The following is a 114,526-nucleotide window of genomic DNA, read 5'->3' on the forward strand; positions in this document are numbered from 1 at the left end:
CTGTCGATCGCCAACCAGGCGCCGCAGACCGTCACCTCGCTGTTCCGTTAAGGAACACGGGGCGACCGCCCCCTCGGGGGCGAGACGATCCGGAATACCGGGGCGGAGCAATCCGCCCCGGTTTTTTGCGTTGTCTCCGCCCGATACGGCGGTCTTAGTGGCAAGGCGTCAAGAAAATCGTTGCGGACCCGAAAGTTTTGGTCGCTTAGCGGCCCGCCTGTTCCTCTCACGATCGCCTGTCCACTCCATCATGATCTCCACCGCTGCATCCCGACCGGCCTCGGCATGAACACCACCGAGGTGATCGCCTTCGTGCTGGGCATTTTGAACGTGACGCTGGTCGTTCGTCGCAGCATCTGGAACTATCCGTTCGGGATCGCGATGGTGTCGCTATATGCGGTCGTGTTCGCCGAGGCACGGCTGTACAGCGACATGCTGCTCCAGTTCTTCTTCGTCGTCGTCAACGCCTATGGCTGGATATCGTGGGCACGCCACCGCGCGGCGACCGGCGTGGTCGTGGTGGAGAGTATGACGCGGAACGAACGCTGGCACTGGACGCTGGCAACTACCGCGATAGCTATAATCTGGGGCGGGCTGATGCACCGTTTCACCGATGCCAGCCTGCCATGGTGGGATGCCGCGGTGGCGGCGGCCAGTATCGCCGCGCAATGGCTGCTGGCGCGGCGCAAATGGGAAAACTGGGTGCTGTGGATCGCGGTCGATATCGGCTCGATCGGCCTCTATCTGGTCAAGGAACTGTGGCTGACGGCGCTTCTGTATCTGGTCTTCCTGCTGCTGGCGGCGTGGGGACTGGTCGACTGGCGGCGGCGGGTGACGGCATGACCCTGCGTTCGGTGTGTCTGCACGGGCCGGAAAGCACCGGCAAGTCGACGATCGGTCCGCGCCTCGCCCGGCATTTCGGCAGCCCCTATGTCACCGAATATGGCCGCACCTATGCCGAGGAACACGGCACCGACTTTACGATGGCCGATCTGATCGCGATCGCCGCGGGACACGACCATGCGGCGCGGACGGCGGTGTCGGGTGGGCCTTGGCCGGTGATCCTTGATACCGATCCGTTGATGACGGCGGCGTGGGCGACGATGCTGTTCGGGCGGCAGGACCCGTGGTTCGATGCATGGACGGGCACCGCCGACCTCTACCTGTTCCTCGACACCGATCTGCCCTGGGTGGAGGATGGCACCCGCCTGTTCGGCACCGTCAGCCAGCGGGAGCGGTTCCGGGCGGCGGCGATGACGGAACTGGTAAAACGCGATCTGCCATTCGTCGTCGTGCGGGGGCAGGGGGAAGCGCGCTACGATGCCGCGCTTGCCGCGATCGAAGCGGCTTTGGCTTGAGCGCAACACCCTGCTAGGGGCAGGCACATATGGCTACCGACCTTTCCCGCATCCGTAATTTTTCCATCATTGCCCATATCGACCATGGCAAGTCGACATTGGCCGACCGGTTGATCCAGCATACCGGAGGGCTGACCGCGCGCGAGATGAGCGAGCAGGTCCTCGACAACATGGACATCGAGAAGGAGCGGGGGATCACGATCAAGGCGCAGACGGTGCGCCTGTCCTATCTGGCTGCCGATGGGCTCGACTATACGCTGAACCTGATGGACACGCCGGGGCATGTCGACTTCGCCTATGAGGTCAGCCGCAGCCTGGCAGCGTGCGAGGGCGCGTTGCTGGTGGTGGACGCGGCGCAGGGTGTCGAGGCCCAAACGCTGGCCAATGTTTATCAATCGATCGAGCATGACCATGAGATCGTGCCCGTTATCAACAAGATAGACCTGCCTGCCGCCGAACCGGAGATGGTGCGCAAGGAGATCGAGGACGTGATCGGCATCGATGCGTCGGGCGCAGTGCTTGCGAGCGCCAAGGCAGGGATCGGCATCGCCGACATCCTGGAGGCGATCGTAACCCGCATCCCGCCGCCCAAGGGGGATGCGGAGGCGCCGCTGAAGGCGATGCTGGTCGACAGTTGGTACGACCCGTATCTGGGCGTCGTGATCCTGATCCGCGTGATCGACGGCCTGCTGAAGCGCGGCCAGCAGATCAAGTTCATGCAGGCGGGCACTGTGCATCTAGTCGATCGGGTCGGCTGTTTCCGCCCGAAGATCGAGCAGTTGCAGGATCTGGGGCCGGGCGAGATCGGCTTCATCACCGCGCAGATCAAGGATGTGGCGCAGGCCCGCGTCGGCGACACGCTGACCGATGCGAAGCGGCCGGCGGCGGAGGCGCTGGAAGGCTTCAAGGAAGTGCAGCCGGTGGTGTTCTGCGGGCTGTTCCCGGTCGACGCCAACGATTTCGAAAAGCTGCGCGAATCGATCAGCAAGCTGCGCCTGAACGATGCGTCGTTCAGTTTCGAAATGGAGACGTCGGCCGCGCTGGGCTTCGGCTTCCGCTGCGGGTTCCTGGGCCTGTTGCATCTGGAGATCATCCAGGAGCGGCTGACGCGCGAATACGATCTCGACCTCATCACCACCGCGCCGTCGGTGGTATACCAGATCGAGTTCACCCATCCCGATCCGGCGGGGATCACGCAGATTGACCTGCACAATCCCGCCGACATGCCCGACGTCAACAAGATCAAGACGATCAGCGAGCCGTGGATCAGCGCCACGATCTATGTCCCCGACGAATATCTGGGCAGCATTTTGAAGCTGTGTCAGGACCGGCGTGGCATCCAGCAGAACCTGACCTATGTCGGCGGCCGGGCGCAGGCCACCTACGAACTGCCGTTGAACGAGGTGGTGTTCGACTTCTACGACCGGCTGAAATCGCTGTCGAAGGGCTATGCCAGCTTCGACTACAGCCAGATCGGCTACCGCGAGGGCGACCTCGTCAAGATGAGCATCCTCGTCAACGAGGAGCCGGTCGACGCGCTGTCGATGATCGTCCATCGCGGCACCGCCGAGGTGCGCGGGCGCGGCATGGTGGAGCGGCTGAAGGAACTGATCCCGCGCCACCTGTTCAAAATCCCGATTCAGGCGGCGATCGGCGGCAAGGTGATCGCGCGCGAGACGATCAGCGCAATGCGCAAGGACGTGACCGCGAAATGCTACGGCGGGGATGCCAGCCGCAAGAAGAAGCTGCTGGAGAAGCAGAAGAAGGGCAAGGCCAAGATGCGCGAGTACGGCTCGGTCAGCATCCCGCAGGAGGCGTTCATCGCCGCGTTGCGGATGGGCGACGACGGCTGATCCCGATGACGCGGCAAGAGTGGATCGCCGCCGGCACGCTGATGCTGGGCGGGGCGGCGGCGCTGCCGGCACCGGCGCAGACCGTACAGGACCTGCAACGCCAGATCGACGAACTGAAGGCGACGATCGCGGAGTTGAAGGCGGCGCAGACGGGCAGGGCATCCGCCCCCGCTGCTGCGCCGATCACCCCGGCAGGCATGGCGGTGGCAGCGTCGCCGACGACGGGGGCGCCCGCCGTTGCCCCCACGGCCACGCAATCCGCCGCCGCCCAGCCTGCTGTCACACGGCCCACCACCACGCAGGTGGCGGTGGTAGCCGACAAGCCGAAGCCGGCGCACTGGTACGAGCGGATCACGCTGCGCGGCTACACGCAGATGCGCCTCAACGAGTTCCTGTCGGGCGACCGGACCGCGCCGGCCGGCGTGTCGCGCCTCCGCTCGGTGCATGACGGCGGCATCGGCGAGGACAGCAACTTCACGTTGCGCCGGGTCCGCCTGATCCTGCAGGGCGACATCACCGACCGGGTCTCGTTCTACCTGCAACCCGATTTCGCGACCAATGTCAGCAACCAGTCGGGCGGGGAGCGGCGCGAAGGCTTCCTCCAGTTGCGCGACGCCTATGTCGACGCCTTCCTCGATCCCGATCGCCGGTTCCGGCTGCGCTTCGGCCAGTCGAAAGTGCCGTTCGGGTGGGAGAACCTGCAATCCTCGTCGAACCGGCTGACGCTGGACCGTAGCGACGGCATCAACAGCGCGGTGCCCAGCGAACGCGATCTGGGGGTCGTCGCCTATTACACGCCATCACGCGTGGAAAAAATCTGGGACCGGCTGACTGACGACGGGCAGAAGCTGTTCGGCAATTACGGCGCGTTCGGACTGGCGGTGTATAACGGGCAGGGCACCAACCGTGCCGAAACCAACGATGGCCTGATGACGGTGGCGATGGCGACCTGGCCGATCGAGCTGGACGGGCTGGGCGCGGGCTGGACGGGGCAGGTGTTCGAGTTCGGCGCGGCGGCCCTGCGCAATCAGGTGAAGCCCGAACTGCGCGCCGGCGGCGTGAGCGCGGTATCGTTCCGCGACGAACGGGTCGGATTCCATGCGATGCTCTATCCGCAGCCGATCGGGTTCCAGGCGGAATGGAACTGGGGGTGCGGCCCCGAATTCGACCGCGACCTGCGCGCGATCACCACGAAACGGCTGAACGGCGGCTATATCCAGACGATGGCGCGCGTGCGCCGGTCGCGGCTGGGGCCGTTCATGCCCTATGCCCGGTGGCAACGCTATCGCGGTGGCTGGAAAGCCCTGCCCAACGCGCCGCGCCTGAACACCGACGAATGGGAACTGGGCATCGAGTTCCAGCCGACGCCGCCTCTGGAACTGACGATCGCCTATGCCCGGATGGACCGCACCGAGGCGGACGAACGCCGGATCGGTCAGGCGGAGGGAAGCCTGATCCGCACGCAGTTGCAGTGGAGTTACTGAAGGGCGGGACGATATCGGCCTGATCCATCCCGCCATGGAGGGCATGGCCGGGCGACGGCGCGTCCGCGCGTGGCCGGTCAGTCGGCGGCGTTCTTCGTGAGCATGGGCAGGCTGTCCTCGATCCAGTCGGTCAGCGCTTCGACCAGTGTGGCCGCCTCCCGGCCCTGATCCGTCAGCGTATATTCCACCTTTGGCGGGACGGTGGCGAAGCTTTGCCGTCGGACCAGACCATCGCCTTCGAGCTGCTTGAGCGTCTGCGACAGCATCCGTTCGCTGACGCCCGCGACCCTCCGGCGCAGGTCGCTGAACCGGAGCGTGCCGGGCATCAAGGCAATGAGCGCCAGCGTGCCCCATGTACTCGTCACATGTTTCAGTATCTCGCGCGACGGGCAGCGCGGGGCGAAGACATCGCCCTGGCGCAGGCGATCCGCGAGACGGGCGGGCGAACGATCCGGCATCGTTATGCTTACCTTTGTGTGCGTACTTACGAATGGTAAGATAGAGGCTTATGTCCGGCGTACAACGACGACAGCGGAGAATGATATGTACGCCATCACCGGAGCATCCGGTCAACTGGGCCAACTGGTCATCGAAGATCTGCTGACCAGGGTCGCGCCGGCCGGGATCGTCGCGCTGGTCCGTGATCCGGCCGGGCTTTCCCGTCTGGCGGATCGGGGCGTCGTGGTGCGGCCGTTCGACTATGACCGGCCGGAGACGCTGGCACCGGCTCTGGCGGGTGTCGACCGGCTGTTGCTGATATCGTCGAGCGCGGTGGGCCAGCGGGTTTCCCAGCATCGTGCGGTGATCGAGGCGGCCAAGGCGGCCGGGGTCGGGCATATCGTGTACACCAGCATCCTGCGTGCGCCCGACAGCCCGATGGAACTGGCGGGCGAGCATCGCGAGACGGAGGCGGCGATCGTCGCCAGCGGACTGGCTCACACGATCCTGCGCAACGGGTGGTACACCGAAAACTATACCGCATCCGCCGCGCCCGCGGTGCAGCACGGGGCGATGGCGGGCAGTGCCGGGAACGGCCGTATTTCGGGCGCCAGCCGGGCGGACTATGCCGCGGCGGCCGCGACGGTGCTGGCCGAGGACGGCACGGCGAACCGGGTGATCGAACTTGCTGGCGACGATGCCTTCACGCTCGACCAGTTCGCCGCCGCGATCGGCGAGATCGCGGGCAAGCCGGTCGTATATCAGGACATGCCGGAAGCGGACTACCGCCAGATGCTGGAAGGGGTCGGTCTGCCGGCACCGGTTGCGGCCATGCTGGCGGAAAGCGACGCCAAGGCGGCACAGGGCAGCCTGTACGATGATGGTCGCGCACTCAGCCGACTTATCGGCCGGCCGACGACGCCGTGGCAAGACACGCTGCGCGCCGCCTTGCAGGGGTGACCGTTTTGCCGACGTGACGGGGGGCTGCCGCGGCCCTTTGGGCGCCCGCTTCGCGGCGGGGTGATATTGGCCTGACCTGCCCGGTCGGTGCGGGCGTAGCGAGGCAATCCGGGGCGTGACGCACCAGGTTCTGGATTGCTTCGCTACGCTCGCAACGACGGATGGGTCGGTCTTCCGTCATCATGTTCCAGTGCCGGGCAGGTATCGGGGAGGGGGCCGATCCATCCCCCCGTCTGGCTTTTCCCGTTCGGCCCTACCCCGTCCACTCCTCCCATTCGTCCAGCGGGCGGCCCGAGGCGAGAAACCGGGAGAAGCGGGTGAGACGATCGTGTTTTCCTGCCGATGGATCGGGCTCGGGAGTGAGGGCGGGTGCAGGAGCGGGGGGCGGGCCGGATTCGTCGGATGGGTGGTCTGCCGCGCGTTGTGCCTGATCGGCCAGGAAGGCGGCGATGGCATCGCGCTGGTCGGGCAGGTCCAGTGTCACCCAAGGTTCCTCGCCCTCGCGGTGCTCGCCGAGGTCGAGGAAGGGCGTAACGCCGAAGGGATGGATCGCGGCGGGGTGATCGACTGGCATCAGGCGCGCGGAGACGAAGGGAACGTCAGGTGCGTCCACATCGACCGGCCGTTCGATCATCTCGCGCCGGCGGGTGGCACTGGCGGTGAGGGCGGCGATGATCTGTTCCTGCGCCGCGTCGTCCAGTTCGAACCCGGCAAAGGCGGCGATGACGGTGCCGGGTTTGACCGGCGGGGCGGCTGGCGCGGGAGCCGGATCGGGGCGGGTGTGACCGGCGTGGCGAAAGCTGCCGGACTGGGGATGCCGGCTGTAATGACGCAGGATGAACATAATGAGGCGGTCGTTGCGGCGGCGGCGGTACCCCAGCAGCTTGCCGCCGGCGATGACGGGAACGAGCTGGCCGTTCAGCGCGCGGTCAAACGCCTCGTCCTTCAGGCGCAGCACGCCCATGTCGAGCGCGGCCTCCCACGCGCGGGCGAAGCCCTCCGCACCGGGTTGGCGGCGGAGTTGATAGGCGCCGACGGTGGTCATGTTGACCTGCGCGGCGGCGGTGGAGACCGAGCCGGTATCGGCCAGCGCCTCGATGAAGGCCACCTGCCGGGCGGGCGTCCAGCCATCGTGCCGGGGTTTGCGGGGAACCGGCTCGAAGGCCGGCAGCGAGGGGCGCGCGTCGCGCGCGACAGGTGTGCGGTCGATCATGACCGAGGTTTAACCCATATGGTTGGTTGTAGGACAGTCCCGGTTGTGTCAGGGGCGGCCGCGCCACCGCATTGCCGCCCGGTTCATTCGAAACGGCGCCATGTCGGAGGGCAGACGTGAGTGAAAAGAGGCAGGTTTCCCATTACCGATCCCATTCTCCCGCAGCCGGCCGAACTGGCGATCGTGGTGCCGGCCTATAACGAGATCGACAATGTGCCGCTGCTGGTCGAGGCGGTGGCGACGGCGCTGCCCGACGTGCGGTGGGAGATCATGTTCGTCGACGACGACTCGCCCGACGGCACCGCCGCACGGGTGCGCGAGCTGGCACTGGGCGATCACCGGGTGCGGATCGTCCACCGGGTCGGGCGGCGGGGACTGTCCTCTGCCTGTGTCGAGGGGATCATGGCGACGGCCGCGCCCTATGTCGCGGTGATGGATGCCGACCTACAGCATGACGAACGGCTGTTGGGGCGGATGCTGGCGACGCTGCGCGACGGGAATGTCGATCTGGTCGTCGGCAGCCGCTATTGCGCGGGCGGCGGCCTGGGCGACTGGACGAAGGGGCGCGTCGCGGCCAGCCGGCTGGCGACGCGGATGGCGGTGATGCTGACGCGCACGCCGATCGGCGATCCGATGAGCGGGTTCTTCATGATGACGCGCACCGCGTTCGAACGGTCGCTGCCCAAATTGTCGACGGTGGGGTTCAAGATCCTCCTCGACATCGCCGCCAGCGCGCCCGCGCCGCTGCGAGTGGCGGAACTGCCCTATGTGTTCCGGTGCCGGCAGTTCGGCGACAGCAAGCTGGATGCGCTGGTGTTGTGGGAATATCTGCAGCTCATCCTCGACAAGGCATTTGGGCGCGTCGTGCCGATCCGGTTCATCGGTTTCGGACTGGTCGGCGCGATGGGGCTGGCGATCCATTTCCTGATCCTGTCGACGCTGTATCTGGGCGTCGGCCTGTCGTTCGGCGCATCGCAACTGGCGGCGACGGTGGTCGCGATCTCGAACAACTTCTTCCTCAACAACCTGCTGACCTATCGCGACCAGCGACTGCGCGGGCCGGCGCTGATACGCGGCTGGCTGACGTTCAACCTGGTCTGCGCGACCGGGGCGATCGCCAATATCGGCATCGCGGAATGGCTGTTCGTGCAGCACACCTACTGGATGCTGTCCGCCGTGGCCGGCGTGCTTATCAGCGTAGTGTGGAATTACGCGATGTCGTCGTTGTTCACCTGGCGGAAGCGGTGACGGCGCGCCGGTTCAGCCGCGTGGGGACCAGCCCAGTTCGGCGCTGATCGCGGCGGCGATTTCCGCGACGCGGGGGGCGAGGGCGGCCATCGCCGCCTCGTCCAGATTCTGCGCGGCGGTGGCGACGCTGATCGCAGCGACGATACCGCCGCTCGCATCGCGGACGGGCACCGCGACCGATCGGATATGATCGGGCGGCGGCCCCTGCTGCACCACCACGCCGGCGCGGGCATGGCCCCGCATCCGTTCCAGCCAGCCGTCGCCAGTGTAGCGGTCGCCGAACTGGTGGAACAGCCGCGTCCAGCTGTCGACGTCGTCGTCGAGCAGCAGCGCCTTGCCCATCCCCGTCTCGGGCAGGCCGCGCCGGTCGCCGGGGCGGGTGGTGACGCCGATATGCTCGCGCCCGGCATGGCGATCGAGATGGACCGACCAGTCGCCATCGCGGCGGCCGAGGAAGATGCTCAGCCCCTCCGCCATCACGAACCGTTCGAAGAAGGGGCGGGCGATGCTTTGCAGGTTGATCTGCTCCGCCGCGCGTGAACTGGCGTACATCAGCCGCGGCCCGAGCCGCAGGACCCCGTCCGCCGAGCGGGTCAGCATCTGGCGGCTGACCAGCGCGGCGACGAAGCGCGAGGCGGTGGCGCGGGTCAGGCCGCTGGCGGTGGTCAGGTCGGCGGCGGTCATCGGTCGGGCGCCGACGATTTCGAGGATGTCCAGCCCACGGAACAGCGTCTGCGCGCCAATCGTGCGGCTGGCTTCATCATCTTCCTTGGCCGGGTCGTCGCGCATCTGCCGCGTCTATCCGGCCCTGCCGCCTTCGTACAGAGGGGCGCGGCGATTTAGCCGAAACGGCCCAACCGTCCGCGCGATCACAGGAAACCGAGTTTCCAGCTGGATGCATCGTAGTTGCCGATATTGGGCAGCACGGTGCGCAGATCGCCGTCCGACACGCCGAACCAGCTGGCGAGCGTGGCGGCATATTGATCGACCGAGACGGTCGGGATCAGGCGGCCCTGCCCGACATCGTCGGCGGTGCCGTTGCCGATCGCGGGCGGGGTGCCATAGAGGCGGCCGCCCTTCACCGCGCCGCCCATCGCAAAGTGCATCGACCCCCAGCCGTGATCCGACCCGTCGTCGTTGGATTGCAGCGTGCGCCCGAAATCGGAGGCGGTGAAACTGGTTACCTTGTCCGCCACGCCCATCGCGGCGGTGGTGTCGTAGAACGCCTTCATCGCATCGGCGACGCGGCCGATCAGCGCCGGGTGCTGCGCGACGAGATTGTCGTGCAGGTCGAACCCGCCAATCGACACGAAGAACACCTGCCGCTTCGCCCCCAGTTCGGAGGAGACGGAGATCAGCCGCGCGACCATCCGCAACTGATCGGCCAGGCTATTGCCGGTCGGGAACAGCGGAAAGTTCGCTACCGGCGCCCCCGCCAGCGCGCCCGACACCTGCGCATAGGTATCCAGCGCGCGCTTCGACACGCGGGCATGTTCGTCGCCAAGCAGGCTGCCGGGCGCAGCGGTCATCAACGATCGCAATGTCGTGGCGGCGGCGGCGGAACCGTACATCGTGCGGCTGTTGTTGAGCAGCGCGATCGGGCCGCCGGTGCCGACGGCATATTGCACGGCGTTCCGTCCGGTCAGGTACACCGCGTTGCCACTGGCATTGATGCAGGTGAGCGCGGAGCTGCCATTGCCGTTCTGGAACACGTCGCCGATCCGCCCGCCCCAGCCCGAGGTCGCGCCTTCGGGGCTGGACGCCTGGAAATAGCTTTGCTGGTCGTTATGGCTGAACAACTTGGGCGGCAGGCGGACCGAATTGGCCTGATACTGTGCCTTGGTGGTCGGCTGGACGAGCGTGCCGACGTTCAGGATCGGGGCCAGCTTGCCGCCGTCGAACAGCGGCAGCAGCGACTTCATCGTCGGGGCCAGCGCATATTGCCGGCCGCCGGCCAATGCCTGTGCCGGTTTCAGCAGGGTCGCAGCCAGCGAGTCGCGGGTGTGAGCGATGTTGGTACGCGCGGCGAGATATTGTGCGTAGCTGGCCTGGTCGTAGGGTGTCAGCGTATTGGCGTAATCGTTACCGCCGTACAGGAAGATGCACACCATCGCCTTGTAGTCGGTCGCGGTGGCGGCCGCCGCCTCGCCGATCGCGCCCAGGCTGGTGACGAAGGGGGCGGCGACTCCCGCCATGCCCAGCGCGGCCGACCGCTTCAGGAAGGCGCGGCGCGACTGGTCGTGATCGAAGCAGCTCATCACTTCACCGTCAGATATTCGGGGGCGGCGAGCGTCAGCATGATCGCGATCCCCACCCGGTTGGTGGGGCCGCCCGACGCGGTGGCGGACACGGTGTCGACCGCACTCCGGATCTGCGCGATCGTGGCAGCGGAGAGTTGCCCGGCGGCGAGCAGCAACGCGACCTCGTCGACCAGCGCATTGGTGTCGGCAGCCTTTTGCAGGATGTCGCTGTAATCCGCCTTCGTATCGCCGGTGCCGTTGGCGACGAGGCCGTACATGTAGTTGATGTAGCCGACCACCGACTGTTCGTTGGTGATCTGGAATTCGGGCGCGACCAGCCCGCCGGCCGCGATCGCGCTGGCGGGCGGAGAATAGCCGGGGCGGAAGAAGTTGAAGACCGTCTGGCTGCGTCCCATCGACTGGCCGAGCCGGGTCGACTGGTTACTGGTGTCGCCGAAGCCCCAGGCATTGGAGGGCGAGTTAACCGCGAAAGCGCGGGCCCAGCCGGTCAGGCGCATCACCGGTTCGCGCAGCTTGCCCGCGGCGGCGGCGGTCAGCGCGGCATCGCCGCGCGCCTCGGTATCGAGCAGGATCGCGGTGACGACCGCCTTCAGGTCGCCGCGCACGCCGCTGCCGTTGTCCGCGAACTTCGTCGCGACGCGCGCGACATAGGCGGGCGAGGGGTTTGAGGTGACGAGGCGCTGGATCAACTGCTTCGACACGAAGGGCGGCAGATTGGGATGCGCGAAGATCGTGTCGAGCGCGGTCTTCACCGCCGCCATGCCGCCCCCCGAGACGGTGGTGCCGAGGAAGCTGGCGCTGCCGGTCTCGTTCAGCGTGGCGTTCATCACCAGCGGTTGGCGATAGCGATCGGGCGTGGTGCTGTCGGCGGTGGCCAGCGACAGGCCGGTGAAGACACGGGCGAGGCCGGCGACATCCTCCGGCTTGTAGGTTTCGAGCGGGGTCGCGCCGCCCTTCACGCTGCCGTCCATGTTCAGCTGGTAGAGGCCGAGCGTGAACAGCTGCATCAGCTCGCGCGCATAATTCTCGTCCGGAACGGCACCGGTGCGGGTGTTCGCCTTGCGGTTGCCGAGGAAGGTGAGGAACGACCCCATCGCCGCGTTGGTGGTGATGGCGTCGAGGATGTCGCGGTAATTGCCGAATGCCCGGTCGAGCAGGATATCGAGATAGGCGGCGGCGGCGAACTGTTTCCAGTTGAGGTTCACCCCGTCGATCCCGACGACGAGCAGGTCGAGCAGCGCCATCCCGACGCGCTGGCGAAGCTGGTCCGGCTCGACGATCAACTGCCGCCAGACACTGGCGTCGAACCCGGCGGTGTTGTTGATATTGGCGGCGACGTTGTACCCGTTCGTGACCAGCCAGTCCCAATGCGTCGTCGCGCGGGGCAGTGCCATCTGCGCGGTGATCCACGCTTCGTAACCCTTGTCGACGACGTCGGCGATCTGCGCCTTCGTCGCCCCCATCGTCGCCTGCCCCAGGAAGCGGCTGGCCTGTGCAGGCGTCGGCGCGGTGCGGACGATGGCGACGGGGGCGGATACGGTGGGCGCTGCCGATGCGGTGCCGTTACTTCCGCCGCCGCCACAGGCGGCAAGGAGGATGGCAGGAGTCAGAACGGCAAAGGGGGCAGCGGTCGTGACGGTCGGAACGGCCGGCAGGACGGGGGGCGTCGATCCGGGGGCGCGATGCTCCGCCGTTATGATCGGATTATCGTCGTGCAACAAGCTTCTGTCCCCGGACGGATCGCGACTCGCGGTGCCGTGTCATAGCCGGAAACTAGGCAGAAATGGTTAAGGCGTCGTTCGCAGATGCTGGACGCGGGCATGAGGCAGCGGCGAAATCCCGTCCGTCACCCGGGGGCAGGCCAGAGTCCGGCCGGCAAACGAAAAGGGCGGCCCGTTGCCGGACCGCCCCTTGTAGCAGCAATGCCGAAACGTTTAGCGCTTCGAGAACTGGAAGCTCTTGCGTGCCTTGGCACGGCCGTACTTCTTACGCTCGACGGTGCGGCTGTCGCGCGTCAGGAAGCCGGCGGCCTTCACGGAGGCGCGCAGGGCTGGCTCGTAACGGGTGATCGCCTGGCTGATGCCATGCTTGACCGCGCCGGCCTGACCCGACAGGCCACCGCCCTTGACGGTGCAGACCACGTCGTACTGGCCTTCGCGCTCGGTGATGCCGAACACCTGGTTGATGACCAGACGCAGCGTCGGACGAGCGAAATAGACTTCCTGGTCGCGGCCGTTGACCGTGATCTTGCCCGAACCCGGCTTCAGCCAGACGCGGGCGACCGCGTCCTTGCGGCGACCGGTGGCATAGGCGCGGCCCTGCTTGTCGATGATCTGCTCACGCAGCGGCATCGTGCTGACCGGCGTCGGCTCGGCACCCGACAGATAGGCATCGGCCGAGTCGGCGGTGGCGGCGGGATTCTCGGCAGCGTCGCGCTGCTGGCCCAGCGTCGCGGCGAGATCGGAGAGGGACTGGCGGTTGTCGGACATTATGCACCCACCTTGTTCTTGCGGCTCATGCCGGCGATGTCGAGAACCTCGGGGTTCTGAGCGGTGTGCGGATGCTCGGTGCCCTTGAAGATACGCAGGTTGCGCATCTGGTCACGACCGAGGGGGCCGCGCGGGATCATACGCTCCACGGCCTTTTCCAGCACGCGCTCCGGGAAGCGGCCTTCGAGGACCTTGGCGGCGGTGACGCCCTTGATGCCGCCGGCATAGCCGGTGTGCTTGTAATAGATCTTCTTCGCGGCCTTGTTGCCAGTGAAGCGGATCTTGTCGGCGTTGATGACGACGACATTGTCACCGCAATCGACGTGCGGGGTGAACGACGTCTTGTGCTTGCCGCGCAGGACGTTGGCGATCACCACCGCGGCACGGCCGACGACCAGGTCGGTCGCGTCGACGATATGCCATTTCTTCTCCACCTCGTGCGGCTTGGCCGACTTGGTGGTCTTCATGAGCGCCTTCATGGGCGTGAGAACCTTTCGAACGAGAGCGCGCCGCTCCCGGATAGGAACGGCGCGGACCCGGGGCCAATGCCCGCGACCGCCACCGGAGTCAAGATTTCGGCGGGATTGCTGACGGGTATCTGGATACCATGAGGGTCGGGGTCGGTTTGAAGACTTGCGATGCGGGGAGCGGGCCGGCACCGCAAGACCCGCATTCGGTCATTCCAAACGGTTTCTCAGACGAAAGCTTTGCGGATGCCGATCCGGTGAGCGGCGAAGACGGTGGCGATCAGCAGCAGCGCGGCGTTGGCCTGATGCGCTACCGCCACCTCGATCAACACCCCGGTCATCAACGTGGCGATGCCGAGGAAGATCTGGAGCGTCACCAGGCCGACCACCACGAACCCCGCCCGCGATCCCCGCCGGGTGGCGCGCACCGCCAGCCAGAACAGCGCCGCGCCGACCACGAAGGCCAGCCAGCGATGGATGAACTGCACCATCACCGGATTGTCGACCGCGTCGACCAGCGTCCCCGTCAGCGGCACGCCCGCCGGGAACAGGCTGTCACCCATCAGCGGCCAACTGGCAAAGGCATAGCCCGCATTGAGCCCGGCGGTGAATGCCCCCCAAACGATCTGCACGAACAGCAGCCCGAGCCCGAGCAGGGCGGCGGGGGCGAGTCGCGCGGGCGTCGCCAATCGGTCGCGGTGCAACTGCATCAGGTCGAGCGCGGTCCAGACGAGGCCGGCAAGAATGACGAGCGCGGTGACGAGGTGAACGGCAAGGCGCAGATGGCTGACATCAGTGCGCTCCGACAGGCCGGAGGCGACCATCCACCAGCCGATCCCGCCCTGCAGCCCGCCCAACGCGAGCAGCGCGACGAGACGGATGCCGTAGCCGCGCGGAATCTGCCGCTTCACCGCAAACCACAGCAGCGGCAGCGCGAAGGCGAGGCCGATCACCCGCCCCAGCAGACGGTGGAGATATTCCCAGAAGAAGATCGCCTTGAACCCCGTCAGCGTCATATCGCGGTTGAACGCGGCATATTCGGGGATGCGCTTGTAGCGGTCGAACTCAGCCTGCCACGCGGCGTCGTTCAGCGGAGGCACGATACCGCTGATCGGTTGCCAGCGGGTGATCGACAGGCCCGATTCGGTCAGGCGGGTGATGCCGCCGACCACCACCATCGCAACGATCAGCGCGGCGACGACGAGTAGCCACCGCGCCACCGCGCGCGGCCGGGCATGGGACATGAAGGCGGCACTGGGCAGAAGCATGACCCCATCTATGACGTGTGGGGGAGGGCGGCAATGGCGGGGCCGGCGCTTCTTGCGTTCCTAGCGTCTGCACAAGCCCGGCATCTGTGCAGGAAGGTAACCCCGGATTGATGACGTGGGGCGCAGGTCATTAATATTGATGTGATGTTGTAACCTGTCTTGGCCCCAGCTATATCGCTGCCCGTGACCATGGCCGCTTCATCCATCCGCATCCGGCGCGTGCCGGGGCTTGATCGTCTGGCGATCGGGCTGTCGGGGCTGTGCGTGGTGCATTGCCTGGCGACGTCGGTGCTGCTCGCGCTGATGTCGGCGGCGGGCGGATTGCTGCTCGATCCGCACATCCACGAGGTCGGGCTGGTGATGGCGATCGCGCTGGGCGCGGTGGCGCTGGGGCGCGGCGTGGTGCGGCACGGCGAGGCGGTGCCGGCGGCGGTCGGGGCGTTCGGGCTGGGCGTGATGGCGGGCGCAATGCAGTTGCCGCACGACGGATCGAACGGCGAGGCGCTGTGGACGATCGTCGGGGTCGCGCTGCTGGCGCTGGGCCACGAGATGAACCGTCGCGCCTCCCTGCGCGCTTGCTAGAGCGGCACCCGCATCCTATTTCCGTGCGATGGCGCACGTTCATCATCATCACGAACTACAGCGCGACGATCTGGCGACCGCAGCACAGGCGACGCTGGAGAAATCCGGCGAGCAATGGACCACGATGCGGGCCAGCGTCTATGCGTCGCTGGCGGGGTTCGCGAAGCCGGCCAGCGCCTATGACATCGCCGATGCGGTGTCGAAGACGGAAGGGCGTCGGGTGGCCGCCAACAGCGTCTATCGCATCCTCGACCTCTTCGTCGGTGCCAATCTGGCGCACCGCGTCGAGAGCGCGAACGCCTATATCGTCAACGCGCATCCCGACTGCCTGCACGATTGCATCTTCCTGGTGTGCGACGGGTGCGGGCAGACGACGCATCTGGATGACGACCGCGTCACCGGCGATGTCCGTGCCGCCGCCCGCGCCGCCGGTTTCGCGCCGGTGCGGCCGGTGATCGAGGTGCGGGGGCAATGCGCCGACTGCCGCCGCACGCTATCGGACACGGTACCCGCCGCGGCCTGATATGGCCGGACCGATACGGTCGGCAATCGACACGGTCGCGACGGACGGGTAAGCCCGTTCGATGGTTGACCTTCCCGTAACGCCCTTGCTCGACACCGTTTCGACGCCAGACGACCTCCGCCGCCTGAAGCCCGAAGATTTGCGACAGCTTGCCGACGAGTTGCGGCTGGAAACGATTTCAGCGGTCGGAACGACCGGGGGGCACCTGGGATCGGGACTGGGCGTGGTCGAACTGACGACGGCGATCCATTACGTGTTCGATACCCCGCGCGACCGGCTCGTCTGGGATGTCGGCCACCAATGCTATCCGCACAAGATCCTGACCGGACGGCGCGACCGCATCCGGACGCTACGGCAGGGCGGTGGCCTGTCCGGCTTCACCAAACGATCCGAAAGCGAGTACGACCCGTTCGGCGCGGCGCATTCGTCGACCTCGATCTCTGCCGCGCTGGGCTTCGCGATCGCCAACAAGCTGGCCGGCACCCCGGGCAAGGGCATCGCGGTGATCGGCGACGGCGCGATGTCGGCGGGCATGGCGTACGAGGCGATGAACAACGCCGAGCAGGCGGGCAACCGGCTGGTCGTGATCCTGAACGACAACGACATGTCGATCGCGCCGCCGGTGGGTGGCCTGTCCGCCTATCTGAGCCGGATCGTGTCGAGTCGCGAATTCCTGAGCATCCGCGAGATGATGAAGAAGCTGGCGCGCAAACTGCCGCGCCCCTTCCATCAGGCGGCGCGCAAGACCGACGAGTTCGCGCGCGGCATGACCATGGGCGGCACGCTGTTCGAAGAGTTGGGCTTCTACTACGTCGGCCCGATCGACGGCCATAATCTGGACCATCTGATCCCGGTGCTGGAGAATGTCCGCGATGCCGAGGAGGGCCCGATCCTCGTCCATGTCGTGACGAAGAAGGGCAAGGGCTATGCCCCCGCGGAGGCGTCGGCGGACAAATATCACGGCGTTCAGAAGTTCGACGTCATCACCGGCGCGCAGGCGAAGGCGCCGCCGGGGCCGCCGCAATATCAGAACGTGTTCGGGCAGGCGCTGGCCGATGCCGCCGCCACCGACGACCGCATCTGCGCGATCACCGCCGCAATGCCGTCGGGCACCGGGCTCGACACGTTCGCCGCCAGCTATCCCGACCGGTTCTTCGACGTGGGCATCGCCGAACAGCACGGCGTGACCTTCGCCGCCGGACTGGCCGCGCAGGGGATGCGGCCGTTCTGCGCGATCTATTCCACCTTTCTCCAGCGCGCCTACGACCAGGTGGTCCATGACGTCGCGATCCAGAACCTGCCGGTCCGCTTCGCGATCGATCGTGCCGGGCTGGTCGGGGCGGACGGTGCGACCCATGCCGGGTCGTTCGACGTCACCTATCTGGCGACATTGCCCAATTTCGTGGTGATGGCCGCCGCTGACGAGGCGGAACTGGTCCACATGACGCATACCTGCGTCGCGCACGACAGCGGTCCGATCGCGGTGCGTTATCCGCGCGGCGCCGGCACCGGGGTCGCGCTGCCGGATGTGCCGCAGGTGCTGGAGATCGGCAAGGGCCGGGTGGTGCGCGAGGGCAAGACGGTGGCGATCCTGTCGCTCGGCACCCGCCTGACCGAGGCGCTGAAGGCTGCGGACCAGCTGGAGGCGAAGGGCCTGTCGACCTCGGTCGCGGACCTGCGCTTCGCCAAGCCGCTGGACGAGGCGTTGATCCGGCGTCTGCTGACCACGCATGAAGTGGCGGTGACGATCGAGGAAGGCGCGGTCGGCGGGTTCGGCGCGCATGTCCTGACGCTGGCATCGGATGAGGGGCTGATCGACGGCGGGCTGAAGCTGCGCACGATGCGGCTGCCCGACACGTTCCAGGATCAGGACAAGCCCGACGTGCAATATGCCGAGGCGGGGCTGGACGCCGCCGCGATCATCGATACCGTGCTGAAGGCGCTGCGCCACAATTCCGGGGGCGTGGCGGAAGCGCGGGCGTAATGTCGGGATCCAGAGCGTGATGACATCGGTCTGAAACTTTGGCGTCATGGCAGGCACGGCGATGCGATTGGGAGCGTCACGTGTGTGGCGCTGGATTGCTTCGCTGCGCTTCAATGACGGCCGGGGGGCATATACGTTGTGCTTTGACGGTGGCGGGCGAGGGGCGGCATCCACGGCGTGGTCTGCCATGACGTCGCCGGGCTGGCGGGACCGTGGCGTCCCGGACGATGGATATGACCGGTTTCAGTAGGTATTCCTGCCGCCGGTGTTCAGGCGACGACCGGCCACTTCGTAACTTTGGCGGAACGATCGCCCCTGCATGACGGTTGCCCGCGCAAAGGGAGACGTACATGCCGGGAATCAATGGGTTCGAGATGCTGGCGCGACTGGGCTTCGCTGCGCGGGCACTGATGTATGCCGCGATCGGCTATCTGGCGCTGCGGCTGGGGCGAACTGAGGACAATGAGGGTGCGCTCGCCTATATCCAAGGGGTCGGCGGGGGCATTTTGCTCAGCATCATGGCGATCGGGTTCCTCGGTTACGGCGTATGGCGGCTGTCCGAGGCGCTGATCGATACCGAGGGGCAGGGCACCGGCGCGAAGGGCATTGCGCAGCGGCTGGGCGGCGGCGTGTCCGGGATCATCCATCTGTTCCTGTGCTGGGCGGCGATTGGGCTGGCGACGGGCGGCAAGGGATCGTCGTCCGATTCGGCGGAACAGGGCGCATCCACCGCGCTGGCGCTGCCGGGCGGCAGCTGGATGCTGGTCGTCGTCGCCGCGATCCTGCTCGCGTTGGCGGCGTTCCAGATCGTCAAGGCGTACCGGCTCGGCTTCCTGAAGCATCTCGACCCCGCCGCCGCTGGCCGGCCATGGATCGCCTGGGTCGGCCGGGCCGGCTATCTGGCGCGGGGCGTCGTGTTCGCGATGACCGCGCTGTTTATGTGGGAAGCAAGCCGGCAGGAGCGTGCGGCGGCAGCCGGCGGCATGGAGCAGGCGCTGGATCGCATCCCCGACGACTGGCAGGTGCTGGTCGCGGCCGGGCTGTTCCTGTTCGGCGTGTTCAGCGCAGTTGAGGCGGTGTACCGCCGCATCACCGATCCGCAGGTGCTGGATCGCCTGCGCCGCCACGTATCGGCCGGTTAGAGCGGGATGACATTGGTCTGACCCGATCCGTCATTGCGAGTGGAGCGCAGCAATCCAGCGCCGGACCAAAAGGCTCTAGATTGCTTCGCTCCGCCCGCAACGACGAACATCCGGTTCAATTTGATGTCATCCGGCTCTAGGCTGGAGTGACGTGCCCCCGTTCGTCATGGCGGGCGGGGGTGGCGTGGTAATGGCGGATCGGCCCGCATCGCGTCATCGCCGTCCGGTTTCCCGTATCACGCGAAAAGGGGCGGCACCGACACGGTACCGCCACCTTCTTATATCGGCTGTCTTCCGTCGGAACGGATTATTGCGCGTCCTGATCCTGATTGCGGACCACGCCGCCGGTGCCACCGGTACCCGCAAAGTCACCGGGTGCCGTTACCGTATCCGGCCCGCCTTCGCCGCGTTCGACTGCGTCCGACCGGGCGGCGACCGCCTGTTCCAGATCGCTGCGCGCATCGTCGTCCCGCGCCGCCGGCGAGGATGCCGGATCGGTGCCGACGTGGCTTTCGGGCAGGGCATCGCCGTTCCGGTCGTCATGCTGGTCACCGGCCATCTCAGATCTCCGCCGGTTGCGCAGTGCCGGGGTCGTTGGCGGGGGTGCCGGGAGAGGGCTGATCGAAATCAGGGCTGGGCGTGGTGATCTCCGGCGGGGGGCTGTCGGGCTGGGCCGGCTGGGGGTCGGGGGTGGGGACCTCGGTGGGGGGCTGGGTAGCCATCGGTGCTTCTCCTTCGGGTCTTTCAACGCGGCAAGACACTTGCGGTTGCCTGCGTGCTTGCCGTAGGGCGTCGTGCTGGTATAGACGCCCGCCCAAGGGGCCGCCCGACGAAGCATTGTTTTGTCGGGACACCTCAACGACGGGTCCAGCAGTGCGGGCGTGGCGGAACTGGTAGACGCAGCAGGTTTAGGTCCTGCCATCGCAAGATGTGGGGGTTCGAGTCCCTTCGCCCGCACCAGTCCCGCCCGGCGCAAGGCGTGGTCGCCCGACAACAGATTTCTCCAGATCGAAGGCCAGCAATGCAGACTGTCGAGACGCTGAACGAGGGGCTGAAGCGCGCCTACACGCTCACCATCACCGCCAAGGACATCGACGCCAAGGTCGATGCCGAGGTGAAGCGCGTCGCCCCCCAGGTGAAGATGCCCGGTTTCCGCCCCGGCAAGGTGCCGACCAATCTGGTCCGCAAGATGCACGGCGAGGCGCTGGCGCAGGACGCGCTGAATTCCGCGATCCAGCAGGGCATCCAGCAGCTGATGGTCGACAACCAGCTGCGCCCCGCGATGCAGCCCTCGGTCGAGCTGGCCGAAGGCTATGAGCCCGGCAAGGATGCCGAGATCACGGTGACGCTCGAAGTGCTGCCGCAGGTGCCCGCCCCCGCGATCGACGCCCTGGTGCTGGAGCGGCTGACCGTGCCCGTCGCCGACGCGGCGGTAGATGAGCAGATCGCCAAGTTCGCCGAAGGTCAGAAGAGCTGGGACGATGCCGGCGACAAGGCGGCCGAGCAGGGCGACCTCGTCACCGTCGATTTCGTCGGCAAGACCGCCGACGGCGTCGCGTTCGAGGGCGGTACCGGCACCGACATGGGTGTCGAGATCGGTTCGGGCCGGCTGATTCCCGGTTTCGAGGACCAGATCGTCGGCGTGAAGGCGGGCGACGAGAAGCAGATCTCCGTCACCTTCCCCGAGGACTATCAGGCAAAGAACCTCGCCGGCCAGCCCGCGACCTTCGACCTCGTCGTCAAGTCGGTGAAGACCGCGGGCGAGGCCAAGATCGACGACGAGATGGCCAAGAACCTCGGGCTGGAAAGCCTTGAGCAGTTGCGCGGCCTCATCAAGGGCCAGATCGAGCAGGAGCATAACGGCCTGACGCGCACCCATATGAAGCGCAAGCTGCTCGACCAGCTGGCCGAGGGGCATGACTTCGAGGTGCCGCCGTCGATGGTCGAGGCCGAGTTCAGCCAGATCTGGGCGCAGCTGGAGCATGAGGCGACCCACGAGGCTGACCCCGAAAAGGCGAAGGCCGAGATGGAGGCCGAGCGCGACGATTACCGCAAGATCGCCGAGCGTCGCGTCCGCCTGGGCCTGCTCCTGTCCGAGATCGGTCAGGCCAACGGCATCGAGGTGAGCCAGCAGGAGATGAACCGGCTGATCGCGCAGGCCGCGCAGCAGTACGGGCCGGAAGATCGCCAGCGCTTCATGCAGTATGTGCAGCAGGAGCCGATGGCGGCCGCCCAGCTGCGCGCGCCGCTGTACGAGGACAAGGTCGTCGACTTCCTGTTCGAGAAGGCCGCGATCACCGACCGCGATTCGACCCGCGAGGAACTGGAAGCGGCGATCGAGAGCGAAGACGGCTTCGCGACCGGCACGCACATCCATAACCACGACGATCACGATCACGATCACGATCACGATCACGATCATGGGCATGACCACGATCACGGGCATGACCACGACCACGCCACCCCGGTCGCCCAGACCGAGGTGAGCGGCGACGTGGAAGACGCGCCGGCGCCCAAGGCGAAGAGGCCGCGCGCCAAGAAGGCCGCCGCCCCGGTCGACGCCGAGACGCAGGTCGCCGAGTCGGCCCCTGAGGCTGCCGAAAAGGCCGAGGGTGCGGAAGCCGCCGATGCCCCGGCCAAGAAGCCGCGGGCCAAGAAGGCGAAGTCCGAGGGTTGATCGCCCGATGACGGCCACCCCGGTCCAGCGATCGGGGTGGCCGTTACGGCATGGAAGGCGGAGACGGACAGCGCGTGGCGAATGGTGATCGCGGAGGAAATATCCAGTTGATCGTCGTGGCGGTGCTGGTCGTCGTCGCGGTGATCGCCTGGCTGGTGATGAGCCGTCACGACGAAGCCGCCATCGCGGTACGCGACGCCGATCAATGCTGGACCGCGACGTGCCGTGATACGATCCTGCAAGGCGGATACGAGCGGACCACGGGTCAGCAATAGCGTCACGGAGAAGACCCGATCATGACCGGCTCGCGCGCGCTTCGCATCGCCGTCCTGCTGCCCTGCTACAACGAGGAAGCGGCGATCGCGCAGACCGTCGCCGGATTTCGCACCGCGCTCCCCGACGCGGTGATCCATGTCTACGACAATAATTCCGCCGACCGCACCATCGAGGTGGCGGAGCGCGCCGGCGCGATCGTGCGGCGCGAACGTATCCAGGGCAAGGGTGCGGTGGTGCGGCGGATGTTTGCCGACATCGATGCCGATGTCTATGTGATGGCGGATGGCGACGCGACCTACGACGCCGCCTCCGCGCCGCTGCTGGTCCGGCGGCTGGTGGATGAACAGCTCGACATGATCGTCGGCAGCCGTGTCAGCCAAGTGCAGGAATCGTACCGGCGGGGCCATCGTTTCGGCAATGCGCTGCTGACCGGCATGCTGGCGCGGCTGTTCGGACGCAGCTTCACCGATATCCTGTCGGGTTACCGTGTCTTTTCGCGCCGGTTCGTAAAGAGCTTTCCGTCGCTGTCGGCGGGGTTCGAGATCGAGACGGAAATCTCGGTCCATGCGCTCGAACTCAGGATGCCGTGCGCGGAGATCGAGACACCCTATTATGCTCGGCCGGAGGGGTCGGAATCGAAGCTGTCCACCTATGGCGATGGCTGGCGCATCCTGTCGACGATCTTGACGCTGTACCGGATCGAACGGCCCTTGCTGTATTTCGGCGGGCTCGGCCTGTTACTGGCACTGTTCGCTGTCGCGCTCGCGGTGCCACTGGTCGTCACCTATGCCCAGACCGGGCTGGTGCCACGTTTCCCCACCGCGATCCTCGTCACCGGACTGGTGATCGTGGCGGCGCTGTGTTTCTTCGCGGGCCTGATCCTCGACACCGTGGTGCGGGGGCGGCGCGAGATGCGGCGGCTGGCCTATTTGACATATCCGGCGCCAGGGGGATGACCGTCAGGGCCCCCCCCCCGTTAACCCTGATCGTTTCGGGGCGGGGTTGAACTCCCCCGGCGGGCGGGCGACATAGGGGTTCTTCATGCCATCAGAGAGTTCATCCATGCACAATCCGTTCGAGACCGGCGATTTCGCGAGCCCGCTGGCGCAGGTCGGCGTCGGCTTCCAGCAGACCCGGGCCGGTCTGGTGCCGATCGTCATCGAGCAGTCGAACCGCGGCGAGCGCTCGTTCGACATCTTCAGCCGCCTGCTGCGCGAACGCATCGTGTTCGTGACGGGCGGAGTGGAGGACGGCATGGCCAGCCTCATCACCGCACAGTTGCTGTTCCTCGAATCGGAAAATCCGAAGAAGGACATCTTCATGTACATCAACTCGCCGGGCGGCGTCGTCACGGCGGGCATGGCGATCCATGACACGATGCAGTACATCCGCCCCCGCGTCGGCACGGTGTGCATCGGGCAGGCGGCATCGATGGGCAGTTTCCTGCTGGCATCGGGCGAACAGGGGATGCGTGTCGCGCTTACCAATGCGCGGATCATGATCCACCAGCCGTCCGGCGGCGCGCAGGGCATGGCATCGGATATCGAGATCCAGGCCAAGGAAATCCTGCGCATCCGTGCGCGGATGAACGAACTCTATGCCAAGTATACCGGCCAGCCGATCGAGGAGATCGAGCGCAAGATGGATCGCGACACCTTCCTGTCGTCGTCCGAGGCGAAGGACTTCGGGCTGATCGACGAGGTGTTCGACAAGCGGCCGATGCCGTCGGAAGACGGCGCGGCCACCGCCTGATCGCCTGCCCGCCCCATCGCCGCGCCCGGCCGCTCCGTCGCCGGGCAACCGGGCGCGGCCGGTTATCGCTTGTAGAGCCGGGGCGGGGTTGCCATATCTGTCGTCCGGCGTGATCCGCCTCTGGATCCGCCCATGCGCAATGTGTCGGTGCGGATGGCGTATCGACCAAGAGGGTTATCTTAATGACGAAGCTGAGCGGTGGCGACTCGAAGAGCACCCTCTACTGCTCGTTCTGCGGCAAATCGCAGCACGAAGTACGCAAGCTGATCGCGGGCCCGACCGTCTTCATCTGCGACGAGTGCGTGGAACTCTGCAACGACATCATTCGCGAGGAGACGAAGTCGGCGCTGGTGTCCAAGAAGGACGGGGGCGTGCCGACACCGCAGGAAATCTGCAACGTGCTCGACGATTATGTCATCGGGCAGAAGCAGGCGAAACGCGTGCTGTCGGTGGCGGTGCATAACCATTACAAGCGGCTGAACCACGGCGCCAAGGGTGCGGACGTCGAACTCGCCAAGTCCAACATCCTGCTCGTCGGGCCGACCGGTTGCGGCAAGACGCTGCTCGCGCAGACGCTGGCCCGCATCCTCGATGTGCCGTTCACCATGGCCGACGCGACCACGCTGACCGAGGCGGGTTATGTCGGCGAGGATGTCGAGAACATCATCCTCAAGCTGCTCCAGGCATCCGACTATAATGTCGAGCGGGCACAGCGCGGCATCGTGTACATCGACGAAATCGATAAGATCAGCCGCAAGGCGGAGAACCCTTCGATCACCCGCGATGTGTCGGGCGAAGGCGTGCAGCAGGCATTGCTGAAGCTGATGGAGGGCACCACCGCCAGCGTGCCGCCGCAGGGCGGACGCAAGCATCCGCAGCAGGAATTCCTGCAGGTCGACACGACGAACATTCTGTTCATCTGTGGCGGCGCGTTCAGCGGCCTCGAAAAGATCATCGGCGACCGGTTGCAGGGCAAGTCGATCGGCTTCGGCGCTTATGTTGCCACGCCCGAGGAGCGTCGCACCGGTGAGGTGTTGCGTTCGACCGAGCCGGAAGATTTGCTGAAGTTCGGCCTGATCCCTGAGTTTGTCGGCCGTTTGCCGGTAATCGCGACGCTGGAGGATCTTGACGTCGGAGCGCTCGTCAAGATCCTGAAGGAGCCGAAGAACGCACTGGTGAAGCAGTACCAGAAGCTGTTCGAGATGGAGCAGGTTGATCTGGGCTTCACCGACGAGGCGCTGGTGTCGGTCGCCAAGAAGGGCATCGAGCGCAAGACCGGTGCGCGCGGCCTGCGATCGATCCTGGAGGGCATTCTGCTCGACACGATGTTCGACCTGCCCGGCATGGACGGCGTCGACGAGGTGATGATCGACAAGGACGTGGTCGAAGGCCGCAAGGAACCCATCCGCGTCTATGCCGAGAAGAAGAAAGCGGGCGACGCGGCCTGACGGGGAGGTTAGGGGTCGTCGGACGGGTGGTATGCGGGGGCGTTGAATGACGGCGATTTCGGTAGCTTTGGCTACGTACAACGGCGAACGCTATCTGGAACCGTTCCTTGCTTCCGTCCGTGCACAGGACTGGCAGGATGTCCGTCTGGTCGTATCCGATGACGGCTCCACCGATCGCACGCGGGAAATGGTGGCTGCCCTGTGGGACGGGGCGGCCGTCCATCGGAACACCGCCGCACGTGGGGTGATCGGTAATTTCAGTAATGCGATGGCACAGGCCGGCGGAGGTTATATCGCGCTCGCCGACCAGGACGATGTCTGGGAGCCGAACAAGCTATCGTCGCTGATGTGCCGGATGCAGGAATGCGAAGCACGTCAGCCGGGGGCGCCGGTCATGGTGTTCAGCGATCTGAAGGTCGTCGATGCCGATCTGAACGTGTTGGGCGACAGCTTCTTCCGGTTCACCAGCAAAAGCCTCAAGGCGTCGAACCCCCGCGATTTCCTGCTGAGCAATCACGTGCCCGGCTGCACCATGCTGGTCAACGATGCGCTGATGCGGATGGCGTTGCCGGTGCCGGCAGAGGTGATGATGCACGACTGGTGGCTGGCGCTGGTCGCGGCCGCGTTCGGGGTGGTCGACAGTGTCGAGGAACCGCTGGTTCTCTACCGTCAGCATGGCTCGAACACGGTCGGCGCGCCGATGACGGAGCGGCTGTTTTCCCGCTGGTTCGGTCGCCTGGGCGAACCGATGCGGCGGCTGGACAGCTGTCGCCGGCAGGCCGCGCTCGCGCGTAATACCCTTTTGGCGTTTCGCGACAGGTTTGGCGATGCCGCGCCGCCGGCAGTGCAGGCGACGCTGCGCACGATGCTGGACGGCCATACGGTCGGGCGGCTGCGAGAAATACGGTCGGCCCGTACCGGCGAAACCCGGATGAAGGCCGCGATCGTCGCGGCGATGATCTGACGATCGCCGGTCGGTACGCTGACCGGGATGCGGCATCGACCGGCGGGTCGAGGATGGCGAGGGTCCAACACGATGTCCGATGATCCGGTAACCCTGCTGATGACCGCGACCGTTGCGCCCGCCGGCGGGATGCGGACGATGATCGCCAATGCGGACGCGCGGCGTGACGAATATCTACGCGCGCTGACATTCTATCGCGGCATGATCGGGCAGGGCATCGACCGGATTCTGTTCGTCGACAACTCGGCCAGTGACATGACCGCGTTCGAGCAAGTGGCGGCCGGCCATCCGATCGATGTGATGTCCTATCCCGGCATCGAATATCCTCCCGCCTATGGTTACGGCTATGGCGAGCTGGCGTTGATCCAACACGCGATGGACCATGTTCCGTATCTGGGTGACGGCACCGTCGTGAAGGTAACCGGGCGTTATCTGGTGTCGAACCTGCCCAAGGTGGTCCGTGCCCGCCGCGGCGTCGATTTCGCGGGCGACATCTGGAACCGGCGGCGTCCGTGGCTGGACATGCGGATGTTCATGTGGACGCGGGCCGGGTTCGACGCGATCCTTCGCGACCGCTATCTATCGCTGCGCGACGACGTGAACCGCCTGCCGCCGGAGATGATCCTGTCCGCGCAGGTGCTGCAATCCACCGACGTGCCGGTTCGCACCTATTTCTTCACCGATCCAAAGATATCCGGCCGACGGGGGATGGACGGCAAGGACTGGGGACGCGGCAGCCTGGCGGTAAAGCGGATCGTCCGTGCCGCGACCCGTCCGTTCATATTGGCGACGGGCAACTATGCCGGTGCGGCACGCGACAAGGCGGTGCCGCACCGGCGCTGACATTCATCGCGTCGGCCGTAACCGCGCCGCCAGCGCCACGCCCGCCGCCAGTTGCAGCGCGCCGTACCAGCGCCGCCGGGTCGGGCGTCCACCGAACGGGCGCACCAGTAGATCGACGGCGGCCAAGTCCGATCGCCATAGATCGACATGGCGGGTAGGCTGGAGCAGCCCGAGCAACCCGTCGCCGATCATGAACACTGCCGCCATTTCCGCCGCCCGGCGGATGCCGAGGGCGGTGTCGCTCATTTCGCCGGTCGACCCTGCTGTCCACTTTGCCACGCCTGCATCTCCTCGATCGCGATCGATCGTCTCAACACGCGGGCGTCGGGATCGATCACGACATGCGCCGAGGCGGGCACATTCAGCGCCGCGCGCCCGTCCGTCATCGGCAGGATTCGGCGGACGCCATCAATCGCCAGCTCGATGGGAAGCGGGAAGGGGCCATTCCCCGGCGCCCGCCATTCGAGCGTCAGCGTGTCGCCGGTCCGCGTCCGGATAAGGTCGGGCAGCGCCGCCTGGCGCAGGTACACGTCGAAGAACCAACGATAGTCCTTGCCCGTCACACGGGCGACGAAGCCCTCATATTCGGTCGTCGAGCCGAAGCGGGGCACGAAATTGCCGGGTTTCGGATCGAGGCGGCCATAGACGGCCAGCCGGGTCACGTCCCAGAACGCCTTGTCGCCGATCGCCCAGCGCAGCGTGTGGAGCATCCACGACCCCTTGTTGTAGATGTCGAGGCCGGGGCCGCCCTTGTCCGCTTCGTACACCTCCTCCTCGGTGATGACGCGGCCGCGGACGATCGGCACCCGGTTGGCGATGCCGCCGCGCTGGCCGTTCATCATCGCGGCGTACCGCGCCGCACCTTCGCGCCATTCGCCATAGGACGGCTGCATGTAGGTGCCATAGCCCTCGTGCAGCCAGTAATCGTCCCAGTTGGCGGCGGTCAGCTGGTTGGCGAACCATTCGTGCGCGAATTCGTGCTGGAACAGCCAGTCGAACCCCTCGGCCGCCTTGGCATAGCCGTTGCCATAGGCGTTAATGGTCTGGTGCTCCATGCCCTTGTGCGGCGTCTCGACCACGCCAACCTTCTCGTTGCCGAAGGGGTAGGGGCCGATCATGCTTTCAAAGAAGTCGAGCGTCGGGGCGAATTCGGCGAACAGTTTTTCCGCTTTCGCCTTCTCGCCGGGCAAATACCAGTAGAACATCGGGATCGCGTTGCCGAACCGGCTTTTATAGGTGCCGGCGATCTCCTCGTACGGCCCGACGTTCAGCGCGATCGCATAGGTGTTGGGATGGTCGGTGCGCCAGTTCCACGTCGTGCGCCCGTCGGGCAGCGTATCGACGCCGAGCAGCCGGCCGTTCGACGGCGCCTTCAGCCCTTTGGGCACGGTGATGTGCAGCGTCACGCTGCCCGGCTCCCCCTCCGGAAAGTCGAAGCACGGCCAGAACAGGTCGCAGCCATACCCTTCCGCCGTGGTCGCGAACCAGGTCGCGCCGGAGGGCGTCTTCGACCACACCACCCCGTCGTCCCACGGCGCACGCACCGCGACATGCGGGGTGCCGCCATAGGTGATGCGCGCGGATACCTTGCCACCCGCCGCGAGCGGCCGGGGCAGCGGAATGGTCAACTGTCCCTGGGGGTTCGACCAGCGCCCGGCGGGCAAGGCGACGCCATCGATGGCGATCGCGGTGACGGGCAGGTTGTGATCGAGATCGATCACCAGCCGGGCGACCGGTGCCTTCGCAATGAAATCCAGCGTCGCCACCCCGGTCAGGCGGTAGCTGTCGGGATGCAGCTCGAACGCCAGATCGGCCCGGTCGAACGTCAGCGCGGTCTGTTCGGCCGGGCGGAGGCCACCGGAGACCTTGGTCTGTTCGGTCAGGGCTGGCGTACCCTTGGCAGGCGGCGTGCCGGTCTGCGCGGCGGCGGTGGGGATGAACGCGACCGCGATCAGCGATGAAAGTATACGATTCATGATGCATCCTTGCGCACCGCCGATGGCTTGGCAAGACCGGATCACAATCAAGGCAGCGGCCAGATTGATGGATCGTTCGCACATCCCATATAAAGAACCATCGTGGCCCCGATCGGGGCCGACCGGAGTTTGCATGAACCAATCCTATCCCGTCCTGCCGCTGCGTGACATCGTCGTCTTCCCGAACATGATCGTGCCGTTGTTCGTCGGCCGCGACAAATCGGTCGCCGCGCTGGAATCGGCCATGAATGCCGACAAGGAAATATTCCTCGTCGCACAGCTCGATCCCGCCGAAGACGATCCCGCACGCGAGGATCTGTACGAGGTCGGCGTCACCGCCACCGTGCTGCAATTGCTGAAACTGCCCGACGGCACCGTGCGCGTGCTGGTCGAGGGCAAGGAGCGCGGGCGGCTGGACGAACTGACCGCCGGCGAGACGCACCTGACCGCGACGATCGAGGCAGTCGCCGATCTGGAGCCGGAAGGCGTCGAAACCGAGGCTCTGATGCGCTCGGTCGTAGGCCAGTTCGAGAATTACGCCAAACTCAACAAAAAGCTGCCCGCTGAAACCGCGGTGCAACTGGGCGAGATCGACGATGCGTCGAAGCTGGCCGATGCGGTGGCGGCGAACATCGCCGTAAAGGTGGCAGACAAGCAGGCGCTGCTGGTCGAAACCGACCCCGCCAAGCGGCTGGAGATGACTTTTGCCTTGATGGAGGGCGAACTCGGCGTCCTGCAGGTCGAGAAGAAGATCAAGAGCCGCGTCAAGCGCCAGATGGAGAAGTCGCAACGCGAATATTACCTCAACGAGCAGTTGAAGGCGATCCAGCGCGAGCTGGGCAATGGCGACGAGGAGAATGAAGGCGACGAACTCGCCGAACTTACCCAGAAGATCGCGACGCTGAAACTGTCGAAGGAGGCGCGGACCAAGGCGACCGCCGAGCTGAAGAAGCTGAAGACGATGGCGCCGATGAGTGCCGAGGCGACGGTGGTGCGCAATTACCTCGACGTGCTGCTCGGCCTGCCCTGGGGCAAGAAGACCAAGGTGAAGAAGGACATCGCCGCCGCACAGGCGGTGCTGGACGAGGATCATTACGCGCTGGAAAAGGTGAAAGACCGGATCGTCGAATATCTCGGCGTGCAGGCCCGCACCAACAAGCTGAAGGGGCCGATCCTGTGCCTCGTCGGTCCGCCGGGCGTGGGCAAGACCAGTCTCGGCAAGTCGATCGCGAAGGCGTGCGGGCGCGAGTTCATCCGCCAGTCGTTGGGCGGCGTGCGCGACGAGGCCGAGATCCGGGGCCACCGCCGCACCTATATCGGCTCGCTGCCGGGCAAGATCGTCACCAACCTGAAAAAGGCGGGGGCATCCAACCCGCTGTTCCTGCTCGACGAGATCGACAAGCTGGGTCAGGATTTCCGCGGCGACCCGGCGTCGGCGCTGCTGGAGGTGCTGGACCCCGAACAGAACGGCAAGTTCCAGGATCATTATCTGGAGATCGACCTCGACCTGTCGGACATCATGTTCGTCTGCACCGCGAACACGTTGAACCTGCCGCAGCCGCTGCTCGACCGGATGGAGATCATCCGGCTGGAAGGCTATACCGAAGACGAAAAGGTCGCGATCGCCGATCGCCATCTGGTGCAGAAGCAGATCGACGCGCACGGGCTCAAGCCGGACGAGTTCACGCTGACCGACGACGGGCTGCGCGCGCTGATCCAGCAATATACCCGCGAGGCCGGTGTCCGCACGCTGGAGCGCGAGATCGCCAAGCTGTGCCGCAAGGCACTGCGTCGCATTCTGGAGGGCAAGGCGACGTCGGTCACGGTGACGCCGGAGAACCTGCACGAGTTCGCCGGGGTACAGAAATACCGCCACGGCCTTTCGGAGACGGAGCATCAGATCGGTGCCGTTACCGGGTTGGCCTGGACCGAAGTCGGTGGCGAGTTGCTGACGATCGAAAGCGTCACGGTCGGCGGGCGCGGCGCGGTGAAGACCACCGGCAAGCTGGGCGACGTGATGAAGGAATCGGTCGAGGCGGCGTGGAGCTTCGTGAAGGCGCGGGCGCCCAGCTATGGCATCAAGCCGTCGCTGTTCCACCGCAAGGACGTCCATGTCCATCTGCCCGAGGGCGCGGTGCCCAAGGACGGGCCGTCGGCCGGTATCGGCCTCGTCACCTCGCTCGTCTCGACACTGACCGGCGTGCCGGTGCGGCGCGAGATCGCGATGACCGGCGAGGTGACTCTGCGCGGTCGCGTGCTGCCGATCGGCGGGCTGAAGGAGAAGCTGCTGGCGGCGCTGCGTGGCGGCATCACCACCGTGCTGATCCCGGCGGAAAACGAAAAGGACCTCGCCGAAATCCCCGCCAATGTGAAGGAGGGGCTGACGATCATCCCGGTCGCGCATGTCGACGAGGTGCTGCGACTGGCGCTGACCGAGCCGCTGGTGGCGATCGACTGGACCGATGCCGACGAACTCGCCGCCCTGCCGCCGCAGGGAGTGCCGACGGCGGGGGCCGAACTTCACCATTGATGACTTGGGTAATAGTGATGGGACGATCCGATGGGTCGTCCCGTCGTTCGTCGCGACGATCGCCTAGGTCGGTTGACTTCATCGGGGCCGCGCCTGCTATTGGGCGGCTCGTGCGCGCGGCCCGGCCTGCGCGTGGACCATGATTCGTGAAGGGGGTTCGTCCATGAACAAGCAGGAGCTGATCGCGACGGTGGCCGATCATTCGGGACTGGCGCGCAGCGATGCGGTGAAAGCGGTGGAGGCGGTGTTCGACACCATTTCTGCCACTCTCAAGAAGGGAGAGGAAGTGCGCCTGGTCGGGTTCGGCACCTTCTCCGTCTCGCGGCGCAAGGCGTCGGCAGGGCGCAACCCGCGCACCGGCGAACCGATGACGATCAAGGCATCGACCCAGCCCAAGTTCAAGGCGGGCAAGATCCTGAAGGATTCGGTCAACTAACGGCTGGACAGGCGCGGGGCGGCCGACTAATGGCCTCCCTCCGCACGAGGATGGGCGCGTAGCTCAGCGGTAGAGCACACCCTTCACACGGGTGGGGTCACAGGTTCAATCCCTGTCGCGCCCACCATCCTCGGCAGCCACGACACGGCCCGCATATCCGCAATGGATATGCGGGCCGTGTCGTGTTTGGGGCGGTGTCGGTTCCCATACCCACAGTCACTGCGAGCATATTGAAGCAATCCAGCGCCGCGCGTGCCGCCCTGGATCGCTTCGCTGCGCTCGCAATGACGGATGATGGGATAGGTCCTAAAGCCCTAGTCGACTCGCCAGCCAGCGCGCCGCCTGTTCCGGCGTTTCCTTGTCCGCATCGCGGTCGACCCGGTAATTCGCCTGCCGCATCGTCGCTACGTCGATCTTCCCCGCCAGCGGTCGCAGCGCGGCGGTGAAGCGGGCGTCGGCCGCCCGGTCGGGCGCGAGCAGCAGGATCGCATCGTATCCCGGTATCGCCCGGCGCGGGTCGGCCAGCACGCGCAGCCGCTCCGCCGCGATCCGCCCGTCGGAGGAGAAGGCAGTGATCGCGTCCACCCGCCCGCTGCCCAGCGCGCGATACATGAAGGTGGGGCTGTACGGCGTGGTCGCCGCGAAGCGCATCGGATAAGCGCGGCGCACTGCCACCCATTCGGGGCGTTCGAGAAATTCCAGATCGCTGCCCAGCCGCAGGCGCGGCGATTGCGCGGCGAGATCGTCCAGCGTCGCGATCCGCCGCGCCGCTGCGACGCGTTCCGGCATCGCGAAGGCATAGGCATTCTCGAACCCCAGCGGTGCCAGCAGCCGTACCCGGTGCGTCGTCCGCGCCCAATCGGTGATGGCGGCGAGCATGGCGGGGCGGGCGGGCACGTCGCGCCGGTGCATCTCGTTGCTCCAGATCGTACCGGCATAATCGACATAGACGTCGATCGTCCCGCTCGCCACCGCGCCGAAGACGACCGCTGATCCAAGCCCGTCACGATATTCGACGCGGTAACCCGCCCGTTCCAGCCGCTGCCCGATCAGTCGAGCGAGGATATATTGCTCGCCAAAATTCTTCGCACCGACCACCACAACCGGGCCGTCGCCGCCGCGCGGCCAGGCGGGGGCGGTGGCGGCGACCAGCCCGATCGCCAGTGCCACCAGCGCCCCCAGCCACAATGGCCGCCGACGCGTGGCGATGCCACGTTCGACCAGTCCGATGCCGGCATCCACCGCCAGCGCCAGCGCGGCGGCGGCGACGCAGCCGGCGAGCACCAGCCCCCAGCTTTGCGTCTGCAACCCGGCGAAGATCAGGTCGCCCAGACCGGGTTGGCCGACCGTGGTCGACAACGTCGCCGCGCCGATCGTCCACACCGCCGCCGTCCGCAGCCCGGCGATGGCGACCGGCGCGGCCAGCGGCGCCTCCACCAGCCGCAGCTTCTGCCACGGCGTCATGCCCACCGCGTCCGCTGCCTCGACCACCGCCGGATCGATCCCGTTCAGCCCCGCCACCGCGTTGCGCAGCAACGGCAGCAGGGCATAGAGCGTCAGCGCCAGCAACGAGGGCAGGAAGCCGAGCGCGGGGATGCCGCCCCCGACCAGTGCGGACAGGCTGAGCAACACCGGAAAGAACAGCGCCAGCAGCGCCAGCGACGGGATCGTCTGGATCAGGCTGGCGAACCCCAGCGCGATCCGCGCCACCCGTGGCCGCCGCGCCGATATGATGGCCAGTGGTGCGGCGATCGCCACGGCGAGCGCCAGCGCGGCCATCGCCAACAGCACATGCTGCGCCAGCAGCGGCGGCACCCGGCCCAGCGCATCGAGAAAGGCGTTCATGGCACGAGTTCCGCCAGCCGCGCCGCCTGCGCGCGCGGCACGCCGACCAGCGCCTGCGCCGCATCCCCGCCCGCGCCGGCCAGCAGCGCACCCGGTGTCTCGTCCGCGACGATCCGTCCCGCCGCCATCACCACCACGCGGGTCGCCAGCAGCAGCGCCTCCGCCATGTCGTGCGTCACCAGTACCGTTGTCAGCCCTAGTTCGTCGTGCAAAGCGCGCAGTCGCCGGCCGAGCGCGTCGCGCGTGACGGGATCGAGCGCGCCGAACGCCTCGTCCAGCAGCAGCAGCTTCGCGCCCGGCGCCAGCGCGCGGGCGATGCCGACCCGCTGGCGCTGGCCGCCCGACAGCTCTGCGGGCATCCGGGTCGCCACGGCACGCGGCAGTTCGACTAGATCGAGCAGCCGCCCGACATCGGCAGGCGGATCACCCGCCAGCTTCGGGCCGATCGCGATGTTCTGCGCCACGGTCATGTGCGGAAACAGGCCGATATGCTGAAACACATAGCCGATCCGGCGGCGGAGCGCGGGGGCGGGGCCGGAGGCGACATCTGCCCCGCCCACCAGCACTTGGCCAGCGCCGGGCGGCACCAGCCGGTTGACCATCCGGAGCAGGGTCGACTTGCCCGATCCCGACGCACCGACCAGTGCAACGAACGCGCCTGTGTCGATCGTCAGCGTGACGCCGTCGACCGCCACCACCGTGCCGTAGCGCCGCTCGACCCGGTCCCAGCGGATCGCGGGCGGTGCCATGGGGGAAGGGGGCGATTGCATCCGGCGCGACGATGGGGGAAGCCGGTGCGACAAGCAATAAGGGAGAGGGGACGGATGCGCGCGATCCTGATTACCGGCGGCGGTTCCGGCATCGGCCGGGCGACGGCGCAACTGTTCGCCGCGCGCGGCTGGCGGATCGGGCTGGCCGATATCGATGCGGACCGGCTGGCGGCGACGGCGGCGCTGCTGCCGGCGGGGGCGGCGATCTATGCGATGGACGTGTGCGACCGGAATGCATGGGCGGCGATGCTGGAGGATTTCGCGCGGGACGGCGGGTTCGACGTGCTGTTCAACAATGCCGGGATCGCGGCGGGCGGGCCGCTGGCGGCGATGACGGGCGCGGCGATCGACCGGGTGATCGCGATCAACCTGACCGCGATGATCGACGGCGCCCGGCTGGCCTATCCGTACCTGAAGGCGAGGTCGGGATCGTGCCTGCTCAACACCGCGTCGGCGGCGGGCATCTATGGCTCGCCCGGCCTTGCCACCTATGCCGCGACCAAATGCGCGGTGCGCGGGCTGACCGAGGCGCTGGACGCGGAATGGGCGCCCGACGGGATCAAGGTGCGTGCGCTGATGCCGGGCTTCATCGACACGCCGCTGCTGGATGCGACGCTGGCCGGGTCCAACCGCAGCGCCCGCGACGGCGTGGTTGCTGCCGGGCTGGAATTCACGGCGGTGGAGCGGGTGGCGGAGGCGGCATGGGCGGCGGTGCATGGCGACCGGCTGCTCTGGCCGATCGGCCCCACCGCCCGCCGCCTCGCCTTCGCCGCCCGCTGGCTGCCCGGCCGCCTGCGCGCGAAGCTGAGGGCCGGGCGGTAGCGGCTGGCTTTCCCCCTTAGGGTGGGGTGAGCGCCTATTTCCCCGTCAGCCGCCTCGCCAGATCGAAGCTGGTGTGCGGCGGCTGGTTGTACGCCGTGTTCTGCCACGCCACGCCCAGCCGATAGACCGGATCGTGCATCAGCGTCGCCAGCCGGTAGGTCGTCGGAAACGGCGTGGCATAGATGCGCAGTTCACGGCTGTCGGCGCTGCGCACCAGCAGTTCCTCGCGCCAGTCGCCCAGGATATCGGCGCTGAGGGCGGGGTTCTTCTTGGTGCCGTTGTTCGACTCGGTGCCGTCGGCGATCAGCAGCGGACGCTCGCGCCCCGTCTGCCAGTCCCATTTGTCGATGCGATTGCCGTCGAGGAGTTCGCGCTGGGCGTCGCCGTCCCACCAGATCGCGAAGTTCGCCGCGCGCGGGCGGCCGCCGGGGATCGGCTGGCCATGCACGTCGAACAGGTCGGGGGCATTGGACGCCCAGGTTTCCGCACCCGGATGACGCGGGTCGATATCGGCGGCAAGCCCGCGGCCGGTGTCGGTATCGGCAGGCTTGGTCCACAGCACCCGGCCGGTGCGGGCATCGAGCATCGCCGCGCCGATGCCGCCATTGCCCCGCACGTTTTCGTGCACGCCGAACTTTTCCAGTCCCGGATTGGCGGGATCGAGATCTGAGACGTGCATCGCGTCACCATGCCCCAGCCCGCTGCTCCACAGGCCGCGGCCGTTGTCGTCGATCGCCATCGATCCGTAGATCACCTCGTCACGTCCGTCATCGTCGACATCGGCGACCGACAATTGGTGATTGCCCTGGCTGGCATAGGCGGCGTTGCCCGGCGCGGCGGAATCGAACATCCACCGCTGCACCAGCTTGCCGCCGCGCCAGTCCCACGCCGCCACTGTCGAACGCGCATAGTAACCACGCCCGAACACCGCGCTCGGCCGGCTGCCGTCGAGATAGGCGACCCCCGCCAGATACCGGTCGGACCGGTTGCCATAGCCATCGCCCCAGGTTTCCGCCAATGCCGCGGTGGTCGGCGTGAGCGAGGCGGCGTCGCGGGGCGGCGCATAGGGCGCGGTGGCGAGCGCAGCGCCGGTGCGGCCGTCGAACACCGTCACGAATTCCGGCCCCTTCAGGATGCGGCCGACCAGCGGCGCGACCCGGCGGCCGTCGGGCAGCGTCTTGGCACCGGTGCGGTCGCGCTGGTCGACCTCGCCGTCCGCAGGCGTGCTGCGCCAGTCCGCCGCCGCATCGCCGACCACGCGGCCGGCACCGTCGACCGTGCCGTCGGCGGTCTTCATCATCACCTCCGCCCGGCCGTCGCCGTCGAAATCGTAGACCAGGAACTGCGTGTAATGCGCACCGGAGCGGATGTTGCGCCCCAGATCGATCCGCCACAGCCGCTTGCCATCCAGCGTATAGGCATCGATCAGCGTCTCGCCGGTATAGCCGGGAAAGGCGTTGTCCTTGGCGATCGTCGGATACCATTTGACGACGATTTCGTACCGGCCATCGCCATCAAGATCGCCGACGCTGGCATCGTTGGCGGTATAGCCATAGCGTTCCCCGGTCGGGGTCGTCCGTTCCGCCGGCACGTCGAGCGGGATGGGGAGGTATCCCGCACCCCACACCGCCACCGCCGCCGACCGACCACCCCTGCCGATCGCCTCGATCGCGTAGCGAGAGGTCGCGGTGCCGGTCTTGTCATGCACGCTGGTGGCGCCGCTGCGATCGACCGTGGTCAGCCTGCGTCCGTCGCGATACAGGTGAAAGCGCGTCGCGGCGGGATCGGTCGCCAGCAGCCGCCACTGCACGTGATTGCCGCCGTCATCGGCCGGCACCGCGACCAGCCCCCGGTCCAGCCGCTCGATCTGCCGGACGGGTGCTGCCGGCGAGACGGCTGGAATCATCATCGTGCCAGCCAGGATCATGGCCGTGAACGTCGGGCTTCGCATCGAATCATCCTCATCTTTGTCCTAACATATGGGCACATTTTCGATATGTTGAAAATAGGCTTGCATCCTGTCCCACCTGGGATATGGCGAGCCACAAGGCATGGAAAATGCTCGCGATGCCGACCGACGGCGTCGTCAGGGATGGAATACTGGGGAGGTTCAGGGTGAAGACGTTTCGTAACCGGGCTATCGCGATCCGCGGCGCCACGTCGATGATCGCGCTGGTGACGGGCATGGCCGTTGCCCCCGCCGCGATCGCCCAGACCGTGCCGGCCACGCAGACGCCGACGGACACCACCGGCAGTCAGGCCGTCGATCCCGCGCCCGAAGCCGTCACCACCGCGCAGGACCCGGCCACGCCCGACACGCCGGAAAACACGAACCCCGAAGACATTATCGTCACCGGCACCCGCGCCTCGCTGCAATCGGCGATCGCGCGCAAGAAGAACGCTGGCACCGTGGTCGACTCGATCGTCGCCGACGACATTGCCAGCTTCCCCGACAAGAACGTCGGCGAAGCGCTGGGCCGCATCACCGGCGTGCAGTTGAGCCGTACATTCGGCGAGGGAAACCAGATTTCGATCCGTGGCGTCGAGCCCGATCTGAACCGCGTCGAGATCAACGGCGTCAGCCAGCAATCGGCAAACGGTGCCCGTGGTGGTGATTTCCGCGAACTGGCGGTCGAACTCGTCAAGTCGATCGACGTATACAAGGGATACACCGTCGACCTGACCGAAGGCGGCATCGGCGGCACCGTCAGCGTCGAGACGCGGCGGCCGCTCGAACTAAAAAGTCCGATCTTCAGTGTGAAAGGTGAGGCGCAGCATCTCGACCTGACGGAATCATGGAAACCACGTTTCAATCTGACCGCCGGTCGTGGCGATTACCTCGACAACCGCCTCGGCTTCATCGTCAACGTCACCTATTCCGACGTTGATACGCGCGAGGATTATGCCGCCAATACCAATTGGGGCCGGATCGCCGATTTTGACCGCTCGTCTACCAAGACGATCGCCAATCCCACTTACGCCAACTACGCGACGTACGAGAGCTGCTCGGGCGCGACCGGCAATACGCAAGCGGTGGCCACCGCCAATCGTCTCGCCTGCGAAACCCAGTTCTTTGACTGGGCGCCGACGATCGCCCGCTATCGTACGCTAGATCGCAACGACAAGCGTACTACCGCCGATTTCCAGTTACAGTTCAAGGTCGCCGACAATTTCAACATCTGGGGCCAGGCACAGGTCAACCAGCGCATCCAGCAATTGCGCGACGCCAACTATGCGGTGAATGCCGGCTCGGTCGATCGCTTCAATTTCGATGGCCCGATCACCCCGGTCGGGCGTGCGTTGGGCACTAATCTGTTCGAGGGCGCAAGCCGTCAGCGTATCACCCCCGGTACGTTCAGCGTCGATCAGGAGACACACACCGTCACCAGTTGGGTCACCCAGGCGAACGGCATCAATACCGGAACTGCGGCAGCGCCAACCTATCTGGGTGCAAACAGCATCGTCAGCGTCCAGCGTCGTGATTTCGACTACAACCAGCTGACTCAATACTATCAAACTGGCTTTAATTACGAGTTGGACCGGATGAAGGCGATTGGGCTCGCGTCCTATTCGAAGGCGAAGCTCATCAACAACACCAATCTGGTGTCGATCAGCACCGGCGTTGGCAGCATTCAGGTGGATCGCCGCAACGATGCCGGCGTACCCGTGCTAATTTTCCCGGAAAGCTTCGATCCGGCCAACCCGGCTGATTACGCCAACTTCAATCGTACGGGGGCCAACGGCCAGCGGCTGCTACAGCCGGGGCCAAGTGTCCAGTATCGTCCAGAAGATGCGGGCACCAGCGAGAAGCAGTTGAAGCTGGACGTCGATTACGACACCAGCGACCTGTTGCCACTGCTCAGCAGCGTCGAATTCGGAGGTCAGTATCGCGAGTCGGAATATTTCCGCTATCTCGGTGGCGGTAACCGGTTGTTGCGTCCTGCGGTGACTGCGGTGCCGGCACAGGGCATCGTTGCTTCTCCAGCGGTATTCCAGACCAGCGCCAACGTCTCGCTGAACACGATCATCACCGATACGCCGCCTGCTGTCCGTGCCGCCAATACGGTGTATCTCACGCAGGCGCAGTACCAGCAGTTCGTCGCCCAGAATGCGGGTGTCACCAGCGGAGCGCCACTGTTCACCGGGCTGTCCGCCACACCGGAAGGCGCGCCGACACGACTGGCGATCCCACTGTTCAATTACGGCAATCTGTCACGTTATTACGATCTGTCCGGTTTCGATCAGGATAACGTACGCTCGGCGGACGGCCTGCCGCAAATTCCCAGCTACGTCATCAACGAAGATATCGTCGCCGGTTACTTGAAGTTCAATTTCGAGCAGGAATTCCTTGGCATGCGACTGACCGGTAACGCCGGTATGCGCTATACCTACACCCGTGATCGGGGCACGAGTGTGAACACCCGGGTCGAGCGACGGATCGTGCCTGGGACCGGCGTGACGCTGCCTAATGGAACCATCATTCCCGCAGTGACGGAGAATTTCACTGCTCAAGTTCAGGAAATCACGCTTCAAAACGATTATCACGATTGGTTGCCGGCGGTTAACTTCAACCTTGAAGTACAGCAGAACCTGTTTGTACGCGGTAATTATGCCAAAAATCTGGCACGACCGCGGCCGACCGATTTGTCGCCGTCGATCAGCTGCACGTTCGATACGCTGGATACGGTTGGGATCAACGATGTCTGCACGGCAGGCAACCCCGCTTTGCAGCCCTATCGTGCCGACCAGTACGAGGTGAACGTATCTTGGTATCCCACGCCTGATACACTGGTAAGCCTTGGCTATTACTATAAGGACATTAAGAGCTTCGTGCTGCCGGCGCAGACGCGGGCGGACGTCAATCTGTTTGGTGACGGCGTGCTCTATACTGTCCGTCAGCCGGTTAACGGGTTCGGTGCCAAGCTGGACGGGTTCGAGGCGAGCGCGCAGACGGTTTTCACCTTCCTGCCGCAGCCATTTGACGGCTTCGGGCTCAGTGGCAACTTCACCTATGCTCGTGTACTAAATAATGCGCTGACCAATGTTGCGACGGGCGATCCGCTCAACGCCTATCCGGGTCTGTCAAAATTCACGTACAATGCCAGCGCTTTCTATGACAAGGATTGGCTCAACCTGAAGTTCAATTTCAATCGCCGTAGTTCGTGGTTGCAGGTTGCAGCTGACTCAAACAACGGCAGCAATCCGATTTTCCGGAAAGGTGAAACCTATCTCGACGCCAAAGCGCTGATCCGGCTTTCGCCGCGCTACAGCATCTGGGTGGAGGGGCAGAACCTCGGCAAGGAATTCACCAAGACCTATATCGATGCAGCCCGGCCGATTGAATATTCCTATCCCGGCCAGCGCATCACGGTGGGTGCGCAGTTGAAGCTGTAAGGTGAGGGACTGGCGCATCGACATGGCTATCCAGTTCGCCCGTCCCTCCACCCCCTCGTTCCCCTGCGGTCGTCGTGCGAGCAACGGCCGCTCTGCCCCGGTGCGATCCGTTCGTGCCGGGGCATTTTTGTGTGCGCTTGCGATCGTCGCGCCGTCGCCGGTTGCCGGCCGCGATCTGCCGATGCGGGTGTCGGGGTGGCGGGTCGAAGCGGAACATCCGGCCGCGCGGGTGCGGGGCGACGGGCGGGTGATCGATATCGATACGCCCGGCGGGCTGACGCTGTGGTATCCCCGCGCGATCACCGGCCCCGCGACGATCGCGTTCGAGGCGATGGCGGTGCAGGTGGGTGGCGCGAACGATCACGTCAGCGACGTCAACGCCTTCTGGATGGCGACCGATCCGGGAGCGCCCGGCGGCTCGCCAATCGGGCGGCGCTCGGGCAAGTTCGAGGCGTATGATACGCTCCTCACCTATTATGTCGGCATCGGCGGCAACCGGAACACGTCGACGCGGATGCGTCGCTATGTCGGCCGGCCCGGTGACCGGCCATTGCTGCCGCAACATGACCGTGCCGATGCGCCGGCCTTGCTGGTGCCCAACCGCTGGACGCGCATCCGCCTGATCGCGGACGGGTCGCGCATCGCGGTGGAGCGGGACGGCGCAACCCTGTTCACCCTGACGGACGCCGCGCCCTATGCCCGGGGCTGGTTCGGGATGCGCACTACGGCCAGCCACTTGCGCATCCGGCGCGTCCGCATCACGCATCCCTGAAGGACCCATTCCCATGACCATTTCCCGACGTGATGCGGTGAAGGCCGCGCTGTTCGGCGGCATCGCCACCACCGCATCCGGCATCGCGCCGGGTCTTGGCGCTGCGCTGGCGAAAGTGCCGGCCGCGACGCCGGTGCCGCTGCGCTGGATCGACGGCACCGCGCCGCCGCTGCATCTGGGCCAGACGGTAGGCGTGGCCTGGCCGCGCGGGCGGCTGCGCAAGGGCGCCGCGCTGTCGGTCAGCGCGGGCGGCACGGCGGTGCCGTCGCAGGCGTGGACCACCGCGACCTGGCCCGACGGATCGATCAAGTGGACCGCGCACGCCATCCCCCCCGGCACTGCGACCGACGCGTTGACCGTCGCGCCCGGCCGCCCGGCCGTGCCGACCGGCGCGGTGCGGGTGGAGGAACGCGGCGACGCCATCCTGATCCGGCAGGGGCCGGTGACGTGGGAAGTCGCGCGCAGCGGCGAGGTGTTGATTCGGGGGGCGCGACATGGCGACCGGCCGGTGTTGGGGCCGGTGACTTTGGTCGGGGCGGTGCGGCCGTCGATCGAGGGAGTGCCGGTCGATTTCACCGGCCGGGTCGAGCGGGTGACGATCGAACAGCGCGGCCCCGTCCGCGCGTGCATTAAGGTGGAGGGGATGCACCGGGCGGGGCCGCGTGGCTGGCTGCCCTTCACCGTGCGGCTCTATGCCTATGCGGGCGGCAACCACCTGCGTATCGTCCACAGCTTCGTCTATGACGGCGATCCGGCAAAGGATTTCCTGTCGGCGATCGGTATCCGCGCCGGCGTGCCGATGCGTGGCGCGATGCACGATCGCCATCTGCGTCTGGCGGCGGATGGGCCGATGTTCGTCGAGGCGGTACGGCCGCTTACCGGCCTGCGTCGCGATCCCGGGTCTGCGTTCCGCGCCGCGCAGATCGAGGGGCGGGCGGTGCCGCCGCTCGACCAGATGGCCAAGACGGTGCGCGACCGGCTGGAGCGCATCCCCACCTGGGGCGACGTGTCGCTCGAACAGCCGAGCGCGCATGGCTATACCATCGTCAAGCGGACGGGGGAGGGCCATGCCTGGATCGATTCTGCGCAAGGCGCCCGCGCCCCCGGCCTCGCCTATGTCGGCGGTCCGGACGGCGGCGTCGCGATCGCGCAGCGGTTCTTCTGGGAGCGCCATCCCAGCGCCCTGCACATCCGCGACGCCGCGACCGATACCGCGACGCTGACCGCATGGCTATGGTCGCCTGAGGCGCCGGCGATGGATTTGCGCCCCTATCGCGGCGTGATGGGGATGGAGGGTTTCCCCGCGCAGAACGAGGGGCTCGACATCACCTATGAGGATTACGAGCCCGGCTGGGACAGTGCGACCGGCATCGCGCGCACCAGCGAACTGACGTTGTGGGCACTGCCCGCCACCCCGCCGACCGCGACGCTGGCAGCGATGGCGATGGCAAACGCCACCCCGCCGCAACTGATGGCGGACCCGGCCAGCCTGCACACCGCGCAGGTTCTGGGCGACTGGGGCCTGCCCGACCGCTCCACCGCCAACCGCGCCGCGATCGAGGACCAGATGGACCGCCTGATCGATTTCTACGCGGGCGAGGTCGAACGGCGCAATTGGTACGGATTCTGGAACCACGGCGACGTGATGCACAGCTACGACAGCGACCGGCATCAGTGGAAATACGACATCGGCGGCTTCGCCTGGGCGAACAGCGAACTCTCGCCCGACCTGTGGCTGTGGTCCGCCGCGCTGCGCACCGGCAAGGCGCAGGCGTTCCGGCTGGCGGAGGCGATGACGCGCCACACGGGAGAGGTCGACAGCTATCACCTCGGCCGCTTCATGGGGCTGGGCACGCGCCACGGCATCCAGCATTTCGCCGACAGTTCGAAACAGCCGCGCGTCGCCAACGCGATCTATCGCCGTCACTTCTATTATCTGACCGCCGATGAGCGCACCGGCGACCTGCTGCGCGAATTTCTGGTCAGCGACCATGCGCTGACCACGGTGGAGATCGGGCGCAAGGTGCCTTCCGGCCCGCCCGCGCCGACGCCGCCGGGCACGGTGGAGATGGGCTTCGGCCCCAGCTGGACCGCATTGTGCGGCGCGTGGCTGACCGAGTGGGAACGGACCGGTGACCCGAAATGGCGCGATCGGATTGCGGCGGGGATGGACAGCATCGGCCGCATGGCGCGCGGCTGGCTGACCGGGAGCGCGCCGTTTGAGCTGAAGAGCGGGCGCTATCTCGATCCCGGCGCGAAAATCCGCCTGTCGCATCTGAGCGCGGTGTTCGGCGCGGTGGAGATCAATGCGGAGATGATCCAGCTGATCGACGTGCCGCGTTACAAGGCCGCGTGGCTCGACTATTGCCGATGGTACAATGCGCCGCGCGCCGATTTCGTGGCGAAGTTCGCCCCCCCGGCCGGCCCCCGCAACCTGCGCGAGGGCCATTCGCGGCTGACCGCCTGGGCCGCCCATGCCGAAGGCGACACCGCGCTGGCGGATCGGGCTGCGACCGAGTTCTTCTCCGGCGAAGCGGGGCTGGGCACGTGGTCCACCGACCCGCGCCGCACCATCAAGGATGCATCGGGCGCGTCCGTGGTCGAATGGCCCGGCGTATCGACCAACGCCGCCTCGCAATGGGGGCTGGCGGCGATCCAGTTGCTGGCGCTGGTGCCGGAGGCGATCGATCGCGGCACCATTCCGCCATGGTCGGAAAAGAACAAGTCGCAACAGGTGTCCTGACCTTTACGCCGGCGGCGCGGTGCATTACTCGGACCAGATAAAATCTGGGAGGATGTATGAAGGCTGGATTCCTTGGAGCGGTGCTGGCGTCGGCAGCGATGATGCTGACGCCTGTCGCGGCGACTGCGCAGCAGGCCGTACCGGTCGCCGCAACAACGACTGTCACCGCGACCGGTACCGTAAAAGCGGGGGCGCCCGGCGCGACGATCGATCGGCGCATCTTCAGCCAGTTCGCCGAACATCTCGGCTACGGCATCTATGGCGGCATCTGGGTGGGGCAGGGGTCGAAAATCCCCAATACCCGCGGCTACCGCAACGATGTGGTCGCGGCGCTGCGCGCGCTGAAGGTGCCGTTGGTTCGTTGGCCGGGCGGCTGCTTCGCCGACGAATATCACTGGCGGGAGGGAATCGGCCCCCGGAACAAGCGTCCGACCAAGGTCAACACCAATTGGGGCGGCGTGACCGAATCGAATGCGTTCGGCACGCATGAATTCATGGACTTCGCCGAACTGATCGGTGCCGAGGCCTATGTCTCGGGCAATGTCGGCAATGGTACGCCCGCCGAAATGGCGGAGTGGGTCGAATACATGACCGCCCCCGCCGGTACGCTGGCGGACGAGCGCGCCAAGAACGGCCGCAAGCAACCGTGGAAGCTGCCGATGTTCGGTGTCGGTAACGAACTGTGGGGTTGCGGCGGCAACATGAAGCCGGATTATGCGGCGGACCTGACGCGTCGCTACGGTACGTTCATCAAGGTGCCCCAAGGCACCCGAACGCTGAAGATCGCCAGCGGTGCCAATGCGGAGGACTATAACTGGACCGAGGTGATGATGCGCGAGGCCGGTGGCCATATCGATGGCATCGGCGTGCATTATTACACCCTGCCCGGCGACTGGGCGAAAAAGGGACCGGCGACCGGATTCTCCGAAGAGGATTATGCGCGCACGCTGTCGAAGACGCTCAAGATGGAAGAGCTTGTTACCAAGCACAGTGCGATCATGGACAAATATGATCCCGGCAAGCGCGTCAATCTGGCGGTGGACGAATGGGGGACGTGGTACGATGTTGAACCGAACACCAATCCCGGTTTCCTCTACCAGCAGAACTCGCTCCGCGATGCGATCGTCGCGGCGCTGAACATCAACATCTTCACCCGCCACGCCGACCGGGTACGGATGACCAACATCGCGCAGATGGTGAACGTGCTGCAGGCGATGATCCTGACGAAGGAGGGGCAGATGGTGCTGACCCCGACCTATCATGTGTTCGAGATGTACAAGGGCTTCCAGGATGCGACCGTGCTGCCGGTCGAGCTGAAGTCGCCCTGGTACAACAATGCGCAATGGGTGATGCCGTCGGTCAGCGCGATCGCCGCGCGTGGGGCGGATGGCGTGATCCGCGTCGCGCTGACCAATGTCGATCCCAACCGGCCGGCGGCGGTATCGCTGACGCTGGACGGCGTGACGGCGACCGGGGCCACCGGCCGCGTGCTGACCGCCGCGACGATCGACGCTCATAACGAGTTCGGTCAGGCCGCGGCGGTGACCCCTGTCGCCTTCACGGGCGCGCAGATGGCCGGCGGTACATTGTCGGCGACGTTGCCCGCGAAGTCGGTGGTAGTGCTGGAACTGCGCTGATCTTCGCAAGCCCCTCTCCATACGGGGAGGGGCTTTTCCACCCGCCGTCATTGCCAGCGCAGCGAAGCAATTCAGAGCGTCAGGCGCGCGGCTTCTGGATTGCTTCGCTGCGCTGGCAATGACAGATAATGGTAGCTGCGCCGGGCCGACCGGGTTTAACTGTCCGGCGCGAACCCGGTCTGCCGCAACCACGCCGCACACAGCAGCGGCCACAGGCTGACCGGCAGGTCCGGCGTATCCAGCGCGAAACCATGCGGTGCATCGGCGAAGATGTGCAGGTCTGGCGCACCGCCCTTCGCCACGATCGCGTCCTTCAGCCGGTACGCGTTGGCTACCGGTACGACGGGATCGTTGCCGGCATAGACGATGAACGTCGGCGGCGGCGCATCCGCCAGTTGCGCGTCGGGTTGGAGCAAATCGTACATCGCCTGTTTCTCGACCGGCGGCAGCGGCGGCTTGTCGGCGACGATGGTGCGCCCAGCCGCGTTGGTTGAGATCGGCGCATAGCCGATCACCGCCACGTCCGGCCGTGCCACTTCAGCGCCCTCCGCCAGGAGACACGCCGCGAGGTGCCCGCCCGACGACAGGCCGACGACCCCGACAGCACCATGCCCCACCGCCCGGATCATCGCCATCGCCCGGATCGCATCGGCGCGCGAGGCCAGCGGCCCGGTATCGGTGGTCGGGAAACGATGGACCAGTACATAGGCGTGGATGCCGAGCGTGTTCAGCCACCGCGCCACCGCGACGCCCTCCCGCTCGACCATCAGTTGCGTATAGCCGCCGCCGGCCAGCACCAGCATCGCCGGGGCATCCGCCGCGCCGCCCGCAAAGCCGAACAGCCATGGCCGCGCCACCCTTCCGACCACGCCCTCGTCGGACAGCGTGAACGCGCCCTCGACCGGTTCGTCGTCCCACAACGCCGTCGCGCTGTCCGCTCCGAACATCGGCCCGCTCATGCCACCGGGTTCCGGCCCCAGAGCTGGTCGTAGCGCCAGCCCGACAGGTCCTCGACCACGCGGGCGTTACGCTCATCGGTGGGGGTGTGGTGGCCGGCGCGAAGATGCTCGATCTCGTCCAGCAGGATCGCATGCGTCTTCGGGTCGAGCCGGAACCGCGTCGACACGATCACGCCGAAGATCAGCATCGCGACCGTCCCCAGCCCCAGCACGCCGACGATCGCGGCGATCGCCTCCGGGCTCTGCACTGTCGCCTTCGACACGAAGCCCGATGCCTGCATCACCTGTCCGACGAGGATGACGGCCAGCGCCTGGCTCATCTTGCGCACGAAGGTCATCACCCCCGCGAACGCACCCTCGCGCCGGCGCCCGGTCACGATCTCGTCGACGTCGGCCATGTAGTTGTACGTCGCCCACGGGATGTAGTTCAGCGCGCCGCGCCCCAGCCCGGCGAACACCACCGGCAGCCAGAACAGCGACGAGGTGGCGGTATAGCCCGCGCCATACATGCCGAGGAAGATGAACACCCCGATCGCGAAGCTGAGCGCGGCGAAGCGATATGCCATCGCGGGCGACAGCCGCAGCGCGAAGTTGATCGCCAGCACCACCGCGACCAGCTGCACGATGTAGGTCACGCCGACCAGTTGCCCGACGATCGCGGTCGATCCGGCCAGCGCGAAGATCACGAAATAGGTGAAGGCCGCGTTGTAGATGTCCTGGCTGATGTACCCGCCCAGATACATGCCCAGGTGCAGGCGGAACGCGCGGATGCGCAGCGTAGAGAACAGGTTGCGGTACAAAGCCCGGAACGACGCGCCGAGCGTCGGTCGCTCGCGCGCATCCTCCTCCGCCTCAAGCTCCGGCGGCCGCTGCCGTTCCCAGCTGAACGCATAGAGCAGCCCGGCCGCACCCATGAAGAGGATCGAGAAGATGATGCCCATGTACAGGTAGGTGTCGGGCGAATCGGGCCCCAGATAGGCGATCAGCCATGCCGGCAGGAACGCGGCGGCGATCGCGGAACACTGGCCGCACAGGATGCGTGCGCCGGCGAACTTCGCCTTGGTCTTGTAATCGGTCGCCATTTCGGACGCGAGCGTCTCGTACGGGATGATCTCCATCGCATAGACCATCTCGAACAGGACGTAGGTGACGAGATAATACCAGAAGCTTTGTCCCGACACCCACATGATCGCGAATGCCGGCAGCAGCGGGATCGCGGCGAGGATGAAGAACCGGCGCCGCCCGAACCTTTTGCCCAGTCGCGTCCGGCCGATATTGTCCGACAGATGCCCGATCATCGGGCTGGTGAACGCATCCAGCACCCGCGCCACGCCGAAGATGATCGTCGCCTGCGCCGCCGACAGCCCGCAGAAGCTGGTGTAGAAGATCAGGATCCACGTGCTGATGACCGCCATCGAGCCTGCGCCCAGCACGTCGTTCGAGCCATAGGCGAGCAGGTTGTACCACTTGACCGGGCGTGAGGGGGCCACGGGCATCGCGGGAACGACAGCGGCGGGCGTGCTGGCCATGGGCTTCCTCAACGTAAGAATAATCCGTGCCCCGGCGAAGGCCGGGGTCCAGTAGCGATGTGGGTCGTTGGCGGGCGCTGCGCGTCTTCGCGTCGCTTCGGCCCAACTGGCCCCCGGCTTTCGCCGGGGAACAGCCATTGGTCAGTCGATCAGATATACGAGCGCAGGAACTCGCCCAGCGCGACGATCGCAAGGCTCTGGCCGTACGGCATCGAGGTGAGGGCGATGTCCTTGTAGAACTGCATCGTGTCGCCCATCGCGGTACCGAAGCTGACCTGCTTCAACTCGCCCTTGTCGTCGATGTTGGCGAGCACCGCCTGCACCGCCTTGATCCCGACCGCCTCGTAATGGCGCGGCAGATACCCCTTCCGGACCGCCTTCAGGATACCATAGGCGAAGCCCGCCGTCGCCGATGCCTCCAGATAGCTGGTCGGATCGACGATCAGCGTGTGCCACAGACCGCTTTCGTCCTGATGCTTGGCCAGCGTCTTCACCTGCGCCGCCAGCGTATCGATCAGGAAGGTGCGGAACGCGTCGCCGGGCTGCAGATCGAGCATCTCGATGATCTCGGGGATCGCGATCGTGACCCAGCAATTGCCCCGCGCCCACAGCGCGCCGGCGAAATTATGCCGCTCGTTGAAGTCCCAACCGTGGAACCACAGGCCGGTCTTTGTATCGAACAGGTACTTGATGTGGATCAGGAACTGGCGCTTGGCCTCCTCGACATAATGCGGCCGGTCCAGCAGCAAGCCGATCTTGGCCAGCGGCAGCACCGACATCATCAGTGTGTCGTCCCACATTTCGCCGGGATTCTCGTCGTTGAAGACGATGTGCTGGAACCCGCCCTCTTCGGTCTTGGGCAGGCCGTCATCGGCCATCAGCCATTCGGCCCAGGTGTCGAGATAGGGGATATAGCTCTGGTCGCCGGTCTGCTCGTATAGATAGGCCAGCGTCAGGAACGGCGACATCGTGTTGATGTTCTTGGTCGGCGTGCCCGCGGCGAACCGGTCCTCGAACCATTTCAGCATTACGTCGAACGCGTGCTGATCGCCGGTCTGCTCGTAATAGCGGTACAGGCCGAACAGGCCGATGCCGTGGGTCCATTCCCAGTCGTTCCACCCCTTGGTGTCGATGACGCGGCCGTCCTCCAGCCGCAACAGGAACTCGCCCGTCTCGTCCTTGATGTTGACGAGGTTGTCGATCAGCAATGCGATCGCGTCGGTCACCTGCTTGCGCGGGACCTGATGGGTAAGGGCGGCCACGAATTACTCCTTGGGGGTCGATAGGGTGGTGGGGGCGGCGACGGTGCCGACAGACACGCCGCCGCGAACATGATGTAGGGTGACGAGTTTCACCGGCTCCAACGCGGCGCCGGGCGCACCGTCGCCGGTGACGGCAAGGGCGAGCGTGTTGCGGCCACGATGGTTCAGGATTCCCTCCGGCACCGGAAACGTCCGCTGCGGGCCGACATTGGCGGCGAACTGCCCCATTTGCCAGCCGTTGACGAAGACCAGCACGCGGTAACGCCCCGGCCCCGGCGAACGCGGGGTGGCGGGATCGCCGAACTGGACGCCGATCGTGGCATCATCGCCCTTGGGCACGGTCAGATCGAAGCGGGTGCGATACCAGATCGTGCCGGGCACCGGCGTCTGCGCCGGTACGGTCGCGGCGGTCCAGCCGGTGTCGTTGAAGCCCGGCAGGTGCCAGCCCATCCGTTCGCCATACTGGCCGCCATTGTTGGCGGGGCCGCGCATCGGATCGGGCAGATCCTCGCCGCCCTGCTTGCCCTGGATCTTCCACGCCACCGGCACCGCGAAGCTGATGCCGCCGGGTTTCGCGATCGACACGGAGATCAGCCCGCGCGCCTCCTTGTGGAACTCGTCGGAATCGAGATCCCAGTTATGGCCGTTGTTGCGGACCATCACCGACAGCACATGCTCGCCCGGCGCAGAGGCCGCCTCGGGCAACGCGAATTCGGCGACGCCGGTGGTGATCGGGCGGGGCAGGCCGGTCGGCAGTTCGTGCTGGCCGACCAGCTTGCCGTCCAGCCACAGTTGCAGCATCCCCGCACCGCCTGCACCGTAATGCAGCGCGATCGTCTTCGCCTCGGGCGAGCCGGTGAAGCGACCGCGATACCAGACGTCGCCGTCGTGGAAACCGTAGCCGTCCATCGACAGGCTCGGTTGCCCGGTGGGTGGCCGGATCGTGCTGGCGTTGCGCCCGCCCGAGGCGACCGCCCATGCGCTGTCGTCGAAGCGGGGATCGGTTTCCGGTGATCCTGGCGCGCTCTTCCACCCGGTCAATTCGGGCAGCGTCAGCGCGCGCGGTCCGGCCAGCGCGGTCCGTGCGGCGAGGCTGCCGCTGCCGCTGCGCGTCGTCGCGATCGATTGCCCGTTCCACCGCACGCGGTCCGCGCTGGTCCACACCTCCAGCGGCTCGCCCCCTGCGGTGTCGCCGGTCAGCGCCAGCGTACCGCCCGACAGCGTCGCATGACGGACGAGGTTGGGACCACGCACCAGTGTCGCCGGATCGGGACGGAAGAAGCGCTGCGCCTCCTTCACCTCGCCGATCAGCAGCGTCAGTGGCGCTTTGCCGCCCTCGATCCGCACGCGGGCGAGGCCGTTATGCGCATAGGTCAACTTCAGGTCCCGCTTGCCGGCATCCCAGGCCGAGGCGACATCGCCCTCCAGCACGGTCACCTTCGGCGCGGCGGCGAAGCGCAGCACGGTTTCGCCCTTCTCGCTCGGCCGGCCATAGAGCAGCGCGATGTCCTCCGCGCCCCGCCGCAACGAAGTCTGGAGTTCGGAAGTCGAATAGACCAGCCGCTGCCGTTCCAGATCATATCCCGCCAGCAACAGCTTGGCGTCCAGCCCGTGCAGTTCGCTGGCAAAGCTGTAGCGGCCATCGGGCAGGTCGGCGGTGATCGTGAAGATCTTGTCACCGCCGGCGGTCGATGGCTTGTGCGCCACGAACAGCAACCGCGCATCGGTATCAGGATTGCGGTCGTGATACACCTGCACGTCCGCCGCCGAGACGGTGACGGGCGACGCCTTCACCAGCTTCGCCAGATCGGCCACCCCGGTCGCGAATTGACCGAGCTGCTTCAACTCCAGTGCCTTGTCGCGCAGCACGCGCGCTTCGGAGATCGCCGATCCGTAATCGTAGGACGTGTACACCACCGGTGCAGGCAGCCAGCCCCAGCTGGTGCCGCCATAGCCCATGTAGAAACTCTGCGCGGCGATGCCGTTGGCGATGTTGGTGCCGTAGAACACGCGCTGATACCCGACACCGCGCTGGATCGCGTTGCACGGGTACATGCCGTTCGATCCCCAGTAATCGAACCAGCCGCCGCCGAATTCGGCGATGAACCCTGGCGTCTTGGGCGAGGCGCTGGCCCCGCCGCGCGCGCCCTCGCCGTACAGGCCCCAGTCGGGGGCGGGGGCGCCCTTGGTCACCTTGTTATGCACGGTGCAGGTCGCGCCCGGATAGCCGTCGAACGCGTAGAGTTCCTGCGGCCCCGGCACGGTCAGCGGCACGGTGGACGATTTCGGCACCCAGTAACCGTTGCGGCCCTGATCGTTGTGGAAGATCGGCACGGTGATGCCGTCGGCGCGCGCCTTGTCGTACAGGTGCTGCATGTAGCGGCCCTGCGACGGCGTGGTCATCGCCAGTTCGTTCTCGATCTGGTGCAGGATCACGGTGCCGCGCCCGTCGTTCAGCTGGTGGCGCGCGATGATCGCGTTGATGCGGGTCAGCCATTCGTCAGCCGCCGCCATATATTCGGGATCGTCGCTGCGCGCCCGCCCGCGCTGGTTGACCAGCCAGCCGGGAAAGCCGCCGCGCGACAGTTCCGCATTCACATACGGCCCGGCGCGGGTGATGACGTAGAGCCCTTCCTCCTTCGCCATGTCCAGCACCCGGTCCATGTCGCGGATGCCGGTGAAGTCGTACACGCCCTGTTTCGGGCTGTGGTATCCCCAGTCGAAATACAGCGCGACCGCGTTGAACCCGCTCGCCTTCATTTTCTGCAGGATGTCGCGCCACAGATCGGGGGAGGGCAGGCGGAACGGGTGGAATTCGCTCGACCAGATCAAGGTCGGCTTGCCGTCGATGATGAACGACCGTTCGTCGAACGCCACGCGCGGCTTGGCCGGGTTTGCGACCTGCGCGGGGGCTGCGGTGGCGCCGAGCAGCGCGGCGACGCCGACGAGAAGAGGGGCGAGGCGGCGCATCAGGCGAGGTGGAACAGCGGCACGAGCGGCCATTCGACGGGCTTGTTGTCCGGCTCCACCAGCATCAGTTCGGCCATATGATCCCACCAGCGCCGCATCACCGGCTGGTGCGGCAGCGCATCACGCGTGTTATCGTCGCGCAGCTTCAGCACCGCGAACAACGCCAGCGTTTCCTCGTCGAGGAAGATCGAGTAATCATAGATACCGGCGGCCGAGATCGCCTCGGCCAGTTCGGGCCAGATTTCGTCGTGACGGCGACGATATTCGTCGATGACGCCGGGCTTCAGCTGCATACGAAACGCGTGGGTAGACATCGGACCTCTCCGTCCGTCGATCATGTGGGACAACGGATCATTATCTGGGAGTCATGCCCGATTGGGGCGGGCGCGTCAATTACCCTTCCTCTATACCCGTCCCGTTCAATGGGTTGCTGCAGCAGGATGTGTAGCCTCGGCAGAAGCTACTTCCCCGGCGGAGGCCGGGGTCCAGTTGGAGAGGCTGCGGTGGGCGATCACTGCCCTCCACCGAACTGGGCCCCGATCTTCGTCGGGGAGGCAGGAGTGGTCTTATGACGATCTCTTCAGGGGGGTGGCGTCAGTCAGCAGCCACGATCCTCACCCCTTTGCCACCCGTCACCACCGCCTCTCCCGATGCCCTCAACCCTTCGATCACGATGTCTCGCCCGTCCTCGACGATCACTGGCGGGCGGGCATCGGGCATGTCGGTCGACAGCGTCACATGGCGGGCGGTGATGCCGCGCGCGTGGCGAACATACAGGCCGTAGGCGGGCAGGGTGCCGAACATGCTGGGTTCAGGATAGCCGTCCCGCGCCTCCGGCACCGGGCGTGCCGCATAACTGGCGGTACCGCCGCCGGCATAGCGGAAATCGAGATCGGTCAGCGTCACGTCCTCGATCGGGCTGTCCGCCAGCCCGACGATGGAGGCCGCGAAGCGTGGATCGATCCCCGTGGCGGTCAGGTTGGCGATCGCGACGTGGCGGATGCGGCCAAGGCCAGTGCCATCCGGCCCACGGCGCCGGTCGCCGGTGCGCAGGAACAGCGGTGCGGTCGTCACCTCGCCCATCGTCAGATTGCGGGCGCTCACCTCCTCCAGCACGCCGCCATCCACCGTTTCCAGCGCCAGCCCGCGGCATCGCTGGAAACGGCAGTTCTCGATCCGGATGCGGCGGAAACCGCCATGCGATTCGGTGCCCAGCTTGATCCGCCCCGTCACCCGGTCGCGGTCGGGTGCAAGTTGCTGGGTCCGCTGGCGCGTACCATCCAGCAAGGTGCCGGGGTCGAAGCCCGATACCGAGCAGCCGGTGATCGTCACATCCTCACATGCGCGCTTCTCGCCCAGCGCATAGCTTGCCTTCAGCACGATCGCGTCGTCATTGGGGCTGTTGACGTGGGAGTTGGTGATGATGACGCGGCGGCAGGCGTCGATATCGATGCCGTCGCGGTTGGTGTCGATCCGCAGACCCTCGATCGTCACATCGTCGCAGCCGGTGCAGAGGATCGCGAAATGGCCGCCGCGTGCGATCGTCAGATCCGCGATCCGCACCCGGCGCGCGTTCTTCAGCGCGATCGCCTTGTTGCCGCGCCCGTTCATCAGGCTGCGGTCCGGTTCCAGCTGGCGCATTTCGGTGCCGGTGACGCCGCGCATCGAGGCGGGGTGCGACCCGGCGTTCTTGCCGCCGCCCTTCCACCGCGCGCCCGGCCCCTCACGCGTCAGGCCGATCCCGTCGATCATGCCGGGGCCGACGATCGCCACGTCATGCACCCCGTCCGCCCAGATCAGGCTGTTGTGGAAATGGCTGTGGCCGAAATCCTGATACACGTCGTTGGAGGGTGATTCGGGCAGGTCGTATCCGCCCGCATGGCGCGCCGGATCGGCCGCCTCGATCACCGCGCCCGCCGCCAGCATCAGCGTGATGCCACTCCTGAGCCGGATCGAGAAGCACAGGTAACGCCCGGCAGGCACCAGCACCGTACCACCCGACCGTGCCACCGTGACGATCGCGCGGTTGATCGCGTCATGATCCAGCGTCCGCCCGTCACCCTTCGCGCCGAAGGTCCGCACGTCGACCGGTGCAGCGGCGGCAGTCAACAGCGGCATCGCAAGGCTCGCGCCGATTACGGTGCGTCGGTCGATCACGCGATCGACCCAGTGGCTGATATCTTGGCCATGGCTCTTCCCCGGCGGAGGCCGGGGCCCAGTTGGGAAGGCTGTCGTGATTCATCGTTCCCGTTCGCCCAACTGGACCCCGGCCTCCGCCGGGGAGGAGCAGAGGGGTGGGCGCGGAACATCGTCACGCCGCCCAGCCGTGTCGCGCGGCGAACGCGGCGACCAGATCGATCCAGACATGCGGTTTGCCGTCGCGTCCGATCAGCGGCACGCCGTGGCCGCCCGCCTCGCCGATCATCATCTCCGACGGAATTTTCGCCGCCTGCAACGCGGTGAACATCCGGATGCTGTTGGTATAGGGTACCGTCCGGTCGTCGGCGGCGTGGCAGACGAAGGTCGGCGGCATCGTGGCGGGGACGTGGCGTTCCAGCGAATATCGATCCGTGGTCGCCGCATCCGGCGCGGTGCCCAGCAATTCACGCTTCGATGGTCCATGCGCGTCCGCTTCCGCCATCGTCACCACGGGGAAGAACATGCCGATCGCCATCGGCCGCGCCGGCAGCGCGTCGGCGGCATCGACCGGGTCATAGGTCTTCGCCGCCGCCTGTTCCCCCAGCCGCCCGACCAGATGCCCGCCTGCCGAAAATCCCAGCGCCAGCACCTTCGCCGGATCGAAGCCCCAGCCCGCAGCTCCGGCACGGATCACCCGCATCGCCCGCTGCGCATCCTGCAATGGCGCATCCGGCCCGGCCGCCCAATGGTCGTGCGGCAGGCGATAGAGCAGTTCGAACGCGGTCGTGCCATTCGCGGCATAAAGCTGGGCGAGGTTCGATGGCGCATTGCCCACCGCGATCCGGGCATAGCCGCCGCCGGGAATCATCAGCACCGCCGTCCCGTTCGGGCGGGCGGCCGGCGTCACCTTCAATACCGGGGTCGCGAGGTGCGTCCACGCGATGTCGTCGGCGGGACCATCGGGCGATCGCTTGACGAACACATCGGTGACGATGCGCCCCTCGCCACCGGGCACACCCCTGGGCCAGAGCGGCAGGCGCTGTGCCGCCTTCAACGGGGCGGGGGCCTGCGCGCGCAGTGGTGCGATGCTGGCGATAGCAAGGCCGGAGGCGAGAAGCGTGCGACGGTCCATCGGGTCAGTTTCCTGCCGGTCGCTGGTCGCTGAACGCGACGCTGGGGGCGATCCGGAATGTCTCGGGCGCGGGTGGATGCGCCGGGTCGAATGGCGGCAGCTTCGGGGCGAGCATCGTGGCCAGCGGCAGGCCGGCGGTTCGTACTCCCTCCGCCACCGCGCGCGCTAGCACCCAGGCGCCGTAATTGTCGTGATGTGTCGCGTCCTTGCCGCCATCGTTGAAGGCGAGGGGCGCGCGGGCCGGCCCCAGCGCCTCGTAAAAGGCGATCGAGGCGGCGTTCAGGTCGATCAGCGGCACCTTTTCCGACGCCGCCACTGCGCGTACCGCTTCGGCATAGTCCGCCAGCGTCGGCTTGATCCGGTCGCCCGTCCAGTTGCGCCGTTCGGGCGAGGTGACGAGGATCGGTGTCGCGCCCCGCCGCCGGAATTCGGCGACGAAGGCGCGCAGCCAGTCGCGATAGGTGGTCGCGGCGGGGGCATGGGTCTGCGGCCACTGTGCCTTCTGGTCGTTGTGCCCGAACTGGATCATCGCCCAGTCGCCCGGTTTCACCCGCGACAATGCCTTGTCCAGCCGCAGTTCGGTGACGAAGGATTTCAGCGTCTCGCCGGATTCGGCATGGTTGGCGACCGCGATGTCGGGGCCGAAGAACGCCGTCAGCATCTGGCCCCAGCTTGCCGCCGGTTCGAAACGCTGATCGGTGACGGTGGAATCGCCCAGCAGGTAGAGCGTCGGCACCTCGACCGGTGCGATCTCCACCGATCGTACCGCCGCCGTCTCGCCCAGTATCTCCAGTGTCAGCCGGTCGTCCCAGGTAAACGATCCCTGCTCGCGGTCCTTCAGCCGTACCGCCGTACCGCCCGGTGCATTGAGCGGCGGCGGGGCAAGTGCGGGGGTGCGAACGTTGACGACGAAGCTGCGCGTCACGCTCCCGCCGCGTGGCATCGAGATGGCATCGAGCATCAGCCGCCGGCTTTCCGCCTTGATCGTCGTCACCGATGCGCGTTTCGGATCGCCCAGCGTCACGGTGACGCGGTAATTACCCTCGGGTAGCTTGATCGAGAACAGCCGCCGCTCGCCCGGTTCGTGCCCCGACGTGCCGTCATAAGGCGCGGCGGTCATCGGCGTGAACCGCTGTGCGGCAGCGGGGGTCGCCAGCAAAGCGATCACTGCAACGATCAGCCGCACGACGGCGTCCGCCGCAACGTCTTCGCGACCGGCAGGCCGGTGCGGCGAAGGCCCCCGGCGATCAGCGCGGCGACGCCGTCCGCTCCCGTCTTGCTGAAATGCACGTCATCGTCGACGCCCTTGGGAAAGCCGGGCCAGTTGTCCGCCGGGGTGGCGTGGAGATAGAACCGGCGCGAACCCGCGTCGCCCGCACGTTTCACCCAGCGACGCGACAGCGCGGCGAGGTCGATCAGCGGCGTCTTCGTCTGTTCGGCGACCTGTTTGGCGGCATCTTCATACAGCGGGAAGCTGCGGGGCACGTGCCCGTCCTTGAAGCTGCGGCGGGTGACGGGCGTAATGACGACGGGCGACGCGCCATGCTCGCGCGCCATCTCGATGAAGCGGCGCAGGTTGGTGATGTAATCGGGGATCGGGGTGAAGCGCTCCGCCATCTTCTTGGTATCGGCGTCGTTGTGGCCGAACTGGATCAGCAGCGTGTCGCCCGGCCCGATATCGGACGCGATCCTGTCGAACCGCCCCTGTTCGATGAAGCTGCGCGTGCTGCGGCCGCCGATCGCGCGGTTTTCCACCGGTTGCGCCGTCCAGCAACGGAGCGCCGTACCCCAGCCGGATTGAGGGGCCTTGTCCGCCTTGTAATCCTGCGCGGTGGAATCGCCCGCGATGAAGATGCGGGGTGCGGGTGCCGCGCCCATCAGCAACAGCGCAGTAACTAATAGTCCGGCTTGTCCCATGAATGATTCATAGGGAATGCGGATCGGCCGCGGCGGGGCGATCGGGATCATGGCTTGCTCGTCAGGCTGGTGGCGGCGGTGCGCAGGCCGGGGGCGGTGGCGGTGATGCGAACAGCGCCGCCGCTACCCCGTACCATCGCCAGCGCGCGACCGGCATTGGTGGTGCGGGTAGGGCTGGCGAAAGGGGTGTGATCGGTCACGCTGCCATTGTCGAACGCCGCCAATGTACCGCCGCTGACCGCCATCGTCACCGGCACCGCCGCGTCGGGCACGATCACGCCCTTTGCATCCACCACTTCGATCCGGACATAGCCGACCGCATCGAAGCCGGTGCCGATCGCCTTCGCCTCCGGCACCAGTCGAATCGCCGCCGCCGGGCCGGCGGTCTGCAACCGGTCCTCGCCCAGCTTGCGCCGGCCGTCCCAGCCGATCGCGCGAACCTCGCCGGGGGTATAGGTCACCTGCCAGCTGCGCGCGCTGTCGTCTTTCGGGCGAGGTTTGCGCCCCTGCGAACGGCCATTCACGAACAGTTCCACCTCGGGCGCGTTGCTGTAGACCTCGACCGTTTCGGGATGGGCGCCGCGGTTCGCGGGCGACCAGTCGGCCAGCGCGCCCGGTCCCTTGGGCTGGGGCAGCGCGACGCCGACCATCGTCGGCAGTTCGCTGATGTCGATCACCTCGGTCACGCGCCGCGCGATCTTCACGACGGGGGCGTCGGACCACCAGCTGGCGCGTTCCCAGCCGATCGGCTTCACCGCATCGGTGCGGTCGACCAGACCCGACGGGTTGCTGATCGCGGGCCAGCCGGCGCGGTCCGCCTCCCCCAGATAATCGACGCCGGTCCACAGGAACATGCCGGCATAGGCGGGATCGTCGCGCACGATCGTCCAGCTCCCGCGGTTCTTGCTGTTCTCGGTCCCGACGATCTTGCGGCTCGGCTTGTCGGCATGGGCCTTGGCCAGTTCGTTCTCGCGGTAGTTCTGGCCGACCACGTCGAGCAGGTCGGCGGTGCCGTTCTCGTAGTCATGCGTCACGTTGGGGCGGAACAACGCCATGGTGACCGGGCGGGACGGGTCCTCGGCATGGAACACGTCGCGCAGGCGGGTGATGATCGACTGCGCGACCAGCGGATAGGGCGTGTCGTGGATCTCGTTGCCGATCGACCACAAGGCGATCGAGGGGTGGTTGCGATCGCGCCGTGCCATCGCGCGGGCATCGATCGTCGACCAGTCGGTGAAGAACAGGTGATAATCCTGCGGGTTCTTCGCCACCGTCCACATATCGAACGCCTCGTCCATCACTACCAGCCCCAGCCGGTCGCACAGGTCGAGGAATTCCGGCCCGAACGGGTGGTGCGCGGTGCGGATCGCGTTGACGCCCAGCGCCTTGAGGCCCTTCAGCCGGCGTTCGTAGAAGGACAACGGCACCGCCATGCCGAACGCGCCGCCATCGGCATGGATCGCGGTGCCCTTCAGCTTGATGTTGCGGCCGTTGAGCCAGAAGCCGGTCGACGCCTCGAACTTCATGTCGCGGATGCCGAAGGTAACCCGGTCCTCGTCCAGCACCGCGCCGTCGTCGGCGACGACCCGAACCACGGCGTTGTGGAGCGCGGGGTCGGCGATGTCCCAGCGGCGCGGTTTCGTGACGGCGGCTTGTGCCGACAGATCGATGGTGCGGCCGGCGGGCAGGGCGACGGGTGCGCCCTTCGCGGTGGCGACGCGGCGGCCGTCGGGACCGAGCAGGTCGATCTCCAGATGCGCCGTGCGATCGGTCGTACCCTGGTTCACCACGCTGCTGCGCACCGCCACCGTCGCGGCGTCGGCGGTCAGGGTCGGGGTGGTGACATAGGTGCCGTCGGTATCGACATGCACGTCGCCGCTGACGATCAGGCGGACATGGCGATAGATGCCGCCCCCCGCATACCAGCGCGACGCGGGTTGCGACGACGTGTCGGCGCGCACCGCGATCACATTGTCCCCGTCCGCCTTCAGGTGCGGGGTGATCTCGTAGCGGAAGCTGGCATAGCCGTTGGGCCGGTGGCCGACATGCACGCCGTTCACCCACACGCCCGAACGCTCCATCACCCCGTCGAACTCGACGAACACGCGTTTGCCACGCAGGTCGGGGGTGACGGTGAAATGCTTGCGATACCAGGCGACGCCGGTCGGCAGGAACGCGCCCGATCCGGTCGCGGCGGCGTGTTCGTCGAACGGGCCGGCGATCGCCCAGTCGTGCGGCAGGTCGACCGCGGTCCAGCCGGTGTCGCCGAACTGCGGCGCTTCGGCCCCGGCCACGTCACCGCGGTTGAAGCGCCAGTCGGCATCGAACGGCACCCTGTCACTCGCCAGCGCGGGCGCGGCGAGCAGGAGCAGCGGGGCGACGAGGATCGACAGGCGGTTCACCGTACCGTTCCTGTCTTGGCGATCTCGACCGCGTAGATGCCGGTGCGGCCTTCCATGTTCGACCGGAAGACCAGCCATTTGTTGTCCGGCGTGAAGTGGATGTTGGGTTCGAGTTGGTAGTTGTGCTTCGAGAGGTCGACCAGCCGTTCGGGCTCGAACGTGCCCGGCGCGATCAACTGGTCGGCGTCGGCAGCGTGGATACCGGCGACGTCGGGGATCGCCTTGGGGGTCAGCAAGTAGAGCCATTTGCCGTCCTTGGCGTGGGCGACCATCTCGCTGTCGCCGCCATCCCCGGCGAAGGTCTTGCCGTCCGACGAGGTGTTGTAGTGGACCGACCACTGGTCGCGCTCGACATGATACCAGCGGCGCTTCTTCGTATCGACGTCATAGCCGGCGACCCAGAACACCTGCCCGCGCGGGGTCTGCAGGTCGTACCAGATCGTCTTGCCGTCCGGGCTCCACCATTCGTGGCCGGCGATCTCCATGTTCATCGTGCGCTGGTGAACTTTGGTGAGTTGCGTGCCGTCGGTGCGGATCGTCCAGATGCGGTCGACCTTGTGCCACGGTCCTTCGTGACAGAACATCAGCAGGCCGGGATCGGTCGGCGAAAATTGCAGATGGTTGAGCCAGTCGGTCGCCTTGTGGACGACCTTGCGCTCGCCGGTCTTCAGGTCGACGGTGAAGATCTCCATCGGGATGCGCGCTTCGAGCCGGTCGTTGAGGCGCACTTCCTTGGCCTCTGCGAAGGGCAGGGGTTTGCCGTCGGGTCCGTTGGCGGCGTATTCGGCCTGATCGGTCTTGCCGCTGCGGCCCTCGCGCCCCGGTTGCAGCGGCATCGCGCGCGCCGCGACCTGACCCGCTACCAGCGTCTCGTCCGCGTTCATCGTGTCGACCTGCCCGGCGGGGAGGTCGATCACCTTGCGCGCCTTGCCGGTGTCGATGTCGGCGGCCCAAAGTTCCAGCGGCTCGCGCTGCCCGTCCGATCCCGCACCGGCGGCAAGGGCCTTGCCAGTCGATCGGACGGTATAATAGGCGGTACGCGTCTTCTGGCCGGTGAACAGCAGGCGGACGATCTTCTGCCGGATCAGCGACTTCACGGCCCATGTCTTCAGATCGACGACCGAGATGCCCTCGGCGGTGGAGAAGATCATCTTGTCGCCCTGCGGGGTGAAGGCGTTGTAGTTGAAATAGAGCGCGTAATTGCCCGGTGCATCCGACAGGCGGATGATGCGGTGACCAGTCTTCGCGTCGATCCACGACGCGGGTTTCGACGTGGCCGACGCAGCCGGCGCGGGCGCCTGCGCGAGGGCGGCGGCCGGCAACGCCAAGGCGAGCAACAGGGACGCGAACTTCATGCACCACTCCTTGGGAAACGCAGGGCGATCTTCGGCCGCCTTCATCCCAGATGATCGGACTCTATCTCACATGATGCAAGCGAATTATGTGGTCTGAAAAAGGTGGTTTCGCGCGGAGGCGCGGAGACGCAGACAAGAAGAAAGGGGGGAGGCGCTGCGCGCGGCTGGTTCTTGACGCTGCAAGCGTCTGAATGAAACAAGCCCGCAGGATCACGATAGGGCCGATCAAGCATCCTAATCGCCGCCCCCTCCTTGTCCGCCTCTCCGCGCGAACCCACCTTTTTGTTCGATCAGGCGCGCAGGTTCACCAGCGCATCGCGGGTGATACGGTCGATGCGGGTGCAACTGGTCAGCGCCATCGCGACGCGCATCTCCGCTTCCACCAGTTGCAGCATGTGGGTGACGCCAGCCTCGCCCGCCGCCGCCAGCGCATAGACCCACGCGCGGCCGAGCAGCACGCCGTGCGCGCCCAGTGCCAGCATCCGCACCACGTCCAACCCCGATCGGACGCCGGAGTCGGCCAGTACGGTCAGCCGGTCACGCACCGCATCGGCGATCGCGGGCAGCGCCTGCGCGGTGGAGGGAACGCCATCGAGCTGGCGGCCTCCATGGTTCGACACAACGATGCCGTCCGCGCCTAGATCGGCGGCGGCGATCGCATCCTCGCGGTCGAGGATGCCCTTGATGACCAGCGGGCCGTCCCAGCTGTCGCGGATGAACTCCAGGTCCTTCCACGACACGGTGGGGTCGAAATTATTGCGCATCCACGCGAAGAAATCCTCCAGCCCGGTGTTCTTGCCGAGCACCGGCGCGACATTGCCCAACTGGTGCGGACGACCGCGGACGCCGACGTCATAGGCCCAGGCGGGTCGCAGCATCGCCTGCACCGTCCGCCGGAACGAGCCCGCGAAACCGGAGGCGCCGGCCAGCCCCGACCGATAGTCGCGGTACCGCGATCCCGGCACCGGCATGTCGACGGTGAAGACCAAGGTCGAACACCCCGCCGCGCGTGCCTGTGCCAGCAGGTCCTTCATGAAGCCCCGGTCGCGGATCATGTAGAGCTGGAACCAGATCGGCTGGGTGCTGGCCTGTGCCACCTCGTCGATCGGGCAGGCGGAGACGGTGGACAGGCAGAAGGGAATGCCCGCCTTTTCCGCCGCGCGCGCCGCCTGCACCTCGCCCCGCCGGGCGTTCATCCCAGCGAGGCCGATCGGGGCGAGCGCGACAGGCAGCCGCTGCTCGCGCCCGAACAGCGTCGTCGTCAGGTCCAGCGTCGAGACATCGGTCAGCACCCGCTGGCGCAGCGCGATCGCCTCCAGATCGGCGACGTTGCGGCGCAGCGTCACCTCCGCATAGGAACCGCCGTCGATATATTCGAACAGGAAGTGCGGCAGCCGCCGCCGCGCGAGTTCCCGGTAATCGAGCGCGGATGCCGCCTTCGCCATAGTCGGTGCCTTACTGCAGGTTCACGAACGCGCCGCCATCGACGAGCAGCGAGGCGCCGGTGACGTATTTGGCGAGATCGGAGGCGAGGAAGACGATCGGCCCCTCCAGATCGTCGGGCTGGCCGAGCCGGCCAAGTGGGATGCGCGCGGCCATCCGCTCGCGCTTGTCCATGTCGGCGAGATCATCCTTGTTGATGTCGGTCAGGATCGTGCCCGGCAGCACCGAATTGCAGCGGATGCCGTATTTGCCGAGTGCGATCGCGGTCGACTGCATCAGCGAATGAAGCCCCGCCTTGGTCGGCGTATAGTGCGTCTGATACTCGCCGCCGACCAGCGCGGAGATCGACGACACCGCGACGATCGCGCCGCCATGACCCTGTTTTACCATCTGGTTGGCCGCCGCCTGCACCATGAAATAGGCGCCGTGCAGGTTGACGCGCATCGTCCGCTCGAACGTCTCGACCGGCATGTCGAGGAACGCGTGGAAGGGACAGATGCCGGCATTGTTGACGAACGCGTCGACCTTGCCGAACGCGTCGACCGCCTGCGCGATGAAGTCCCTGGCGGTGGCCGGGTCGGACACGTCGCCCTTCACCGACAGGCCGCGCTGGCCCAGCGCCTCGATCTCCGCGACCGCCGAGGCGGCGCCCGCCTCGTCACGCGAGAAGTTGATGACCACGTCGGCGCCGTGGCGCGCCGCGCCGATCGCGGCAGCGCGGCCGATGCCGGCTGATGCGCCGGTGACCAGCACCGTCTTGCCTTCCAGAAGCTTCACGCGAACTCTCCTAACAAAAAACTGTTCTACTTCCTGACCTTGGGTCGGGGTGTCTCGTCGGTCCAGCCAAGATCGCGGCTGATCGCGGTGGCGGTGGCGCAAACCTCGGCAGTTAGCGACTCCATCCGGTCGTCGGCCATGTACTGCGCCGCGCTCGACACGCTGATCGCGGCGACGATGCGGCCGGAGGCGTCGCGGATCGGCGCGGCGACGCAGCGGATCTGGTCCTGATTCTCTTCGAGGTCATAGGCGCGGCCCGCCGCAACATAGCCGTTCATCCGCTCGGTCCAGATGCCGTAATCCGCTTCCGGCGCGCCCGCGATCCGGTCGCCGTCGAACAGCGACTGCCAGCGGGTCGGCGCATCGTCGAGCAGCAACGCCTTGCCCAGACCGGTCGCGGTCAGCGGCTGGCGATCGCCGACGCGGCTGGAAATCTCCACGCGGCGGCGACCGGGTATCTTGTCGAGATACAGCGCGCGTTCGCCGTCGAGGATGCCGAGATGCACGGTATCCTCCGTCGCCAGCGCCAGATCCTCGATATGCGGGCGAGCGATCTGCACCACGTCCGCCTGCCGCTGCGCGAGGAAGCCGAGTTCCAGCAGCTTCGGCCCGAACTGATAGCCCAGCCGGGGCACGAACGTCAGGTAGCGGCGATCGATCAGCGCGTTGGCAAGGCGATGCGTGGTCGACCGGGTCAGTCCCAGCTTGGCGGCCAGATCGGCGAGCGCGATCGGGCCATCGACGACGGCGTCCAGCACATCCAGCCCGCGCAGCAGCGTCTGGCTGCCGGGGGGACTTTTCGCGGCCGTTTCGACGGATTCGGGGTTTGACGGAGAGTTTTTCATTTCGTAATACGCAATTCCATAATGTGGAAGTAAGGCCGCTGCAAGCGGTTAGGGGAGGGGCCATGCGCAGCCATCGTCAGCCATCACGCGGCGACACCGTCTTGCGGTGCGTGTCGATCGATGCGCGCGGCTTGCCCCTCATGGCCGGAGAAGACGCATGACTTTGTCGAAGATCAAGCATGTTCGCGCGTTCGTCGTGCGCGGCGGCGGTGCCGATTATCACGATCAGGGCGAAGGCCACTGGATCGACGATCACATCGCGACGCCGATGAGCCGCTATCCCGAATATCGTCAGTCGCGACAAAGCTTCGGGATCAACGTGTTGGGCACGCTGGTGGTCCAGATCGAGGCGGAGGACGGCACGGTAGGCTTCGCGGTGACGACCGGCGGCGAGCCGGCGGCGTTCATCGTCGAAAAGCATCTCGCCCGTTTCCTCGAAGGGCGCGACCCGGCGGAATATGAGAAGATCTGGGACCAGATGTACTTCTCGACGCAATATTACGGGCGCAAGGGGCTGGTCGTGAACGCGATCTCGGGCGTCGACCTTGCACTGTGGGACCTGCTTGGCAAGCTGCGGCAGGAACCGGTGTACCACCTGCTCGGCGGCGCGGTGCGTGACGAGCTGCAATTCTACGCCACCGGCGCACGGCCCGACATCGCCAAGGAACTGGGCTTCATCGGCGGCAAGCTGCCGCTGCACCATGGCCCGGCCGAGGGGCTGGAGGGGCTGCACAAGAACGTCGCGCTGCTGGCCGACATGCGCAGCAAGGTCGGCGACGATTTCTGGCTGATGTACGATTGCTGGATGGCGCTGGACGTGGACTACGCCACTCGCCTGGCGATCGCATGTCACGAGCATGGGCTGAAGTGGATCGAGGAGGCGATCAGCCCTGACGATTACTGGGGCTATGCCGAACTGAAGCGCAACGTGCCCAAGGGGATGCTGGTGACCACCGGCGAGCATGAGGCGACCCGCTGGGGCTTCCGGATGCTGATGGAGATGGATTGTTGCGACATCATCCAGCCCGATGTGGGCTGGTGCGGCGGCGTGACCGAGTTGCTGAAGATCAGCGCGCTGGCCGATGCCAAGGGCAAGATGGTCGTGCCGCACGGATCGTCGGTCTACAGCTACCATTTCGTCATCACCCGCCACAACTCGCCCTTCGCCGAGTTCCTGATGATGCATCCGGGGCCGACCGAGGTGGTGCCGATGTTCAGCCCGCAGCTGCTGGGCGAGCCGGTGCCGCAGAACGGACGGCTGAAGGCGTCGGCGCTCGACAAGCCGGGCTTTGGTGTCGAGCTGAACCCCGAGGTCGCTCTACACCGGCCCTACACGCACTGATCCCTCGAACCCCTCCTTTCCGGGGAGGGGAACCGCATTTACAGCCAAGGACTACCCGATGAAACTCTGCCGTTATGGCCCGAAGGGCGCCGAGAAACCCGGTCTGGTCGACGACGACGGCCGCATCCGCGACCTGTCCGCGCAGGTCGACGACATCACCGTCGATGCGCTGGCGACACTGGCCGGCGTCGATGCCGCCGGCCTGCCGGTGGTCGAGGGTAGCCCGCGTTATGGCGTGCCCGTGTCGGGAATCGGCAAGATCGTCGCGATCGGCCTCAACTACCGCGACCATGCGATCGAATCGAACCTGCCGATCCCGACCGAACCGATGATGTTCATGAAGGCGCTGCCCAGCCTGACCGGCCCGAACGATCAGGTGATGCTGCCGAAGAATTCGACGCACAGCGACTGGGAAGTCGAACTGGGCGTCATCATTGGCAAGACCTGCCGCTATGTCGACAAGGCCGAGGCGATGGATCACGTCGCGGGTTACGTGCTGGCGAACGACGTGTCGGAGCGGTTCAACCAGAAGCAGCGCGGCACCCAGTGGTCGAAGGGCAAGGGCCACGACACTTTCTGCCCGGTCGGCCCGTGGCTGGTGACTCCGGACGAGGTGGGCGACCCGCAGGATCTGGGCATGGCGCTCGACGTGAACGGCGAGCGGATGCAGACCGGCAACACGAAGACGATGATCTTCGCGATCGACGAACTGATCGCGTATGTCAGCGAGTACGTCACGCTGGAGCCGGGCGACCTGCTGATCACCGGGACGCCGCCGGGCGTGGGCGAGGGCAAGAAGCCCGAGGCGATCTTCCTGAAGGCGGGCGACACGATGACGCTGACGATCGACAAGCTGGGCACGCAGACCCAGGCCGTCGTCGCTTGGGCGCATCCACGCACGGGCGCTGCCGCATGACGTCCTTCGCAGGTCGCTTCGACGGCCGTACCGCGATCGTCACCGGCGGCGCCTCCGGCCTCGGCAAGGCGGTCGCCAAGCGCATCGTCGCTGAGGGCGGCAAGGTGTGCCTGTGGGACCTGAACCCCGACGCGCTCGCCGCTGCGAAGGATGAAGTCGGCGCAACGCACACCGTGGCGATCGACGTGTCCGATCATGCCGCGGTGGCCCGCGCCGCCACCGAAGCCAATGCGGCGCTCGGCGGCCGGGTCGACGTGCTGGTCTGTTCGGCCGGGATTACCGGCGCGACGGTGCCGGTGCACGAATTCCCGATCGACAGCTGGCTGCGCGTCGTCGACATCAACCTGAACGGGTTGTTCTATTGCAACCGTTCGGTCGTGCCGCTGATGCTGGCGAACGGATATGGCCGCATCGTCAACGTCGCCTCGGTCGCGGGCAAGGAGGGCAATCCCAACGCCTCCGCCTATTCCGCGTCGAAGGCGGGCGTGATCGGCTTCACCAAGTCGCTGGGCAAGGAACTGGCAGGCAAGGGCGTGATCGCCAACACGCTGACGCCGGCGACGTTCGAAAGCCCAATCCTGGAGCAGTTGCCCAAGAGCCAGGTCGATTACATGCGGTCCAAGATTCCCATGGGCCGGCTGGGCGAGATCGACGAATCGGCGGCGATGGTGTGCTTCATGGCCAGCGAGGAGTGCAGCTTCACCACGGCCTCGACGTTCGACACGTCGGGCGGGCGGACGACGTTCTGACTATTCCCCGCCCCTCCCCTTTAGGGGCGGGGCGGGAGGGCTTCTCCCCAAGCGCCGGGTTTGCGGAAACGCCCCACCCCCGACCCCTCCCCTGAAGGAGAGGGGGAAAACAACGGAGAGAAAATGGGCAATCCCCTGATCGGCGTCGCCTTCCACTGGCTGGGTGGGCTCGCCTCCGCCAGTTTCTACGTCCCTTATAGGGGCGTGAAACGCTGGTCGTGGGAAGTGTACTGGCTGACGGGGGGCATCTTCTCGTGGTTGCTGGCGCCGTGGTTCTTCGCCGGCGTGCAGACCAATGATCTGCTGGGCGTGCTGGCGGCGACACCGTTGCCCAACATCTGGTGGCCGGTGTTCTTCGGTGTGCTGTGGGGGTTCGGCGGGCTCGGTTACGGCCTGACGATGCGGTATCTGGGGCTGTCGCTGGGCATGGCGGTGGTGCTGGGGCTGTGCACCGTGTTCGGCACGCTGGTGCCGCCACTGTTCCTGGGCGATTTCCATGAGAAGCTGCTGGCGACCACGTCGGGCAACATCATCCTCGCCGGTATCCTGCTGACGCTGGTCGGCATCATCGTCGTCGCGATGGCGGGTGCGCGCAAGGATGCCGCTCTGTCCGACGCCGAAAAGGCCGCAGCGGTCGCGGAGTTCAATTTCAGGAAGGGTATCGTCGTCGCGATCTTCGCGGGCATCATGTCCGCCTGCTTCGCGTTCGGGCTGGCGGCGGGCGAGCCGATCAAGGCGCTGTCCGCCGCCGCCGGTACCGGGCCGCTGTGGACGGGGTTGCCGGTGCTGTGCCTCGTCATGTTCGGCGGGCTCCTCACCAACGCGCTGTGGTGCGGATACCTCGTGGTGAAGAACCGCAGCGCCGGTCAGTGGTTCGGCCGCGGGGTCGCCACCGATCCCGCCGCGCAGACTGCATCGCCCGAGCATGGCGCGACGTTCGAGCCGGCCGCCATCGCCGCCGGATCGACCACGCCGGCGAAAGCGCCCATGCTGCGCAACTACCTGCTGTGCGCGGTGGCGGGCATCGCGTGGTATTTCCAGTTCTTCTTCTACACGATGGGGGAGAGCCAGATGGGCACCTACGGCTTCTCGTCGTGGACGCTGCACATGGCCTCGATCATCATCTTCGGCACACTGTGGGGCTTCGCCTTCCGCGAATGGAAGGATGCCGCGCCGCGCGTGCGCGGCATGGTGTGGGGCGGGGTCGCGATCCTGATCCTCGCCACCATCGTGATCGGTTATGGCAATTATCGCGGAGCATAACGTCATGCGCGACACCCCGCCCGAGCGGATGCGAGACATCCCGTTCGTCGATGCCCATGTCCATCTGTGGGACCTCGACCATCTGCGCTATCCTTGGCTGACCGGGCCGTTCGGCGACGACGGTCCCAATGGCAGCGTCGAGGCGATCGCGACGACCTATCTGCCCGCCGATTACCGCGCCGAATCGATGAACTGGACCGTCGCCGGCATCGTCCATGTCGATGCCGGCGCCGACGCGACCCACGCGCTGGCGGAAACCGAATGGCTGGAGGGGCTGGCCGACAAGGGCGGCCTGCCGACCGGCATCGTCGCCTTCGCCGCCCTGGACGATCCGAACGTCGAGCCGCTGCTGGCGGCCCATGCCGGGCATGGCCGGGTGCGCGGCATCCGCCACATCGTCAACTGGCACGCCGATCCGCGCCGAACCTATACGGCGCGCGACATCACCGATCATTCCGACTGGGCGCGCGGCTTCGCGTTGCTGGGCAAATACGGCCTGTCGTTCGACCTGCAGGCCTATCCGGGCCAGTTTCTGGCACTCGCCCGGCTGCTGGCGGCGTATCCCGATACCCCGGTCGTCATCAATCATCTGGGGATGCCGGTGGCCGACGATCCCGACGGCCGCGCGCAGTGGCGCACCGGCATGGCGGCGCTCGCCGCGCTGCCGCAGGTGGCGGTGAAGATATCCGGCTTCGGCTTCGTGCAACGGCCGTGGACCGTGGACGACGCGCGGCCGTGGATCGCGGAGACGATCGACCTGTTCGGGCCGGACCGCTGCCTGATCGCCAGCGACTTTCCGACCGACCGGCTGTTCGGTACGTTCGATGCGACGCTGGATGCCTATGCCACGATCATCGCCGGCTATTCAGAGGATGAACGCCGGGCGATGTGGGGACGTAACGCGGACCGGGTGTACCGGCTGGGGCTAGGGGTCTGATACCGCACCCGGCATCTGGCACGGGATCGCGCTGACGCCAGCCATCTTGCCCCCCCACGATCAACCCGCTACGACTTGTCCGAGTAATAGGCCAAGGGCCTGCAAGGGAGAGGATGGCCAATGCGCCTGTCGTTGCTGCAATTTCGGGATGGATCGGGTGTGCGGGGCGTCGCGGCGCTGGGTGAGGATCGCGTTCCTCGCCGTGTCACCGGCGTGGAAACCACGCGCGCGCTGGCACAGGGGGCGATCGATGCCGGGCATGGTCTCGCCGATGCCGTCGCGGCGGCGGGGTTGGGCAAGGTGGTCGATCTCGATGCCGTCACGCTGTTGCCGCCGATCGATCATGACGATCCCGCGCATTGCGTGCTGACCGGCACCGGCCTGACGCATCTCGGTTCCGCCGAGGGACGTGATCAGATGCACCGAGCCGCCAAGGCGGACGCCGCACCGACCGATTCGATGAAAATGTTCCTCATGGGAGTCGAGGGCGGCAAGCCCGCCGATGGCACCGTCGGCGCTCAGCCGGAATGGTTCTACAAGGGTAATGGTCACGGTCTGGTCGCCCCTGGCGCGCCGCTGCGCTCGCCGGCCTTTGCCAAGGATGCGGGCGAGGAGCCCGAGATCGCGGGTATTTATCTGGTCGCGGACGACGGGACGCCGGTGCGGCTCGGCTTCGCGCTGGCCAACGAGTTTTCCGACCATGTCACCGAACGCGGCAATTACCTGTGGCTGGCGCATTCCAAGCTGCGTCCCGCCGCGGTCGGACCGGAACTGCTGGTCGGTGACCTGCCACAGGAGGTGATCGGCACCAGCCGCATCGTCCGAAATGGCGAGACGCTGTGGGAGAAGCCCTTCCTGTCGGGCGAGGCGAACATGTCGCACAGCATCGCCAATCTGGAACATCATCATTTCAAATACGGCGTGTTCCGGTCGCCCGGCGATGTCCACGTTCACTTTTTCGGCACCGCCACCTTGTCGTTCAGCGACGGCGTGACGACGCAGGCAGGCGACGTGTTTGAGATCGAGGCCGCGCCCTTCGCGCTGCCGCTGCGCAACCCGATCGCGATCGACGCGGCGGAACCGGTGTCGGTGAGGGCGCTCTGATGACGATCCGGCTCGGGCTGGTCGGCGTCGGCAAGATCGCGCACGACCAGCATATTCCTGCGATCAAGGCGTCGCCCGATTACGAACTGGTCTGCACCGCCAGCCGGCAGGGCAGTGTCGAGGGTATCCCCGCCTATACCTCGATCGAGGCCATGCTGGACGGCGAACAGGTCGACGCGGTCGCCCTGTGCCAGCCGCCGCACGTCCGCTACGACGCGGCGAAGCTGGCGATCGAGGCGGGCAAGCATGTCTTCCTCGAAAAGCCGCCTGGCACCACGCAGGCGGAAGTGGTGGCGCTGGCCGATCTGGCGCGCGAGCGAGGCGTGACGTTGTTCGCCAGCTGGCACTCCCGTTACGGTGCGGCGATGGATGCGGCGCGCGACTGGCTCGCCGCCACGACGGTCCACGGTATCCAGGCGGTGTGGAAGGAGGACGTGCGCGTCTGGCATCCTGGCCAGGAGTGGCTGTGGGAGCAGGGCGCGCTGGGGGTGTTCGATCCCGGTATCAACGCACTCTCGGTGCTGACCGCGCTGTTGCCACGGCCCTTTTTTCTGCGCGACGCGGTGCTGGAATACCCCGCCAACCGTCATGCGCCGATCGCGGCCGATCTGACCTACACCGACGCCACCGGCCTGCCGATCGGCGCGACGTTCGATTTCCGCCAGCCCGGTCCGCACAACTGGGATGTCCACGCCCAGACCGAAGCGGGCACGATGCTGCTCGCCAAGGGCGGCAACGAACTGTGGATCGACGGCGAGCTGAAGACGACCGAACCGGAGGCGGAATATCGCGGCCTTTACGCCCGCTTCGCCGGGCTGATCCGTGACGGCGGCGCGGTGGATGCCGATACCGTACCGCTCGCGCATGTCGCCGATGCCTTCATGAAGGGGCGGCGGGTGACGGTGGAGGACTTCCACTACTGATCGCCGACGGCGCGCCAGCGCCACCCGCCTGGGACACCGGGCCTGACAGGACCCATGCCACGGGGCGCTTTCCACATGGAAGGCGCCCCGTCGTCATTTCCTTCGACCGGCGATCCCGCCGCCCGGATGATTCGGGGGAACGTGAAGCGTTTGCCGCCGAGGCTCCATGAATCGTATCGGCAAGCGTCGATCATAAACTGGTCGGTGGAAACCCTGCTCGTATCCAAACCATGCTAGCTGCATCCAACAAGGATCGCCTCCATTCTCGTTATATGGGATGATACGGAAAGCGTAAGTTCCAGTTATTTCTCCCTTTATGACTGCCGATACTGTCGGCTAATCTGTCCAATTCGCTTATCGAATTCGATGCTGCCGAAAGCAGTGAGCCTGATAGTGATGCAATACTGACATAAAATTACGTCTATTATGATTTGCGAACGACATGCAATATCACTAATGGCGGCGTCGCTTTGGGAGAGGCAAACTTCTCAAGGGGGAAACCATGCTATCCGTCGCCTTTCCACGTGCATTTGCGCGGTCGTATCCTGCTGGCCTGCTCCTGTCGGCCGTATCCCTGTCGGCGGCGTTCGCCATCGCGCCCGCATCCGCCCAAAGCACGACGCCAACGGCGGTCGAGGTAAGCGGCGACGGTGATATCGTCGTGACGGCGACCGGTTATCGCCAGAAGCAGGAGGATGCGCCGGCGTCGATCACGGTCATCGATGGCAAGGACCTCCGCCGCCGGTCGATCCAGAATCTCGGCGACGCGGTACGCGACGTGGAAGGTATCGTGGTCAACGGCGCAGCCAACGAAAACGATATCCAGATCCGGGGTATGCCGGGCGACTACACGCTGATGCTGGTCGACGGCCGGCGGCAAAGCGCGCGCGAATCGCGGGTCAACGGCAATCGTGGCTACGAGCAGAGCTTCACGCCGCCCGCCGCCGCGATCGAGCGGATCGAAGTGGTACGCGGACCGATGTCGTCCCTCTATGGATCGGATGCGATCGGCGGCGTCATCAACGTTATCACCCGTCGTCCCACGCCGGTCTGGACCGGCAGCCTGTCCTACGATTATTCGCTGCGTCAGGACGGCGATCAGGGCAATGCCGGTAATGCACAGGTCTTCGTCAGCGGCCCGGTGATCGCGGACATCCTTGGTGTGCAGGCCTGGGGCAGCTATCTGCATCGCGGCGCCGACGAGAATGTCATCGTAACCAACGGTTTCGCTCGCGCACGGAACCGGTCCATCACGGGGCGGGCGGTCCTGACGCCGGCTGTAGACCATCAGGTCATCCTCGAAGCCGGGCTTTCGCGGCTGCGCAACGGTGAGGGGGTAAGCCCTAACTGGTCGACGCGCCAGCAGGACAATAATCGCGATTACTGGTCGCTGATGCATAACGGCCGCTGGGGAAAGCTCGCCTCGGTCCTGTCATGGCTGGACGAGAAGACGAGCCGCGAGGGGCTGGCCACGCCCGACCAGACCGACGTGTTCGGTCGCCGGCCGGAAGTGCGCAACCGCGTATTCGACGGCAAGCTGGTGCTGCCGACCGCTGCCAATACCACCACGATCGGGGTGCAGTGGCTGAAGACCGGGCTGCGCGACTGGAATCAGGCCAATCGCGGCACGCCGAACGAGCGCACCTACGAACGCTATTCCGTGGTCCAGCAAGCGGTGTTCGCCGAAACCGAATGGAAGCTTCTGCCCCGGTTCAGCCTGACGGGTGGCATCCGGCTCGACGATCACCAGCGTTACGGCCACCACGTCAATCCCCGGGCCTATGCGGTGTGGCATCCGACCGACCGATGGACGCTGAAAGGCGGGGTCGCTCGCGGCTTCAAGGCGCCGGAACTCCGCGCCGTCATCCCCGGCTATGCGGTGGTCCGCCGCAACACACTGGTACAGTTCGGCAACCCCGACCTGAAACCGGAAAGCAGCATCAATTACGAGGCGACGGCCATGTGGTCGAACCGCGCCGGCCTCTCCGGCGGTGCGACGATCTTCTACAACGACTTTCGCGACCAGTTGTCGACCGTGACCACCACGCGTCGCTGGGAGGGATTGCAGGTGCTCGATCGCATCAACATCAACCGGGCGGCGATCATGGGTGTCGAGTTGAGCGGGCGGTGGCGGATCGATCCTGCCATATCGATCCGCGGCAACGTGACCTATCTCGATTCCGAGCAGAAAAGCGGCCCCAACAAGGGCGCACCGCTCGCCCTTACCCCGAAGTGGAAGGGTAATCTGCGCGGCGACTGGGACATCGATCCAGCGACGCGCCTGTGGACCTCAATCAACTACTATGGCCGCGAATATGAGGCGACGGTCACCGGTACCACCGCGCCCGCCTATGTGACCGCGGACCTGCTGGCTTCACATGCGCTCACGCCGCGGCTGACGCTGAAGGGCGGCATCTACAACGTCAATGACAAGCGGCTGGACGATGCGACCTACGGCACCGTGAATTACGGCCGGACGCTGTGGCTGGGGATTTCCGCTGACTTCTGAGCGCATGATCGGGGCGCGGTTAAAGCGTCCACGCCCCGATCAGGTATCAATGGTTGTCGCGCGGCAGGCCCTTGGTCTGGGCGATGCGCTGGTATTTCTCCGCACCCTCCAGAATCGCACCGGTATTCATCTGGCCGACGGTGGCGCGCTGGATTTCCTGCCATGGGGTCTGCGAGGCGGGATAGGCATAGCCACCCGCTGCCTGCAACGCCGCGCGCCGTTCCGCCAGTTCCTCCAGCGGGATCAGCACGTCGGCTGTACCCTTGTTCAGGTCGATCCGTACGCGGTCGCCGGTCCGCAGCAGCGCCAGCGTGCCGCCCGCCGCCGCTTCGGGGCTGGCGTTCAGGATCGAGGGCGAGCCCGACGTGCCCGACTGGCGACCGTCGCCGATGCAGGGCAGGGCATGGATACCCTCGGTGATCAGGTACGCCGGCGGGCGCATGTTCACGACCTCCGCCGCGCCGGGATAGCCGATCGGGCCGGCGCCGCGCATGAACAGCAGGGTTTCCGGCGTGATCCCGAGCGCGGGATCGTCAATGCGGTGATGGTAATCCTCCGGCCCGTCGAACACGACCGCCGGCCCCTCGAACGCTTCGGGATCGTCGGGGTTGGAGAGATAGCGGTCTCGGAATTCGGGGCCGATCACCGATGTCTTCATCACCGCCGCGTCGAACAGGTTGCCCGACAGCACGATGAAGCCGGCATCCTCTTTCAACGGCCGGTCGAACGGGCGGATGACCTTGTCGTCCTCGATGGCCGCGCCCCGGCAATTGTCGCCCATGGTACGGCCGTTGACGGTCAGCGCGTCCTCATGGATCATGCCCTGACCCATCAGCTGGTTCACCACCGCCGGCACGCCGCCGGCATGATAGTAATCCTCGCCCAGATATTCGCCGGCGGGTTGCAAGTTCACCAGCAGCGGCACCTTGTGCCCCTCCGTCTCCCAGTCCTTCAGCGGCAGATCGACGCCGATATGGCGGGCGATCGCGGCGAGATGGATCGGCGCGTTGGTCGATCCGCCGATCGCGGAGTTGACCCGGATCGCGTTGTGGAACGCGGGCTTCGTCAGGATGTCGGAGGGCTTCAGATCTTCGGCGACCATCTCGACGATGCGCTTGCCGGTGCGCCACGCCACTTCCTGCCGGTCGCGGTAAGGGGCGGGGATCGCGGCGGAGCCGGGGAGTGACATGCCCAGTGCCTCGGCCAGCGAGTTCATCGTGGTGGCGGTGCCCATCGTGTTGCAATAGCCGGTCGACGGTGCCGACGACGCGACGAGGCGGATGAACTCCGCATCGTCGATCTCGCCCGCCGCCAGCATCTGCCGCGCCTTCCACACGATCGTGCCCGAACCGGTCCGCTCGCCCTTGTGCCAGCCGTTCAGCATCGGGCCGACCGACAGCGCGATCGCCGGGATGTTAACGGTGGCGGCGGCCATCAGGCACGCCGGCGTCGTCTTGTCGCAGCCGATCGTCAGCACCACGCCGTCGAGCGGATAGCCGTACAGGACCTCGACCAGCGCCAGATAGGCGAGGTTGCGGTCGAGCCCGGCAGTCGGCCGCTTGCCGGTTTCCTGGATCGGATGGACCGGGAATTCCAGCGGGATGCCGCCCATGTCGCGGATGCCGTCGCGCACCCGTTCCGCCAGCACCAGATGATGGCGGTTGCAGGGGGACAGGTCGCTGCCGGTCTGGGCGATGCCGATGATCGGCTTGCCCGAGCGCAATTCCTCCAGCGACAGGCCGAAGTTGAGGTACCGCTCCAGATAGAGCGCGGTCATGTCGATATTGGCCGGGTTGTCGAACCAGGCACGGCTACGCAAGGGGGTGGGATCGGTCATGGAGGCAGGTCCGGGTTGGATCAGCGGGCGCTGGTCGAGAAGCGATAGACGATGACGCTGCGATAGGTCTGGCCGGGGTCAAGCCGGGCGGAACCGAGCGCGGGCTGGTTGGGCGTGTCGGGGAATACCTGCGGCTCCAGCGCCAGTCCGTCCGACTGCCGATAGGCGAGGCCGGAACGGCCGATCGCGGTGCCATCAAGGAAGTTGCCGGTATAGAACTGCACGCCGGGCTGGTTGGTGGAAATCTCCATCACCCGGCCGGTGCCCGGCTCCTCCACCCGCGCGGCGAGCCGCATCCCCTTCGCATCGGGAGCGCCGAGGATGTAGTTGTGGTCATAGCCCTGGCCGATGCGGATCTGGTCGTCGCGCCCGTCGCGGATGCGGTCGCCGATCACGCGGGGTGCGCGGAAATCGAACGGTGTGTTCGCCACGGACCGGCGCTCGCCGGTCGGGATCAGGGTCTCGCCTACGGGCGTGAACTGCGCGGCGGGCATGGTCAGTACATGGCTGACGATCTGCTTGCCGGATGCCTCGCCCCACAGGTTGAAGAAGCTGTGGTTGGTGATGTTGACGATCGTCGGCTTGTCGGTCGTCGCCTCGTACTCCACGGTCAGCGCGTTGTCGGCGCCCAGCGTGTAGGTGGCGGTGACGTCGAGTTTGCCGGGATAGCCCTCCTCGCCATCGGCGGCGGTATAGGCGAGGGTGACGGCGGGGGCGGGACCGTCCTTCACCGCGACGATCCGCCACAGCACCTTGTCGAACCCGACCTTGCCGCCGTGCAGCGCGTTGACGCCGTTGTTCTGCGCCAGCGTGTACGTCTTGCCGTCGATCGCGAAACGGCCGTTCGCGATCCGGTTGGCGTAACGGCCAACGGTGGCACCGAAATAATTGGGCGCTTTCAGATAGCCGTCGATTCTGTCGTAACCCAGCGTGATTTCGGCGATCTTGCCGGTGCGATCGGGGGCCTCGACCGACTGCAGGATCGCGCCGTAGCTGATGATCCGGGCGGTGACGCCCTTGCCGTTGGTCAGCGTTACCGATTCGACCGCGCGGCCATCGGCCAACGTGCCGAAGGGCGCGCGTTTGACCTCCGCCTGGGCGGTGGCGGCGCCGGCAAGCGCGAGGGCGGCGGCACCGGCCGCGGGCAGGATATTCACGTTGGGCTCTCCCTGATCGGCCCGTTCCCGGCCGTTGACGTTGCTCATGCGGACTTATAGTCTGACAAGATGATCGGGGGCAAGCCTCGACGTCGGGGCGCGGCCATGCCAGTGGGGTGGCGATCGCCGGGCAAACCGGAACGTATTCAAAGGGAGGACCGCCAGATGGCCGGACCAGTGGGAACCAGTACCGCACATGTGGCATCCGCCGTGCCGGGGGCCAGTTATGGCCGCGCGCTCGGGCTGCTCGCCAGCCTGTTCTTCATGTGGGGATTCATCACCGTCATCAATGGTACACTGCTGCCGCATCTGCGCAGCGTGTTCGAACTCACCTATTTTCAGGCGGCGCTGATCGAAAGCGTGTGGTTCATCGCCTATTTCTTCGCCTCGATCCCGTCGGCCAAGCTGATCGAGCGGATCGGCTACCAGAAGTCGCTGGTCGTGGGTCTGCTCATCATGGCGGCCGGTGCGCTCGGCATGATCCTGGCCGCCAGCATCCCGTCCTATGGCGTCACGCTGGTCATGCTGTTCGTGATCGCCAGCGGCATCACGCTGTTGCAGGTCGCGGCCAACCCGTATGTCACCGTGCTGGGGTCGCCCAAGACCGCGTCGTCACGGCTCAATCTGGTGCAGGCGATGAATTCGGCGGGCACGATGCTCGCGCCGCTATTCGGTGCCTATCTGATCCTCGGCCGCTCGAAGGGGGGCACGGCGGAAGCCGGCGTCGTTCTGACGGAGGCGGAACGGCTGGCCGACGCGCAGTCGGTCATTCTGCCCTATGCGCTGGTTGCGATCGTGCTGGTCGTGCTGGCGATCATCATCGCCCGTTTCCCGTTGCCGGCGATGGGATCGGCCACCAGCCGCGTCGCCAAGGCGGATCGCAAGAACCATTCGCTGTGGAAGCATCGCAACCTCGTGTTCGGCATCCCCGCGATCTTCATCTACCTGATCGCCGAGATCGGCGTCGGCAACCTGTTCGTGAACTTCGTCAGCCGGCCTGACATCGGCAACATGACCACCGAACAGGCAGGGCGTTACCTGACGTTCCTGTGGGGTGGCATGATGATCGGCCGGTTCGCCGGCTCCGCGATCATGCAGAAGGTGGCGGCTGACAAGGTGCTGGCGTTCTTCTCGATCGGTGCGTTCATCGTGATGTCGATCACGGTGGTGACGACCGGGCATGTTGCGATGTGGTCGCTGATCCTCGTCGGGCTGTTCCACTCGATCATGTTCCCGACGATCTTCACGCTGGGCATCAAGGGGCTAGGGCCGTTGACCGAAGAAGGCTCGGGCCTGCTCATCATGGCGATCGCCGGTGGCGCGCTGGTCGCGGTGCAGGGCTGGCTGGCCGACGAATATGGCCTGCAGCTGTCCTTCATCCTGACCGCGATCTGCGAATTGTATATTCTGTTCTATGCCTTGTGGGGCAGCAAGCCAACCAATGCCTTCCCGGACGAGGCGGCTGCCGACCCTCAATAATCATTTGGGAAAACATTCCAGCATGTGCGATGTGACGCACAAGCGCTATGGTGGCGGCCGTCCTTGACGGGGCGGCCGTCCCGGCGTCCCCCTGTCAGGGCGAGCGGCTTCCGGCCCCGCCGAAACCGGAGTGACACGATGTTTGACCGCACCTATTACGCCACGCATCCCGACATGATGGAGTGCGTCTCCAACGACGAACTGCGCGACCGTTACCTGATCCAGGGGCTGTTCCGCGACGGTGAGTGCGTGCTGAATTACACCCATGCCGACCGTTTCGTGATCGGCGGCGTCGCCGTAGCCGGCGCGCCGGTGAAGCTGCCCACGCAGACCGAGCCGAAGTCGGCGGAGGGTCACCCCTTCCTCGAACGCCGCGAACTGGCGATCGTCAACGTCGGCGAGGTCGAGGGCACCGTGACCGTCGACGGCGAAACCTTCACGCTGGGTAACAAGGATTGCCTGTACGTCACGATGGGCGCGACCGATGTCGAGTTCGCCGGTGCAGGCGCGCGTTACTATCTGGCGTCGTGCCCCGCGCACAAGGCATTCACCACCCGCAAGCTGGGCATCGCCGACGCCAACGCGCTGGAGCGTGGCAGCCTGGAGGAATCGAACGAGCGGACGATCTTCCAGCTCGTGATCCCCGGCGTGTGCGATTCGGCACAGCTGGTGATGGGGCTGACCGTGCTGAAGCCGGGCAGCGTCTGGAACACGATGCCCCCGCACATCCACGAGCGCCGCAGCGAGATCTATTTCTACTTCGAACTGCCGACCGACAACGACAAGGTGTTCCATTACATGGGCGAGGGCGATGCGATGCGCCACATCGTCGTCGGCAACGAGGAATCGGTGATCTCGCCGCCCTGGTCGGTCCATATGGGGTCCGGCACGCGCGCCTATGCCTTCATCTGGGCGATGGCGGGCGAGAACCAGGACTATACCGACATGAACGTCCTCGACATCTGCCAGCTGGCGTAACCGGCATGCCCCCTCCCGTCCGGCGGGAGGGGGCATCCGTTCCGTATGCTCCCCCTCGACCCCTGCCGCCACCGGCAGGGGAGGAGATGATGATGATTACCAATCCCTTCGATCTGACCGACAAGGTCGCCATCGTCACCGGCGCCAATACCGGCATCGGTCAGGCCATCGCCGTCGCCCTTGCCGCCGCCGGGGCCGATGTCGCCTGTGTCGGTCGTACCCCGGCCGAGGAAACCGTCGCCGAAATCCGTGCGCTCGGCCGGAAGGCGGAGGTGATCTCCGCCGATCTCTCCACGATCGAGCCGGTCGGCCGCGTCGTCGACGAGACGGTCGCGAAGCTCGGCGGGCTCGACATCCTCGTCAACAACGCCGGCATCATCCGCCGCGCCGACGCGGTCGATTTCAGCGAGGAGGATTGGGACGCGGTCGTCGACACCAACCTGAAATCGGTGTTTTTCCTGTGCCAGGCCGCCGGCCGGCACATGATCGCTAACGGCGGCGGCAAGATCATCAACATCGCGTCGATGCTGACCTTTCAGGGCGGTATCCGCGTGCCCAGCTACACCGCGTCCAAGAGCGGGATTGGCGGGCTGACCAAGCTGCTGGCCAACGAATGGGCAAGCAAGGGCATCAACGTCAACGCGATCGCGCCAGGCTATATCGCCACCAACAACACGGCGGCGTTGCAGGCGGACGAGGCACGCAACAAATCGATCCTCGACCGCATCCCCGCCGCGCGCTGGGGCAATGCCGACGATCTGGGCGGCGCGGCGGTGTTCCTCGCCAGCGGCGCGGCGAATTACGTGCAGGGTCATATCCTGGCCGTCGATGGCGGCTGGCTGGCACGGTGACCACGGCCCCCGCCGGTGGCGGGGTAACGAGGCGCCGGGGCGCCGCAAGGGAGTAGGGCATGGCGAAGTTTCTGGCGTTCGGCGAGATCATGCTGCGCCTGTCGCCCCCCGGCCGCGAACTGCTGATGCAGACGCCCCGGTTCGACGTGTGGGTCGCCGGGGCGGAGGCGAACGTCGTCACCCAGTTGGCGAAGCTGGGCCATGATGCCGGCATCGCCACGCTCGTACCCGACAATGATCTGGGCCGTGCCGCAATTTCCACCCTGCGCGGACACGGCGTCGATACCGGCACGATCGCGCTGGGTGGCGATCGCATGGGGCTGTATTTCGTCACCTCGGGCGCCGGGATGCGTGCGACCGAGGTGATCTACGACCGGGCATGGTCCTCGTTCGCGCAGGCGCCGGTGGCAGCATGGGACTGGGACGCGCTGCTGGCGGGGGTCGACCGTCTGCATCTGTCGGGCATCACCCCCGCGCTGGGGCCGGTGCCGGCCGACAGCGCGATCGCCGCCGCCCGCGCCGCCACCGATCGCGGCATCGCGGTATCGTTCGACGGCAACTGGCGCGGCAAATTGTGGGAGCGGTGGGATTCGAACCCACGCGCGATCCTGACCGAACTGGTGGCCCATGCCGACCTGATGTTCGGCAACCACCGCGATATCGCGCTGCTGCTCGGTCGCGACGACTTCTCCGGGGATGGCGAGGATCGCCGCCGCCATGCCGCCGAGGCGGCGTTCGAAGCCTTTCCGCGCCTGCAGACGATCGCGTCGACCGCGCGTCATGTCGAGCATGTCGATCTCCACCGCATCGCCGCGCGCATCGACACGCGCGATGGCACCGCGCAGACTGAGGAGGTCGTGCTGGCCGGGATCGTCGACCGGATCGGTGGCGGTGATGCCTTCGCCGCCGGCGTGCTCCACGCCTTGCGATCGGGACACGACATCGCGCAGGCTGCCGCGACCGGCGTGGCGTTGGCGGCGCTCAAGCATTCGCTGCCGGGTGATGCCGGGCTGTTCCGGCAGGCCGATCTCGACGCCTATCTGGCGGGCGGGCTGGACGTGCGGCGCTGAGGTTCCTGCCTGGTCCAACCGATCGTCATTGCTTCGCTGCGCTCGCAATGACGAAACGGGCCTAACGCGCTGCCGCCGTCCGCCGCACGCTGACGATCTTCACCGGGGCCGACAGGATCTGCCCCGTCATGCCCGGCGGGCCGCCGGCGGCGGTCGGGACGCGGAGGATGCGGCGGACGATGTCCATGCCGGCGGTGACATGGCCGAACGCGGCATAGCCCAGCTTGTCGCCGCTCGCCGCCGGATTTGCGTCGAGGGTCGGCACCGATCCCACCACGATAAAGAAATCACCGCGCCCGCTGCCCGGCGCCGCCCGCGCCAGCGAGATCGCGCCATCGTCATGCGTCAGCCCGGTCGTCGTCGTCGGCTCGTGCGCGATTGGCGACAGGATCAGGTCGCTGCGATTGCGCACGCCGCCCTGGATCAGTCCCGCACTCTCCCCCAGCGGCATCGCACGGTAGAAGCTGGTGCCGTCGAACCGCTTTTTATCGACGTAACGCAGGAAATTGGCGGTGGTGATGGGCGCACGCTCCCGTTCGAGCGCCAGCGTGATCGGCCCCTCGGTGGTGGTGATCGTCACCGCGACGGTCGCATAGGGGCGGGGTGCGGCGGTGGGTGACGGCGCGGGTGCTGGCGGCGATGCCGTTTGCGGCGCGGCCGCGATGGTGAGCAGCGAACAGGCGAGGAGCATTAGGCGGGCGTTCATGCCACGTTCCTATCCGGTAACGTCGCTTTCCGCCACGCCGCGATCCGCGCGCCTGTTCACCGTGGTGACGTGGCCCATCTTGCGGCCCGGCCGGGCAGTGCCTTTGCCATAGAGGTGGAGATGTTCGCCCGGCGTGGCCAGCACGCCTTGCCAGTCGTCGTCGCCGATCAGGTTGCGCATCGTCACCTCCCGCCCGGTGAGCGCGGTCGATCCGAGCGGCAGGCCGCAGATCGCGCGGATATGATTCTCGAATTGCGAGGTTTCGGCCCCCTCGATCGTCCAGTGGCCGCTATTGTGGACGCGTGGCGCCATCTCGTTGAACACCGGGCCTTCGGAGGTTGCGAAGAACTCGCAGGCCAGCACGCCGACATAATCCAGCTCGGCGGCGATCCGGCAGGCCAGCGTGCTGGCTTCCTCCACCTGCGCCAGCACTGCAGGCGGCGCGGGCAGGGTGGAGGTGCGCAGGATCGCGTCATGGTGGATGTTGAGCGGGGCGTCATAGCGGCGGGTATCGCCGTCCTGCCCGCGCACGATCAGGATCGAGAATTCGTGCTCGAACTGTACGAACGCCTCCAGCACCGCCGGACCGCCGATCGCCGTCCATGCTTCCGTCGCATCCTGGGGCGAGGAGAGGCGCACCTGCCCCTTGCCGTCATAGCCGAAACGCGCGGTTTTCAGCACTGCCGGGGTGCCCACCTCGGCGATCGCGGCCTCCAGCGTGGCGAGACTGTCGACCGCCGCCCAGCGTGCCGGCCGGCCGCCGACCCGCTCGACGAAGCGTTTCTCGGCGATCCGTTCCTGCGCCGCCGCCAGCGCGCGGGGATGGGGGTGGACGGGCACGCGCTCGGCCAGCCATTCGACCGGGGCCAGCGCGATATTCTCGAACTCGTAGGTCACCACGTCACAGGCGGCGGCAAAATCGGCCAGCACGATGCGGTTGTGATAGTCGGCGCGGGTCATGCTCGACGCGGTCTGCGCCGCCACGCTTTCGCGGTCCGGCGCCAGCACATGCGTGCGATAGCCGAGCTGCGCCGCCGCGACGCCGAGCATCCGGCCTAACTGCCCGCCGCCCAGGATGCCGATCGTGCCGCCGGGCGCGATCATGCCGGGTCGACCGCGACGCCGTCGGTCTGGGCCGCGCGCCATGCCTTCAGCCGTTCCGCCAGGGCCGGGTCCGCCAAGGCGAGGATCGCGGCGGCGAGCAGCGCGGCGTTGATCGCACCGGCCTTGCCGATCGCCAGCGTGCCCACGGGAATGCCGCCGGGCATCTGCACGATCGAGAGCAGGCTATCCATGCCCTTCAACGCCTTGGATTCCACCGGCACGCCCAGCACCGGCAGATGGGTCATCGCCGCCGCCATCCCCGGCAGGTGAGCCGCACCACCGGCGCCCGCCACGATCACCTGCAAGCCGCGATCGGCCGCCGTCGTCGCATAGTCGACCAGCCGCTGCGGGGTGCGGTGCGCGGATACTACCTTCGTCTCATACGCGATGCCGAGCGTATCGAGCGTCGTGGCGGTATGGCACATCGTGTCCCAATCGGACGTCGAGCCCATGATGATGCCGACCTGCGCTGTCACATTGCCCTCCACCGAAGCGGGCTGACTAGCGATGCCGGGGGGGTGGGGCAACGGTTGGTTTCGCCGCCGCCGTCATTCCCGCGCGGGCGGAAATGACGGTCGGGCGGCGAGGGACGTGCGCCGCCCCGGCGATCAACGTTCGCTCAGATAATAGCGGTCGGTCGGGGTCAGGCCATTGTCCAGTTCGTAGACGATCGGCTGGCCGGTCGGAATCTCCAGCCCGGTGATCTCGTCGTCTGGGATGTTCGACAGGTGCTTCACCAGCGCGCGCAGCGAATTGCCGTGGGCGGAGATCAGCACGCGCTGCCCGTCGCGCAGCGCCGGGGCGATGCGATCGTCCCAATAGGGTAGGACGCGGGCGATCGTGTCCTTCAGGCTTTCGGTCTGCGGGATCGGGATGCCCGCATAGCGTCGGTCGTTCGACAGGTCGAACGCGCCGCCCGGCTCGCCCAGCGGCGGCGGCACGTCAAAGCTGCGGCGCCAGATTTTCACCTGCGCCTCGCCATGCTTCGCCACCGTCTCCGCCTTGTCGAGGCCGGTCAGGCCGCCATAATGGCGTTCGTTCAGGCGCCAGTGCTTTTCGGTCGGCAGCCAGAGGCGGCCCATCGCCTCCAGCGCGATGTTCAGGGTCTTGATCGCGCGCAGCTGGAGGCTGGTGAAGGTCTGGTCGAAGTCGAGGCCCTTCGCCGCCATCAGCTCGCCCGCCGCCTTCGCCTCGCGCGCGCCCTGCTCGGTCACGTCGACGTCCCACCAGCCAGTGAAGCGGTTTTCCAGATTCCAGCTGGACTGGCCGTGACGGATGAGGACGAGCTGAGGCATACGGTTTCCTTCGAGCGGGAGTATTATGAACTGCCTTGGAGCGGCAGCGACATGAACTGGTTGTGCGGGCTGGGCTGATAGTCGGCAAAGGGCGGACAGTCCATGAAACCGGCGCTGCGATACAGCGCCACCGCCGGCGCGTGCAGCGCCGCCGTGCCGGTTTCGAGATAGAGGCGACGATACCCCCGCGATCGGGCAACGGCGACGACATGCGCCAGCAGCGCGCGGCCCACGCCGGTGCTCCGCGCTGCGGGGGCCGCGCGCATCGACTTCAGTTCGGCCACCTCGTCGTCCAGCCGCTTCAGCGCCGCGAAGCCGACCAGCATGTCGCCCCGCCACGCCGTCCAGAAGGAGACGCCGGTGGCCGACAGCCCGTTCGCATCGAGTGCGAAGGCGAAGTCGCGCATATGACCGCGCAGTTCGGCCAGATGGTAGACCAGCAGATCCGCGACATGCGCCGCGCCGGGATCGTCGGGCCGGATGACAAGGCCGTCGGTCATATCTCGTCGATCATGCCGGCCAGGGTTTCCAGCATCGCATGGGCCAGCTTCTTCGACCGTTCGCCGCTCCAGCCGAATTCGGGATCGGCATTGGGGTCATGATCCTTGAACGGCATCTCCAGCGTCATCGATACCGCGCCGAACCGTTCGGCGAGCTGGTTGGTCGACATCGACAGGTTGGCGGTGCCCGGCGCAGATTTGGGATAGCCCTGCTCGGTCTGAAAATCGGGGGTGTGCGCGGCGAGCCGGCGGCCGAACTCGTAGAACTTCTCGCCATGTTCATCGGTCCAAGACGGAATGCCCTCGAACCCGGCAACGAAGTTCGCGGGGATCGCCTCGTCGCCATGGATGTCCATCGCCACGTCGATGCCGGTGGCATCCATCATGGCGCGCACGCACAGCACTTCGGGGCTGCGTTCGGGCGAGGGGGCATGCCATTCGCGGTTGAGGTTCACACCCGCCGCATTGGTGCGCAGATGGCCGCGACGGGTGCCATCCGGGTTCATGTTGGGCACGACATGGAAGGTGGCCTTCGCCAGCAGATCGCGCGTCACCGGATCGGCGGGATCGGTCAGCCGTTCCAGCGCGCCTTCCATCCACCATTCGGTCATCGATTCGCCGGGATGCTGGCGACCATAGAGCCAAACCTGCTTGCGACCGGTGCCGATCCGCAGATAATCGATCGCCTGCCCGTCGAGGCTTTGGCCCAGTTCGCGGTGCGACACCCCCGGCGCCTGCGCGATCCGGGCAACCAGCGCCTCGTGCTGCTCCATCGTATAGGGCTGGAAATAGGCGAACCACGCCAGCGGCGTCTGCGCGGTCCAGCGCCATTCCAGCACCCCGTCGGCATAGCCGGTATCGACCATTCGCCATGCCGTCCGGTCGGTCGACCCACGCACCTTGTAACCGGGCCAGCCGAACGGATAGGCCGACCTGCCCGCGTTCAGGATGCGGAAAACCACCGTCCGCCCCGCCGCCACGCCGGCGAGGCGGAAATAAAACCACTGAAAGAAATCCGAGTCGCGATCGGTGGCGATCGACAGGTCGATCCGGGTTTCCGGGCCGGTGTCGTCGATCGAGACGACCTGGATGTTGCCGCCGTCAAAGGCGGCATTGATGGTGGGGACGGGCAGCGCCGGGGCCGGAGCCGGGGTGGAGGCGGTGGAGGTGGTGAGCGTCATTTCACCTCGATAGTGCGCCCCGACTCTCCCGGAAACCCCGTGAACAGTGCGGTCGCCAGCTTTCCGGCCATCATCCCCGCATCCCCATCCGGCTTGCGCGGGTCGCTGATCGCCTGTGCGCGCCCCTCCCAGACCGGGGACTGATCCAGCCGGCGCTTGATCGTCACCACCAGTTCGGTCGCGACCAGTTCCCGTGCGCCGCCACCGCCGATCGGGAAGCCGATGCCGCCGCCCAGACCGACGCCGCCGCCACGCCCGCCGCCGAACGATCCGCCGCCCAGCCCGACCGTGACCGGCGACTGGCGCGGCGGCCCCAGCCGGTTGGCGCGGTTGAACCCGACGGTCGCCACCAGCAGCGGCTGCGCACCCGGCGCGGGCAGGGTATAGCCGTTGCGCAGCAGTTGCGTCTCGACCGCGGCGGCATAGGTCTTGAACTCGATGCTGGCGGTGCCGGCGGTCAGCGGCTCGACGCGAATCGTGCCGCGATCGAGCGGGGCGCCCAGATGGTAGCGGATCACCTCGGTCGGGGGCAGCGCACCACCCGTGGCGCAACCGGACAGCGCGAGGCCGGCGGCAAGAAGGGCGGGGGTAAGCAGGGCGGTCGGGCGGATGGACATCGATACCTCATGAACGTTGCGAAGGTGGAACGCACGGAACCGGTGGTCCGTTGCTTGACTTGAGCGCCTGCGAACACTAGGCGCCAGCACTTTCCGAACCATTCCAACAGAAGCGCGCAACCCATGAAGATCCGCAATTCGCTGAAGTCGCTCAAGGACCGTCACCGCGATAACCGCGTGATCCGTCGTCGCGGGCGCACCTATGTCATCAACAAGACGAACCGCCGGTTCAAGGCACGCCAGGGCTGATCCGCCCGGCCCCGGCCACACACATGTCGGCGATCATCTTCGACATCGGCCGGGTCCTCTACGACTGGGACCCACGGTTTCTTTACGAGCGTCTCATCCCCAGGGGTGAGGCGCTCGAGTCGTTCCTGCGCGATGTGGTCACCGTGGACTGGCATTTCCAGCATGATGCCGGGCGCGATTTCGCCGATACCTCGGCGGAACTCACCGCGTTGCATCCGCATCATGCCGATCTGATCGCCGCGTGGGGGCCGCGGTTCGCGGAAAGCATTCCCGGCCCGATCCCCGGCATGCACGATCTGGTCGCGCGGCTGGATGCCGCCGGGGTGCCGCTGTTCGCGATCACCAATTTCAGCCACGAATTCTTCCCGCCGTTCCGGGCGACGGAGGCGGCGCTGTTCGACCGGTTCCGCGGCATCGTCGTGTCGGGCGAGGAGAAGCTGGTGAAGCCCGATGCCGCGATCTATCGACTGGCGCTCGACCGTTTCGGCTTGCCGGCCAAGGGAACGGTATTTATCGACGACAACGCTGCCAACGTCGCCGGTGCCGACGCGGTGGGGATGACCGGCATTCTATTCACCGGCATCGACGATCTTGTGCCACGACTGCGGGCATTGGGTTTTCCGGCCTGATCGATCCGTTCAAGGCAGGACAGCCAGTTGTTCGGCATTGGCCCGCATCACTTCCGTCACCAGCATGTTGCGATCCAGGGTGCTGCCTTCGACAAAATCATCGGTGATGACCACGGTGGTGCCGACATCGGTGATCGCGAACAGCTTCTTGGCGAATTCGGTCGGCAGGCGAATGCAGCCATGCGAATCGGGGAAGCCCGGATTACGACCGGCATGGAGCGCAATGCCATCCCAGGTCAGTCGCTGCATGAAGGGCATCGGCGCGTCGTTGTACAGATTCGACCGGTGCTTCTCGTTCTTTTGCAGGATCGGATAGATGCCGACCGGCGTCGGCTTGTCGTCCTTGCCCGTCGACACGCTGGACGCGGCGACCAGCGTGTCACCGCGATAGACGAAGGCGCGCTGCAACGGGATGCTGACCACGACGGTTACCGGGCGCATCACCGGATCGACCAGGCTGGCATCGGGCCAGACGAAACGGTTGGGCGCCAGCGTCGCCGCGGCGGTTTCGACCGCCATCGTTGCATCATGGGTATTGCTTGCCTTGGCAGGGGTGGCCAAGACCAAGGTCGTCATGGCGACGAGAGAGAGAATGCGATTCATCGCAACTTGATCCTTGTTACGCTTTCACTGTCTTGACTTGCCAAACGCGTTATGCAGCATTTCGTGCCATCGTCGGTGCCGGGCGAATGGTGTATTCCTTGCGGCAGGGCGAGCCCGGTTCGGGAACAATCAAGCTGCAACGGGGCGGAATCGCCGGCATTCCATGCTATTAAGCATGACATAGGGGCCCACGATATTTTCGGGTAATCGATGCACGATCATGATGTCGCGCGCACGCGCCGCGCCTTTTTATCCAATGGACTGATCCTGACGGGATCGCTGGCCGTACCGGGGGCCGTGGCCTCCGCGATCCGTCCCGCCGCCGGACGGGACAGCGAAACCGCTGCCGCTAACCGCGCTTCCGCACAGCGGATGCCGGCAAGCCCGATCGTGTCGTCGCGCGTCGTGCGCCCCGAACTGTTGCGCCGCGCCATTGCCTCGCTTGACCGTCATGGCGCGCACATCCGCAAGCGCGACCGGATCGCGATCGCCGACTTCACCGCTGGATCGTCGCAGCCGCGCTTCCATTTCGTCGATCTGGCCAGCGGGCGCAGCGAATCGCTGCTGGTGTCGCACGGCAGCGGTTCCGATCCCTCGCACACGGGCTATGTCCGGCGCTTTTCCAATGATTTCGGCTCCAACGCCTCATGCGAGGGGGCGTTCGTCACAGCCGATTATTATGTAGGCAAGCACGGCCGGTCGCAGCGGCTGCAGGGGCTGGACCCGACCAACAACAATGCGCTCGGTCGCGCGATCGTGATCCATTCCGCATGGTACGCCAACCCGGATATGATCCGCACGCACGGGATGCTGGGGCGCAGCCAAGGCTGTTTCGCAGTCGGCGAGAGCGATCTGGACCAAGTCTTCGCGCGGCTTGGTCCCGACCGCCTGCTGTTCGCCGCCAAGGTCTGACACCCGGATCAGGGTGCGGAGATCAGGCGGCGACCGTTCGCTGCACGATCGGGCCCAGTTGGGCCAGCATCGCCTGATCTCGACAGGCGGGGGCGGTGATGATCGCCTGATCCAGCACCGTATCGATCGGTGACGCCGTACGGGTCACCGGCAGCATGTCGGCCAGCCGCGCAATCGCGGCCTTTGCCAGCGTGCCGTTGGCGCCGACGCGGGCCAGCACCTCCGCCACCTCGACATGGGCGGTATCGGGCCGCCAGCAATCATAATCGGTGACCATGCCGAGCAGCGCGTAGGGCAGCTCCGCCTCCCGCGCCAGTTTCGCTTCCGGCATCGCGGTCATTCCGATCACGTCGGCGCCCCATTGCCGGTACAACAGGCTTTCGGCACGGGTGGAAAATTGCGGCCCCTCCATCGCCAGATAGGTGCCGCCGCGCGTCACGTCAGCGCCCGCCGCGATGGCGGCATCGGCCACCAGCGCCGACAGGCGCGGGCAGACCGGATCGGCCATCGAGACATGGGCGACGAGGCCGGGGCCGAAGAAGCTCGATTCGCGGTGGACGGTGCGGTCGATGAACTGGTCCACCACCACGAACCGGCCCGGCGCCAGTTCCTCCCGCAACGATCCGATCGACGAGATCGCGAGCAGATCGGTGCAGCCCGCCGCCTTCAGCGCGTGGATATTGGCGCGGGCGTTGATCGCGGCCGGGGGCAGGCGATGGCCCCGGCCGTGACGCGGCAGGAAGACGAAACCGACCGGCCCGATCCGCCCGCGCAGCAACCGGTCCGACGGCGGCCCCCACGGCGTGTCGGGGTCGAGCCATTCGGTATCCGTCAGCCCCTCCATGCCGTACAGGCCGGAGCCGCCGATGATGCCGATCGTCCACTGGGTCATCCCGGGCATCTCCATGGGCGTCCGGCGGACAGGGGCCGGACCGAAAGGAAAGGGGCGGGGCCTCAGCGGGCCGCCGTCACCCGCCAGATACGGTTGCCGACATCGTCCGCCACCAGCAGCGCACCGCCACGGTCGATGGTCACGCCAACCGGGCGGCCACGCGCATCGCCCTCCGCGTCCAAGAAGCCGGTCAGCACGTCGACCGGCTTGGCCCCCTTCGCCGGATAGCCGTTGGCGGCGAAGGGCACCCACGCCACCTTGTATCCCGACACCGGCTTGCGGTTCCACGAACCATGCTCGCCGACGAACGCACCCTGCGTCCACCGGTCGCCCAGCTTCGCATCCTTCGCGAAGGTCAGGCCCAATGCCGCGACATGCGGTCCCAGCGCGTAATCGGGGCGCTTGGAATATTCCTGCAGCTCCGGCCGCTTCGGCTCGACCCGATCATCGGGATAGCCGCCCCAGTAATACCAGGGCCAGCCGAACTGATCGCCGAACTCCACCTGCGTCAGGTAATCGGGAGCGAGGTCGGAGCCGAGCATGTCGCGCTCGTTCACCACCGTCCACAGATTGCCGTTCGTCGGGTTCAGCGCCATGCCGACCGGGTTGCGCAGGCCGGCGGCATAGATGCGCCAGTTCTTGTCGGGCCATATCTGCAGGATGTTGGCGCGGTATTTCTCCGCCTCCATCCCGCCTTCGGCAATGTTGCTGGCCGAGCCGACGCTGACGAACAGCGTCTTGCCGTCGGCCGCCGGGATGACGTTGCGCGCCCAGTGGTTGCCGCCGCCGTTCAGCTTAACGACCAGTTCGGGCTTCGCGGTGATCTTCGTCGCGCCCTCGGTATAGGGCACGCGCACCAGCGCATCGGTGTTGGCGATGTAGAGTTGCCCGTCCATCAGTGCCATGCCGAACGGCGAGTTGAGCCCCGACATGAACACCGACCGCGTCTCCGCCACGCCGTCGCCGTTGGTGTCGCGCAACAGGGTGATGCGGTTGGCGGAGGGGACGCCCGCCCCCGCCTTGCCCATCAGCAGGCCCATCACCCAGCCCTGAATGCCGCCGCCCTTGCGCGGGGGGCTGTTGGTTTCGGCGACCAGCACGTCGCCGTTCGGCAGCACGTATAGCCAGCGGGGATGATCCAGCCCCGCCGCGAATGCCCCGACACGCAGGCCGGCGGCGGCGGTCGGCGTGGTGCCGGCGGGCCAGCCGACCACATCGGCGACCTTGACGGTAGGGATGGTCTGCACGCGTGGGGCGGAGATATCCGGCCGGTCGCCCTGCACGGCGGCGATCGGCAGCGTCGCGGTGTCCGGCCACGCGATATAGGCGACGATCGCGCCCCCGACGATGATGACGAGCGCGAGGACGCGCAGGACGTGTTTGAGCATGGACGATATCTAGGCGGCAGGCGCGGGCGCGGCAATGCCGCGAAGGAAAGACGCGCGGCAAACGAAAGGGGGCGCCGACATGGCTGCCGACGCCCCCTTTATCATTCGTCGTGCGCCCGATCAGTCGAGCAGGTCGTAACGGTCAGCGTTCATCACCTTGGTCCACGCCGTCACGAAGTCGGCGACGAACGTCGGCCCGGCATCGGCACAGGCATAGACTTCCGCCAGCGCGCGGAGCTGCGAGTTGGAGCCGAACACCAGATCGGTGCGCGACGCGGTCCAGCGGTGATCGTGCGTGCCGCGGGTGGTGCCGACATATTCCTGATCGCTCTCCTCGCTGACCTGCTTCCACGCGGTATTCATGTCGAGCAGGTTGACGAAGAAGTCGGTGGTCAACTGACCCGGCCGGTCGGTGAACACCCCGTGCGCCTTCGCGCTCGAATGGTTCGCGCCCAGCACGCGCAGGCCGCCGATCAACGCCGTCATCTCCGGCGCGGACAGGCCGAGCAACTGTGCCTTGTCCACCATCAACTCCTCGGTCGGCACGGTGAAGCGCGTCTGGAGATAGTTGCGGAACGCATCGGCCTTGGGCTCCAGCACCTTGAAGCTCTCGGCGTCGGTCTGTTCCTCGGTCGCGTCGGTGCGGCCGGGGGTGAAGGGCACCTCGACCTCATGGCCGGCCGCCTTCGCCGCCGCCTCGATCCCGACCGAACCGCCCAGCACGATCAGGTCGGCGATCGAGACGCGCTTGGCACCCTCCCTCGGGTCCTTCGCGTCGAACTCCGCCTTGATCCCCTCATACACCGCCAGCACGCGGGCGAGCTGTTCGGGCTCGTTGACGTCCCAGTCCTTCTGCGGCGCGAAACGGATGCGCGCGCCGTTGGCACCGCCGCGATGGTCCGACCGGCGCCAGGTCGAGGCCGATGCCCAGGCAGTGCTGACCAGTTCGGCGATTTCCAGACCGGAATTGGCGATCGCCTTCTTCAGATCGGTGACGTCGAAGCTGTCGATCGGCTTGTAATCCGCCTTGGGGATCGGGTCCTGCCAGATCAGGTCCTCGGTCGGCACTTCCGGGCCGAGGTAACGCTGCTTCGGGCCCATGTCGCGATGGGTCAGCTTGAACCAGGCGCGCGCCCAGGCGTTGGCGAAATATTCGGGGTCCGCCCGGAATTTCTCCATTACCGCGCGATATGCCGGGTCGACCTTCAGCGCCATGTCGGCGGAAGTCATCATCGTCGGCACGCGCTTGTCGGGCGAATGTGCGCCGGGGGCCAGCGTCTCCGCAGGGTTGCCGACCGGCTGATACTGATGCGCGCCGGCGGGGCTGCGGACCAGTTCATATTCATGGTCGAGCAGCATGTCGAAATAGGTCATGTCCCACGTGATCGGCGTCGGCGTCCACGCGCCTTCGATCCCGCTGGTGATCGTATCGTCGCCCATTCCGGTGCCGTGGGTCGATGTCCACCCAAGCCCCTGACTGGCGATGTCCGAGCCTTCCGGCTCCTTGCCGACCTTCGACGCATCGCCATTGCCGTGCGCCTTGCCGAAGGTATGGCCGCCTGCGGTCAGTGCCGCGGTTTCCACATCGTCCATGCCCATCCGGGCGAACGTCTCACGCATGTCGCGCGCCGATCCCATCGGGTTGGGGCAGCCGCCGGGGCCTTCGGGGTTCACGTAGATCAGACCATGCTGGATCGCCGCAAGCGGCTCCTCCAGCGCCATGCCGGCTTCTTCGTCGATCCGGGTCTGGCCGAGCCATTCCTCCTCGGTGCCCCAATAGATGTCCTTCAACGGCTCGAACACGTCGGCACGACCGCCGGAGAAGCCGAAAGTGGGGCCGCCCATCGATTCGATCGCGACGTTGCCGGTCAGGATGAACAGGTCCGCCCAGCTGAGCGCGCGACCATATTTCTGCTTGATCGGCCAGAGCAGGCGGCGCGCCTTGTCGAGATTGCCGTTGTCGGGCCACGAGTTGAGCGGCGCGAATCGCTGCGCGCCCGACGACGAACCGCCGCGCCCGTCACCGGTGCGGTAGGTGCCGGCCGAATGCCATGCCATGCGAATGAAGAAGGGGCCGTAATGCCCGTAATCGGCCGGCCACCACGGCTGGCTGTCCGTCATCAGGGCGGTGATGTCCGCCTTCACCGCCGCATAGTCGAGCGTCTTGAACGCGGCGCGGTAATCGAAATCATCACCCAGCGGGCTGACGGCCAGCCCCGGACCCTGCAGGATTTCCAGCGGTAGCGTATCGGGCCACCAGTCGCGGGCCGTGCGGCCCAGCAGCGCGCGCTTTGCAGCCGGCTGCTTGGCGGGATCATTGATCGGGCTGCCTTCGGTGATCGCGTCCATGTCTCTCTCCTCGATCGCGCTATCGTATGCTGCCAACCAGATAAGGGATTCGGGGGTAGAACGGCAACGATTTAGCCTGATGGGTTTAAGTGGCTGGCTCGATCAATGACATGGCGGTCATTGTATATGACGATGATGCGTGCGGCGAAAACGATGATCGGATCGATAGCGAACAGGGATGAAGCCGCACCGGGATGCGCCTTCATCCAGATGCTTAGTCTTCTTCGATGGCCAATGCGACCGGGGGATGCAGGCGCAGGCGGTGGACGCGGCGCTCGTCGGCATCGGTGATCTCCAGCTTCCACCCCGACACGTGATCGACGCACTCGCCGACCGGTGGCACCCGCCCCGCCAGCACCGCCGCAAGGCCGCCCAGCGTATCGACATCCTCCTCGGTTTCACCCAGCCGTTCGTCGACCACCTGCGCCACCTGTTCCAGCGGCGCGCGGGCATCGGCATCCCAGCCACCGCCATCGAGCGGGATCAGCAGCGCGGTGGGCGCATCGTCATGCTCGTCCTCGATATCGCCGGTGATCTCCTCGATCAGGTCCTCGATCGTCACCAGCCCCTCGGTGCCGGAATATTCGTCGAGCACCACCGCCAGATGTACCCGCTTCGATCGCATATCGGCCAGCACGTCGAGCGCGCCGCGCGACATCGGCACATATAACGGCTCGCGGATCAGACCCGACAGGTCCTCCGGGTGTGGCGCCCCGGTCGCCAGGATCGTGAACACGTCCTTGATATGGACCATGCCGATGATCGTATCGAGCTTCTCGCGGTACACCGGCAGGCGGCTGTGGCCGGCCTCCGCGAAGATCTGGACGAGACGGGCGAAGGTTGTCTTCTCCTCCACCGCGATGATATCCGCGCGTGGCACGCCGACATCGCCGGCATCGCGCTCGCCGAAATGGAGCAGGTTTCGCACCATCTGCCGTTCCAACTGGCTCAGATCGCCCTTGGCATCGGGGGCGGGATCGCCCTCGTGCCGGTCGATCGCCTCTTCCAGCTGGTCGCGCAGGGATTCCTCGGCATCGTTGCCGAAGATCAGGGATTTCAACCCCCGCCAGATGCTGTCGCTGTCGCCGCCCGCGGCGCTACTTCGGTCTTCGGACACTTATTCCTCGCGTATCAGATAAGGGTCAGCGATGCCGAGACCGTGCAGCGCCTGCCGCTCGATATCCTCCATCGCCTCCGCCTCGTCATCGGACATGTGGTCATAGCCTAGCAGGTGGAGCACACCGTGCACCATCAAATGGGTGGCATGGGCCTCCACCGGTATCCCGCGTTCCGCCGCTTCCGCGACGCAGACACCGTGCGCCAGCACGATATCGCCCAGCAACACCTCGCCATCGTCGGAATTCTGGCTGATCGTGTCGATCAGGTCGGGCTGCACCATCGGAAAGGACAGGACGTTGGTCGGCTTGTCCTTCTGGCGATATTGCCGGTTCAGCGCATGAACCTCCTCGTCCGAGGTCAGGCGCACGCTGACCTCGATCGTGGCAGGAGTGGTGAGCAGGGGGCCGTGCGGCGTCCGCTCGATCGCGGCGCGCGCGGCGCGATCGGCCAGTGCGTCCCAGTCGCCATCGGGCCAGGGGGATTCGCAGGAGAGTTCGATCTGGATCATGCCCGTGTCCTAGCCCAAGTCCGTGTGAATGAAATCGTCGCCCTTGTAGAGCAGGCGCGCCTCGTGAGTCTTGGCGCAGGCATGGGTGAAACCATTGCCCATGTTGAGCCGGGCGGGATGGCCGGCGCCCTTGCCGTAACGGTCATGGACGCGGGTCGCTTCGCGTGATTCTACGGCATCGAACGGCACGATAAGAATATCTAGGGCGGTACAATATCGCACCGCTTCCACCATTCTTTTCGCGATCCCTTTTGCCGGTGGTCGACCCAACGCCCGGGCGGCTTTCAATAGGGCGATACTGCTCGTCAGGCGATCGGGATCGGCATCGATGGCAATTGCCAATTGCATGCACCCCGGCTCACGGCGAACAATGGCTACGAAAGCCGACGCATCGATGAGGATCGTCAATCCTCTTCCTCGTCGTTCAACGGGTCATAGAAGGCCTTGTCGATCATGACCGACGGATCGGATCTGAGTGTCGACATTCGATGAAATTCATCGGTGATCTCCATCGCAAACTGCCGAGGCTGGTAGTGTTCCAACTCATTGGTCAGCGCCAGCCGAACCGCCGCCGTCTTGGTCAGATTGCGGCGGTTCGCCAGTTCTTGAACCGGCCGACTGGTTTCCTTATCCCTGACATATAACAATGCCATGCCCGCCTCCGGTATATCTCCGCCATCAACCGGTGCCGCCGACCCCTTCATAGGCTTCGACAATCCGCCCGACGATCGGATGGCGGACCACGTCGGCGGCGGTGAAGCGGCTCATTGCGATGCTCTCCACCCCCTCCAGCCGGCGAACCGCGTCGGCGAGGCCGGAGGCCGCGACGCCGCCGGGAAGGTCGACCTGATTGGGATCGCCGCAGATCACCATGCGGCTGTTCTGGCCGAACCGGGTCAGGAACATCTTCATCTGTGCCGGCGTGGTGTTCTGCGCCTCGTCGAGGATCACGAAGGCATCCGCCAAGGTCCGGCCGCGCATGAAGGCGATCGGCGCCACTTCGATCTCACCACTGGCGATCCGGCGTTCCACCTGTTCGGCGGGCAGGCAGTCGTACAGCGCATCGTACAGCGGACGGAGATAGGGATCGACCTTCTCCTTCATGTCGCCGGGCAGGAAGCCGAGCTTTTCGCCCGCCTCCACTGCCGGGCGCGACAGGATCAGCCGCTGGACGCTGCCGGTGATAAGCTGCGCCACCGCCTGCGCGACCGCGATATAGGTCTTGCCGGTACCTGCCGGCCCGAGGGCGAAGATCATGTCGTTCGCCACCAGTTCGCGCATGTAATGCGCCTGCGCCGGGGTACGCGGCACGATCGTCTTCTTGCGGGTGCGGATCATGATGCCGGGACCACCGCGCCCCTGCCCCTCGGCGGAGACGATACCGTCCAGCGTCGGCTCGTTCGCCATCGCGATCGCGGCATCGACCAGCCCGGTATCGACCTGTTCGCCGCGTTCGATCCGGCGGTACAGATCGCGCAGCACGTCGCGCGCGATCGCGACCTGTTCGGCGGTGCCCTGCAGCCCGATGCGGTTGCCCCGCGCGGTGATGTAGACGCCGAGCCGGTTTTCGAGCGCGACCAGATTCTGGTCGTACTGCCCGAACAGTTGCGCCAGCGCCTGTGGCCTGTCGAACAGCACCTCGACGCGGGAACGTTCACCCGCCTGGGCGGGTACTGGCTTGCGACTCATGCGGTCCTTTCCGTGGAATTCTCAGCCGGAAAGGTGGCCACTCTCCGGCCGATGCGCAAGCGTCCGCCGCCCGCGCGGCGGACGCTTGCGCACGATTTCTTCAGGCTGCGAGCCGTACCGGCCGACGCGCACGCCGGCGCAGCGCGACCCCGCCCAGCGACAGGCCGAGGAACATCGTCGCCCAGGTCGCAGGTTCCGGCACGGCGGCGACGGTGGTGCCTGTAATCCGCGCATTCAGATCGCAATTGCTGGTGCTGGCGTTCGCGCAGTTCGGATAGGGAGCAGCGGCGAAATAAGCCTGACCGCCGGTATAGGCGTCGCGGGTGACGCCGCTCTGTACATCGGGACCGAGACCCACGGCATAGCGCGTGTTCGTGCTGCGCAGCACTGCCGTGTAGCGCTCCATGGCAGTCACGGCGATGTTGGGCAGCGCGACGCTGGTGAAGGTGAACCCACGACCTGTCGTGGTGACTGTGAAGCTGATCGGCGTCCCCAGCAGCGACCTGCCCGCCAGTCCGTCGCCCGTCAGCAGGTCGAGTGTATAGGCATCGTTGGCGTTGGCGCGATTGGCCTCGCTGAATTGAAACGCGATCGAAGTCAGGACATTGTCGACCGCTGTGAAGCTCTGGCCTGCGGCATTGCCAAACCGGCCGAGCGCCGCGCCCCGCAAGAGCCCCGAGGTGGTATCGATCGTCGCCGCCGCCGCGGACGTGCTGGCCAACGACAGGGCGGCAAGCGTGCCGAGCGCCAGCTTACGCAACATGGTCATGTGATTTTCTCCCTTTTATCAGGAGCGCTTAGGCGATCGGCGTGACGGATTGAAGACTCACGCCGCCAGCAATCGCCGCACCCTCCCCGACAGGGACACCGGGCCGGCGGCGGTCAGTTCCACCTCGACCAGATCGCCGATCGTATGGTCGCCCATCACATGCACCGATTGTAGCCAAGGCGATTTGCCGAGCATCTGTCCGGGTAGTTTGCCGGGCCGTTCGATCAACACGGTACAGGTCCGCCCGACGCTGGCGCGGTTGAACGCCTGTTGGTCGCGACCGAGCGCGGCCTGCAACGCCTGCAACCGTTCGTCCATCACCGCTTCCGGCACCTCGTCGTCCATGTCGGCGGCAGGGGTGCCGGGGCGGGGGCTATATTTGAACGAGAAGGCCTGTGCATAGCCGACCGCGTCGACCAGGCTGAGCGTGTCGGCAAAATCGTCGGAAGTTTCCCGCGGGAAACCTACGATGAAATCGCCCGACAGCGCGATGTCCGGCCGTACCGCGCGCACCCGGTCGAGCAGACGGAGATAATCGTCGCGGCCATGGCTGCGGTTCATCGCCTTCAGGATGCGGGTGGAACCGGACTGGACCGGCAGGTGCAGGAACGGCATCAGGCTTTCGACATCGCCGTGCGCGTCGATCAGCCCCTGCGTCATGTCGTTGGGATGGCTGGTGGTGTAGCGGATACGCGACAGCCCCGGTATCCGGTCGAGGTCGCGGATCAGATCGTGCAGGCCACGCCGGTTGTGTTCCTCGGCACCGTCGGTCCAGGCGTTGACGTTCTGGCCGAGCAGCGTGATCTCCCGCGCGCCGGCATCGACCAATGCGCGCGCTTCGTCGACGATCGCGGCGAACGGCCGGCTGATCTCCGCCCCGCGCGTATAGGGCACGACGCAATAGGTGCAGAACTTGTCGCATCCCTCCTGCACGGTCAGGAACGCCGACGGGCCGACCCGGCGGCGCGCCGGCAGCCGGCCGAACTTGGAGGCGAGCGGCATATCGGTGTCGAGCGCCGCCTGACCGGCGGCGGCTTGCGCGACGAGGCCGGGCAGGTTGTGATAGGCCTGCGGGCCGACCACCACGTCCACCTTGGCGCGGGCTACGATCTCCGCCCCTTCCGCCTGCGCGACGCAGCCGGCGACCGCGATCATCGGGTCGCGACCGACCTTGCGCGCGTCCTTGCGAAGGCGGCCGATGTCCGAATAGACCTTCTCGGTCGCGCGTTCGCGGATGTGGCAGGTGTTGAGCACGACCAGATCGGCCTCGCCCGCCGCCGTCGCGATCATCCCCTGTGCCGCCATCAGTTCCGCCATCCGCTCGCCGTCATAGACGTTCATCTGGCAGCCGAAGGATTTGACGTGGAATGTCTTGGGGGCGGGTTTCATCCGGGGGCCGTAGCAAAAATGGCGGCGCGGGGGGAGGGGGCTTCCCCGGTCACGTCGGAGAAGATGCGCGCGTGAACTATCCGACGGTCGGTGCCCACGACGCCTCGATCTGCCGCCTCGCATCCGCCGCGATCGCCTTGCGGCCGGCCGGGGCGATCGGCGGCAGGAAGCGGAGATGCGCGGTAAAGCCACCGCGCCGCCGCAGGACGCGCAGTGCATGGGCCACCCCCGTTTCGCCGCCCGTCCATGCCAGTTCCCGCGTTGCCGCGCCGTAATCGATCGCCACCGGCTGCACCCGTACCCCCGGTGGCGCGGGATCGAGTGCGGCGAGCAGGGCGGACTTGAACGGGAGCAGCGTCACCCCGGCGCCCGTCGTCCCTTCCGGAAAGATCGCCACCGGGCGCGGGCCGAGTGCGGCGCGCACCGCATCCACCTGCGCGCCCACCGCCATGCGTTCACTCCGCGCGACGAAGATCGTGTCGTTCAGCGCCGCCAGCCAGCCGACCAGCGGGACGGCGCGCAATTCGCCCTTGGCAACGAACACCGCATTGGCGAACCCGGCCAGCAACAGGATATCGATCCATGACAGATGATTGGCAAGGATCACCACGTCGCGGGGCAGGGGCGTGCCCATCGTCACCGGCCGCGCGCCGACGATCCGCGCGCACGTTGCCAGAAAACGCCGGGGCCAGGAGGAGGGCCGCCGCGCCAGTCGCCAGACGCCGTGGACCGGCAGCAACGTCAGCAGCAGGGCGGCCAGCGCGATCAGGCGGAGACCGGCGCGGATCGCCCCCACGTGCGGTCAGTTCTTGCGGTCGAGGCTGACGCCGTAGAGTTCCATCCGGTGATCGACCAGCCGGAAGCCCAGCCGCTCGGCGATTGCCTTTTGGAGCTGCTCCAGTTCCGGATCGACGAATTCGAGCACGCGGCCGGTCTCGACATCGATCAGGTGATCGTGATGCGCCTCGGGCGAGGGTTCGTACCGGGCGCGGCCGTCGCCGAAATCGTGGCGGTCGAGGATACCCGCCTCCTCGAACAGGCGGACGGTGCGATAGACGGTGGCGATCGAGATGCCCTTGTCGATCGCGGAGGCGCGTTCGTACACCTTCTCGACGTCGGGGTGATCCTCCGCCTCCGACAGGACGCGCGCGATCACGCGGCGCTGCTCGGTGATGCGCAGCCCCTTTTCATGGCAGAGTGCTTCCAGATCGATATTGCGCGGCATGTCGTGAAATCCCTTCGATACCGTCCTTGTAGGCCGGAACGCTTGTTGCGAAAAGAGATACCGACTCGCAATAAGCCGATCAGGTCGATCCAAGCGCCAATGAATAGGTATGCGCGTCATATTGCCGGCCGTCGCGACCGCGATAATAGCCGCGCCGTTCGCCGACCTTGGCGAAACCGGTGGCGCGGTAGAGGTACAGCGCGTCGTTATCGGCACGCACCTCCAGATGCAGGATGGTGGCGTCCTGAATCCGGCAATCCGCGACCACCGCCTCCATCAACGCACGGCCGACGCCGGTGCGCCGGAACGGCGGCGCCACCGCGAGCAGCAGCAGCTCCGCCTCGCCTGCGATCGCGCGGGTCAGCGAGAAGCCGGCCGGCTCGTCATCGACTATCGCCAGCAACAGCCGCACGCCCGGCATCGCCAGTACGCCCAGGCACTGGCTGCGCGTCCAGGCCTCTCCGAAACGAGGATCGAACGCCGCCGCCATCAGCGCATCGACGGTGCCGGCATCGCGGGCATCGCCCTGACGCAGCGTGACGAGCCGGGTCGCCATCAGCCGGGCAGCTTCGCATCGGGCGCACGGCCGTAGAGCGGGCGCGGGTCGAGATCGGCGAGCCGCATCGGCAGCAGCGGCACGTCGCGCGCGTCGGGCAGCGCATCGGTCAGATCGCCGGTCAAGTTGGGCGCCATCCCGGCCAGCCGACGCACGCCGCTGCCCACCGCCGGACAACCCGCCAGCGCCGCCGCGGCGGCAGCAGGGGGCAGCGAAACCACCTCGCCAAGCGGAGTCAGCGCGACATCGAACATCTGCATGAAAACCTCGCCATGACCGGCTTCGAGCAGCGCGGCGATCCATGGGGACGGCCGGCGTGCCAGTGCGGCGGCGGCGACTAGCGCCAGGGAGGAAAAGCCGCGCACCTCGCTGCCCCAGCCCAGCGCCAGTCCGCGCGCCGCGGCGATGCCGACGCGCACGCCGGTGAAGCTGCCCGGCCCGACATCGACCAGGATGCGCGGGGCGCGGCCGCCACCCGACAGTTCTGCGATCATCGGAACGAGCCGTTCGGCATGGCCCCGCCCAATCTCCTCATACCGTGCCTCGATCACCTGCCCGCTCGCGAGCAGCGCGACCGAGCAGGCGGCGGTGGCGGTCTCGATGACCAGCGTGTCGGCCTGCACGGCGCTTCCTTCGCGGCCGTTCAGGCGATCGTGTTGAACCGGTCGAACGCGGGGCGCGGCGAACGGCCGTGCAGCGTCGCGCGATCGCCATGGCCCAGCGTTGCGATGAAATTGGTCTTCACCGCCGGCTGGTCACTGAAAAACGCCTTGTCGACCGCGCCCGCATCGAACCCGGACATCGGCCCGGTATCCAGCCCCAGCGCGCGCGCCGCCATGATGAGATAGGCGCCCTGCAACGTCGAATTGCGAAAGGCGGAGGCGGCGCGCAGTTCGGCATTGCCGTCGAACCAGCTCTTGGCGTCGGTGTGGGGGAACAACTCCGGCAGATGCTCGTGGAACTCGTGATCCATCGCGATGACGACCGCGACGGGCGCCTGCCGAATCTTGTCGGCGTTGGTATCGCTGGCGCAGGCGGCGAGCTTCTCCTTCGCTTCCGCACTGGTACACCAGACGATGCGGGCGGGAAGCTGGTTGGCGCTGGTCGGCCCCATCTTCATTAGGTCCCAGATCGCATGCAGATCAGCCGTCGATACCGGTTCGTCGGTATAGTGGTTGAAGCTGCGCGCCTCGGTGAACAGCTGTGCGATGGCGGCGGGATCGATCGCGGTCATCAAACGGCCCTGACTTCGGTGACTTCGGGAACATAATGCCGCAGCAACTGCTCGATGCCGTTCTTGAGCGTTGCGCTGGACGACGGACAGCCCGCGCAGGCACCCTGCATCCGCAGGAACACCTTGCCCTTGTCGAACCCACGATAGACGATGTCGCCGCCGTCGTTCGCCACTGCCGGGCGCACCCGCGTCTCGATCAGTTCGCGGATCTGCGCGACAATCTCCGCATCGGCGGGATCGTCAGCGAATGCTTCCTCCTCGGCCGGGACCGAGAAACCGGCGGAGGGGCCGCGAAACAGGGGCATGTGCGCGGTGAAATGATCGAGCAGGATCGACAGCACGTCGGGCTTCACATCGCGCCAGTCGATCCCCGGCGCGACCGTGACGGACACAAAGTCACGGCCAAAGAACACGCCGGTCACGTCGCCCAGTCCGAACAGCGCCTCGGCCAACGGGCTGGCTTCCGCCTCCTCGGGCGTCGCGAAGTCGCGGGTGCCGGCATCCATCACCTGGCGGCCGGGCAGGAATTTCAGCGTCGCCGGGTTCGGCGTGGATTCTGTCTCGATCAGCATATCCGGCATGTGGCCCGACCGGGGCAGGGGATCAACCCGTTGCGGATCGAAACGACACGTATTCGCACGCGGAAATCGCGACAGGTCATGGCGGGATCGCCCCGGTATCGCTAGATGGCAGGGATGACGTCCCTGTCGCGCGCGTTCCGCGCTTCCATCCTGCCCTTCCTCCTCGTCTCGACGTCGCCGCTGGTCGCCCAGCAGCGCGCGGCACGACCCCGGCCGGCCCCGGTGGCGACAACGCCCGCGCCGGTCGTCGTCGATACGACCGCCTGGCTGTACAAGGGCAGCGACATCGCCCCCGATCCGGCGTGGAGTTTCGGCACCCTGCCCAACGGCCTGCGCTTCGCGGTGCGGCGCAACGGCGTGCCACCGGGGCAGGTGTCGGTACGGGTCGCGATGGACGTCGGCTCGCTGCACGAGACGGATGCCGAGCGTGGTTATGCACACTTCATCGAGCATCTGAGCTTCCGATCCTCGGCCTATGTCCCGGATGGCGAGGCGAAGCGGGTATGGCAGCGGCTGGGCGCGACCTTCGGGTCGGATTCCAACGCGCAGACCACGCCCACGCAGACGCTCTACAAGCTCGATCTGCCCTCCGCGACCGAGGCAGGGATCGACGAGTCGCTTCACATCCTGTCGGGCATGATGGCGGCACCGGTGATGACCGACGCCTCGGTCGATGCAGAACGGCCGATCGTGCTGGCGGAGCGCCGCGAGCAGCCCGGCCCGCAGGTCCGTTTCCAGGATGCGTTGCGCGAGACGTTCTTCGCCGGGCAGCGGTTGGCGGAACGGTCGCCGATCGGCACCGAGAAGACGCTGCTGGCCGCGAACGGCACCGCCATGAAGGCGTTCCACGATCGCTGGTATCGCCCGAGCCGCGCGGTCGTCATCATCTCTGGTGACATGGACCCGGCGCTGCTGTCGCGCCTCGTTGTCAAGCATTTCGCCGGCTGGAAACCGATCGGTCCCGACCCCGCCGATCCCGATTTCGGCAAGCCCGATCCCGCCAAACCCGCCACCGCCACGATCGTCGAGCCGGGATTGCCCTCCGTGGTCGCGATGGCGGTGCTGCGGCCGTGGCGGTTCAACGCCGATACTATCGTCTTCAACCAGAAGCGGATGGTCGACACGATCGCCACCCGCGTCGTCAGCCGCCGGCTGGAGACACGCGCACGAAGCGGCGCGCCGTTCCTCCAGGCGTCGATCTCGCTCGACGATCAGGAACGCTCCGCCAACGGTACCTTCACCACCATCGTGCCGGTCGGCAACCAATGGGACGCCGCGTTACGCGAGGTGCGCGCGGTCGTCGCCGATGCGCTCGCCAAGCCGCCGACGCAGGGCGAGATCGACCGCGAACTGGCGGATTATGACACCATCCTGCGGACCGTGGTCGAAACCTCGCGCGTCGAGGCGGGGGGCAAGCAGGCCGATGACATGGCCGAGGCGCTGGACATCCGCGAAACGGTGACTGCGCCCACCACCTCCTATGCGATCTTCAAGGATGCGCGGAACAAGGGGATGTTTACCCCCGATACCGTACTCGCCTCTACCCGCCGCATCTTCCAGGGGGATGCCACCCGCGCGATCGTCAACACGCCGGCGCCCGAAACCGGGGTCGCGGCAAAACTGGATGCCGCGCTGAAGGCGGACGTGACCGGTCTTGCCGGCAAGCGGCGGGTACAGGCGGCGGTCGATTTCTCCAGCCTCCCGTCGCTCGGCCAGCCCGGCGCCGTGACGGGCCGCACGACGATGGCCGGGATCGGGCTGGAACGCGTTACCTTTGCCAACGGGGTGCGGCTGCTCGTCTTCTCCAATCCGTCCGAGACGGGGCGTGTCTATGTCCGCACCCGCTTCGGCGGCGGTTACGGCGCGCTGCCGGCCGACCGGCCGACCCCGGCCTGGGCCGCCGACAACGCGCTGGTGGCCAGCGGCGTCGGCAAGCTGGACCAAGGCGATCTGGAGGCACTGTCGGCCGGGCGGCGCATCGGGCTGGATTTCGGGATCGACGACGATGCGTTCCTGCTGGGTGCGATGACTTCGCCGGCCGACTACAAGGACCAGTTGAAGCTGATGGCCGCCAAGCTGGCCTATCCCGGTTGGGACCCCGCGCCGATCGCGCGGGCGCGGGCCGGGGCGCTGGCGGCGCAGGCGGGCTTCTCGGCTTCTCCCTCGGGCGTGCTCGGTCGCGATCTGGAAGGGTTGCTGCGTGACGGCGATCCCCGCTTCACCACGCCGACCCCGCAGCAGATCGGCGAGCTGAATCCGAAGAACTTCCGCAAGCTGTGGCAGCCGCTGCTTGCCACCGGCCCGGTCGAGGTGATGGTGTTCGGCGACGTGAAGACCGACGAGGCGATCGCCGCGGTCGCCGCGACGTTCGGGGCGATGAAGCCGCGGGATGGCAACCTGCCGCCCGCCCCGGCGATGCGCTTCCCCGCACACGTCGCGACCCCGGTGATCCGTACCCATGACGGCGCGGATACGCAGGCGGCGGCGGTGATCGCGTGGCCGACCGCGGGCGGCGTTGCGGAAATCCGCACCAGCCGCCAGCTCGACGTGCTGGCGCAACTGTTCTCCGACCGATTGTTCGAGCGGCTGCGTCAGGCATCGGGGGCCAGCTACAGCCCCTCGGTACAGAGCCAGTGGCCGATGGGATCGACCAACGGCGGCCGGCTGGTTGCGATCGGGCAGGTCGCGCCCGAGAATGTCGGCCTGTTCTTCCGCCTGTCGCGTGAGATCGCGGCCGATCTGGCAAAGAACCCGGTCGGTGCAGACGAACTGGAGCGCACCATCAAGCCGATGGGCCAGCAACTGATGCGCGCCTCCACCTCCAGCCAGTTCTGGATGCAGCAGATGGGCGGCGGTACCGTCGACCCCCGTCGCCTGAGCGCGATCGGTACGCTGGGCAGCGACCTGATGGGCACGACGCCGGGCGATATCCAGGCACTGGCGGCACGCTACCTCCGGCCAGAGACGGACTGGACGCTGGCGGTGGTGCCAAAGGGGAAGGAAGCGGCGGCGGTCGCTAAGTAACCTGCTTCTCCCCTCTCTTGGACGGAGGGGAGAAGCAGTCGCCGGCCGCCTAGCCCTTGTACAACGCCTCCAGCCGCTCGCCATACATCTGCCGGATCACGTGACGCCTGATCTTCAGGCTGGGCGTCAATTGTTCGTTCTCGATCGTGAAGGGTTCGTCGGCCATGATGAAGCGGCGGACCCGTTCGGTCACGGACAGGTCGCGGTTCACGCGTTCCACCGCCGCCGACAGCGCCGCGCGGTAGTCCAGATCGTCCATCAGCGCCTTCGCATCGCAGCCGCGCCCGATCTTCGCGCACCATTCCTGCGTCCAGTCGGGATCGGGCACCAGCAGCGCCACCATATAGGGGCGGCGGTCGCCGGCGATCATCGCCTGTCCGATCTCGGGTTGCAGGGTCAGCATCCCTTCCACCTTCTGGGGTGCGACATTGTCGCCTTTGTCGTTGATGATAAGGTCCTTCTTGCGATCGGTGATGCGCAGGCGGCCGGCCGCGTCGAACTCGCCGATGTCGCCGGTATGCAGCCAGCCGTCCTGCAGCACCCGTGCCGTTTCCGCCTCGTTGCGCCAGTATCCGTGCATCACCAACTCGCCGCGCACGAGGATTTCGCCATCCGCCGCGATCACCACCTCGGTATCGGCGAGCGGCGGGCCGACAGTGTCCATCTTCACACCTGCGGCGGGCCGGTTGCACGAGATGACGGGCGCCGCCTCGGTCTGGCCATAGCCTTGCAGGAATGTGAGGCCGAGCGACTGGAAGAACACGCCGATTTCCGGATTGAGCGGCGCACCGCCCGATACCATCGCCTTCAGCCGGCCGCCGAACTTTCGGCCGATCTTCGGCTTGAACAGCAGGTCCACCGCCCATTGCGATGGCCGGTCGATCAGCCGCAACCGCCCTTCGTGCCGGCGCCCGCCGATGTCGAGCGCGCGCGTGAGCAGCTTCTGCGGCAGGCCGCCCTGTTTCTCGATCGTCTTGCTGATCCGCGTCCGCAGCACCTCGAACAGGCGGGGGACGACGAACATGATCGTCGGCCTCACCTCCTCGATATTGCCCGCCAGCTTTTCCAGCCCCTCGGCATAATAGATCTGGCCGCCCAGCCCGATTGGGACGAACTGGCCGCCGCTGTGCTCATAGGCGTGGGACAGGGGCAGGAACGACAGGAACACCTCGTCCCCCCAGCCGAAATCCTCCGCGATCACCGCGACGCAGCCGCCGACATTGTGCAGAATTGCGCCGTGATGCTGCATCACCCCGCGCGGCGCGCCCCCGGTGCCGCTGGTGTAGATGATGCAGGCGAGATCGCTGCGCTGGAAATCCGCCTGCCCCGCCACCGTGGCGGGATCGGCCGCATGGTCGGCGATCAACCGGTCCCATTGATGCACGTCGAGGCTGGCGGCGGGCGCGCGGATCGCGTCGATGCCGATCACCGTCTGCCCCTGGTTCGATCGCAGCACGGCGGGCAGCAGCACGCGCGCCAGCTTGTCCGTCGATACGAAGATCGCGCAGGCACCGGAGTTTTCGAGGATATGCAGGTGATCGCGTTCGGTGTTCGTCGTGTAGGTCGGCACCGTCACGCAGCCCGCGGCCATGATCGCCAGATCGGCGATGCACCATTCCGGCCGGTTCTCCGATACCAGCATCACCCGGTCGCCACGCTTCAGCCCGATCGCCGTCAGCGCAGTGGCAAGGGCTGCGACCTGCCGCGCTGTCTCCGCCCAGCTGGTCGACACCCAGGTGCCGTTCTTCTTCGCCCACAGGAACGGCGTATCGCCGCGCTCGGTGGCGCGGGTGAAGAACATGGTGACGAGGTTGGGGAAATGTTCGAAGCGGCGCATTCTCTCTCCCATCGGCGCGTTTCTGCGTGCCGTTCTTATGTCATTCCGGCGGACGGCTAAGCGCGTTGCCGACGCGTTTGATCTCGGTGACCCGGCCGTCCTCGCCGATCGCCACGCCCTCGCTGCGGGGATCGGCGGCGCCGACCCAGCGGCCGCCGACGCGCTCGATCGCGTTCGCCTTCAACCCCAGCGGCGCGACCTTCACGGTTTCGCCCAGCGCCTGCAACGCGGGCACCATCGCCTCCAGCGCGGTGCCCTGTTCGGCGGTCGCGCCGGGGCCGGGGGCATAGAGCAGGCCCATGGCAATCGCGTCCTGCGCGGTCATCTTCCAGTCGAGCACACCGACCAGCGCCTTGGCGATCTGCGCGATGATGGTGGGGCCACCTGCCGCCCCCAGCGCCAGCCGCACGCTGCCGTCTGGGTTATAGACGATCGTTGGCGCCATCGAACTGCGCGGCCGTTTGCCGCCCTCCACCCGGTTGGCGACGAGATAGCCGTCTTTGGCAGGCACCGTGTCGAAATCGGTCAGTTCGTTGTTCAGCGGGATGCCGTCCACCGACAGCCCCGATCCGAAATAACCCTCGATCGTGGTCGTCACCTCGACGACGTTGCCCTGCCGGTCGGCCGCGACGAGATCGCTGGTGCCCGCGACCTCGGACGCCGGTACCGGCAGCCGCCGGCGCGCGCCGGGCGGGGTGCCGGCGGCGACGGTCGCGATCGTGCGGTCGGGGGTGATCAGCGCCGATCGCGAGGCAAGGTAGCGTGCATCGAGCATCCCCTTCACCGGCACGCGGACGTAATCGGGATCGCCGATGTACAGGTTGCGATCCGCATAGGCGAGACGCGAGGATTCAGCGAACAGATGCCACGCGGTCGCATCGTCCTTGCCCAGCGCGGCCATGTCGAACCGTTCGAGTTGTTTCAGGATCATCAATACCGTGATCCCCCCGGACGAGGGCGGCCCCATCCCGCAGATGCGATAGACGCGGTACTTCACGCACACCGGCGGGCGCGATTTCGCCTCATAGGTGGCGAGATCGCCCGTCGTCATCCTCGACGGATTGCGTGCCGCGCCGTTGACGGTGGCGACGATCTTCTGCGCCTGCGGCCCGACATAGAAACTGTCCGCGCCGGTCTGCGCGATCCGTTCGAGCAGCGCGGCGTGCGCCGGGTTGCGCAACATGGCGCCCACCTTCAGCGACGATCCATCCGCGGCGGTATAGAGCGCCCGCGTTTCCGGCGTGACGTGGCGGCCGTTGCGGGCGAGGCCGTTCACCAGACGAGGCGTAACCACGAAGCCATCGTGCGCCAGCCGGATCGCGGGGCCGAACAACGCTGCCCAAGGCAGCACGCCCGACTGCCGATGTGCCAACGCCATGCCGCGCAGCGCGCCGGGCACCCCCACGCTGCGTCCGCCCGGCACCGCATCGGCATGGCTCATCGGCCGGCCGGCATCGTCATAGAACCAGCGGGGGTCGGCGGCGGCGGGGGCGGTTTCCCGCGCATCGATCGTTGTCGTCTTCGCGCCGCGGGCGGTGTGGCTGACCCAGAAGCTGCCGCCGCCGATCCCGCTGTTCTGGGGCTCCACCACGCCCAGCGCCAGCATCGTCGCGATCGCGGCATCGGTGGCGCTGCCGCCGGCCCGCAGGATTTCCACCCCTGCCATCGCCGCGCGCGGATCGGCGGCGCTGACCATGCCCTGATCCGGACGCGGTGCCGTGTCGCGCGCATTCGCGGGTGCGAGAGGCAGGAGGAGCGCAAGCAGCGCGGGCATCGTCTTCATGGCCGCAGACCGTAACGTCCCCGCCGCCACGGGCAACCCGTCAGGCGTCGATCCCGACCGCTTCGGCCACATGTGCGAAACCGTCGCGCGCCAGCAGTGCGTCCAGATCGCGCAGCATCCGTGCCGGCAGGCCCGGCCCTTCATAGACCAGCGCGGTATAGAACTGGATCAGGCTGGCGCCGGCGCGGATGCGGGCATAGGCCTCGGCCGCGTCGCCGATCCCGCCGGCGGCGATCAGCGTGATCGCGCCACCCGTTGCCCGGCGGAAATCGCCGAGCCGCTGGCGGGCGAGCGGGGCGAGCGGCGCGCCCGACAGGCCGCCCGTCTCCGTGCCGTTGGCAGAGCGAAGCGCCGGGCGGCTGATCGTGGTGTTGCCGATGATGATCGCATCGACCCGGTGGTCCGCGGCGGCACGCACCACATCATCGATTTCGGTGGCATCCAGATCGGGCGCGACCTTCAGAAACAACGGCGTATCGCCCCGCGCCTGCGCGCACGCGGCCAACAGGTCGCGCAGCGCCGCGCTCGATTGCAGATCACGCAGGCCTGGCGTGTTGGGGGAGCTGATGTTGATCGTCACGTAATCCGCGACCGGCGCGGCCCCCGCGACGCCCAGCGCGTAATCGGCGATGCGGTCGGCGGAATCCTTGTTGGCGCCGACGTTGATGCCGATCCGTCCTCGGCTGCCTAACCGCGATGCGGCAGCCACCCGCGGCAGAGCTGCGGCCAGTCCGCCATTATTGAACCCGAAGCGATTCACCACCGCGCGATCCTTCACCAGTCTGAACAGGCGTGGTTTCGGGTTGCCCGACTGCGGCAACGGCGTCAACGTGCCGATCTCTACTGCGCCGACGTCGAGCGAGAACAGGCCGTCAATGGCTTCGCCGTCCTTGTCCACGCCCGCTGCGATCCCCAGCGGATTGGGAAAATATAGTCCTGCTACCGTCGATGCCAGCCGAGGCCATGGCAATGGATTGGGCGTATATGGCGTCCCCAACTTGCCGCGCAGTGCCAGTGCCCGGATTGTCAGGCGGTGCGCTCGTTCAGCGTCGAGGGCGAAGAGGACGGGATGATAGAAGGCCATGCCGATCCTCTGCCCTGTACAGCGTGAAACGAGAAGGGGCGTTCGCGTGGTGACCGCGCACATCGCCTGCGAGTCGTTTGCAAAGATAGCGGTTGATTCGCCTCCTGCGCTGCACCATTTGCCAATCGGAATGAATTGGTCTGATTAGCTCATGCGCCTGTCCTCCCTTGCCGACTATGCGGTCGTGATGCTGTCCGCTGCCGCCCGCCGTTGCGGGTCGGCGGGGCGGTGCAACGCCACGATGCTGGCGGAGGAAACCGGCGTGCCGTTGCCCACCGCGCAGAAGCTGGTCAGCCGCCTGTCCGCGGCCGGCCTGCTGGAAAGCACGCGCGGCTCCGGTGGCGGCTTCCGCCTCGCACGGCCGGCGGCGGCGATCAGCCTCGCCGACATCGTCGAGGCAGTCGAGGGGCCGATTGCGCTGACCGCGTGCGTCGACCACCGGGCCGACGATTGCGCGATCGAGGGGAGCTGCCGGGTCAAACCGCACTGGAGCGTCGTCAACGGCGCGGTGCGGGGGGCGCTGGCCGGGGTCAGCCTCGCCCAGCTGTCGGCTCCCCAATTATCGGCCCCCAAATTACCGGACCATATGCCGGATGTGGAGATTGCATGATGGCGACCAAGAACGCCGAGGCCTATGCCGCCGTATCCAAGACGTATGAATGGGGTTTCTCCTCGGACATCGAACAGGAATTCGCGCCCAAGGGCCTGTCCGAGGATACCGTGCGCTATATCTCCGCCAAGAAGGGCGAGCCGGCGTGGATGCTCGACTGGCGGCTGAAGGCGTTCCGCCTGTGGCAGACGATGGACGCGCCCGACTGGTCGAAGCTGAACGTGCCGCCGATCGATTACCAGAACGCCTATTATTATGCGGAGCCCAAGGCGAAGCCGAAGCTGGGTTCGCTGGACGAGGTCGATCCGGAAATCCTGCGCGTCTATGAGAAGCTGGGTATCCCGATCGCCGAGCAGAAGATGCTCGCGGGCGTCGAGGATCTGGACGAGGACGGCAAGCCCAAGCGTCGCGTCGCGGTGGACGCGGTGTTCGACAGCGTGTCGGTCGCCACCACCTTCCGCAAGGAACTGGAGGCCGCTGGCGTCATCTTCCGCTCGATCAGCGAGGCGATCAAGGAATATCCCGACTTGGTCCGCAAGTGGCTGGGCAAGGTGGTGCCGCAGCGGGATAATTATTTTGCGACCTTGAACTCGGCGGTCTTCTCGGACGGTACGTTCGTCTACATTCCCGAGGGCGTCCGCTGCCCGATGGAATTGTCGACCTATTTCCGCATCAACGCGGAAAATACCGGCCAGTTCGAACGGACGCTGATCGTTGCCGACAAGGGCAGCTATGTCAGCTATCTGGAGGGCTGCACCGCGCCGATGCGCGACGAGAACCAGTTGCACGCGGCGGTGGTGGAACTGGTCGTGCTGGACGATGCCGAGATCAAATACTCGACCGTGCAGAACTGGTATCCCGGCGACGAGAACGGCGTCGGCGGCATCTATAATTTCGTCACCAAGCGCGCGCTGTGCCAGGGGCGCAACAGCAAGGTGTCGTGGACGCAGGTGGAAACCGGCAGCGCGATCACGTGGAAATATCCGTCCTGCGTGCTGGCGGGCGACGGTTCGGTCGGCGAGTTCTACTCGGTCGCGGTGACCAACAATCGTCAGCAGGCCGATACCGGCACCAAGATGATCCACCTCGGCAAAAACACGAAGTCGACGATCGTGTCGAAGGGGATCAGCGCCGGGCGCAGCGACAACACCTATCGCGGGCTGGTGCGCGTCGCCCCGACGGCGGAGGGGGTGCGCAACTTCACCCAGTGCGACAGCCTGCTGCTGGGCGACCAGTGCGGCGCGCACACAATCCCCTATATCGAAATCCGCAATCCTTCCGCGCAGATCGAGCACGAGGCGACGACTTCGAAGATCAGCGAGGACCAGTTGTTCTACGCGATGTCGCGCGGGCTGGATCAGGAGGCGGCGGTCGCCCTGATCGTCAACGGCTTCGCGCGCGAAGTGCTCAAGCAACTGCCGATGGAATTCGCGGTCGAGGCGCAGAAGCTGCTGGGGATTTCGCTGGAAGGTTCGGTGGGATGATCGCGTTCGTGCTGATCTTGATGCTTCAGGTGTCCACGGCCCTGACGCCTGAAGCAGCCGTCCCGCCGGAAAATATTGAGGTAATGGGCCGCCGGCTTGAAAAGCTTCGCCTGGATCTTGCGATTAATGACAACCGTTTAAAAGGGTGTCGCGTGTCAGTGAGTAGCGGCAATCGCTTTATAGATGATCAGGCGTGCAAGGGTGCCTACTCCTGCGTATCTAGTGGCGTCGTTGAATCCCGAACGCTGCTTCGCTGCATAAATAATCGCATTGTCGTCGCCGTACAGTCAGACAAAGCCCGGAACGATTGAAAGAGATATGCTTAAAATCACTGACCTTCACGCCGAGATCGACGGCAAGGAAATCCTGAAGGGCCTGTCCCTCACCGTGAACGCGGGCGAAATCCATGCGATCATGGGGCCGAACGGGGCGGGCAAATCGACGCTGGGTTATGTGTTGGGCGGACGGCCCGGTTACGAGGTGACCGGCGGGTCGATCGAGTTCAACAGGCAGGACCTGCTGGAACTGGAGCCGCACCAGCGCGCTGCCGCCGGCGTGTTCCTGGGCTTCCAGTATCCGGTCGAGATTCCCGGCGTGTCCAACGTGCAGTTCCTGCGCGAGGCGCTGAACGCGCAGCGGGGGCAGCGCGACGAGAAGCCGCTGTCGGGCGCAGAGTTCCTGAAGCTGGCGCGCGAGGAGGCGCGCAAGCTCGACATGGATGCCGAGATGCTGAAGCGCCCGGTCAATGTCGGCTTCTCCGGCGGCGAGAAGAAGCGCAACGAGATGGTGCAGATGGGCATCGTCAACCCCAAGTTCGCGATCCTCGACGAAACCGATAGCGGGCTCGACATTGATGCGCTGCGCATCGTCGGCGACGGCATCAACCGTATCATGCGCGCGCCCGGCAAGGCGGTGCTGCTCATCACCCATTACCAGCGCCTGCTCGACTACGTGCAGCCCGATGTCGTCCATGTGCTGGCGGATGGCCGCATCGTCCGGTCCGGCGGGGCCGAACTGGCGCACGAACTGGAGCGCGAGGGCTATGCGCAGGTGACCGCGTGAGCGTGATCGAACTCCCCTCCACCCGTGAGGAGGCCTGGCGCTGGGCCGATCCCGATGCGATCGCCACCGCCGCCGCGCTGCCGCGTGCGGCCGTATCGTTGGATGTGGCCGGGCACTGGCTCGACCTGCCGGGCGCGCGGATCGTGG

Annotated in this window: 103 protein-coding genes and 2 tRNA genes (1 of these 105 cut by a window edge); 47 read left to right on the plus strand and 58 right to left on the minus strand. The window is 66.4% G+C overall.

Features of this window, described 5'->3' with window-relative positions; translation table 11 throughout:
* Window positions 1-285: 285 nt before the first annotated feature.
* Genes pnuC through ABD719_RS09300 form a run of 4 tightly spaced genes read left to right on the plus strand, consistent with a single transcriptional unit; the run spans window position 286 to window position 4,695 of the window.
* A complete protein-coding gene (pnuC, locus tag ABD719_RS09285; RefSeq protein ID WP_344693098.1) occupies window positions 286-843 on the plus strand; it encodes a nicotinamide riboside transporter PnuC in 558 nt (185 codons plus the stop codon).
* Entirely contained in the window at window positions 840-1,358 is a 519-nt protein-coding gene (locus ABD719_RS09290; protein WP_344693099.1) for an AAA family ATPase, read from the plus strand. The genes pnuC and ABD719_RS09290 overlap by 4 nt, the downstream gene beginning before the upstream one ends.
* A gap of 29 nt (window positions 1,359-1,387) precedes the next feature.
* On the plus strand, window positions 1,388-3,211 hold the full coding sequence (gene lepA / locus ABD719_RS09295; RefSeq protein WP_344693100.1) for a translation elongation factor 4: 1,824 nt from the start codon (window positions 1,388-1,390) through the stop codon (window positions 3,209-3,211).
* 5 nt (window positions 3,212-3,216) lie between these two features.
* The gene (locus tag ABD719_RS09300) at window positions 3,217-4,695 is read left to right on the plus strand and encodes a porin (protein WP_344693101.1); all 1,479 of its coding nucleotides are present in this window, start codon (window positions 3,217-3,219) and stop codon (window positions 4,693-4,695) included.
* A 77-nt stretch (window positions 4,696-4,772) separates the two neighbouring features.
* On the opposite strand, the gene ABD719_RS09305 is transcribed toward ABD719_RS09300, so the two are convergent.
* Complete coding sequence (locus tag ABD719_RS09305; RefSeq protein ID WP_344693102.1) at window positions 4,773-5,153, minus strand: winged helix-turn-helix transcriptional regulator; 381 nt, start codon at window positions 5,151-5,153, stop codon at window positions 4,773-4,775.
* An 85-nt stretch (window positions 5,154-5,238) separates the two neighbouring features.
* Here ABD719_RS09305 and ABD719_RS09310 point away from each other — a divergent pair, with 85 nt between their 5' ends.
* Window positions 5,239-6,093, plus strand: a complete 855-nt coding sequence (locus ABD719_RS09310; RefSeq protein WP_344693103.1) for an SDR family oxidoreductase — start codon at window positions 5,239-5,241, stop codon at window positions 6,091-6,093.
* Window positions 6,094-6,346: 253 nt separating this feature from the next.
* Here ABD719_RS09310 and ABD719_RS09315 read toward each other — a convergent pair whose 3' ends face one another.
* On the minus strand, window positions 6,347-7,306 hold the full coding sequence (locus ABD719_RS09315; protein WP_344693104.1) for a hypothetical protein: 960 nt from the start codon (window positions 7,304-7,306) through the stop codon (window positions 6,347-6,349).
* Between the two features lie 120 nt (window positions 7,307-7,426).
* On the opposite strand from ABD719_RS09315, the gene ABD719_RS09320 reads away from it, so the two are divergent.
* Window positions 7,427-8,554: a glycosyltransferase gene (locus ABD719_RS09320; RefSeq protein WP_344693105.1), complete on the plus strand. Its 1,128-nt coding sequence runs from the start codon at window positions 7,427-7,429 to the stop codon at window positions 8,552-8,554.
* Window positions 8,555-8,566: 12 nt separating this feature from the next.
* On the opposite strand, the gene ABD719_RS09325 is transcribed toward ABD719_RS09320, so the two are convergent.
* From ABD719_RS09325 to ABD719_RS09350, 6 genes are all read right to left on the minus strand, one after another.
* Window positions 8,567-9,343: an IclR family transcriptional regulator gene (locus ABD719_RS09325; protein ID WP_344693106.1), complete on the minus strand. Its 777-nt coding sequence runs from the start codon at window positions 9,341-9,343 to the stop codon at window positions 8,567-8,569.
* A gap of 80 nt (window positions 9,344-9,423) precedes the next feature.
* Window positions 9,424-10,812, minus strand: coding sequence for a DUF1501 domain-containing protein (locus ABD719_RS09330; protein WP_344693107.1), 1,389 nt, complete (start codon window positions 10,810-10,812; stop codon window positions 9,424-9,426).
* The gene (locus tag ABD719_RS09335; protein WP_344693108.1) at window positions 10,812-12,533 is read right to left on the minus strand and encodes a DUF1800 domain-containing protein; all 1,722 of its coding nucleotides are present in this window, start codon (window positions 12,531-12,533) and stop codon (window positions 10,812-10,814) included. The genes ABD719_RS09330 and ABD719_RS09335 overlap by 1 nt, the downstream gene beginning before the upstream one ends.
* Before the next feature lie 216 nt (window positions 12,534-12,749).
* On the minus strand, window positions 12,750-13,304 hold the full coding sequence (rpsI, locus tag ABD719_RS09340) for a 30S ribosomal protein S9 (RefSeq protein ID WP_344693109.1): 555 nt from the start codon (window positions 13,302-13,304) through the stop codon (window positions 12,750-12,752).
* Window positions 13,304-13,783, minus strand: coding sequence for a 50S ribosomal protein L13 (gene rplM / locus ABD719_RS09345; protein ID WP_192123596.1), 480 nt, complete (start codon window positions 13,781-13,783; stop codon window positions 13,304-13,306). Before rplM ends, rpsI begins: the two co-directional genes overlap by 1 nt.
* 215 nt (window positions 13,784-13,998) lie before the next feature.
* The gene (locus ABD719_RS09350; RefSeq protein ID WP_344693110.1) at window positions 13,999-15,039 is read right to left on the minus strand and encodes a COX15/CtaA family protein; all 1,041 of its coding nucleotides are present in this window, start codon (window positions 15,037-15,039) and stop codon (window positions 13,999-14,001) included.
* 189 nt (window positions 15,040-15,228) lie between these two features.
* Here ABD719_RS09350 and ABD719_RS09355 point away from each other — a divergent pair, with 189 nt between their 5' ends.
* From ABD719_RS09355 to ABD719_RS09370, 4 genes are all read left to right on the plus strand, one after another.
* On the plus strand, window positions 15,229-15,621 hold the full coding sequence (locus ABD719_RS09355; RefSeq protein WP_192123594.1) for a MerC domain-containing protein: 393 nt from the start codon (window positions 15,229-15,231) through the stop codon (window positions 15,619-15,621).
* 28 nt (window positions 15,622-15,649) lie between these two features.
* The gene (locus ABD719_RS09360; RefSeq protein ID WP_344693111.1) at window positions 15,650-16,144 is read left to right on the plus strand and encodes a Fur family transcriptional regulator; all 495 of its coding nucleotides are present in this window, start codon (window positions 15,650-15,652) and stop codon (window positions 16,142-16,144) included.
* Window positions 16,145-16,205: 61 nt separating this feature from the next.
* Window positions 16,206-18,128: a 1-deoxy-D-xylulose-5-phosphate synthase gene (dxs, locus tag ABD719_RS09365; protein ID WP_344693112.1), complete on the plus strand. Its 1,923-nt coding sequence runs from the start codon at window positions 16,206-16,208 to the stop codon at window positions 18,126-18,128.
* A 350-nt stretch (window positions 18,129-18,478) separates the two neighbouring features.
* Complete coding sequence (locus ABD719_RS09370; protein ID WP_344693113.1) at window positions 18,479-19,270, plus strand: DUF1206 domain-containing protein; 792 nt, start codon at window positions 18,479-18,481, stop codon at window positions 19,268-19,270.
* Between the two features lie 307 nt (window positions 19,271-19,577).
* Here ABD719_RS09370 and ABD719_RS09375 read toward each other — a convergent pair whose 3' ends face one another.
* Together ABD719_RS09375 and ABD719_RS09380 are read right to left on the minus strand one after the other, a co-directional pair.
* Window positions 19,578-19,829 carry a hypothetical protein gene (locus ABD719_RS09375; protein ID WP_344693114.1) on the minus strand — a complete coding sequence of 84 codons (252 nt, stop codon included), beginning with the start codon at window positions 19,827-19,829 and terminating at the stop codon, window positions 19,578-19,580.
* A gap of 1 nt (window position 19,830) precedes the next feature.
* A complete protein-coding gene (locus ABD719_RS09380) occupies window positions 19,831-19,992 on the minus strand; it encodes a hypothetical protein (protein WP_192123586.1) in 162 nt (53 codons plus the stop codon).
* 153 nt (window positions 19,993-20,145) lie between these two features.
* On the opposite strand from ABD719_RS09380, the gene ABD719_RS09385 reads away from it, so the two are divergent.
* The 8 genes from ABD719_RS09385 (at window position 20,146) to ABD719_RS09420 (ending at window position 27,230) form a co-directional block, all read left to right on the plus strand.
* Window positions 20,146-20,230: transfer RNA gene (locus ABD719_RS09385), tRNA-Leu, on the plus strand.
* Between the two features lie 61 nt (window positions 20,231-20,291).
* Entirely contained in the window at window positions 20,292-21,947 is a 1,656-nt protein-coding gene (gene tig, locus ABD719_RS09390; RefSeq protein WP_344693116.1) for a trigger factor, read from the plus strand.
* 74 nt (window positions 21,948-22,021) lie between these two features.
* Window positions 22,022-22,222 (plus strand): hypothetical protein, encoded by a 201-nt coding sequence (locus ABD719_RS09395; RefSeq protein ID WP_344693117.1) that lies wholly within the window; start codon window positions 22,022-22,024, stop codon window positions 22,220-22,222.
* 21 nt (window positions 22,223-22,243) lie between these two features.
* Window positions 22,244-23,179, plus strand: a complete 936-nt coding sequence (locus tag ABD719_RS09400; RefSeq protein ID WP_344693118.1) for a glycosyltransferase family 2 protein — start codon at window positions 22,244-22,246, stop codon at window positions 23,177-23,179.
* 106 nt (window positions 23,180-23,285) lie between these two features.
* Window positions 23,286-23,975 carry an ATP-dependent Clp endopeptidase proteolytic subunit ClpP gene (gene clpP / locus ABD719_RS09405; protein ID WP_344693119.1) on the plus strand — a complete coding sequence of 230 codons (690 nt, stop codon included), beginning with the start codon at window positions 23,286-23,288 and terminating at the stop codon, window positions 23,973-23,975.
* Between the two features lie 182 nt (window positions 23,976-24,157).
* Window positions 24,158-25,423: an ATP-dependent Clp protease ATP-binding subunit ClpX gene (gene clpX, locus ABD719_RS09410; protein ID WP_344693120.1), complete on the plus strand. Its 1,266-nt coding sequence runs from the start codon at window positions 24,158-24,160 to the stop codon at window positions 25,421-25,423.
* Between the two features lie 46 nt (window positions 25,424-25,469).
* Window positions 25,470-26,387: a glycosyltransferase family 2 protein gene (locus tag ABD719_RS09415; RefSeq protein ID WP_344693121.1), complete on the plus strand. Its 918-nt coding sequence runs from the start codon at window positions 25,470-25,472 to the stop codon at window positions 26,385-26,387.
* A gap of 72 nt (window positions 26,388-26,459) precedes the next feature.
* Entirely contained in the window at window positions 26,460-27,230 is a 771-nt protein-coding gene (locus ABD719_RS09420) for a hypothetical protein (RefSeq protein WP_344693122.1), read from the plus strand.
* Between the two features lie 3 nt (window positions 27,231-27,233).
* Here ABD719_RS09420 and ABD719_RS09425 read toward each other — a convergent pair whose 3' ends face one another.
* Entirely contained in the window at window positions 27,234-27,476 is a 243-nt protein-coding gene (locus tag ABD719_RS09425) for a hypothetical protein (RefSeq protein ID WP_344693123.1), read from the minus strand.
* Window positions 27,473-29,206 carry a M1 family metallopeptidase gene (locus ABD719_RS09430; protein ID WP_344693124.1) on the minus strand — a complete coding sequence of 578 codons (1,734 nt, stop codon included), beginning with the start codon at window positions 29,204-29,206 and terminating at the stop codon, window positions 27,473-27,475. The genes ABD719_RS09425 and ABD719_RS09430 overlap by 4 nt, the downstream gene beginning before the upstream one ends.
* Before the next feature lie 133 nt (window positions 29,207-29,339).
* On the opposite strand from ABD719_RS09430, the gene lon reads away from it, so the two are divergent.
* From lon to ABD719_RS09445, 3 genes are all read left to right on the plus strand, one after another.
* Window positions 29,340-31,736 carry an endopeptidase La gene (gene lon / locus ABD719_RS09435; RefSeq protein WP_344693125.1) on the plus strand — a complete coding sequence of 799 codons (2,397 nt, stop codon included), beginning with the start codon at window positions 29,340-29,342 and terminating at the stop codon, window positions 31,734-31,736.
* A gap of 163 nt (window positions 31,737-31,899) precedes the next feature.
* The gene (locus tag ABD719_RS09440; protein ID WP_344693126.1) at window positions 31,900-32,172 is read left to right on the plus strand and encodes an HU family DNA-binding protein; all 273 of its coding nucleotides are present in this window, start codon (window positions 31,900-31,902) and stop codon (window positions 32,170-32,172) included.
* A 52-nt stretch (window positions 32,173-32,224) separates the two neighbouring features.
* Window positions 32,225-32,299, plus strand: a tRNA-Val gene (locus tag ABD719_RS09445).
* Between the two features lie 179 nt (window positions 32,300-32,478).
* Here ABD719_RS09445 and ABD719_RS09450 read toward each other — a convergent pair.
* Window positions 32,479-34,017 carry an ABC transporter permease/substrate-binding protein gene (locus tag ABD719_RS09450; protein WP_344693127.1) on the minus strand — a complete coding sequence of 513 codons (1,539 nt, stop codon included), beginning with the start codon at window positions 34,015-34,017 and terminating at the stop codon, window positions 32,479-32,481.
* The gene (locus ABD719_RS09455; RefSeq protein ID WP_344693128.1) at window positions 34,014-34,766 is read right to left on the minus strand and encodes an ATP-binding cassette domain-containing protein; all 753 of its coding nucleotides are present in this window, start codon (window positions 34,764-34,766) and stop codon (window positions 34,014-34,016) included. The genes ABD719_RS09450 and ABD719_RS09455 overlap by 4 nt, the downstream gene beginning before the upstream one ends.
* Before the next feature lie 75 nt (window positions 34,767-34,841).
* On the opposite strand from ABD719_RS09455, the gene ABD719_RS09460 reads away from it, so the two are divergent.
* Window positions 34,842-35,609 carry an SDR family oxidoreductase gene (locus ABD719_RS09460; protein WP_344693129.1) on the plus strand — a complete coding sequence of 256 codons (768 nt, stop codon included), beginning with the start codon at window positions 34,842-34,844 and terminating at the stop codon, window positions 35,607-35,609.
* A gap of 34 nt (window positions 35,610-35,643) precedes the next feature.
* Here ABD719_RS09460 and ABD719_RS09465 read toward each other — a convergent pair whose 3' ends face one another.
* On the minus strand, window positions 35,644-37,560 hold the full coding sequence (locus tag ABD719_RS09465; RefSeq protein ID WP_425567145.1) for a rhamnogalacturonan lyase: 1,917 nt from the start codon (window positions 37,558-37,560) through the stop codon (window positions 35,644-35,646).
* Window positions 37,561-37,667: 107 nt separating this feature from the next.
* Between ABD719_RS09465 and ABD719_RS09470 the strand changes: the two genes are divergently transcribed.
* Genes ABD719_RS09470 through ABD719_RS09485 form a run of 4 tightly spaced genes read left to right on the plus strand, consistent with a single transcriptional unit; the run spans window position 37,668 to window position 46,155 of the window.
* The gene (locus ABD719_RS09470) at window positions 37,668-41,003 is read left to right on the plus strand and encodes a TonB-dependent receptor (protein WP_344693130.1); all 3,336 of its coding nucleotides are present in this window, start codon (window positions 37,668-37,670) and stop codon (window positions 41,001-41,003) included.
* Window positions 41,004-41,025: 22 nt separating this feature from the next.
* Window positions 41,026-41,775 (plus strand): DUF6250 domain-containing protein, encoded by a 750-nt coding sequence (locus ABD719_RS09475; protein WP_344693131.1) that lies wholly within the window; start codon window positions 41,026-41,028, stop codon window positions 41,773-41,775.
* Between the two features lie 13 nt (window positions 41,776-41,788).
* Entirely contained in the window at window positions 41,789-44,518 is a 2,730-nt protein-coding gene (locus ABD719_RS09480; protein ID WP_344693132.1) for an exo-rhamnogalacturonan lyase family protein, read from the plus strand.
* Between the two features lie 56 nt (window positions 44,519-44,574).
* Window positions 44,575-46,155: an alpha-N-arabinofuranosidase gene (locus ABD719_RS09485; RefSeq protein WP_344693133.1), complete on the plus strand. Its 1,581-nt coding sequence runs from the start codon at window positions 44,575-44,577 to the stop codon at window positions 46,153-46,155.
* A gap of 155 nt (window positions 46,156-46,310) precedes the next feature.
* Here the strand turns inward: ABD719_RS09485 and ABD719_RS09490 are convergent, their stop codons facing one another.
* The 14 genes from ABD719_RS09490 to ABD719_RS09555 all read right to left on the minus strand — a co-directional run bounded on the left by ABD719_RS09490 (window position 46,311) and on the right by ABD719_RS09555 (window position 64,885).
* The gene (locus ABD719_RS09490) at window positions 46,311-47,114 is read right to left on the minus strand and encodes an alpha/beta hydrolase (RefSeq protein WP_344693134.1); all 804 of its coding nucleotides are present in this window, start codon (window positions 47,112-47,114) and stop codon (window positions 46,311-46,313) included.
* Window positions 47,111-48,643: an MFS transporter gene (locus ABD719_RS09495; RefSeq protein ID WP_344693135.1), complete on the minus strand. Its 1,533-nt coding sequence runs from the start codon at window positions 48,641-48,643 to the stop codon at window positions 47,111-47,113. Before ABD719_RS09495 ends, ABD719_RS09490 begins: the two co-directional genes overlap by 4 nt.
* A 149-nt stretch (window positions 48,644-48,792) precedes the next feature.
* Complete coding sequence (bglB, locus tag ABD719_RS09500; protein WP_344693136.1) at window positions 48,793-49,905, minus strand: beta-galactosidase BglB; 1,113 nt, start codon at window positions 49,903-49,905, stop codon at window positions 48,793-48,795.
* Between the two features lie 3 nt (window positions 49,906-49,908).
* Window positions 49,909-52,875, minus strand: a complete 2,967-nt coding sequence (locus tag ABD719_RS09505) for a beta-galactosidase (protein WP_425567155.1) — start codon at window positions 52,873-52,875, stop codon at window positions 49,909-49,911.
* Window positions 52,875-53,189 (minus strand): L-rhamnose mutarotase, encoded by a 315-nt coding sequence (locus ABD719_RS09510; RefSeq protein WP_344693139.1) that lies wholly within the window; start codon window positions 53,187-53,189, stop codon window positions 52,875-52,877. Before ABD719_RS09510 ends, ABD719_RS09505 begins: the two co-directional genes overlap by 1 nt.
* Before the next feature lie 280 nt (window positions 53,190-53,469).
* The gene (locus tag ABD719_RS09515; RefSeq protein WP_344693140.1) at window positions 53,470-55,032 is read right to left on the minus strand and encodes a rhamnogalacturonidase; all 1,563 of its coding nucleotides are present in this window, start codon (window positions 55,030-55,032) and stop codon (window positions 53,470-53,472) included.
* Between the two features lie 154 nt (window positions 55,033-55,186).
* A complete protein-coding gene (locus tag ABD719_RS09520; protein ID WP_344693142.1) occupies window positions 55,187-56,146 on the minus strand; it encodes an alpha/beta hydrolase in 960 nt (319 codons plus the stop codon).
* 4 nt (window positions 56,147-56,150) lie between these two features.
* Entirely contained in the window at window positions 56,151-57,266 is a 1,116-nt protein-coding gene (locus ABD719_RS09525; RefSeq protein WP_425567156.1) for a rhamnogalacturonan acetylesterase, read from the minus strand.
* 56 nt (window positions 57,267-57,322) lie between these two features.
* On the minus strand, window positions 57,323-58,114 hold the full coding sequence (locus ABD719_RS09530) for a rhamnogalacturonan acetylesterase (protein WP_344693145.1): 792 nt from the start codon (window positions 58,112-58,114) through the stop codon (window positions 57,323-57,325).
* Complete coding sequence (locus ABD719_RS09535) at window positions 58,111-60,465, minus strand: glycoside hydrolase family 2 TIM barrel-domain containing protein (protein WP_344693146.1); 2,355 nt, start codon at window positions 60,463-60,465, stop codon at window positions 58,111-58,113. Before ABD719_RS09535 ends, ABD719_RS09530 begins: the two co-directional genes overlap by 4 nt.
* Window positions 60,462-61,820, minus strand: a complete 1,359-nt coding sequence (locus ABD719_RS09540) for an oligogalacturonate lyase family protein (protein WP_344693147.1) — start codon at window positions 61,818-61,820, stop codon at window positions 60,462-60,464. The genes ABD719_RS09535 and ABD719_RS09540 overlap by 4 nt, the downstream gene beginning before the upstream one ends.
* Before the next feature lie 290 nt (window positions 61,821-62,110).
* Window positions 62,111-63,265 (minus strand): FMN-dependent L-lactate dehydrogenase LldD, encoded by a 1,155-nt coding sequence (lldD, locus tag ABD719_RS09545; RefSeq protein WP_344693148.1) that lies wholly within the window; start codon window positions 63,263-63,265, stop codon window positions 62,111-62,113.
* 10 nt (window positions 63,266-63,275) lie between these two features.
* On the minus strand, window positions 63,276-64,040 hold the full coding sequence (gene lra1 / locus ABD719_RS09550; protein ID WP_344693149.1) for an L-rhamnose 1-dehydrogenase Lra1: 765 nt from the start codon (window positions 64,038-64,040) through the stop codon (window positions 63,276-63,278).
* A 26-nt stretch (window positions 64,041-64,066) separates the two neighbouring features.
* A complete protein-coding gene (locus ABD719_RS09555) occupies window positions 64,067-64,885 on the minus strand; it encodes an IclR family transcriptional regulator (RefSeq protein ID WP_344693150.1) in 819 nt (272 codons plus the stop codon).
* A gap of 157 nt (window positions 64,886-65,042) precedes the next feature.
* Here ABD719_RS09555 and rhmD point away from each other — a divergent pair, with 157 nt between their 5' ends.
* The 8 genes from rhmD (at window position 65,043) to ABD719_RS09595 (ending at window position 74,628) form a co-directional block, all read left to right on the plus strand.
* Window positions 65,043-66,227, plus strand: a complete 1,185-nt coding sequence (rhmD, locus tag ABD719_RS09560; protein WP_344693151.1) for an L-rhamnonate dehydratase — start codon at window positions 65,043-65,045, stop codon at window positions 66,225-66,227.
* A gap of 58 nt (window positions 66,228-66,285) precedes the next feature.
* A complete protein-coding gene (locus ABD719_RS09565) occupies window positions 66,286-67,143 on the plus strand; it encodes a 2,4-didehydro-3-deoxy-L-rhamnonate hydrolase (protein ID WP_344693152.1) in 858 nt (285 codons plus the stop codon).
* Complete coding sequence (locus ABD719_RS09570; protein ID WP_344693153.1) at window positions 67,140-67,892, plus strand: SDR family NAD(P)-dependent oxidoreductase; 753 nt, start codon at window positions 67,140-67,142, stop codon at window positions 67,890-67,892. The genes ABD719_RS09565 and ABD719_RS09570 overlap by 4 nt, the downstream gene beginning before the upstream one ends.
* A gap of 123 nt (window positions 67,893-68,015) precedes the next feature.
* Window positions 68,016-69,155, plus strand: a complete 1,140-nt coding sequence (gene rhaT / locus ABD719_RS09575; RefSeq protein WP_344693154.1) for an L-rhamnose/proton symporter RhaT — start codon at window positions 68,016-68,018, stop codon at window positions 69,153-69,155.
* A 4-nt stretch (window positions 69,156-69,159) separates the two neighbouring features.
* Window positions 69,160-70,092 (plus strand): amidohydrolase family protein, encoded by a 933-nt coding sequence (locus ABD719_RS09580; protein ID WP_344693155.1) that lies wholly within the window; start codon window positions 69,160-69,162, stop codon window positions 70,090-70,092.
* Window positions 70,093-70,212: 120 nt separating this feature from the next.
* On the plus strand, window positions 70,213-71,196 hold the full coding sequence (gene araD1 / locus ABD719_RS09585; protein ID WP_344693156.1) for an AraD1 family protein: 984 nt from the start codon (window positions 70,213-70,215) through the stop codon (window positions 71,194-71,196).
* Entirely contained in the window at window positions 71,196-72,119 is a 924-nt protein-coding gene (locus tag ABD719_RS09590) for a Gfo/Idh/MocA family protein (protein WP_344693157.1), read from the plus strand. Before araD1 ends, ABD719_RS09590 begins: the two co-directional genes overlap by 1 nt.
* 502 nt (window positions 72,120-72,621) lie before the next feature.
* Window positions 72,622-74,628: a TonB-dependent receptor domain-containing protein gene (locus ABD719_RS09595; RefSeq protein ID WP_344693158.1), complete on the plus strand. Its 2,007-nt coding sequence runs from the start codon at window positions 72,622-72,624 to the stop codon at window positions 74,626-74,628.
* 46 nt (window positions 74,629-74,674) lie between these two features.
* On the opposite strand, the gene ABD719_RS09600 is transcribed toward ABD719_RS09595, so the two are convergent.
* Together ABD719_RS09600 and ABD719_RS09605 are read right to left on the minus strand one after the other, a co-directional pair.
* Window positions 74,675-76,465: an IlvD/Edd family dehydratase gene (locus ABD719_RS09600; protein ID WP_344693159.1), complete on the minus strand. Its 1,791-nt coding sequence runs from the start codon at window positions 76,463-76,465 to the stop codon at window positions 74,675-74,677.
* 20 nt (window positions 76,466-76,485) lie between these two features.
* Complete coding sequence (locus tag ABD719_RS09605; RefSeq protein WP_425567146.1) at window positions 76,486-77,622, minus strand: aldose epimerase family protein; 1,137 nt, start codon at window positions 77,620-77,622, stop codon at window positions 76,486-76,488.
* A 165-nt stretch (window positions 77,623-77,787) separates the two neighbouring features.
* Here ABD719_RS09605 and ABD719_RS09610 point away from each other — a divergent pair, with 165 nt between their 5' ends.
* The 4 genes from ABD719_RS09610 (at window position 77,788) to ABD719_RS09625 (ending at window position 82,000) form a co-directional block, all read left to right on the plus strand.
* The gene (locus tag ABD719_RS09610; protein ID WP_344693160.1) at window positions 77,788-79,101 is read left to right on the plus strand and encodes a sugar MFS transporter; all 1,314 of its coding nucleotides are present in this window, start codon (window positions 77,788-77,790) and stop codon (window positions 79,099-79,101) included.
* 138 nt (window positions 79,102-79,239) lie between these two features.
* Window positions 79,240-80,079, plus strand: a complete 840-nt coding sequence (gene kduI / locus ABD719_RS09615; protein WP_344693161.1) for a 5-dehydro-4-deoxy-D-glucuronate isomerase — start codon at window positions 79,240-79,242, stop codon at window positions 80,077-80,079.
* A gap of 95 nt (window positions 80,080-80,174) precedes the next feature.
* A complete protein-coding gene (gene kduD, locus ABD719_RS09620; protein ID WP_344693448.1) occupies window positions 80,175-80,930 on the plus strand; it encodes a 2-dehydro-3-deoxy-D-gluconate 5-dehydrogenase KduD in 756 nt (251 codons plus the stop codon).
* A 59-nt stretch (window positions 80,931-80,989) separates the two neighbouring features.
* Window positions 80,990-82,000, plus strand: a complete 1,011-nt coding sequence (locus tag ABD719_RS09625; RefSeq protein WP_344693162.1) for a sugar kinase — start codon at window positions 80,990-80,992, stop codon at window positions 81,998-82,000.
* Window positions 82,001-82,061: 61 nt separating this feature from the next.
* Here ABD719_RS09625 and ABD719_RS09630 read toward each other — a convergent pair whose 3' ends face one another.
* From ABD719_RS09630 to ABD719_RS09660, 7 genes are all read right to left on the minus strand, one after another.
* The gene (locus tag ABD719_RS09630; RefSeq protein WP_344693163.1) at window positions 82,062-82,706 is read right to left on the minus strand and encodes a peptidylprolyl isomerase; all 645 of its coding nucleotides are present in this window, start codon (window positions 82,704-82,706) and stop codon (window positions 82,062-82,064) included.
* 9 nt (window positions 82,707-82,715) lie between these two features.
* Window positions 82,716-83,810 (minus strand): 5-(carboxyamino)imidazole ribonucleotide synthase, encoded by a 1,095-nt coding sequence (locus ABD719_RS09635; protein WP_344693164.1) that lies wholly within the window; start codon window positions 83,808-83,810, stop codon window positions 82,716-82,718.
* The gene (gene purE / locus ABD719_RS09640; protein WP_344693165.1) at window positions 83,807-84,286 is read right to left on the minus strand and encodes a 5-(carboxyamino)imidazole ribonucleotide mutase; all 480 of its coding nucleotides are present in this window, start codon (window positions 84,284-84,286) and stop codon (window positions 83,807-83,809) included. Before purE ends, ABD719_RS09635 begins: the two co-directional genes overlap by 4 nt.
* Before the next feature lie 132 nt (window positions 84,287-84,418).
* Window positions 84,419-85,105 carry a 2,3-diphosphoglycerate-dependent phosphoglycerate mutase gene (gene gpmA / locus ABD719_RS09645; RefSeq protein WP_344693166.1) on the minus strand — a complete coding sequence of 229 codons (687 nt, stop codon included), beginning with the start codon at window positions 85,103-85,105 and terminating at the stop codon, window positions 84,419-84,421.
* A gap of 23 nt (window positions 85,106-85,128) precedes the next feature.
* Window positions 85,129-85,605 (minus strand): GNAT family N-acetyltransferase, encoded by a 477-nt coding sequence (locus ABD719_RS09650; protein ID WP_344693167.1) that lies wholly within the window; start codon window positions 85,603-85,605, stop codon window positions 85,129-85,131.
* The gene (locus tag ABD719_RS09655; RefSeq protein WP_344693168.1) at window positions 85,602-86,786 is read right to left on the minus strand and encodes a M14 family metallopeptidase; all 1,185 of its coding nucleotides are present in this window, start codon (window positions 86,784-86,786) and stop codon (window positions 85,602-85,604) included. Before ABD719_RS09655 ends, ABD719_RS09650 begins: the two co-directional genes overlap by 4 nt.
* Window positions 86,783-87,403 (minus strand): DUF4136 domain-containing protein, encoded by a 621-nt coding sequence (locus ABD719_RS09660; protein ID WP_192123489.1) that lies wholly within the window; start codon window positions 87,401-87,403, stop codon window positions 86,783-86,785. The genes ABD719_RS09655 and ABD719_RS09660 overlap by 4 nt, the downstream gene beginning before the upstream one ends.
* Window positions 87,404-87,526: 123 nt before the next feature.
* On the opposite strand from ABD719_RS09660, the gene ykgO reads away from it, so the two are divergent.
* Window positions 87,527-87,652: a type B 50S ribosomal protein L36 gene (ykgO, locus tag ABD719_RS09665; protein WP_003046794.1), complete on the plus strand. Its 126-nt coding sequence runs from the start codon at window positions 87,527-87,529 to the stop codon at window positions 87,650-87,652.
* A gap of 23 nt (window positions 87,653-87,675) precedes the next feature.
* Window positions 87,676-88,281 carry an HAD family hydrolase gene (locus tag ABD719_RS09670; protein ID WP_344693169.1) on the plus strand — a complete coding sequence of 202 codons (606 nt, stop codon included), beginning with the start codon at window positions 87,676-87,678 and terminating at the stop codon, window positions 88,279-88,281.
* Between the two features lie 9 nt (window positions 88,282-88,290).
* Here the strand turns inward: ABD719_RS09670 and ABD719_RS09675 are convergent, their stop codons facing one another.
* Entirely contained in the window at window positions 88,291-88,884 is a 594-nt protein-coding gene (locus ABD719_RS09675) for a L,D-transpeptidase family protein (RefSeq protein ID WP_344693170.1), read from the minus strand.
* 210 nt (window positions 88,885-89,094) lie between these two features.
* Between ABD719_RS09675 and ABD719_RS09680 the strand changes: the two genes are divergently transcribed.
* Window positions 89,095-89,796, plus strand: coding sequence for a murein L,D-transpeptidase catalytic domain family protein (locus tag ABD719_RS09680; protein WP_344693171.1), 702 nt, complete (start codon window positions 89,095-89,097; stop codon window positions 89,794-89,796).
* A gap of 22 nt (window positions 89,797-89,818) precedes the next feature.
* On the opposite strand, the gene mtnP is transcribed toward ABD719_RS09680, so the two are convergent.
* The 16 genes from mtnP to ABD719_RS09760 all read right to left on the minus strand — a co-directional run bounded on the left by mtnP (window position 89,819) and on the right by ABD719_RS09760 (window position 103,486).
* A complete protein-coding gene (mtnP, locus tag ABD719_RS09685; RefSeq protein WP_344693172.1) occupies window positions 89,819-90,688 on the minus strand; it encodes an S-methyl-5'-thioadenosine phosphorylase in 870 nt (289 codons plus the stop codon).
* A 62-nt stretch (window positions 90,689-90,750) separates the two neighbouring features.
* A complete protein-coding gene (locus tag ABD719_RS09690) occupies window positions 90,751-92,076 on the minus strand; it encodes a PQQ-dependent sugar dehydrogenase (protein ID WP_344693173.1) in 1,326 nt (441 codons plus the stop codon).
* A gap of 120 nt (window positions 92,077-92,196) precedes the next feature.
* Window positions 92,197-94,425, minus strand: coding sequence for a catalase/peroxidase HPI (gene katG / locus ABD719_RS09695; protein WP_344693174.1), 2,229 nt, complete (start codon window positions 94,423-94,425; stop codon window positions 92,197-92,199).
* 214 nt (window positions 94,426-94,639) lie between these two features.
* A complete protein-coding gene (locus ABD719_RS09700) occupies window positions 94,640-95,542 on the minus strand; it encodes a hemolysin family protein (RefSeq protein ID WP_344693175.1) in 903 nt (300 codons plus the stop codon).
* The gene (gene ybeY, locus ABD719_RS09705) at window positions 95,543-96,052 is read right to left on the minus strand and encodes an rRNA maturation RNase YbeY (protein ID WP_344693176.1); all 510 of its coding nucleotides are present in this window, start codon (window positions 96,050-96,052) and stop codon (window positions 95,543-95,545) included.
* Window positions 96,053-96,061: 9 nt separating this feature from the next.
* Complete coding sequence (locus ABD719_RS09710) at window positions 96,062-96,460, minus strand: type II toxin-antitoxin system VapC family toxin (protein WP_344693177.1); 399 nt, start codon at window positions 96,458-96,460, stop codon at window positions 96,062-96,064.
* Window positions 96,457-96,705, minus strand: a complete 249-nt coding sequence (locus tag ABD719_RS09715) for a type II toxin-antitoxin system VapB family antitoxin (protein WP_344693178.1) — start codon at window positions 96,703-96,705, stop codon at window positions 96,457-96,459. Before ABD719_RS09715 ends, ABD719_RS09710 begins: the two co-directional genes overlap by 4 nt.
* A gap of 25 nt (window positions 96,706-96,730) precedes the next feature.
* Window positions 96,731-97,741 (minus strand): PhoH family protein, encoded by a 1,011-nt coding sequence (locus ABD719_RS09720; protein WP_344693179.1) that lies wholly within the window; start codon window positions 97,739-97,741, stop codon window positions 96,731-96,733.
* 100 nt (window positions 97,742-97,841) lie between these two features.
* The gene (locus ABD719_RS09725) at window positions 97,842-98,510 is read right to left on the minus strand and encodes a PEPxxWA-CTERM sorting domain-containing protein (RefSeq protein ID WP_344693180.1); all 669 of its coding nucleotides are present in this window, start codon (window positions 98,508-98,510) and stop codon (window positions 97,842-97,844) included.
* A gap of 57 nt (window positions 98,511-98,567) precedes the next feature.
* Window positions 98,568-99,899: a tRNA (N6-isopentenyl adenosine(37)-C2)-methylthiotransferase MiaB gene (gene miaB, locus ABD719_RS09730; RefSeq protein ID WP_344693181.1), complete on the minus strand. Its 1,332-nt coding sequence runs from the start codon at window positions 99,897-99,899 to the stop codon at window positions 98,568-98,570.
* 76 nt (window positions 99,900-99,975) lie between these two features.
* Entirely contained in the window at window positions 99,976-100,695 is a 720-nt protein-coding gene (locus ABD719_RS09735; RefSeq protein WP_344693182.1) for a lysophospholipid acyltransferase family protein, read from the minus strand.
* Window positions 100,696-100,701: 6 nt separating this feature from the next.
* On the minus strand, window positions 100,702-101,124 hold the full coding sequence (locus ABD719_RS09740; protein WP_192123449.1) for a Fur family transcriptional regulator: 423 nt from the start codon (window positions 101,122-101,124) through the stop codon (window positions 100,702-100,704).
* A 79-nt stretch (window positions 101,125-101,203) separates the two neighbouring features.
* Entirely contained in the window at window positions 101,204-101,680 is a 477-nt protein-coding gene (locus tag ABD719_RS09745; RefSeq protein WP_344693183.1) for a GNAT family N-acetyltransferase, read from the minus strand.
* A complete protein-coding gene (tsaB, locus tag ABD719_RS09750) occupies window positions 101,680-102,303 on the minus strand; it encodes a tRNA (adenosine(37)-N6)-threonylcarbamoyltransferase complex dimerization subunit type 1 TsaB (protein ID WP_344693184.1) in 624 nt (207 codons plus the stop codon). The genes ABD719_RS09745 and tsaB overlap by 1 nt, the downstream gene beginning before the upstream one ends.
* Before the next feature lie 20 nt (window positions 102,304-102,323).
* Window positions 102,324-102,914, minus strand: a complete 591-nt coding sequence (locus tag ABD719_RS09755; protein ID WP_344693185.1) for a malonic semialdehyde reductase — start codon at window positions 102,912-102,914, stop codon at window positions 102,324-102,326.
* Window positions 102,914-103,486, minus strand: a complete 573-nt coding sequence (locus ABD719_RS09760; RefSeq protein WP_192124244.1) for a NifU family protein — start codon at window positions 103,484-103,486, stop codon at window positions 102,914-102,916. The genes ABD719_RS09755 and ABD719_RS09760 overlap by 1 nt, the downstream gene beginning before the upstream one ends.
* 123 nt (window positions 103,487-103,609) lie before the next feature.
* Here ABD719_RS09760 and ABD719_RS09765 point away from each other — a divergent pair, with 123 nt between their 5' ends.
* Window positions 103,610-106,519 (plus strand): M16 family metallopeptidase, encoded by a 2,910-nt coding sequence (locus ABD719_RS09765; protein WP_344693186.1) that lies wholly within the window; start codon window positions 103,610-103,612, stop codon window positions 106,517-106,519.
* A gap of 49 nt (window positions 106,520-106,568) precedes the next feature.
* On the opposite strand, the gene ABD719_RS09770 is transcribed toward ABD719_RS09765, so the two are convergent.
* From ABD719_RS09770 to ABD719_RS09780, 3 genes are read right to left on the minus strand one after another with little or no spacing between them, the layout of a single operon-like run.
* Window positions 106,569-108,356, minus strand: a complete 1,788-nt coding sequence (locus tag ABD719_RS09770; protein WP_344693187.1) for an AMP-dependent synthetase/ligase — start codon at window positions 108,354-108,356, stop codon at window positions 106,569-106,571.
* 40 nt (window positions 108,357-108,396) lie between these two features.
* Window positions 108,397-110,139 (minus strand): gamma-glutamyltransferase, encoded by a 1,743-nt coding sequence (ggt, locus tag ABD719_RS09775; RefSeq protein ID WP_344693188.1) that lies wholly within the window; start codon window positions 110,137-110,139, stop codon window positions 108,397-108,399.
* Between the two features lie 40 nt (window positions 110,140-110,179).
* Entirely contained in the window at window positions 110,180-111,223 is a 1,044-nt protein-coding gene (locus ABD719_RS09780) for a quinone-dependent dihydroorotate dehydrogenase (RefSeq protein ID WP_344693189.1), read from the minus strand.
* Between the two features lie 151 nt (window positions 111,224-111,374).
* Here ABD719_RS09780 and ABD719_RS09785 point away from each other — a divergent pair, with 151 nt between their 5' ends.
* The 5 genes in view from ABD719_RS09785 to ABD719_RS09805 are tightly spaced (at most 7 nt apart) and all read left to right on the plus strand, a layout consistent with a single transcriptional unit that may run on beyond the window.
* Entirely contained in the window at window positions 111,375-111,833 is a 459-nt protein-coding gene (locus ABD719_RS09785; protein WP_344693190.1) for an SUF system Fe-S cluster assembly regulator, read from the plus strand.
* Window positions 111,833-113,317 (plus strand): Fe-S cluster assembly protein SufB, encoded by a 1,485-nt coding sequence (gene sufB / locus ABD719_RS09790; protein WP_344693449.1) that lies wholly within the window; start codon window positions 111,833-111,835, stop codon window positions 113,315-113,317. Before ABD719_RS09785 ends, sufB begins: the two co-directional genes overlap by 1 nt.
* A complete protein-coding gene (locus ABD719_RS09795; protein ID WP_344693191.1) occupies window positions 113,314-113,628 on the plus strand; it encodes a hypothetical protein in 315 nt (104 codons plus the stop codon). Before sufB ends, ABD719_RS09795 begins: the two co-directional genes overlap by 4 nt.
* A 7-nt stretch (window positions 113,629-113,635) precedes the next feature.
* A complete protein-coding gene (sufC, locus tag ABD719_RS09800; RefSeq protein ID WP_344693192.1) occupies window positions 113,636-114,379 on the plus strand; it encodes a Fe-S cluster assembly ATPase SufC in 744 nt (247 codons plus the stop codon).
* Window positions 114,376-114,526: the 5' end (the start) of a SufD family Fe-S cluster assembly protein gene (locus tag ABD719_RS09805; protein WP_344693193.1), read on the plus strand. Its footprint extends 926 nt past the window's final position; the window shows 151 of its 1,077 coding nt (coding positions 1-151); the start codon lies at window positions 114,376-114,378; the stop codon falls past the right edge of the window. The genes sufC and ABD719_RS09805 overlap by 4 nt, the downstream gene beginning before the upstream one ends.

It is taken from the genome of Sphingomonas cynarae (assembly GCF_039537815.1).
Classification (GTDB): domain Bacteria; phylum Pseudomonadota; class Alphaproteobacteria; order Sphingomonadales; family Sphingomonadaceae; genus Sphingomonas; species Sphingomonas cynarae.

What these genes read in the sequence shown, in the direction of transcription:
- ABD719_RS09580 (WP_344693155.1), top strand. Translation starts at nt 69,160, where the DNA reads ATGCGCGACACCCCGCCCGAGCGGATGCGAGACATCCCGTTCGTCGAT.
- ABD719_RS09330 (WP_344693107.1), bottom strand. Translation starts at nt 10,812, where the DNA reads ATGAGCTGCTTCGATCACGACCAGTCGCGCCGCGCCTTCCTGAAGCGG.
- katG (WP_344693174.1), bottom strand. Translation starts at nt 94,425, where the DNA reads ATGGACGCGATCACCGAAGGCAGCCCGATCAATGATCCCGCCAAGCAG.
- lon (WP_344693125.1), top strand. Translation starts at nt 29,340, where the DNA reads ATGAACCAATCCTATCCCGTCCTGCCGCTGCGTGACATCGTCGTCTTC.
- ABD719_RS09655 (WP_344693168.1), bottom strand. Translation starts at nt 86,786, where the DNA reads ATGACGCTCACCACCTCCACCGCCTCCACCCCGGCTCCGGCCCCGGCG.
- ABD719_RS09310 (WP_344693103.1), top strand. Translation starts at nt 5,239, where the DNA reads ATGTACGCCATCACCGGAGCATCCGGTCAACTGGGCCAACTGGTCATC.
- ABD719_RS09680 (WP_344693171.1), top strand. Translation starts at nt 89,095, where the DNA reads ATGCACGATCATGATGTCGCGCGCACGCGCCGCGCCTTTTTATCCAAT.
- sufB (WP_344693449.1), top strand. Translation starts at nt 111,833, where the DNA reads ATGGCGACCAAGAACGCCGAGGCCTATGCCGCCGTATCCAAGACGTAT.
- pnuC (WP_344693098.1), top strand. Translation starts at nt 286, where the DNA reads ATGAACACCACCGAGGTGATCGCCTTCGTGCTGGGCATTTTGAACGTG.
- clpP (WP_344693119.1), top strand. Translation starts at nt 23,286, where the DNA reads ATGCACAATCCGTTCGAGACCGGCGATTTCGCGAGCCCGCTGGCGCAG.
- ABD719_RS09485 (WP_344693133.1), top strand. Translation starts at nt 44,575, where the DNA reads ATGAAGGCTGGATTCCTTGGAGCGGTGCTGGCGTCGGCAGCGATGATG.
- ABD719_RS09490 (WP_344693134.1), bottom strand. Translation starts at nt 47,114, where the DNA reads ATGAGCGGGCCGATGTTCGGAGCGGACAGCGCGACGGCGTTGTGGGAC.
- ABD719_RS09675 (WP_344693170.1), bottom strand. Translation starts at nt 88,884, where the DNA reads ATGAATCGCATTCTCTCTCTCGTCGCCATGACGACCTTGGTCTTGGCC.
- ABD719_RS09625 (WP_344693162.1), top strand. Translation starts at nt 80,990, where the DNA reads ATGGCGAAGTTTCTGGCGTTCGGCGAGATCATGCTGCGCCTGTCGCCC.
- ABD719_RS09670 (WP_344693169.1), top strand. Translation starts at nt 87,676, where the DNA reads ATGTCGGCGATCATCTTCGACATCGGCCGGGTCCTCTACGACTGGGAC.
- ABD719_RS09660 (WP_192123489.1), bottom strand. Translation starts at nt 87,403, where the DNA reads ATGTCCATCCGCCCGACCGCCCTGCTTACCCCCGCCCTTCTTGCCGCC.
- ybeY (WP_344693176.1), bottom strand. Translation starts at nt 96,052, where the DNA reads ATGATCCAGATCGAACTCTCCTGCGAATCCCCCTGGCCCGATGGCGAC.
- ABD719_RS09650 (WP_344693167.1), bottom strand. Translation starts at nt 85,605, where the DNA reads ATGACCGACGGCCTTGTCATCCGGCCCGACGATCCCGGCGCGGCGCAT.
- ABD719_RS09765 (WP_344693186.1), top strand. Translation starts at nt 103,610, where the DNA reads ATGACGTCCCTGTCGCGCGCGTTCCGCGCTTCCATCCTGCCCTTCCTC.
- ggt (WP_344693188.1), bottom strand. Translation starts at nt 110,139, where the DNA reads ATGAAGACGATGCCCGCGCTGCTTGCGCTCCTCCTGCCTCTCGCACCC.
- araD1 (WP_344693156.1), top strand. Translation starts at nt 70,213, where the DNA reads ATGCGCCTGTCGTTGCTGCAATTTCGGGATGGATCGGGTGTGCGGGGC.
- ABD719_RS09570 (WP_344693153.1), top strand. Translation starts at nt 67,140, where the DNA reads ATGACGTCCTTCGCAGGTCGCTTCGACGGCCGTACCGCGATCGTCACC.
- rpsI (WP_344693109.1), bottom strand. Translation starts at nt 13,304, where the DNA reads ATGTCCGACAACCGCCAGTCCCTCTCCGATCTCGCCGCGACGCTGGGC.
- ABD719_RS09465 (WP_425567145.1), bottom strand. Translation starts at nt 37,560, where the DNA reads ATGCGAAGCCCGACGTTCACGGCCATGATCCTGGCTGGCACGATGATG.
- miaB (WP_344693181.1), bottom strand. Translation starts at nt 99,899, where the DNA reads ATGAAACCCGCCCCCAAGACATTCCACGTCAAATCCTTCGGCTGCCAG.
- tig (WP_344693116.1), top strand. Translation starts at nt 20,292, where the DNA reads ATGCAGACTGTCGAGACGCTGAACGAGGGGCTGAAGCGCGCCTACACG.
- ABD719_RS09725 (WP_344693180.1), bottom strand. Translation starts at nt 98,510, where the DNA reads ATGACCATGTTGCGTAAGCTGGCGCTCGGCACGCTTGCCGCCCTGTCG.
- ABD719_RS09555 (WP_344693150.1), bottom strand. Translation starts at nt 64,885, where the DNA reads ATGAAAAACTCTCCGTCAAACCCCGAATCCGTCGAAACGGCCGCGAAA.
- ABD719_RS09755 (WP_344693185.1), bottom strand. Translation starts at nt 102,914, where the DNA reads ATGACCGCGATCGATCCCGCCGCCATCGCACAGCTGTTCACCGAGGCG.
- ABD719_RS09370 (WP_344693113.1), top strand. Translation starts at nt 18,479, where the DNA reads ATGCCGGGAATCAATGGGTTCGAGATGCTGGCGCGACTGGGCTTCGCT.
- rplM (WP_192123596.1), bottom strand. Translation starts at nt 13,783, where the DNA reads ATGAAGGCGCTCATGAAGACCACCAAGTCGGCCAAGCCGCACGAGGTG.
- ABD719_RS09455 (WP_344693128.1), bottom strand. Translation starts at nt 34,766, where the DNA reads ATGGCACCGCCCGCGATCCGCTGGGACCGGGTCGAGCGGCGCTACGGC.
- lldD (WP_344693148.1), bottom strand. Translation starts at nt 63,265, where the DNA reads ATGGCGAAGGCGGCATCCGCGCTCGATTACCGGGAACTCGCGCGGCGG.
- ABD719_RS09530 (WP_344693145.1), bottom strand. Translation starts at nt 58,114, where the DNA reads ATGATCCCGATCGCCCCGCCGCGGCCGATCCGCATTCCCTATGAATCA.
- ABD719_RS09795 (WP_344693191.1), top strand. Translation starts at nt 113,314, where the DNA reads ATGATCGCGTTCGTGCTGATCTTGATGCTTCAGGTGTCCACGGCCCTG.
- ABD719_RS09350 (WP_344693110.1), bottom strand. Translation starts at nt 15,039, where the DNA reads ATGCTTCTGCCCAGTGCCGCCTTCATGTCCCATGCCCGGCCGCGCGCG.
- ABD719_RS09470 (WP_344693130.1), top strand. Translation starts at nt 37,668, where the DNA reads ATGCTCGCGATGCCGACCGACGGCGTCGTCAGGGATGGAATACTGGGG.
- ABD719_RS09440 (WP_344693126.1), top strand. Translation starts at nt 31,900, where the DNA reads ATGAACAAGCAGGAGCTGATCGCGACGGTGGCCGATCATTCGGGACTG.
- gpmA (WP_344693166.1), bottom strand. Translation starts at nt 85,105, where the DNA reads ATGCCTCAGCTCGTCCTCATCCGTCACGGCCAGTCCAGCTGGAATCTG.
- ABD719_RS09780 (WP_344693189.1), bottom strand. Translation starts at nt 111,223, where the DNA reads ATGGCCTTCTATCATCCCGTCCTCTTCGCCCTCGACGCTGAACGAGCG.
- ABD719_RS09415 (WP_344693121.1), top strand. Translation starts at nt 25,470, where the DNA reads ATGACGGCGATTTCGGTAGCTTTGGCTACGTACAACGGCGAACGCTAT.
- ABD719_RS09450 (WP_344693127.1), bottom strand. Translation starts at nt 34,017, where the DNA reads ATGAACGCCTTTCTCGATGCGCTGGGCCGGGTGCCGCCGCTGCTGGCG.
- ABD719_RS09325 (WP_344693106.1), bottom strand. Translation starts at nt 9,343, where the DNA reads ATGCGCGACGACCCGGCCAAGGAAGATGATGAAGCCAGCCGCACGATT.
- ABD719_RS09420 (WP_344693122.1), top strand. Translation starts at nt 26,460, where the DNA reads ATGTCCGATGATCCGGTAACCCTGCTGATGACCGCGACCGTTGCGCCC.
- ABD719_RS09590 (WP_344693157.1), top strand. Translation starts at nt 71,196, where the DNA reads ATGACGATCCGGCTCGGGCTGGTCGGCGTCGGCAAGATCGCGCACGAC.
- ABD719_RS09505 (WP_425567155.1), bottom strand. Translation starts at nt 52,875, where the DNA reads ATGCGCCGCCTCGCCCCTCTTCTCGTCGGCGTCGCCGCGCTGCTCGGC.
- ABD719_RS09460 (WP_344693129.1), top strand. Translation starts at nt 34,842, where the DNA reads ATGCGCGCGATCCTGATTACCGGCGGCGGTTCCGGCATCGGCCGGGCG.
- ABD719_RS09540 (WP_344693147.1), bottom strand. Translation starts at nt 61,820, where the DNA reads ATGAAGTTCGCGTCCCTGTTGCTCGCCTTGGCGTTGCCGGCCGCCGCC.
- clpX (WP_344693120.1), top strand. Translation starts at nt 24,158, where the DNA reads ATGACGAAGCTGAGCGGTGGCGACTCGAAGAGCACCCTCTACTGCTCG.
- ABD719_RS09690 (WP_344693173.1), bottom strand. Translation starts at nt 92,076, where the DNA reads ATGCTCAAACACGTCCTGCGCGTCCTCGCGCTCGTCATCATCGTCGGG.
- ABD719_RS09290 (WP_344693099.1), top strand. Translation starts at nt 840, where the DNA reads ATGACCCTGCGTTCGGTGTGTCTGCACGGGCCGGAAAGCACCGGCAAG.
- ABD719_RS09510 (WP_344693139.1), bottom strand. Translation starts at nt 53,189, where the DNA reads ATGTCTACCCACGCGTTTCGTATGCAGCTGAAGCCCGGCGTCATCGAC.
- ABD719_RS09785 (WP_344693190.1), top strand. Translation starts at nt 111,375, where the DNA reads ATGCGCCTGTCCTCCCTTGCCGACTATGCGGTCGTGATGCTGTCCGCT.
- ABD719_RS09360 (WP_344693111.1), top strand. Translation starts at nt 15,650, where the DNA reads ATGGCGCACGTTCATCATCATCACGAACTACAGCGCGACGATCTGGCG.
- mtnP (WP_344693172.1), bottom strand. Translation starts at nt 90,688, where the DNA reads ATGACCCAGTGGACGATCGGCATCATCGGCGGCTCCGGCCTGTACGGC.
- ABD719_RS09355 (WP_192123594.1), top strand. Translation starts at nt 15,229, where the DNA reads ATGGCCGCTTCATCCATCCGCATCCGGCGCGTGCCGGGGCTTGATCGT.
- rhmD (WP_344693151.1), top strand. Translation starts at nt 65,043, where the DNA reads ATGACTTTGTCGAAGATCAAGCATGTTCGCGCGTTCGTCGTGCGCGGC.
- ABD719_RS09635 (WP_344693164.1), bottom strand. Translation starts at nt 83,810, where the DNA reads ATGATCGCGCCCGGCGGCACGATCGGCATCCTGGGCGGCGGGCAGTTA.
- ABD719_RS09720 (WP_344693179.1), bottom strand. Translation starts at nt 97,741, where the DNA reads ATGAGTCGCAAGCCAGTACCCGCCCAGGCGGGTGAACGTTCCCGCGTC.
- ABD719_RS09315 (WP_344693104.1), bottom strand. Translation starts at nt 7,306, where the DNA reads ATGATCGACCGCACACCTGTCGCGCGCGACGCGCGCCCCTCGCTGCCG.
- ABD719_RS09740 (WP_192123449.1), bottom strand. Translation starts at nt 101,124, where the DNA reads ATGCCGCGCAATATCGATCTGGAAGCACTCTGCCATGAAAAGGGGCTG.
- ABD719_RS09475 (WP_344693131.1), top strand. Translation starts at nt 41,026, where the DNA reads ATGGCTATCCAGTTCGCCCGTCCCTCCACCCCCTCGTTCCCCTGCGGT.
- ABD719_RS09525 (WP_425567156.1), bottom strand. Translation starts at nt 57,266, where the DNA reads ATGACCGCCGCGCCTTATGACGGCACGTCGGGGCACGAACCGGGCGAG.
- ABD719_RS09425 (WP_344693123.1), bottom strand. Translation starts at nt 27,476, where the DNA reads ATGAGCGACACCGCCCTCGGCATCCGCCGGGCGGCGGAAATGGCGGCA.
- ABD719_RS09715 (WP_344693178.1), bottom strand. Translation starts at nt 96,705, where the DNA reads ATGGCATTGTTATATGTCAGGGATAAGGAAACCAGTCGGCCGGTTCAA.
- ABD719_RS09610 (WP_344693160.1), top strand. Translation starts at nt 77,788, where the DNA reads ATGGCCGGACCAGTGGGAACCAGTACCGCACATGTGGCATCCGCCGTG.
- ABD719_RS09520 (WP_344693142.1), bottom strand. Translation starts at nt 56,146, where the DNA reads ATGGACCGTCGCACGCTTCTCGCCTCCGGCCTTGCTATCGCCAGCATC.
- ABD719_RS09760 (WP_192124244.1), bottom strand. Translation starts at nt 103,486, where the DNA reads ATGCTGATCGAGACAGAATCCACGCCGAACCCGGCGACGCTGAAATTC.
- lepA (WP_344693100.1), top strand. Translation starts at nt 1,388, where the DNA reads ATGGCTACCGACCTTTCCCGCATCCGTAATTTTTCCATCATTGCCCAT.
- ABD719_RS09630 (WP_344693163.1), bottom strand. Translation starts at nt 82,706, where the DNA reads ATGAACGCCCGCCTAATGCTCCTCGCCTGTTCGCTGCTCACCATCGCG.
- ABD719_RS09770 (WP_344693187.1), bottom strand. Translation starts at nt 108,356, where the DNA reads ATGCGCCGCTTCGAACATTTCCCCAACCTCGTCACCATGTTCTTCACC.
- ABD719_RS09400 (WP_344693118.1), top strand. Translation starts at nt 22,244, where the DNA reads ATGACCGGCTCGCGCGCGCTTCGCATCGCCGTCCTGCTGCCCTGCTAC.
- ABD719_RS09600 (WP_344693159.1), bottom strand. Translation starts at nt 76,465, where the DNA reads ATGACCGATCCCACCCCCTTGCGTAGCCGTGCCTGGTTCGACAACCCG.
- sufC (WP_344693192.1), top strand. Translation starts at nt 113,636, where the DNA reads ATGCTTAAAATCACTGACCTTCACGCCGAGATCGACGGCAAGGAAATC.
- ABD719_RS09595 (WP_344693158.1), top strand. Translation starts at nt 72,622, where the DNA reads ATGCTATCCGTCGCCTTTCCACGTGCATTTGCGCGGTCGTATCCTGCT.
- ABD719_RS09565 (WP_344693152.1), top strand. Translation starts at nt 66,286, where the DNA reads ATGAAACTCTGCCGTTATGGCCCGAAGGGCGCCGAGAAACCCGGTCTG.
- ABD719_RS09380 (WP_192123586.1), bottom strand. Translation starts at nt 19,992, where the DNA reads ATGGCTACCCAGCCCCCCACCGAGGTCCCCACCCCCGACCCCCAGCCG.
- ABD719_RS09305 (WP_344693102.1), bottom strand. Translation starts at nt 5,153, where the DNA reads ATGCCGGATCGTTCGCCCGCCCGTCTCGCGGATCGCCTGCGCCAGGGC.
- rhaT (WP_344693154.1), top strand. Translation starts at nt 68,016, where the DNA reads ATGGGCAATCCCCTGATCGGCGTCGCCTTCCACTGGCTGGGTGGGCTC.
- ABD719_RS09745 (WP_344693183.1), bottom strand. Translation starts at nt 101,680, where the DNA reads ATGGCGACCCGGCTCGTCACGCTGCGTCAGGGCGATGCCCGCGATGCC.
- ABD719_RS09430 (WP_344693124.1), bottom strand. Translation starts at nt 29,206, where the DNA reads ATGAATCGTATACTTTCATCGCTGATCGCGGTCGCGTTCATCCCCACC.
- ABD719_RS09480 (WP_344693132.1), top strand. Translation starts at nt 41,789, where the DNA reads ATGACCATTTCCCGACGTGATGCGGTGAAGGCCGCGCTGTTCGGCGGC.
- ABD719_RS09375 (WP_344693114.1), bottom strand. Translation starts at nt 19,829, where the DNA reads ATGGCCGGTGACCAGCATGACGACCGGAACGGCGATGCCCTGCCCGAA.
- ykgO (WP_003046794.1), top strand. Translation starts at nt 87,527, where the DNA reads ATGAAGATCCGCAATTCGCTGAAGTCGCTCAAGGACCGTCACCGCGAT.
- dxs (WP_344693112.1), top strand. Translation starts at nt 16,206, where the DNA reads ATGGTTGACCTTCCCGTAACGCCCTTGCTCGACACCGTTTCGACGCCA.
- ABD719_RS09495 (WP_344693135.1), bottom strand. Translation starts at nt 48,643, where the DNA reads ATGGCCAGCACGCCCGCCGCTGTCGTTCCCGCGATGCCCGTGGCCCCC.
- kduI (WP_344693161.1), top strand. Translation starts at nt 79,240, where the DNA reads ATGTTTGACCGCACCTATTACGCCACGCATCCCGACATGATGGAGTGC.
- ABD719_RS09300 (WP_344693101.1), top strand. Translation starts at nt 3,217, where the DNA reads ATGACGCGGCAAGAGTGGATCGCCGCCGGCACGCTGATGCTGGGCGGG.